Annotated in this window: 80 protein-coding genes and 1 tRNA gene; 42 read left to right on the top strand and 39 right to left on the bottom strand. The window is 40.3% G+C overall.

Going from position 1 to position 97898, the window contains the following annotated elements; translation table 11 throughout:
• Window positions 1-189: 189 nt before the first annotated feature.
• Together RM368_RS13350 and RM368_RS13345 are read right to left on the bottom strand one after the other, a co-directional pair.
• Entirely contained in the window at window positions 190-1536 is a 1347-nt protein-coding gene (locus tag RM368_RS13350; protein WP_322694494.1) for a TIGR03279 family radical SAM protein, read from the bottom strand.
• A 241-nt stretch (window positions 1537-1777) separates the two neighbouring features.
• Window positions 1778-2602, bottom strand: a complete 825-nt coding sequence (locus RM368_RS13345) for an undecaprenyl-diphosphate phosphatase (protein WP_322694490.1) — start codon at window positions 2600-2602, stop codon at window positions 1778-1780.
• Window positions 2603-3039: 437 nt separating this feature from the next.
• Here RM368_RS13345 and RM368_RS13340 point away from each other — a divergent pair, with 437 nt between their 5' ends.
• The 3 genes from RM368_RS13340 to nadB all read left to right on the top strand — a co-directional run bounded on the left by RM368_RS13340 (window position 3040) and on the right by nadB (window position 6686).
• Complete coding sequence (locus tag RM368_RS13340; protein WP_322694489.1) at window positions 3040-3819, top strand: DUF3120 domain-containing protein; 780 nt, start codon at window positions 3040-3042, stop codon at window positions 3817-3819.
• Between the two features lie 560 nt (window positions 3820-4379).
• Window positions 4380-4808: a photosystem II complex extrinsic protein PsbU gene (gene psbU, locus RM368_RS13335; protein ID WP_322694488.1), complete on the top strand. Its 429-nt coding sequence runs from the start codon at window positions 4380-4382 to the stop codon at window positions 4806-4808.
• Between the two features lie 201 nt (window positions 4809-5009).
• Entirely contained in the window at window positions 5010-6686 is a 1677-nt protein-coding gene (gene nadB / locus RM368_RS13330) for an L-aspartate oxidase (RefSeq protein WP_322694487.1), read from the top strand.
• Window positions 6687-6830: 144 nt separating this feature from the next.
• On the opposite strand, the gene RM368_RS13325 is transcribed toward nadB, so the two are convergent.
• From RM368_RS13325 to btpA, 4 genes are all read right to left on the bottom strand, one after another.
• A complete protein-coding gene (locus RM368_RS13325; RefSeq protein ID WP_322694486.1) occupies window positions 6831-7037 on the bottom strand; it encodes a hypothetical protein in 207 nt (68 codons plus the stop codon).
• A gap of 771 nt (window positions 7038-7808) precedes the next feature.
• Window positions 7809-10016, bottom strand: coding sequence for a CHASE2 domain-containing protein (locus RM368_RS13320; protein WP_322694485.1), 2208 nt, complete (start codon window positions 10014-10016; stop codon window positions 7809-7811).
• A 331-nt stretch (window positions 10017-10347) separates the two neighbouring features.
• Window positions 10348-11331: a vitamin K epoxide reductase family protein gene (locus tag RM368_RS13315; RefSeq protein WP_322694484.1), complete on the bottom strand. Its 984-nt coding sequence runs from the start codon at window positions 11329-11331 to the stop codon at window positions 10348-10350.
• Between the two features lie 70 nt (window positions 11332-11401).
• A complete protein-coding gene (btpA, locus tag RM368_RS13310; protein ID WP_322694493.1) occupies window positions 11402-12250 on the bottom strand; it encodes a photosystem I biogenesis protein BtpA in 849 nt (282 codons plus the stop codon).
• A gap of 755 nt (window positions 12251-13005) precedes the next feature.
• Between btpA and rimO the strand changes: the two genes are divergently transcribed.
• The 3 genes from rimO to RM368_RS13295 all read left to right on the top strand — a co-directional run bounded on the left by rimO (window position 13006) and on the right by RM368_RS13295 (window position 16939).
• Window positions 13006-14325, top strand: a complete 1320-nt coding sequence (gene rimO / locus RM368_RS13305) for a 30S ribosomal protein S12 methylthiotransferase RimO (protein ID WP_322694483.1) — start codon at window positions 13006-13008, stop codon at window positions 14323-14325.
• 309 nt (window positions 14326-14634) lie between these two features.
• A complete protein-coding gene (locus RM368_RS13300; RefSeq protein WP_322694482.1) occupies window positions 14635-16164 on the top strand; it encodes a DEAD/DEAH box helicase in 1530 nt (509 codons plus the stop codon).
• A gap of 196 nt (window positions 16165-16360) precedes the next feature.
• Window positions 16361-16939 (top strand): Uma2 family endonuclease, encoded by a 579-nt coding sequence (locus RM368_RS13295; RefSeq protein ID WP_322694481.1) that lies wholly within the window; start codon window positions 16361-16363, stop codon window positions 16937-16939.
• A 10-nt stretch (window positions 16940-16949) separates the two neighbouring features.
• Here RM368_RS13295 and RM368_RS13290 read toward each other — a convergent pair whose 3' ends face one another.
• The 3 genes from RM368_RS13290 to RM368_RS13280 all read right to left on the bottom strand — a co-directional run bounded on the left by RM368_RS13290 (window position 16950) and on the right by RM368_RS13280 (window position 20075).
• On the bottom strand, window positions 16950-17897 hold the full coding sequence (locus RM368_RS13290; RefSeq protein WP_322694480.1) for an aldo/keto reductase: 948 nt from the start codon (window positions 17895-17897) through the stop codon (window positions 16950-16952).
• 415 nt (window positions 17898-18312) lie between these two features.
• A complete protein-coding gene (locus RM368_RS13285) occupies window positions 18313-18537 on the bottom strand; it encodes a hypothetical protein (protein WP_322694479.1) in 225 nt (74 codons plus the stop codon).
• Window positions 18538-19241: 704 nt separating this feature from the next.
• The gene (locus tag RM368_RS13280) at window positions 19242-20075 is read right to left on the bottom strand and encodes an Rpn family recombination-promoting nuclease/putative transposase (RefSeq protein WP_322694478.1); all 834 of its coding nucleotides are present in this window, start codon (window positions 20073-20075) and stop codon (window positions 19242-19244) included.
• Between the two features lie 244 nt (window positions 20076-20319).
• Here RM368_RS13280 and RM368_RS13275 point away from each other — a divergent pair, with 244 nt between their 5' ends.
• From RM368_RS13275 to RM368_RS13260, 4 genes are all read left to right on the top strand, one after another.
• On the top strand, window positions 20320-21753 hold the full coding sequence (locus tag RM368_RS13275; RefSeq protein ID WP_322694477.1) for a BCD family MFS transporter: 1434 nt from the start codon (window positions 20320-20322) through the stop codon (window positions 21751-21753).
• A gap of 63 nt (window positions 21754-21816) precedes the next feature.
• A complete protein-coding gene (locus RM368_RS13270) occupies window positions 21817-22623 on the top strand; it encodes an inositol monophosphatase family protein (protein WP_322694476.1) in 807 nt (268 codons plus the stop codon).
• Window positions 22624-22839: 216 nt separating this feature from the next.
• The gene (locus RM368_RS13265; RefSeq protein WP_322694475.1) at window positions 22840-23412 is read left to right on the top strand and encodes a hypothetical protein; all 573 of its coding nucleotides are present in this window, start codon (window positions 22840-22842) and stop codon (window positions 23410-23412) included.
• 102 nt (window positions 23413-23514) lie between these two features.
• Window positions 23515-24468: an MDR/zinc-dependent alcohol dehydrogenase-like family protein gene (locus tag RM368_RS13260; protein WP_322694474.1), complete on the top strand. Its 954-nt coding sequence runs from the start codon at window positions 23515-23517 to the stop codon at window positions 24466-24468.
• 156 nt (window positions 24469-24624) lie between these two features.
• On the opposite strand, the gene RM368_RS13255 is transcribed toward RM368_RS13260, so the two are convergent.
• The 4 genes from RM368_RS13255 to RM368_RS13240 form a co-directional block, all read right to left on the bottom strand.
• Window positions 24625-24912, bottom strand: a complete 288-nt coding sequence (locus tag RM368_RS13255) for a hypothetical protein (protein WP_322669888.1) — start codon at window positions 24910-24912, stop codon at window positions 24625-24627.
• An 83-nt stretch (window positions 24913-24995) separates the two neighbouring features.
• A complete protein-coding gene (gene chlG / locus RM368_RS13250) occupies window positions 24996-26042 on the bottom strand; it encodes a chlorophyll synthase ChlG (protein ID WP_322694473.1) in 1047 nt (348 codons plus the stop codon).
• Window positions 26043-26204: 162 nt separating this feature from the next.
• A complete protein-coding gene (locus RM368_RS13245) occupies window positions 26205-27305 on the bottom strand; it encodes an ArsA family ATPase (RefSeq protein ID WP_322694472.1) in 1101 nt (366 codons plus the stop codon).
• 120 nt (window positions 27306-27425) lie between these two features.
• Complete coding sequence (locus RM368_RS13240; protein WP_322694471.1) at window positions 27426-27617, bottom strand: DUF2862 domain-containing protein; 192 nt, start codon at window positions 27615-27617, stop codon at window positions 27426-27428.
• 174 nt (window positions 27618-27791) lie between these two features.
• Here RM368_RS13240 and RM368_RS13235 point away from each other — a divergent pair, with 174 nt between their 5' ends.
• From RM368_RS13235 to RM368_RS13195, 9 genes are all read left to right on the top strand, one after another.
• A complete protein-coding gene (locus RM368_RS13235) occupies window positions 27792-27917 on the top strand; it encodes a hypothetical protein (RefSeq protein ID WP_322694470.1) in 126 nt (41 codons plus the stop codon).
• Between the two features lie 407 nt (window positions 27918-28324).
• Window positions 28325-29131 carry an ABC transporter permease gene (locus tag RM368_RS13230; RefSeq protein WP_322669883.1) on the top strand — a complete coding sequence of 269 codons (807 nt, stop codon included), beginning with the start codon at window positions 28325-28327 and terminating at the stop codon, window positions 29129-29131.
• A 4-nt stretch (window positions 29132-29135) separates the two neighbouring features.
• Window positions 29136-29876, top strand: coding sequence for an ABC transporter ATP-binding protein (locus RM368_RS13225; RefSeq protein ID WP_322694469.1), 741 nt, complete (start codon window positions 29136-29138; stop codon window positions 29874-29876).
• 180 nt (window positions 29877-30056) lie between these two features.
• Window positions 30057-31358, top strand: coding sequence for a class I SAM-dependent methyltransferase (locus tag RM368_RS13220; protein ID WP_322694468.1), 1302 nt, complete (start codon window positions 30057-30059; stop codon window positions 31356-31358).
• A 26-nt stretch (window positions 31359-31384) separates the two neighbouring features.
• Window positions 31385-35125, top strand: a complete 3741-nt coding sequence (locus RM368_RS13215; protein WP_322694467.1) for a glycosyltransferase — start codon at window positions 31385-31387, stop codon at window positions 35123-35125.
• A gap of 42 nt (window positions 35126-35167) precedes the next feature.
• Window positions 35168-36133, top strand: coding sequence for a GDP-mannose 4,6-dehydratase (locus RM368_RS13210; RefSeq protein WP_322694466.1), 966 nt, complete (start codon window positions 35168-35170; stop codon window positions 36131-36133).
• A 174-nt stretch (window positions 36134-36307) separates the two neighbouring features.
• Window positions 36308-37606 carry a glycosyltransferase family 1 protein gene (locus RM368_RS13205; RefSeq protein ID WP_322694465.1) on the top strand — a complete coding sequence of 433 codons (1299 nt, stop codon included), beginning with the start codon at window positions 36308-36310 and terminating at the stop codon, window positions 37604-37606.
• Between the two features lie 292 nt (window positions 37607-37898).
• Window positions 37899-38897: a hypothetical protein gene (locus tag RM368_RS13200; protein ID WP_322694464.1), complete on the top strand. Its 999-nt coding sequence runs from the start codon at window positions 37899-37901 to the stop codon at window positions 38895-38897.
• 102 nt (window positions 38898-38999) lie between these two features.
• Window positions 39000-40094 carry a glycosyltransferase family 1 protein gene (locus tag RM368_RS13195; RefSeq protein WP_322694463.1) on the top strand — a complete coding sequence of 365 codons (1095 nt, stop codon included), beginning with the start codon at window positions 39000-39002 and terminating at the stop codon, window positions 40092-40094.
• A 10-nt stretch (window positions 40095-40104) separates the two neighbouring features.
• Here RM368_RS13195 and RM368_RS13190 read toward each other — a convergent pair whose 3' ends face one another.
• The gene (locus RM368_RS13190) at window positions 40105-40905 is read right to left on the bottom strand and encodes a sulfotransferase domain-containing protein (RefSeq protein ID WP_322694462.1); all 801 of its coding nucleotides are present in this window, start codon (window positions 40903-40905) and stop codon (window positions 40105-40107) included.
• A gap of 152 nt (window positions 40906-41057) precedes the next feature.
• Between RM368_RS13190 and RM368_RS13185 the strand changes: the two genes are divergently transcribed.
• The 3 genes from RM368_RS13185 (at window position 41058) to rfbD (ending at window position 43884) form a co-directional block, all read left to right on the top strand.
• Complete coding sequence (locus RM368_RS13185) at window positions 41058-42134, top strand: glucose-1-phosphate thymidylyltransferase (protein WP_322694461.1); 1077 nt, start codon at window positions 41058-41060, stop codon at window positions 42132-42134.
• 114 nt (window positions 42135-42248) lie between these two features.
• Window positions 42249-42794: a dTDP-4-dehydrorhamnose 3,5-epimerase gene (rfbC, locus tag RM368_RS13180; protein ID WP_322694460.1), complete on the top strand. Its 546-nt coding sequence runs from the start codon at window positions 42249-42251 to the stop codon at window positions 42792-42794.
• Between the two features lie 199 nt (window positions 42795-42993).
• Window positions 42994-43884: a dTDP-4-dehydrorhamnose reductase gene (gene rfbD, locus RM368_RS13175; protein ID WP_322694459.1), complete on the top strand. Its 891-nt coding sequence runs from the start codon at window positions 42994-42996 to the stop codon at window positions 43882-43884.
• A gap of 81 nt (window positions 43885-43965) precedes the next feature.
• Here rfbD and RM368_RS13170 read toward each other — a convergent pair whose 3' ends face one another.
• Window positions 43966-44706, bottom strand: a complete 741-nt coding sequence (locus RM368_RS13170; protein WP_322694458.1) for a 2-phosphosulfolactate phosphatase family protein — start codon at window positions 44704-44706, stop codon at window positions 43966-43968.
• Window positions 44707-45038: 332 nt separating this feature from the next.
• Here RM368_RS13170 and RM368_RS13165 point away from each other — a divergent pair, with 332 nt between their 5' ends.
• Window positions 45039-45458 (top strand): BlaI/MecI/CopY family transcriptional regulator, encoded by a 420-nt coding sequence (locus RM368_RS13165; RefSeq protein ID WP_292721488.1) that lies wholly within the window; start codon window positions 45039-45041, stop codon window positions 45456-45458.
• A complete protein-coding gene (locus RM368_RS13160) occupies window positions 45458-46297 on the top strand; it encodes a M56 family metallopeptidase (protein ID WP_322694492.1) in 840 nt (279 codons plus the stop codon). Before RM368_RS13165 ends, RM368_RS13160 begins: the two co-directional genes overlap by 1 nt.
• Window positions 46298-46325: 28 nt before the next feature.
• Here the strand turns inward: RM368_RS13160 and RM368_RS13155 are convergent, their stop codons facing one another.
• The 3 genes from RM368_RS13155 to RM368_RS13145 all read right to left on the bottom strand — a co-directional run bounded on the left by RM368_RS13155 (window position 46326) and on the right by RM368_RS13145 (window position 50301).
• A complete protein-coding gene (locus RM368_RS13155) occupies window positions 46326-46631 on the bottom strand; it encodes a hypothetical protein (protein WP_322694457.1) in 306 nt (101 codons plus the stop codon).
• Between the two features lie 182 nt (window positions 46632-46813).
• Window positions 46814-49225 carry an AAA family ATPase gene (locus tag RM368_RS13150; protein ID WP_322694456.1) on the bottom strand — a complete coding sequence of 804 codons (2412 nt, stop codon included), beginning with the start codon at window positions 49223-49225 and terminating at the stop codon, window positions 46814-46816.
• A 2-nt stretch (window positions 49226-49227) separates the two neighbouring features.
• Window positions 49228-50301: an AAA-like domain-containing protein gene (locus RM368_RS13145; RefSeq protein WP_322694455.1), complete on the bottom strand. Its 1074-nt coding sequence runs from the start codon at window positions 50299-50301 to the stop codon at window positions 49228-49230.
• 226 nt (window positions 50302-50527) lie between these two features.
• Here RM368_RS13145 and RM368_RS13140 point away from each other — a divergent pair, with 226 nt between their 5' ends.
• On the top strand, window positions 50528-51316 hold the full coding sequence (locus tag RM368_RS13140) for a hypothetical protein (protein WP_322694454.1): 789 nt from the start codon (window positions 50528-50530) through the stop codon (window positions 51314-51316).
• Window positions 51317-51589: 273 nt separating this feature from the next.
• On the opposite strand, the gene RM368_RS13135 is transcribed toward RM368_RS13140, so the two are convergent.
• From RM368_RS13135 to RM368_RS13120, 4 genes are all read right to left on the bottom strand, one after another.
• Window positions 51590-51661 (bottom strand) — tRNA-Asn (locus tag RM368_RS13135).
• A 147-nt stretch (window positions 51662-51808) separates the two neighbouring features.
• On the bottom strand, window positions 51809-52357 hold the full coding sequence (locus RM368_RS13130; protein ID WP_322694453.1) for an NYN domain-containing protein: 549 nt from the start codon (window positions 52355-52357) through the stop codon (window positions 51809-51811).
• Between the two features lie 263 nt (window positions 52358-52620).
• Window positions 52621-53298 carry an ABC transporter ATP-binding protein gene (locus tag RM368_RS13125; RefSeq protein ID WP_094352150.1) on the bottom strand — a complete coding sequence of 226 codons (678 nt, stop codon included), beginning with the start codon at window positions 53296-53298 and terminating at the stop codon, window positions 52621-52623.
• Window positions 53299-53311: 13 nt separating this feature from the next.
• Window positions 53312-53584, bottom strand: coding sequence for a hypothetical protein (locus tag RM368_RS13120; protein ID WP_012410874.1), 273 nt, complete (start codon window positions 53582-53584; stop codon window positions 53312-53314).
• Window positions 53585-54034: 450 nt separating this feature from the next.
• Between RM368_RS13120 and psbD the strand changes: the two genes are divergently transcribed.
• The 7 genes from psbD to RM368_RS13085 all read left to right on the top strand — a co-directional run bounded on the left by psbD (window position 54035) and on the right by RM368_RS13085 (window position 62058).
• A complete protein-coding gene (psbD, locus tag RM368_RS13115) occupies window positions 54035-55090 on the top strand; it encodes a photosystem II D2 protein (photosystem q(a) protein) (protein WP_322694081.1) in 1056 nt (351 codons plus the stop codon).
• Window positions 55091-55880: 790 nt separating this feature from the next.
• The gene (locus RM368_RS13110) at window positions 55881-56162 is read left to right on the top strand and encodes a 4a-hydroxytetrahydrobiopterin dehydratase (RefSeq protein ID WP_322694452.1); all 282 of its coding nucleotides are present in this window, start codon (window positions 55881-55883) and stop codon (window positions 56160-56162) included.
• 488 nt (window positions 56163-56650) lie between these two features.
• Window positions 56651-58381 (top strand): iron uptake porin, encoded by a 1731-nt coding sequence (locus RM368_RS13105; RefSeq protein ID WP_322694451.1) that lies wholly within the window; start codon window positions 56651-56653, stop codon window positions 58379-58381.
• A gap of 397 nt (window positions 58382-58778) precedes the next feature.
• Entirely contained in the window at window positions 58779-59216 is a 438-nt protein-coding gene (locus tag RM368_RS13100; RefSeq protein WP_322694450.1) for an Rrf2 family transcriptional regulator, read from the top strand.
• Between the two features lie 70 nt (window positions 59217-59286).
• A complete protein-coding gene (cysK, locus tag RM368_RS13095; protein ID WP_322694449.1) occupies window positions 59287-60249 on the top strand; it encodes a cysteine synthase A in 963 nt (320 codons plus the stop codon).
• Window positions 60250-60264: 15 nt separating this feature from the next.
• A complete protein-coding gene (locus tag RM368_RS13090) occupies window positions 60265-60966 on the top strand; it encodes a J domain-containing protein (RefSeq protein ID WP_322694448.1) in 702 nt (233 codons plus the stop codon).
• 219 nt (window positions 60967-61185) lie between these two features.
• Complete coding sequence (locus RM368_RS13085; protein ID WP_322694447.1) at window positions 61186-62058, top strand: 6-carboxytetrahydropterin synthase; 873 nt, start codon at window positions 61186-61188, stop codon at window positions 62056-62058.
• A gap of 61 nt (window positions 62059-62119) precedes the next feature.
• On the opposite strand, the gene RM368_RS13080 is transcribed toward RM368_RS13085, so the two are convergent.
• From RM368_RS13080 to RM368_RS13070, 3 genes are read right to left on the bottom strand one after another with little or no spacing between them, the layout of a single operon-like run.
• Complete coding sequence (locus RM368_RS13080) at window positions 62120-62677, bottom strand: Uma2 family endonuclease (protein ID WP_322694446.1); 558 nt, start codon at window positions 62675-62677, stop codon at window positions 62120-62122.
• Between the two features lie 33 nt (window positions 62678-62710).
• Entirely contained in the window at window positions 62711-63679 is a 969-nt protein-coding gene (locus RM368_RS13075) for a PrsW family intramembrane metalloprotease (RefSeq protein ID WP_322694445.1), read from the bottom strand.
• The gene (locus RM368_RS13070; RefSeq protein WP_322694444.1) at window positions 63672-64592 is read right to left on the bottom strand and encodes a class I SAM-dependent methyltransferase; all 921 of its coding nucleotides are present in this window, start codon (window positions 64590-64592) and stop codon (window positions 63672-63674) included. Before RM368_RS13070 ends, RM368_RS13075 begins: the two co-directional genes overlap by 8 nt.
• A 401-nt stretch (window positions 64593-64993) precedes the next feature.
• Here RM368_RS13070 and mscL point away from each other — a divergent pair, with 401 nt between their 5' ends.
• Window positions 64994-65425, top strand: coding sequence for a large conductance mechanosensitive channel protein MscL (mscL, locus tag RM368_RS13065; RefSeq protein WP_322694443.1), 432 nt, complete (start codon window positions 64994-64996; stop codon window positions 65423-65425).
• 119 nt (window positions 65426-65544) lie between these two features.
• Here mscL and RM368_RS13060 read toward each other — a convergent pair whose 3' ends face one another.
• Window positions 65545-67221: a DUF3352 domain-containing protein gene (locus RM368_RS13060; RefSeq protein WP_322694442.1), complete on the bottom strand. Its 1677-nt coding sequence runs from the start codon at window positions 67219-67221 to the stop codon at window positions 65545-65547.
• A 1088-nt stretch (window positions 67222-68309) separates the two neighbouring features.
• Between RM368_RS13060 and RM368_RS13055 the strand changes: the two genes are divergently transcribed.
• From RM368_RS13055 to RM368_RS13045, 3 genes are all read left to right on the top strand, one after another.
• Entirely contained in the window at window positions 68310-70952 is a 2643-nt protein-coding gene (locus RM368_RS13055; protein WP_322694441.1) for a M1 family metallopeptidase, read from the top strand.
• 478 nt (window positions 70953-71430) lie between these two features.
• Complete coding sequence (locus tag RM368_RS13050; RefSeq protein WP_322694440.1) at window positions 71431-73155, top strand: AarF/ABC1/UbiB kinase family protein; 1725 nt, start codon at window positions 71431-71433, stop codon at window positions 73153-73155.
• A gap of 28 nt (window positions 73156-73183) precedes the next feature.
• Window positions 73184-73558: a hypothetical protein gene (locus RM368_RS13045; protein ID WP_322694439.1), complete on the top strand. Its 375-nt coding sequence runs from the start codon at window positions 73184-73186 to the stop codon at window positions 73556-73558.
• Between the two features lie 226 nt (window positions 73559-73784).
• Here the strand turns inward: RM368_RS13045 and RM368_RS13040 are convergent, their stop codons facing one another.
• From RM368_RS13040 to RM368_RS13005, 8 genes are all read right to left on the bottom strand, one after another.
• Complete coding sequence (locus RM368_RS13040) at window positions 73785-74819, bottom strand: Npun_R2821/Npun_R2822 family protein (protein ID WP_322694438.1); 1035 nt, start codon at window positions 74817-74819, stop codon at window positions 73785-73787.
• A 16-nt stretch (window positions 74820-74835) separates the two neighbouring features.
• A complete protein-coding gene (locus tag RM368_RS13035) occupies window positions 74836-75726 on the bottom strand; it encodes an Npun_R2821/Npun_R2822 family protein (RefSeq protein ID WP_322694437.1) in 891 nt (296 codons plus the stop codon).
• A 3-nt stretch (window positions 75727-75729) separates the two neighbouring features.
• Window positions 75730-76710 (bottom strand): Npun_R2821/Npun_R2822 family protein, encoded by a 981-nt coding sequence (locus RM368_RS13030; RefSeq protein WP_322694436.1) that lies wholly within the window; start codon window positions 76708-76710, stop codon window positions 75730-75732.
• Between the two features lie 3 nt (window positions 76711-76713).
• A complete protein-coding gene (locus RM368_RS13025; protein ID WP_322694435.1) occupies window positions 76714-77673 on the bottom strand; it encodes a glycosyltransferase family 10 domain-containing protein in 960 nt (319 codons plus the stop codon).
• A gap of 43 nt (window positions 77674-77716) precedes the next feature.
• Window positions 77717-78934, bottom strand: coding sequence for a glycosyltransferase (locus tag RM368_RS13020; RefSeq protein WP_322694434.1), 1218 nt, complete (start codon window positions 78932-78934; stop codon window positions 77717-77719).
• Window positions 78935-79002: 68 nt separating this feature from the next.
• Complete coding sequence (locus RM368_RS13015; RefSeq protein ID WP_322694433.1) at window positions 79003-81243, bottom strand: ATP-binding cassette domain-containing protein; 2241 nt, start codon at window positions 81241-81243, stop codon at window positions 79003-79005.
• A gap of 41 nt (window positions 81244-81284) precedes the next feature.
• Window positions 81285-82448 (bottom strand): glycosyltransferase family 4 protein, encoded by a 1164-nt coding sequence (locus tag RM368_RS13010; RefSeq protein WP_322694432.1) that lies wholly within the window; start codon window positions 82446-82448, stop codon window positions 81285-81287.
• Window positions 82449-82570: 122 nt separating this feature from the next.
• A complete protein-coding gene (locus tag RM368_RS13005) occupies window positions 82571-83935 on the bottom strand; it encodes a glycosyltransferase (protein ID WP_322694431.1) in 1365 nt (454 codons plus the stop codon).
• A 432-nt stretch (window positions 83936-84367) separates the two neighbouring features.
• On the opposite strand from RM368_RS13005, the gene gloB reads away from it, so the two are divergent.
• Entirely contained in the window at window positions 84368-85141 is a 774-nt protein-coding gene (gene gloB / locus RM368_RS13000) for a hydroxyacylglutathione hydrolase (RefSeq protein WP_322694491.1), read from the top strand.
• A gap of 45 nt (window positions 85142-85186) precedes the next feature.
• Here gloB and RM368_RS12995 read toward each other — a convergent pair whose 3' ends face one another.
• Window positions 85187-85408: a hypothetical protein gene (locus tag RM368_RS12995; protein ID WP_322694430.1), complete on the bottom strand. Its 222-nt coding sequence runs from the start codon at window positions 85406-85408 to the stop codon at window positions 85187-85189.
• 24 nt (window positions 85409-85432) lie between these two features.
• Here RM368_RS12995 and rplI point away from each other — a divergent pair, with 24 nt between their 5' ends.
• From rplI to RM368_RS12980, 3 genes are all read left to right on the top strand, one after another.
• On the top strand, window positions 85433-85891 hold the full coding sequence (gene rplI, locus RM368_RS12990; RefSeq protein ID WP_322694429.1) for a 50S ribosomal protein L9: 459 nt from the start codon (window positions 85433-85435) through the stop codon (window positions 85889-85891).
• 145 nt (window positions 85892-86036) lie between these two features.
• A complete protein-coding gene (dnaB, locus tag RM368_RS12985; protein ID WP_322694428.1) occupies window positions 86037-88634 on the top strand; it encodes a replicative DNA helicase in 2598 nt (865 codons plus the stop codon).
• 24 nt (window positions 88635-88658) lie between these two features.
• The gene (locus RM368_RS12980; protein WP_322694427.1) at window positions 88659-89177 is read left to right on the top strand and encodes an alpha-ketoglutarate-dependent dioxygenase AlkB; all 519 of its coding nucleotides are present in this window, start codon (window positions 88659-88661) and stop codon (window positions 89175-89177) included.
• Window positions 89178-89361: 184 nt separating this feature from the next.
• Here the strand turns inward: RM368_RS12980 and RM368_RS12975 are convergent, their stop codons facing one another.
• The 3 genes from RM368_RS12975 to RM368_RS12965 all read right to left on the bottom strand — a co-directional run bounded on the left by RM368_RS12975 (window position 89362) and on the right by RM368_RS12965 (window position 90994).
• Window positions 89362-89883, bottom strand: coding sequence for an FKBP-type peptidyl-prolyl cis-trans isomerase (locus RM368_RS12975; RefSeq protein WP_322694426.1), 522 nt, complete (start codon window positions 89881-89883; stop codon window positions 89362-89364).
• A gap of 78 nt (window positions 89884-89961) precedes the next feature.
• Complete coding sequence (locus tag RM368_RS12970) at window positions 89962-90285, bottom strand: phasin family protein (RefSeq protein ID WP_094352173.1); 324 nt, start codon at window positions 90283-90285, stop codon at window positions 89962-89964.
• 298 nt (window positions 90286-90583) lie between these two features.
• Window positions 90584-90994 (bottom strand): 2TM domain-containing protein, encoded by a 411-nt coding sequence (locus tag RM368_RS12965; protein ID WP_322694425.1) that lies wholly within the window; start codon window positions 90992-90994, stop codon window positions 90584-90586.
• Between the two features lie 517 nt (window positions 90995-91511).
• Between RM368_RS12965 and RM368_RS12960 the strand changes: the two genes are divergently transcribed.
• Entirely contained in the window at window positions 91512-92396 is an 885-nt protein-coding gene (locus RM368_RS12960; RefSeq protein ID WP_322673996.1) for a ParA family protein, read from the top strand.
• A 421-nt stretch (window positions 92397-92817) separates the two neighbouring features.
• Window positions 92818-96201 (top strand): amino acid permease, encoded by a 3384-nt coding sequence (locus RM368_RS12955; RefSeq protein ID WP_322694424.1) that lies wholly within the window; start codon window positions 92818-92820, stop codon window positions 96199-96201.
• Between the two features lie 74 nt (window positions 96202-96275).
• Here the strand turns inward: RM368_RS12955 and RM368_RS12950 are convergent, their stop codons facing one another.
• Window positions 96276-97427 carry a histidine decarboxylase gene (locus tag RM368_RS12950; RefSeq protein ID WP_322694423.1) on the bottom strand — a complete coding sequence of 384 codons (1152 nt, stop codon included), beginning with the start codon at window positions 97425-97427 and terminating at the stop codon, window positions 96276-96278.
• Between the last annotated feature and the right edge of the window lie 471 nt (window positions 97428-97898).

The following is a 97898-nucleotide window of genomic DNA, read 5'->3' as shown; positions in this document are numbered from 1 at the left end:
CCTGAGTCAAACGAGGCTCTGTTCTCTTTAGATTTTCTTTACGAATCAGCTCTCATAAATTTGTCTATAAACTTTTAGATAGGGAGAAGACAATAAGTTCAATAATCGCAATTATAACCCCCCAAATGTAAAATTCAATTCAGCTTAGATGAATCTACACTCATGATCTAGAGAAACAATTTATCGTATTTATAAAGAACAATTCACTGCTTCAAGAATACAGGTTTTTATTAAGTCTTCAACTCCTCCTACTGGTAAAATTTTTGTCTCAAGTTTGCAGGCTAATTCTTCAATACTCATATCATCTAAAAATACCAATTCACCATGTTTGAGCATTACATTTGGTAGTAAAATTCCGTCTCCCAAATCTTGCCCTTGTAAGTTCAATAGCAAATCATGACCCGTTAGTAATCCCGTGACAGTGATACTCTGTCCCCAATAATCACTACATAAAGCACGCATATTTACTTTTAATCCTTCAACAGAATTTAACCGTTTCAAGATAGGTTCAAAGGCGTTTTCTACTGCGTTGCCTACTACCCAAGTTAATTTTCTCTGAGGATAAACTTTTGACGGTAGTAATTCTGTTGCCGCGGCTGCAAATTGCTTGATAAACAACTGAATTGAACCAACACCATTATCAATTTGGGGATACTCTTCATATTCAGATTCGCTCGGTAATTCCTCACCTGCAATCAAAAACCACTCATCAGCTAACCAAGCGACGTTAGAGGAAAACTTTTGGCGAAATTGTTGCGAAAGTTTTTGCACTTGAGAAATCACTTCTTTCGCTTTTTCTCTGGTTACGGGTGTAAGTTCGTCTTCTGGAGGCCGAAACCTTGTCAATCCGACTGGCACAACTGCCACCGACGCTACCGTAGGCACTTCACCAGTATGAAAGGATGCTAAGTCTTTTAGGGTTTGCTCCAGATGTTCGCCATCATTTATACCAGGACAAACAACTACTTGAGCATGAACTTGTAGCCGTCTTTTTTGAAACCACTTGAGTTGTTGTAAGATTTGTCCCGCACGAGGATTTTTCAAGAGTCTAATTCTAACTTCTGGCTCTGTGGCATGAACAGAAACATACAACGGAGATAAGCGCATTTGTTCAATCCGCTGCCATTCTCTTTCTGGCAAATTGGTCAAGGTAAGATAAGAGCCGTACAAAAAGCTTAGGCGGTAATCGTCGTCTTTAAAGTACAAGCTGGTGCGCTTACCTGGTGGTTGTTGGTCGATAAAGCAAAAAGGACAGCGGTTATTACACTGAATTAAGCCATCAAATAGGGCAGTTTCAAATTCTAGCCCCAAGTCTTGGTCATAATCTTTTTCGATTTCCAGGCTATGAGTTTTGCCAGTAGCGTCTAAAACTTCTAATTCTAAGACTTCATCAGCACACAAAAACTGATAATCGATTAAATCGCGGGGACGTGTACCATTGATTGCAACGATCGCATCTCCAACTTCAAAACCAATCTCTGCGGCTATTGAATCTGGAAGAACCTTGGTAATTCGGGCAGGATGAATGGTAGTCATGGGGAATGGGGCATTGGGCATTGGGCATTATAGCGTTTCTGAGTTGAGTCTAATACAGACCTAACAATAACAGCCCTTTCCCTATTAGCGTTAGGAAGTAAAATTCAAAGCCTCTCTCCTTGTAGGAGAGAGGAATGGAAGTGAGATTAGATTGATTACATACAAACGAGCAGTCGCTCTAGTCATTTGCTTTGGACAAAGGACAAATGACAAATGACTAATGACTAATGACTAATGAATATTATCCTTTCCAACCTGCTGCGATCGCTAGTAATATTGCACTACCGAATGCTAATCTATACCATACGAAGATCAAAGTGTTTTTGGTTGCTAAGTATTTGATTAAAAATGCAATTGATAGGTAGGAAAAAATCAAGGTTGAAATAATTCCTACAATTAACAGTGCAACAATGTTATCTGGCAACTGGTGAGCTTGAAACAACTTGAATATTTTCAAGCTTTTATACAGCGTCGCAATGGTAAGAGTTGGAAACCCTAACAAAAATGAGAATTTTGCTGCTGTAGCGCGTTCTAATCCTAAAAATAAGGCAGTTGTCAACGTCGAACCAGAACGAGAAACGCCCGGAATCAAGGCAAGTGTTTGTCCCAATCCAACCAAAATACCATCCTGAATCTGCAATGACTCAAAACCTCGCTTGCGAGTGCCAATTTTTTCTGCCAAAGCTAGTACAAGTGCCATAATAATTGACATAATGCCAATAATTAATGGACTCTCAGGTAAAATATCTTTCAAAAGGAAGCCGAAAATTAAAGCCGGCAGTGTTCCGACCACAATACCGACAAGAATCTTCCATTCTTCGCGTTGCCAGTCTTTGGCTTTTAGTGCTTCGATTCCACCTTTGACAATACTAGAAATCAGCGACCAAAAGTACCCCACAATTGCGATAACGCTGCCAAATTGAATTGCGTCAACAAAATCTTTAGAACCTAGTTCTTTCCAACCAAATACCTTGGTGAAAATTATCAGATGTGCAGTACTGCTGATTGGCAAAAACTCTGTAATCCCTTGAACAATACCTAAAATAAAAGCTTGAATAAACTCCATATACAATTAATACCTTTTTCGTGTTATAGAGATCGTAATGAACATTTTTTAGCTGATGATGTTGCTTTATATACTCTCTATTGCACCCAATCTTGTAGAAAACTCAATTTTACCGATCGAAAACATCATCGAAGACGCTGACTATGTTCTTACACCCACCTCAATAAGTCAACGCAATTTGAAAAATTCATCAAATTTTAATATTTAGCAGACTCATAGCAGCTAACTTTTCACCTCTCTGTAGTTCCTTGTAAATAAGGAACTACAGAGGAGTTCTGTACATAGTGGAACTTGAATGGATTCGCCTGGCGCAGAATGTTTTGTTTGGTTTGCACCAGCGCTTGTGGAAATTTTAGTATAATTAAAATGCCCCAGGGGGGGATTTTAAAGTGTGATATCTTAAGTAAGATAAAGTTTAGTAACAAATATTAAAAACTTTGATTAATAATACACTGTCTTCCTACAGGGTTTCTACCCCTTCTATTGATACTGAGTTGGATTTAGCTGATACTGCGCAAAACGGTATCAGACAATTGGAATCTACACTTTCCCTTTCTCCCTCTTTACCCTTATCTACTTCTGCGCAACAAACTTGGTTAGTGTTTGCGGCGGCGGTGTTTTTGGTAACAGTGCCAGTATTTATAGAAGCGCCGATCGTGCGATCGCTACCAAGTCTGAGTTTAGCGCTGACAGGATTTTGGGTGTGGCTCAGTTTTGCCTTAATGTCACGTCCTGCAACTTACGTCTGGGGCGATTTGCTCTTGGGGTTTAGCTGGAGTTGGTTAGCAGGAGCGATTTACTGGGGTTGGTTACGTTGGGAACCTTTATGGCATCTACCGGTGGAATTTATCGGTTTACCGTTTGCTTGCTGGTGTCTGACGAAGAATTGGGGCAAGGTAGGTAACTGGTTTTATTTAGGTTCTTTACTCGGTACAGTTTTAACAGATGTATATTTTTATATAGTAGATTTGATGCCCTATTGGCGGCAAATTATGAGAGTAGATGCAGATGTTGTACCGCAAATCTTACAAAATGCTCTCATACAAGTACAAGCACCTTGGGGACAAACTTGGGCGATAATTCTCGCCGTAGTGCTATTAACAGTAGGAATTTCAGCTTTAGGTCGAAATCAAAGACACTGGTATGCCTTTGGTGGCGCAGTTTTAAGCACAATTTTGGTAGACAGCCTATTTTTGTTAGCTGCGATCGCAGCGTGAAGAAGGCAAGTGACACTTATCTTCCAATAAGCGTGTGGGCTTCTCTGACTGAAACTTTTCCCAGCCCAATCTACGGCACATCAAAAATGATGCTGTAGATGATTAATTAGTTAAGAAATATTACATAAAATCGCTCGGCATCAAGTCTTTTTTGGCAAGGTTTTCGATCTTAGAAATCATGCAGTTTTGTGTCTGCTTTAAAGGTAGAATCAGCCACCCCGAAAAGATTTCGTCAAGCAGAGAATGCTGCTGGAATCGTGGATGTAAGGCTATTGCAGCCATGCAGGCACTCTTTCCACAATGAAAATTTGTGGCGAAAGTATAGTCAAACCCAGTAACGGTAAATATTGTGGATATTAATACGCTGTATATTAGTTTCTGATGACTGCTGTGTTGACTAAGCTATCAGCTTTTGTCCTTTGTCCTTTGTCAGTTGTCCTTTGTCGCTTGTCAGTTGTCCTTTACAAATGACTAATGACCAATGACTAATGACTAATGACTAGTAACTGTTGTTAGCTTAAAACTTTTATTTCTGTTTGATGGAAAGAGGTAGAAAAATCGTGAAAGGATTGGCGCGTTTATTAACAGTGTTTAGCTTGTTACTTAGTTGCTGGGGATGGTTGGGAACAACTCAGATAGCCCAAGCTGCTAGTTTCAACAGTTTTGCTTTTCCCCAAGTCCCAGTTCTGGCAATTGAGCGGCAAAATCGCGCAGACAGGAAGCTAGCAACGGAATTTGGTAAAAAAATTGATTTGAATAATACCAACGTCCGAGCTTTTCAACAATATCCAGGCCTTTATCCCACCCTTGCCAAGCTCATCATCAAAAATGCTCCCTACCAAAGCGTAGATGATGTATTGAATATTGGAGGATTGAGCGATCGCCAAAAACAAACCCTGCAAGCTAACTTCGATCACTTCACCGTGACAGAACCAGAATCTGCCTTCATCGAGGGAGACGATCGGTTTAACAACGGCATCTACAGATAACTGTACATTGCAGTTAATGTAGCAAATAGCAGCCCACTCCTGATTCTAGGGAGTGGCAGATGATATGAGTTATGAGTTATGAGTTAGGAGTTATGAGTTAAGAGTTATGAGTTAAGAGTTAAAAATTCAAAACTCCTCACTTCTAACTCCTCACTTCTAACTCCTCACTCTTAACTTCTAACTCCTAACTTCTCCATTACCTTGTCTCAGATAAATATTCCCAGCCAATTTGATGTCTTAGTAGTCGGCGCTGGTGCCGCTGGACTATACACAGCACTATGTCTGCCAGAATCCTTGCGAGTAGGTTTGATTACCAAAGAAACCGTTGCATTATCCGCCAGTGATTGGGCACAAGGTGGCATTGCCGCAGCGATCGCCCCAGAAGATTCTCCCACGCTGCACATTGAAGATACGATCCAGGCGGGTGCTGGTTTATGCGATCGCACCGCTGTCGAATTTCTCGCCGAACATGCCCCTAGCTGTATTCAATCCTTAGTTAACTTGGGGGTCGCTTTTGACCGTCATGGTCAAGCCTTAGCTTTAACTTTGGAAGCCGCCCATTCTCGCCGCCGTGTTCTCCACGCTGCTGACACTACAGGCAGGGAAGTTACTACTACCCTCACCGCTCAAGTATTACGTCGCCAAAATATTCAAGTTATTCAGCAAGCTTTGGCTTTGAGTTTGTGGATTGAAACCGAAACTGGTTGCTGTCAGGGAATTAGCCTGTTTTATCAAGGTAAAATCACCTGGATAAGAGCTGGTGCTGTGGTACTCGCAACTGGTGGTGGCGGTCAGGTATTTGCCCAAACCACTAACCCGGCAGTGAGTACCGGTGATGGGGTAGCGATCGCAGCTAGGGCTGGGGCTATTCTCCGCGATTTAGAATTTGTCCAATTTCACCCGACTGCTCTGACTAAACCTGGTGCCGATCGTTTCTTGATCAGCGAAGCTGTACGCGGAGAAGGGGCACATCTCATCGATAATGAAGGGCGACGTTTTGCCTTTGACTACCACCCTGCGGGTGAACTTGCACCTAGAGATGTGGTCAGTAGAGCAATTTTCAGCCATTTACAACGTACTGCCCTTGATTTGGCTACTGCTCATGTGTGGTTGGATATGCGCCCCATTCCCGCTGATAAAATTCGTCAGCGCTTTCCCAATATCATCAAAGTTTGTCAGCATTGGGGAGTTGATGTCTTCTACGAACCAATTCCTGTAGCGCCAGCTGCCCATTATTGGATGGGTGGAATTGTTGCGGATCTGATGAATCGCACAAATATCCCTGGTTTGTATGCGGTGGGTGAAACCGCTAGTACTGGTGTACATGGAGCAAATCGCCTTGCCAGTAATTCCCTGTTGGAATGTATTGTGTTTGGGGCCCAGATGGCTAATATTAAGTCAGAAAATATTGGGCTGCTTTCAGAAATACCAGTGCTACCGTTACGGAAATTTAGTCCTGATGTTAGTGAGTGGCATATCCAACAAGCACAGCTAGAAGCACTTAGAGAGAAGTTACCGCGTCTAGTGTGGGAAAGTGCTGGTATTTGTCGGGAGCAATCAAGGCTGGAAAATGCGATCGCGACTATAAAATCTTGGCAGCAAGATTTCGCTGCCTTGTCTTTAACTCAATTCTTGCTTGCTTTACGTCCAGCAGAACCCGCTAGTTTTGACCTCCCAGATGTTGAACGGCAATTAGCACTTTGGGCAGAAACCCGCAATTTAATAGATGTAGCTGATTTAATTCTCAAAAGTGCTGCTTTTAGAACCGAAAGCCGAGGCGGACACTTCCGTTTAGATTATCCTCAACCAGACTCAAATTGGCAAGTTCACACACTTATACAAACAAATCATTGGTGGAAATCTTCAGTATTGTCTTGAATAAACTACCTTAAACAGCCTGATGGTTTTCACAACCCTAAGTACAACATTTTGGAATCAGCCGTTAAGTACAAAGATGTGGTGTCCAAGACGGTAGTTAACTCATCGCGCTGCTCTACCAGAATCTAAAATTCAAAATTGCCATCAGCGGGTGCCGCTACCATTATGACTGTCGGGACCACCATAATTTGGTGGAATGTATATGTCTTGTAAATTTTGAGAATTGACCTTGCGGGCGATTAAGGTATTACTGCTAGTAGGGCCAAAAGAATTAGCACTTGCACTACTGAATATACCTGTGCAATCGGCAATTTTTGGGATCAGTAAATAAGCACCTATGCAGAATATCATAAACTTTGCGATTCGGAAGTTACTCTTCATATATTTCGGTAAATTTACTAGTTTTTTATTTCAAAACGTATTTTTAAGTTACTACCGTATATTTACTGGATTTTTCAACAAAAGTATTTTAACTTTATGAAATTATTGCGAGTACTGTACAAATCATTGTGGTATTCCCTTGTCGATTAACCTTAATTTGCCGATATTAAATAGTTTTCATACTTAAGTGGTATTGCAAATAAGCGATTTTTACATCAGTCTCAAGTTAGATATGTCAATGATTTACTGCCAGCTTTTTGAGTACTTCATTATTTATTAATAATATCTTAATACTTTTAAGTATAAACACTATGTTCTATAAATCATGAGTTCAAAAAAACATGAAATAATACTTATTCAACTGTATAGTTTATATATTAGATGAGTAAAGATATGTAAAAATAAAACAATATATCTATAGTGTTAAAAGGAATTTTAAAATTTTATCTTGCGTAATAAGCGAATAAGGAACAGTATAAAAACATTGGTAAAATAAACTACATTAAATTTATTTTGAAAATTATTTTTGATCGCTAATTATTTTTTGACTTAAATTATGAGGTTTAGCGCTCAAACCAAAAAGCCTTGCCAGGTCTACATTTGACGAAAAATTTACCTCGCAAGATATACGCTATATTTTTTCGAGACAGTGCCTTAGACGTGTCTCTGGTCTAAAGTCATAATTTGAATGTAAAAATTGTAACTACAGTGAAAAAAGCTGGAGGTTTGACTCTTAAGTAATTAAGCAAACTCGTAGCGATTTTTACCAAGACGCTTGGCACGGTACATTGCTGTATCAGCTTGTTTCATCAAAGTTTCACTGTCTTGACTGTTGTATGGATAAACACTAATGCCAATACTCGCAGAGACTCGGATTGTATAGCCATCCAAAACAATTGGCTTGGTAATACTGCTTAAAATTTTTTCAGCGACTTTAGCAGCTATTTGAACGTTAGGTATTGCCCGTAAAATCACAGTAAATTCATCGCCACCCAAACGAGAAACTGTATCACTAACGCGTAAAGAGTTGCTGAGTCTTCCAGCAATGGTCATTAGCAAGCGATCGCCCGTCTCGTGTCCTAAAGTATCATTGACTTGCTTAAAGCCATCTAGATCGATAAACAGCAGTCCCAGCAACAAGTTGTTGTGTTGTGCCCAATGTAAGGACTCGTAAAGTTGTTCGGCAAAAAATTCGCGATTAGATAAACCAGTGAGGGGGTCGTGATACGCTAAATAACGTAAGTGGTCTTCTTTGAGTTTTAATTCATTGTTAGAGCGGGATAGTTCAGCAGCAGTACGCTTGAGCTGTTCTTCCATCAGCTTGCGCTGAGTAATATCTCGGATGACCCCAACTAAAAAGAAATTGCCAGCTGAGTCTTTGTGAAGCGATCGCTTAGTGGCAATTTTATGAGTCTGGCCATAGGCATTTGTAAATTCTTCTTCATGTTCGTGGGGTTGTTGAGTCCGAAAAACAAGATCGTCTTGTTGTCGAAACACATCAGCTTCATGTTTTGGGAAAAAGTCATAGTCTGACTTTTCAATCAAAAACTTATTTGGATAACCGATAAATTGACAATACGCCTCATTTAAAACAATCCACTGATGTTGTTCATTTTTTACAAAAATTGGATCGGGGATCGTGTTGATAACGTGATGCAAAAATTCTTTGGAACGTTTCCACTCTTCCTGCATGTGAGCAATATGGCTAGTCATCCAAATAGCTGAAGTGCCAAAGCAAACCAATGAGGGAATCAGTGGTATCCACCAACCGTATAAAAAGAAAGCCAGGTATGCACTCACGGTCAATACAAAGCAACAAACTACGATCGAGAAGAGACTCCTACTTGCGTGTCGTATCCGCCATATCGTCACGGCTCCCAGATAAGACCAAACAAAAACCCACAAGTATTCCACCAAGTCAGGCCAAACTTTGAGTAATGGTCTTCCATCAACAGCAGCAGAAATTAACTCACTAATAAAATAAGCCTGCAATTGAATACCAGGTACAGGCTTTGCCCTACCCATTACACTGCTAGAGTAGGGAATAAATACAACATCTGGGAGACTGGGCGTAGTCGAACCAATAAGTATAATCCGATCTTTGATTAAGTTTGCTTTGACTTTATCTGCCAGTACATCTCTTATAGATACCTGGCGAAAACTACAAAATTCTCCAGACGAACTTTGACATTTGGGTTTGGGAAAATTGCTCAAAATTTGGTAGCCTCTATCATCAGCTCCCACATAAGCACCATCATTAGCCTCAAAACGAGTAAATGCTGCCTTACCCAATTGCAAATACTCAGGGTTACTTTTTGCTTTAGCGGGAGTAATTCCCTTTGACTTTAAATACAATAAAGCCAACTTCAAGGCAAAACTTTCGTGCACTTCACTTTTAACGTGCCAATACAACAAACTGCGACGTACTTTACCATCAAGATCGTACAGCACGTTATTGAAGCCCACTTGATCCCGATTCAGTCCCAGTGGAGGCGAAACACTAAAGTTTTTGTTGTTGTCATTTGCTAGCAGTTCAATACCAATCAAGTTGGGTGTTGACTGATAAACATTACGTAGTTCTTGATTACCAGGCTCTACTGGTAAATTTCTGTAGATATCTAAGCCAATCGCACGGGGTTTATGGACATTTAATTTTTGCAACAGCTGGGCAATCTTCGCATCTGGAATTGGCCATGAGCGTACTTCGTTTAAATAAGCCTCATCAATCACTACGATCGTAATCCGGTTTTCTGGCGGTTCATTTGGACGTAAGCGAAAAAATTGATCCAAAGCCGCCAACTCCAAAGATTGCAATAATCCAAAGGAGTGCAAAAGCAGGACGCAGACTGCAACGCTGGCCGCAGTAATCAATTCTCTGTGTCCTTGACCAAGCGATTGTTTCAGTCCAAAGGTTAACTTCACAAAACGCTTGCCTAGCTGCTGATTCATTGCCATTACCTAGTAGGCAGAAATATTCTCTATTTCTTATAGCTATTAACTATCGGACTAAGATAGCTCAAGTAAGAGCTAAATAGAATTTCTAAAAATTTTTTCAACTATAAAAATAAATTAAAATATACATTTTTTAAAGTAAATGTACTTAGCTAATTTCCTTGAGCTTAAGTATTTGCAGATAAAAGCCGCAAGCAAATTGGTAATTGGGCATTGGATAAGACTTATTATCTGTTACCAAAAACAAAAAAGCCAACTGGAAACAGATTTTACTGTATTTATCCAGTTGACTATGGGGTGTGAACTACTGAAGGTCAGTGTAAGTACTTTACTTAAAATACTTAAAGTTCCGAGGCCCTGTGTAACCAGAAACTTTCGCTAATTCCTCTAAGTTTTGGACTCCGCTATAGCTTTTACCATTAACGATCCAAGTGGGGAACCCTTCAATTTTTGCAGCTTTACAGAGTTCTGGTTGAGCTTTGAGTCCATCGGGGGCGCACTCTACCTTAATACCATTATTGATTATTTCCTCAGCTTCTTTACCAAAAAGCAGCTTTTGCTCGTGACAGTGAGGACACCAATAAGCACTGTATTCCTTTGCACCTACCTTTGCCAGATGGTTTGCTAAGGCTATTTCTGCCTCACCAGAAGTAGTGGTAACTTCCCAACCGAACGCTGGGCTGGGGTTTTCCTTGGGAGTAAAGGTAATTTTAGTGGGTTGTCCAGGAGTTCCAGGTGTCACATCTGATTGATTTACGCCAGCATAAACGCCTAAAGTACCAATCAGCGTTACCATCCCGACAATCAGAGCGGTAAACAAGATTTGTCCAATATCCTCCCAAGTCCGACCGATAATCGTTAGTACCAAAAGACTCACAGAGAACAAAGCTGAACCGATACAGTAAAGACAAATAGCTTTGATTTGAGATGTCAGCACATACATTAAGTAGCCGCTAAAGACAGACATAGCGATCGCACCTACCAGCAGCAGCCACCACGTCCAATTTTCCAATTGCTTGCGGTTATTGTTTTCCCCTGAATTGAATACCAAGGGAGCCAAAGCCAATATCACCATACTGGTGTATGCCAAAAACCCAAACAAAGCTAATGGCTGTCCAAAAACCGTTGCCCAAGGACTGGAAAGCACATCATTACAGCCCTTAGTACCAGCCTGTGCCACACAAGCGGCACTGCCTCCGCTTAACTTTTCTATGGTGAGATAACCTGTGATCAGGGCACCACATCCAGCGATCGCGGCAATCAATGGACGTGACCATTTATGAATCCAAGGAGTAGAACGGCGGCGAATCATAAACTGCTATTGGTTAATGGGCATTGGGCATTGGGCATTGGGCTGTTTCTTCCCATTCCCTATGCCCCAATTAAGAATGTAACTTCACTTGTTCTGCTGGCTTGCTTTCACCTTTAGAGTTCCAATTGCGACGGGCAACTTCCACAAATTGACTGACGCGAATTGGGTCAATTGGTTGCTCTATGCGTCCATGACGTTTTAGGGAACTGGAAACTATTACACCATCTGCTGCTTGCATTAATGTATCAATATTTTCCCAATTCGCCCCACTGCCGATGAACACTGGTGTGCCATTTGCTGCACCACAAGCTAGTTCCAAATCTTCTAAATTAGGAGGACTACCTGTAGCCCAACCAGATAAAATTACTCCGTCTGCTAAACCCCTTTCAATGGTGTCTTTCACAGCGACTGTGAGATTTGGAGAACTCAAAGGACGGGCGTGTTTCACCAACACATCGGCCAGGATTTTAACATCACAGCCCAACTCCCGTCGATAGCGGAGTAGTTGATGGGCTTCTCCCTCAATTAATCCCTGGTCGGTTGCCATCACCCCTGTGAGGACGTTGACGCGGATAAATTGCGCCTGTACACAACTAGCGATCGCTATTGCACTTTTGGCATCGTTTCGCAATACATTCAAACCTATGGGCAAAGTTACCAAATTCTGTATCCGCTGCACCACAATGGTCATGGCACTCACAACGACTGGATCGACTTGGTTTTTGGTAAACGGCGCGTCGAAAAAATTCTCGACGATCAGACCGTCAACCCCTCCACTTGCTAAGGCTGCGGCTTCTTGTTCGGCACGGTCAATCACCGCTTTGAGGCTACCTCCCCAACGGGGTGAGGTAGGCAGTGGTAGCAGGTGAACCACGCCAATAATTGGTGAGCGAGTTTTAAATATCTGATATAAGTCCACGTCTTTAATCCGCCTCGCACAGTCCAGAGTCCAGATTTTTTTGACTATTGAACGCCAGTTCATCACCACTCCCCTGAAGGTCAGGAACCTTTATATAAGAGTGGCTATTCAACGGGGAAAACCCCGCACGTGACTGGCTCCTCTTGACCCTTGACTCTTGACTTTTCATTAACTAGTCAAATGTGTTTTATGATAGTCGGTTTATTGCCTCTTTCCTCAGATGGAAATTGGCGTGTAACCTCCCATAAGATATGTTAAGATAAAACCTGGCTACAAGAGGAGTTTGCCACTCACTAGACGCAAGGCAGCTTTCCGTGGTTTAGGCGTCTTGTCCGCGCCCAGTCGTCGGACTTGCCAATCGCCAGGGTAGCATTACTGCTTTATCGGCGTAGTCGCTTTCGTCGATTTCCCTGAGGGTAGCGACTTCTCACAACAAGCCCTTTGGGCGGCTTCCCGATGGGTAGGTTAACAAGGCACACGCTGTGGTAATGTAAAATACCAATAGGCGAATTGTTAAAAAAGATTAAAAGTGTCAAATGTACCCAAAGACACTTCAATTTACCCTGGGGAACAGATTGATAAAAATATCATAACATGACCTCTATTTTTATTATTGATAGGGTCATAATTCCACGGATAGTTGCTGACAGTGGGAATTAGCCACTGTACTGTTATTAGAAGGATAGCGATCGAAAAAAAGCGAAATTAGCACCAAAATGTTGATTACAAGAAAAAAATGAAGATATTTTCCAAATATGGGTGACAAGCCAACAATTGCCATTTCTCATTTGGGCTGCGAGAAAAATCGAATTGATACAGAACACATGCTGGGAATGCTTGTAGAAGCAGGCTACGGTGTAGATACAAATGAAGAGTTAGCAGATTACGTTATTGTTAATACTTGTAGTTTTATTGAAGCGGCCCGGCAAGAATCTGTCAGAACTTTAGTAGAACTGGCAGAGGCAAATAAAAAGATCGTAATTACTGGCTGTATGGCGCAACACTTCCAAGAACAACTTTTGGAAGAGTTGCCTGAAGCAGTAGCCGTTGTGGGTACAGGCGATTATCACAAAATTGTAAATGTAATTGAGCGTGTTGAACTTGGCGAGCGGGTCAAACAGGTTAGTATAGAGCCAACCTACATTGCCGACGAAACTACACCGCGCTATCGCACGACAACGGAGGGCGTTGCTTACCTCCGGGTTGCGGAAGGATGTGATTATCGCTGTGCATTTTGTATAATTCCTCATCTTCGAGGAAACCAGCGATCGCGTACTATTGAATCTATCGTCGCCGAAGCGGAGCAATTAGTTAGTCAAGGGGTAAAGGAAATTATTTTAATTTCCCAAATCACTACTAATTATGGTCTAGATATTTACGGTCAGCCAAAATTAGCCGAATTACTTCGCGCTTTGGGGAAAGTAGATATACCGTGGATCAGAATGCACTACGCTTATCCCACGGGACTGACCCCAGATGTGATAGCAGCCATCCAAGAAACACCCAACGTCCTGCCTTATCTGGATTTGCCCTTGCAGCATTCTCATCCAGAGATTCTCCGCGCCATGAACCGCCCTTGGCAAGGGCGCGTAAATGATGGGATTATAGATCGCATCAAAACGGCGCTACCAACAGCCGTACTGCGGACAACATTTATTGTTGGTTTCCCAGGAGAAACTGAAAAGCATTTTGAGCATCTACTAGAGTTCGTCCACCGGCATGAATTCGATCATGTTGGTGTCTTCACCTTTTCCTCTGAGGAAGGAACTCCAGCTTATAAGTTGCCAAATCAGTTGTCCCAAGAGGTGATGGACGATCGCCGATACCAACTGATGGAACTCCAGCAACCGATTTCTCAAAAGAAAAATCAACAGGAAGTAGGCAAAATAGTCGATGTCCTGATTGAGCAAGAAAATCCTGAAAGTGGTGAATTAATAGGTCGTTCAGGTAGATTTTCCCCAGAGGTTGATGGTCTGGTGTATGTCAAAGGCCAGGCAAAGTTAGGAACCATCGTGCCAATAGCGATTCACCACGCTGATACATACGACCTCTATGGTCAAGTAGTCAATAACTAAATTGTCTTTTGTCTTTTGTCCTTTGTCTTTTGTTAAATGACCCTTATAGATTCACCCTTATCCCAATATCGACGCTGCATTAATCGCAGTTTTCATGAGGGTTTACCTGAAATTCGGGGACTCACTCGTGGGCATAGCTTCTCCAAAAGTTAAGGCTTTGCTATCGCCCAAGGCTTACTAACTAGCCAATAACTTAATGAAATGACTAATGACTAATGACTAATGACTATTGTACAGACGCGATTAATCGCGTCTCTACTGACTAAATGACTAATCCAAAAATCCTTACATAAAATTTAGGACGAATTAATGACTCTTTCATTTCAAGAATTAGGCATTTCCCAAGAACGTGTCGAACAACTAGAAAAAATCGGTTTTACCGAACCAACCAACATTCAAGTGCAAGCAATTCCCCAATTGCTAGCCGGTCGTGATGTGGTAGGCCAATCTCAAACTGGAACAGGTAAAACGGCAGCATTTTCACTGCCAATTTTAGAGCGGCTAGATATCAATCAAAGAGCCGTGCAAGCCATAGTTTTAACACCAACCCGTGAATTAGCGATGCAAGTTCACGATGCGATCGCCCAATTCATCGGCAATGAAGGATTGCGGGTGTTAGCAATCTACGGTGGTCAATCAATTGACCGCCAAATGTTGCAACTCAAACGTGGCGTTCACATGGTCGTGGGTACTCCCGGACGGGTGATCGATTTGCTCGATCGCGGCTGTTTAAAGCTCGATCAAGTCAAGTGGTTTGTATTGGATGAAGCTGATGAAATGTTGAGCATGGGCTTTATCGACGATGTAATCAAAATCCTCTCGCAAGCGCCCGTAGAACGCCAAACAGCTTTATTCTCGGCAACAATGCCACCATCGATTCGGATGTTGGTGAACAAGTTCTTGCGATCGCCGGCGACTGTCACCGTTGAGCAACCAAAAGCCGCTCCCAACAAAATTAATCAGGTAGCTTACCTGATCCCTCGCCACTGGACAAAAGCCAAAGCTTTACAGCCGATTCTGGAAATGGAAGATCCAGAAACAGCTTTAATCTTCGTCCGCACCAGACGCACAGCCGCAGAACTCACCAGTCAGTTACAAGCAGCTGGTCACAGTGTCGATGAATACCACGGTGACTTGTCCCAACAAGCGCGAGAACGGTTATTAAGCCGATTCCGTAACCGTCAAGTTCGCTGGGTGGTAGCAACTGATATTGCCGCACGAGGCTTAGATGTCGATCAACTCTCCCATGTGATCAACTACGACTTACCCGATAGCGTAGAAACCTACGTTCATCGCATTGGTCGTACTGGTCGTGCTGGTAAAGAAGGAACAGCAATTTCTTTAGTACAACCATTTGAGCGGCGCAAGCAGCAAACATTTGAACGTCATAATCGCCAAAGTTGGCAATTGCTGTCCATTCCCACACGCGCCCAGATTGAAGCAAGACACATTCTGAAATTGCAAGAACAGGTGCGAGAAGCTTTGATGGGTGAGCGTTTGGCTTCATTCTTGCCAATTGTTAGCGAACTAATAGAAGAATACGATGCTCAAGCGATCGCCGCAGCTGCACTGCAAATCGCTTACGATCAAACTCGTCCCGCTTGGTTGAGTTCAGACGTGGAAATTCCCCAAGAGGAATCCTCCACTCCCAAACCCAGACTCAGTAAGCGTCGTGAATCTTCTAGCGATCGCCCCCGTGCTGCGTGGAAATCAGATAGCAGTAATGGTGAAGAAAGACATTCTTCTCCCAAGCCCAAACTACGGACAAGTGGACAGGATTCTTCTGCATCTCCTAGTAAAAAGATAGGTTCACCGACAGCGAGAGAATCAGCTTCTTAGTCAACAGTTCAAAGTTAATCAATTTTGGATTTTAGATTTGAGGTTTTTTCTTCAATCCAAAATCCAAACCTAAAATTGGAGAGTTGAGAGTTAGGAGTCAAGATTTTGACTTTGGCTCTTGACTTTTTGGCTTTTTGGGTAACTTATTCTACCCGTTTGTAGAAAAATAAATTAAAGATGCATTCTTCGCGGTCTTATGTTCACTATTCCAGACTTAGAGCAACTACAAGCAGAGCATCCAGAATGGCAGATGGAGCTAGTAGACGGAAATATACTTCTTATGGGGCCATCAGATTATGAGTCAGAGGAAATAGGTGCTGAGTTAGTTAGATTACTGGGCAACTGGGTACGCCCACAGAAGCTAGGACGGGTGACTGGTTCAAGCGCTGGTTTCATTTTGCCGACGTTAGAAACAGAAAACGGCAAAGAAGCTGATAACGAAAAACGAAATCTGCGCGCTCCTGATGTATCTTTTGTTCGTGCTGATAGACTGAAAAAAAGCAAGCGCGATTTTGTGGAACTAGTGCCTGACTTGATGGTAGAGATAAAATCTAAGTCAGACCGCATCAAACCACTGGTAGAAAAAATTCAGTTATTCCTACAACTTGGATGTACAGTTGGTATCCTGATCGATCCTGACAAATTGACACTCACAGTTTATCGACTCAACCAAGAACCAATAATTTTGCAAGACAACGACAAACTGACACTACCAGACTTACTACCAGGTTGGGAGCTAGTAGTGTCAGAAATTTGGCCTCCTGTGTTTGAGTAGTTCAAAACTACTACATCCAAGGACGACTAACTTGTTCTAACTCTGCAATTTCATCGTCGCTCAATTTCCAGCCCAAAGCACCAGCATTCTGTCGTACCTGTTCGGCTGTCTTCACCCCAGCAATGGGAATAACGTTCCCCTGAGCAATTAACCAGTTGAGAGCAACTTGGGCAGGAGTGCGATTGTATTTTTCTCCGAAATTGCGTAGCAAAGATATGACTGGGGCAATTTTTTGCAAACCTTCTTTCTTAAATCGCGGGTCTATTTTCCTTGCACCAGTGGGTGTTTCAGTACTATCAATACTGTACTTGCCTGTAAGTAATCCCTGTGCTAGAGGACTATAAGCCAAAATAGTCATACCCAACTCACGCGCAGTTGCGATAATACCTTTGCTTTCAACTTGGCGAGTGAGTAAAGAATAGCGCACTTGATTGACAGCCAAAGGTACTCCACGGGTCGCCAATATTTGATGCGCGTCTCGCATTTGCTCTGCTGAGTAATTACTCACACCGACTGCGGCAATTCTGCCTCGCTTCACTTCATCCGCTAAGGCATTCATCAAAGTTTCTTGGCTTAAAAAGAAGGCAAAAGGCCAATGCACTTGATACAGGGCGATTCGTTCAAGTTGTAAGCGTTTGAGACTGGCTGTTAAAGCATCAGAGACGGATTGGGCTGTAAATCGCCATGGTAGTGGGCCAAATTTTGTAGCGATTTGTACAGGTTGTTGTGTCTGTTGCAGAAATTGCCCCAAAAATTTCTCTGATAGTCCCATTCCGTAGATTTCGGCAGTGTCAAAGAAAGTAATACCAGCTTCTAAGGCTGCGGTAAAAGCTTCTTGTAACTGTTCTGGGCCGTAGGCACTGCCATAATTCCAAAATAGTTTATCACCCCAAGCCCAAGTGCCGATGCACAAAGGTGTAACAACTGGGCCATTTTGCCCCAATGTGATGTTTTCCACGGTTGCAAAATTTAGTTTATTTACATTTCTTTACTTTTATAGTCTATCGTTACAGACAAGATTGGGTGTGGGGCATTGGACACCATAGCTCAAGCTGAAAATGTTTCAACTGATCTGGGTAACGATTATGATGTTTACAATTCTAGACTCTTGAACCAACTCAAATCTCTGTAATCCAACGTCCAAACACTAGCGTTATGTTTTACCCTCATTGTACTTGCTGGGTGCGATCACCAACTTCTTAAAATTCTGTTTCAGTAACAACAGTAAGCTGTTACGCAGCTAAATTTAACGAATAGCATTACCTTTATTTTTAATTTTGCGCTCCCATTTAATAACAAGCTGCATAGCAGCTTAAGAATTGAGGGAGGCTAATAACCTCCCTTTTATGATATTTAAGTGTATTTAATTTTATTTAGGAATTAGATGATTTCTCCTGCTTGGCTTTTTTGATTAATTCTATGTAGACATTAATCTCACTAATTTCTAAATCATGCTCAACTCTGGTTACTTTCCATCTCTCCTTTTTTAAGTAAACTTCCTCTCCTACTCTAGGAGTAAATTGGAGATCATAGAACTTTTTGAGAAAATCTTTTTGATTTTCTTCCCATAATATTACTTTGACTACTTCTTTGCTCATTGCTTATGCCTGTTTTTTTACTAGATGAAGGTAAGTATTTTGAGGACATACATACGGCAAGTTTATCTTACTAATTCAATGCAATAGCGTAGTTAAAACCACAATTTCATATTGATATTTTTATGTGGCTCGATTGCGTCAAATAAAGTTACAGAACAATACTATAACTCTAGTCAGTATTATTATTGGGTTTATTTGAACACTGTTTCTCCGTGGATTGGAGTCTAATAAAACATAAGTAGAATGCGTCAAACTAATAGTTGTTGCAGTTGATTAATACTGATTTATACAGTCATTTAGCAACGCCAAAATTTTTATACTCCCTAATATACTTAAATGGAAAAGGGATTACGGTACTTTGCCCTGTACGAACAAAATCAACATCCATAGTTTCAAGCAGTTGTCTGAATATCAGTTTTGAAACATTCACTGCATTTGGGTCATTCACCATAACTATTTTACGGAGATGGCAAGCATCTTTAAAATGCAATTTCACATTATCTCTTCAAAGCACTGCTTTTCAATGAAGTGAAGAATATAGCAGCTTAAATAGAGGATTTATTTACTCTTTGATAAAATTATGAGCATCTTAATTTGTCACATTTTGGCGCGATCGCTCTGAAAACCATAAAAAGGCAATTGAGGATTTTAATCAAGCTCTCCTCATTTTGCAAAAATATGACAACAGACATGAAATAACCATTCTATGTGTTTTGCTGTGCAGCAAGCTGAACAGCTTCTATATCAACATTGAGGTGTTGAGCAATCTGCTCCACACTCATCCCTGTTTTTAGTAACAGAGGTACGGTAAGTTTCAACATTTCAGCTTCCCGTTCTTCCCGACCTTCCTCTCGACCTTCTTCTCGACCTTCTTCTCGACCCTCGGCTTTCGCTTCCTGATAAACCCTTGTTTGCTCCAAAGTCAATCCCAGCATAGCTTCAACTTCCTCTCTACTCAAGGTCGAAAACTTATAAACGGCAATTGTGGTTATGATGTCTAGTATTTCGTTTTTCGGCAGTGTGTCCGTTTCTTCTAATTTTACTCGCTCAATTAATTGCTTTGCTTGCTGTGCCATCACTTCATCTGATGCTAGAGTCAACTGCATCAAGTTGATACCTATTGGCTGCTGATTAGTCGCGCCTAACTCATCTAAATAGATTCGCTGCACTTGGTCGCTGTTGAGAAATATTCGATGAGTTTTTTGATCGCTTGGTTCCAAAGAGCGTGATGAAAAAATTACCACGCAGAACCAGTCATCGTACTGAGAACGATTCCGGTTCAGGTACATCAGCGACTCGGTAAAAAACCGATGGTAAAGGGCTTCATCCTTTTGGAATTGAACTTCAGCAAAAAAGATTACCCTGGATGTTGCATCCTCTGGAGGTAAAAACACACCATCCATGCGAAAAGCGGTTTCTTTGACTTCAACTGATTCAAATCGATAGTTTTGCCCTTGTAGAGGAGGATTATCAACCAGTTCAAAAAGTAACCCAGGAAAGCGCTTAAAAATTTGATAGTAAATGGAGTCTCGTTTCACTACTTCATCCTAAAATTCTCTTGTTATGAGTAGGCGTAGCCCGTCGTAGACATCGCTGATTACGACAAACCATAAAGATTAATCCTAACTTGGCTGAAGCTTATGCTAATTAAGGAGTATAACTGCTTGCTAAATAACTGCAATCGCAACTTCAACTTTTCGTTCGCTGATTTGGAGCGGGTAGGGTTTATCTTTATTTAAAGAGAGAGAGATTAAATCCTATAAACTATACGAAAAAGTAGCTATGGCAAGCAGTGAAGTATTTGATACCGAAAGAAAATCCCTATCTGTGCCAAGGGTAAACTTGCTGACTATGTTCCGGCTGGGTTTATTTCAGATGGGGTTGAGCATGATGTCTATTTTGACTCTGGGAGTACTTAACAGGGTCATGATTCAAGAAATAGCAATTCCGGCGACGCTGGTATCAGTAGTTCTAGCACTACCCTTATTTGTTGCTCCTTCCCGTGTCTGGTTCGGCCAGATTTCCGATGCCAAGCCTTTATGGGGTTCCCACCGCACAGCTTATGTTTGGGTAGGCGCGGCAATATTTGCGATCGCAGCATTTTTAGCTGTACAAGTAATGTGGCAGATGAATCTTGCTGGAAATAGTACAGGTGCTTGGGTATGGACAACCCAAACAATCGGTTGGACAGCACTTTTGGCTTTCGTTTTCGCTGTCTACGGTCTAGGAATTTGTGCTAGCGGTACTGCCTTTGCTGCTTTGTTGGTGGATATATCTGAAGAAGATAACCGTTCTAAAGTAGTCGGTGTGGTTTGGTCGATGCTAATGGTGGGGATTATTGTTGGCGCGATTATCAGTGCTAGTTTGCTCAAGCAGTTAACTCCAGAAGCAACTGTAGAAACCTTGCAGCCAGCAATCAACCGATTGTTTACTATTGTCCCAGCAATTGTATTTGGTTTAGCGATCGCAGCGACATTTGGCGTAGAAAAAAAATACTCTCAATACTCAACCCGTTCCACACTGGTGAACCGAGAAGATAGCATTACTCTAGGCAACGCTTGGAAAATCTTGACAGCTAGCCCACAAACAGGTATATTCTTCACCTTTTTATTGGTGATGACTATCAGTTTGTTTATGCAAGACCCGATTTTGGAACCTTATGCGGGTCAAGTGTTTAAAATGCCCCTAGCGGAAAGTACCAAATTAAATATTTTTTATGGAACAGGTCTATTGATTGCTTACGGCGTTACGGGCTTTTATATTATCCCGCGTTTGGGTAAGCGCAGAACTGCACGTTTTGGCTGTATGTTGGTAGCATTCTGTGCAATATTGCTAGGTATCTCAGGATTCACAGCTAATGCAGCAGTTCTTAAACTAAGTTTGGTCTTGTTCGGTTTAGCCACAGGTTTCTTAACTACAGCCGCAATTAGCTTGATGTTGGATCTTACCGCAGCAGAAGCCGCAGGTACGTTTATTGGAGCATGGGGATTAGCGCAGTCCATCTCTAGAGGAATCGCCGTGGTAATTGGAGGTACAGTTTTGGATATTGGACGCAAGCTGTTACCTAGCGCAGAGTTAGCTTATGGACTGGTATTCGTTCTAGAAGCGGTGGGAATGGTGCTGTCGATTTGGTTTCTGAATCGGGTGAACATTACAGAATTTCAAACAAGTACCAAGCAAGCGATCGCTTCAGTTTTAGAAAGCGATTTAGATTAAACTGTATAGGGCATGGGGCATGGGGCATGGGACAAATGACAAATGACAAATGACTAATAACCAATGAATGATTTTTGGACAACAATTCTTGATTTTGCCCAAACTACCACTACCAGAGTGGGCAAACAGCTAATGCAAGATTTTGGGCAAGTACAGGCTGACCAAAAAGCTGATGGTAGTCTGGTGACGCAAGCAGATAAATGGGCAGATCGGGAAATTCGGGATGCGATCGCTTCTAGTTTCCTTGGCTACGGCATTTTGAGCGAAGAAAGCGATCGCTCATTTCCCGATACTGAGTGGTGCTGGGTAATTGACCCTCTAGACGGTACAACCAACTTTACACGCGGTATTCCCATCTGGACAATATCTCTGGGTTTACTATATCTAGGTACACCCATTTTTGGGTATATTTACACACCAACCTTGAATCAAGCTTTTCATGGTTTCTGGGCAGGTTCATCTGGTTTAGCAACACCAACAGGAGCATTTCTCAACCACCACCCTATCCACACTAGTATAGATAGTCCTAGCAACAATCACTTTTTTAACCTCTGTTCCCGCAGCACCGCAGTTATCCGCAACGGCTTTCCCTGCAAAATTCGGATGTTGGGTGTAGCTAGCTATAACTTTTTGACAGTTGCTACTGGGGCTACTCTTGGTGGGATTGAGGCGACACCAAAAGTTTGGGACTTAGCCGGGGCTTGGGTAATTGTCCAAGCTGCTGGTGGAGTCTGGGCTTCGCTGAAGTCAGAGCCGTTTCCATTGTCACCAGGAGAAGATTATAGCGATCGCTCTTTTCCCACCCTTGTAGTTAGTCGTCCCGAATTAATTCCGGTATTTCAACCTTTTCTCGAAGGTGTAAAAATTTAATTTGCAGCTCGTTAAACTGGAAACAGCGATCTTGTTAACCAGCCTAGTGGAAAATAGCATAACCGATATTAAACTTAACAAAACCCTAGTTAAACAAAGAATTGAGTATAAAGAAAGCTGGTAATAATCCCGATTTCAGCGCCAGACCAGTGTAGTTATTAATTTAAGTAGTATTGTGGCTTTCATCACACTGGTTAATTTAGTATAAAAAATTTTATGTTGTCTAATCTAGATTTAATTCGAGAGTTTGTACAAAACTCTATTCAGAAAAAAGACGTTTTGTTGTCAAATCCTGTTTTGACAGCGCAAACAGTGTATAAAATCAACCAACTGACAGCAAAATCTGAAGGCGTAATTGCCACTGCTCAACTATCTAACACCCGATCTGAATTCTCGATTTCTCCAAAATCAACCCAGTGGGAATTGATAAATCAGGCATTAGCAGAATATAGTTATATCCTGAAAGGAGAAGTAGATAGTCGGGGTTTCTATCAGTATCAATACTGCGAAGTTCCCAAAGGCTATCAGATGAATTGTACTAAATGTGTAATTCTATGGCGAGCCTGGTGGAAATATTGCAAGCATAGTTCAAGACTAGGGATTCCGTTAGAACTTCTGATTAGAACACGAGATTCATGGTACCCAATTAGAGATTTAATTATCAGTGACGGGCTTCTCTATATCAAAACCTTGGGAAGTGAGATTGCACTTGGCTCAGACGATTTAGTTACTTGGTTAAGCAAAGTTGATGTAACCAAAATTAAAGAAATACCTTCTACAGAGACATAAGTGTGGGTATGGGGTTACGGATGTATGCCCCTATATTTATTATTTGCAAACATTTTTCAAAGTGATATTGACAACATAATTAGGCAAAGGACGTGAAGAGAAATGAAAGGACTTTGGCTCGAAAATAAGCAGTTGCAATTACGCACAGATATTCCGGTTCCTGAGCCGCCACAGGGAGAAGCCTTAGTACGCGTCTTGCGTGCAGGTATCTGTAACACCGATCTGGAACTACTTAGAGGCTACTATCCCTACACTGGTATTTTAGGGCATGAATTTGTCGGCATTGTCGAACAAGGGCCAGAACACTTAGTTAACCAACGCGTAGTTGGAGAAATCAATGCTGTATGTGGGCATTGTCGGTTTTGTCGTAGCGGACAACCAACTCATTGCGAAAATCGTACAGTTTTGGGTATTGTCAATCGCAACGGTGCCTTTAGTGAATATCTTTGTTTGCCGGTAGAGAACCTGCATTTAGTACCCGATAATGTGCCAACAGAAGTAGCAACATTTACTGAACCTGTAGCAGCAGCTTTGGAAATTCAGCAGCAAGTGCCATTGCATCCAAACCATCGGGTGCTAGTAGTTGGAGATGGCAAACTAGGGCAATTAGTAGCTCAGACACTAGCTCTAACGGGCTGTGAACTCGTAGCTGTGGGGCGTCATCAAGAAAAACTGGCTAACTTAGAAGCACGGGGAATAAAAACGAGTCTAGCTGATGATCTTACAGATGGATATTTCGATATCTCAGTAGAATGCACTGGCAATCCAGAAGGATTTGCGATCGCCCGCCGCGCTCTCCGTCCCCGTGGTACGCTTGTACTGAAAAGTACTTATGCTGGCAACCTCAGCCTAGATGCTTCTTCCTTAGTAGTAGATGAAATCACCCTCATCGGCTCCCGTTGTGGCCCCTTTACCCCAGCCCTCCAGCTACTAGCCACAGGACAAATTGATGTGCAACCCCTGATTCATGCCACCTACCCCCTGATTGAAGGGCTTGCAGCTTTTGAACACGCCCAGAGTCGGGGTGTTTTAAAGATATTGTTAGAGATTAGTTAATTGTCATTGGGTATCGGGCATTGGGCATTGGGAAAGAGGAGGCAGAAGGCAGGAGGCAGAAGGCAGAAGGCAGAAGTTCTTTAATTTTGAATTTTGAATTTTGAATTTTGAATTGATCTCTCCCCCTGCTCCTCTGCTCCCCTGCTTCCCCACTCCTTAATATAGATAAGGATTAGTCTTTGGTTGATAGTCACGACAATAGATTGCTTCTTCTGTATTGGCAATAGATGGGCGTACAGTACATTTAAGACGGTAATTGTCGGTAAAAAATTGGCAACCAGTACAGGGAATTTGATGCATTTGCTTGGCTGTACTAACACTATCTCGTGCGGCCGTCCAGAGACTCAACACAACCAGAATAGTTACAGTCCAAGCAACTACAAAACAAATCGGGACTAATAAAGGTTGAATCCCATTAATTAAGAAAAATATCAATTGAAGCATAGTATGTCCTGATACAAATTAGGAGTTAAAAGTATATTAACTCTTAACTCCTAATTCTTAACTTCTCACTATGGAGGTACAAATTAAACGCCAGCATGACCCAAGGCTAAACCTGTTACCAGCATTCCCAGAACAAGGAAAGGTTGGGCACTAGCTTGGTACTTAACATCATTTTTTACGGGGTCACGTAGGAAATACATATCCTGCAAGGTGATTTGCGGGATGATTAACAGTACTAGTATTGCTGCATACAAATTTTCGTGGATGCTGACGAGATAAGCTGCAATCAATCCTTGAAATATATCAATTGTCGCTACACAAATCCACGCCGCAGTGGTGATGCCAAACATTACGGGTAGTGAATTTAATCCTAGCTGGCGATCGCCTTCTACACTCTTGAAGTCATTGACAATGGCAATACCTAATCCAGCCAAGCTGTAGAACATTGTCAAGATCACAATTGTGGAATTCAGTTCTCCAAATAAAGCGTGTCCTGTAGACCAAGGTAGAGTAATGTAGCTTGCACCCAAGGCGTAGCTACCTAGCCAGCCGTTTTGCTTGAGTTTCAGGGGAGGTGCAGAATAAATATAAGCGATGAAAGAACCGATAATTGCGATCGCTGTAATTGTCGGGAATTCATGACCAGACCACACATCGAGCGCAAATGCCAAACCATAGCCAGCAATCAGTAATACCCAAATCTGAATAATTACCTGGGTTAAGGGAATTGCTCCAGAGGGAATCGGGCGATAAGGTTCATTGATGGCATCGATTTCGCGATCGTAGTAATCATTAAGGATTTGGGTGTAACCTGTCATCAATGGCCCAGCCAATAACATACAGGCTGCTACCTTCAACACATTTTCCAGCGTCCAAGTATAGTTACCAGAAGAAGCCGCACCACAGACTACACCCCAAATTAGGGGAATCCAGGTGATGGGCTTCATGAGCTGTAAACGAATTTTCCAAATCGAAGTTTCTCCAGACGCTGCACCTTTCATCCCCAACATCTGCCTAGTTTTCGCACTGCGATCGGCAGATGTGAGCACTTGCTCATTGAGATTATTTGCCACTGAGTCTAGTGCTTCAGATGGGTTAGGGTCTGGGGGAATGGGAGTTGATTCTGACATAAGACGTATTTTTTTTTAGAGTGGGAAGTTAGGAGTTAGAAGTTATGAATTAGTAGAGACGCAATTAATCGCGTCTGTGCAGGAGTTAGGAGTTATGAATTATTATTTTTATTCCTAACTCCTCACTCTTAACTCCTAACTTTGTTCCTACTCCTAACTAACTTAAAACGAAATTATCAAATAATGATTCTGAAACTTTGCTCCAGCAACGGGTCTGCCACTTAGAGCCGGGGGTAAGGGAATATTGCGTCGCTGATCTCCTGCTTCTACCGTGACTTCTGGCCCATATTGGGTAAGTTTGACTTGCTTTTTGTCAAATCCTGGTAAGAATAAGCGTACTTGACGATTGTGGATGTCTATTTCAATAGGTTTGGGAGCCTGTAAAGCTTGTGCTTCAAAGTTGGGTAGAGCGTCTATCAGTGGTTGCCAATCACCCGTGGGCGAGTTGGGAACGACGCTTACAGGTAAGGGTATAAATTCCTCTGACAGGTTGACATTTGTCTCAGTAGACACAAGCAAAACACCACCGACAGTTAAACCGATTTGTTGAGCGCTACCCCATAAATAACGAGCATTTGCTACTTCAATCGGATCTCCTGTAGTCACTAAGAAAGCAGCGAGACGCTTGGGATCGGCCAGAGCGGCTCTCCCCTTTTCTAAGAAATTATTGACTTGGTTAGTGGGAGCGGCAAAGTTATCCGCTGTCCAGTTGATATTGAAAAAACTGCTAATCAGCGGTTGAATCAAGGGTGATTCAGTAATTGTCTTCCCCAAGTCGGAGTTGACAAACAATTGCCGAAATCGCCGGACATACCAACTCAGAGATTCTGGCAAACCTAACATTCGCAACGTTAAAGAGTCGCCCGTGCCATCGTAGACGATCGCATCATATTTGCCACTGGCATCATATTCGCGAATAGCGTTCAGCGCTAGGGCGTTGTCCATCCCCGGCAAGACTACCAGTTCTTGACCAAAAACGTCTTTGAAAATGGGCGTGCGGAGATATTGCGCCTCAAGTTTCTTCACTTCGTCCCAGTTGCGCTCAAGCAATACAGATGTTTGAAACTGTACCGCCTGTAACTTGGGAGAAATTTCTTGAGGTTCGGCAGCAATGGGAGTACCCAACAGGATTGACAATGTTGGTTCTGCTTGTCCTGCTAGAAGTACGCGCTTGCCTTGATTTGCCAATAATTTGGCGGCGGCGATCGCAATTTTGGTACGAGCGGTGCCGCCTTTGCCCAAAAATGTCAATATTAGAGCCATTAGTTGATTCCTATTTTCACCGCCGATCTTTTCAACTCCAACTTAGCACTCAACATAGATTCTCAACCTGTGCTTTCAACTTCAGAGCCAAAGAAAAACCCGGATCTGAGTTTTTTACTACTACACAGGTTTGATTTCATCTTCAAAAAACCAAGTAGAATAATTGTCGTCAAACTTCACTACTACACCGATTCCAGCACCATCGGTGACTTTGTAGCCTTGGATGATACCCACTTGTCCGAGTTTTTTTACAACTGGGGCAGAAACGCGATCGCGTAAACGAAAGACTTTAACCTTTTGTCCGATTTCCATGCCTGATTACAATTCAGATAAACCAAGTCTCAGTGTAGCGGAATCCGTGACTCTGCTCTCATAAATTCAGGGGAGATGGGGGAGAGATGAGAAAGAATAACTCCTAACTCCTGACTTAACAGCTTAAAATTAAATCGGCAACCAAACAGGTACATACTCAATGTTTGTCTTTTTTTGTTCAAAGACACCCAAAAGCGATCGCGTCCTAACAGAGAAAATTGCTATTGTCGGGCAACAATAGATACCGAAAGCACAATTGCGGTTGTCACAAGAACGGCTGCGATCGCACAACTTTGCTAGATAGAGGAGCGCTTCGATTGTTCCATGAACAAATATCTGAATAAAAGCATTTTATTGACTATAAAGCAATTATATGGTAAAAAGCCTAATTATTTGCGATCGCTAGTTCTAGGAACCAATTGATAAATTCATTGGTCTTGCCCGGATAGGATGTGATTAAGAGTATAAAAATGGTAACTATTAGGAGTTCGATTTGATTTCTGTAAACATACTGAGACTGAAAAGCCTATTTTATAAGGGTTTTATCTAAAATATTGTTCAAAAATCAGATATGAGTCCCATAGGAACTTATGTTTAACAACGCTTTTTAAAATAAAGTTTTTATTGTTAAAGTAATGCGGTAAAGTAGCCACCAATAGTATAAAATCTGCAAATAATTTAGCTATGAACTGTAGCGGTGTGTAAGGATGAAGCTTTCGGTTAAAAGTAATTCAACTTGGTTGCAAGTGTGGCGCTACTGGGAATTGCTGCACGTCTTGGTAGCGCGAAATCTTAAAGTGCGTTACCGGGGTTCATTTCTAGGGGTTTATTGGTCACTGTTGAACCCGTTGATTATGACCGGGCTATACACTGCAATTTTTGGGACAACGTTTTCGTCGTATTACAATAACTCAATCCCAAACTATGTATTAGCAGCATTTACAGGACTGGTAGTAATCAACTTTTTTTCAGCTTCCACTTCTCAGGCACTGAGTAGTGTAGTAGGTAACGGCTCACTTTTAAATAAAATTCGTCTCCCAGTCAGTATTTTCCCAGTATCAATGATTGCAGCAAATGTGTTTCAGTTTGCCGTTGGAGTGTTGCCTTTATTAGGAATAATAACTTTTGTTAAATCCAAAAGTTTATTAAACGTGGTAGCATTGCTGGTTCCATTTTTAGCGCTGGTTTTAGTCTGTATGGGAGTTGGTTTTTTGGTCAGCGCTTTATATGTATTTTTTAGAGATTTACCTTATTTTTATGAGTTAATTGTATTTGTAATTTGGATCGGTAGTCCTGTATTTTATCCGCCAGACATTGTTCCAAAAACAGTAAAAGCATTTTTAGGATTAAATCCTTTATCACCAGTTATTGAAAGTATCCGGCAGATTACACTATCGGGAATGCTACCAGATTTAAGTTTAATTTGGGGAGCCTTGCTGAGTGGCATAATTATTTTGTCACTGGGATGGGTTTGTTTTCAACTGTGGCGGCATCAATTTATGGATTTGTTGTAAATAAATGGAAGTAATTCGCCTAGATCGAGTTTCGCTGTGGCGACGAACGCAAGAAGAGTTTTCTTATGACCTAAAGAAAACACTCCTATCTTTTTTGGAAGGTAAATATCACCAGCCTGCGAAGAAACAGGTGCTAAATGAAATTGATTTAGTTGTTGAAAGAGGTGAAAAAATAGGTATTATAGGGGCAAATGGCTCTGGTAAATCAACATTATTAAAGATAATTTCTGGGATTTTGCAACCTACTAGCGGATTAGTGCGAGTACGAGGTCAAATTGCGCCATTGATTGAACTTGGAGCGGGGTTTGATGCAGAAATTTCTGTGATGGATAATATTTTGTTGTATGGCGTATTACTGGGATATTCTCGAGCAGAAATGCGAAGAAGAACGCTTTCAATATTAGAGTTTGCAGAGTTAGAAGATTATGCATTAGTACCAGTGAAGGGATTATCTTCTGGAATGGTAGCGCGATTAGGGTTTGCTATCGCCACCGATATACAGCCGGATATTTTGATATTAGATGAAGTATTGTCGGTAGGAGATGAAAGTTTCAAAAACAAGTGTAAGCGAAGAATTGAGCAATTTTGGAATCAGAACGCTACTGTATTAGTAGTTTCTCATGATTTAAAATTTATCAAACAATCTTGTGTTAGAGGAATTTGGTTAGATCAAGGAAAAGTGCGTTTTATGGGAAACGCGGATGAAACTGCCGACTACTATTTAAACTCAGTAAGTAAAATTTAATCTAAATTATCTAAATTTATTTATCAGTAGTAATTCTGCTTAAAGGAAAATGATTTGATGAACTATGTGAATCGAAAGACTATATGATTAGATATACTTAGGCAAAAATTGTAGTTAAGCTTTAAACAAAAATGTATTCTTTTGTGAAGAATGATTGATGATAAATTTCAGGAGAATCAGATGGATTACGAAAAAATACTAGAGCGTATAAGTGATGTTTATCAACAATCCGTTAGATTTTATCGTCCAGCTGGAAATGAGGAAGAAGAATCAAGCAAAACTCTACCTCATCAACCACTAAATAATAGTTATGTTACAGAAATTGATGGTAACTATTTATTATTTTTTAATGATATATATACAAATACTATTCGTAAATGGCTAAAAAATATTTTAAAAAAAATATCATGGCCTATCTTTAAAAGACAAGTTTATTATAATTCTGCTGTTAGACGACTTTTATACAATTTAATTCAACAAACCGATCAATATTCTACAAGGGATAAAGAAGTAAATAAGAAGCTTTCTCAGTTTGAGCAGAAAATAGACCAACTATCTCAACTTAAGCAGAAAATAGACCAACTACCTCAACTTAAACAGAAAATAGACCAACTACCTCAACTTGAACAAAAAATAGAACAGCTTTCTCAACTTGAGCAGAAAATAGAACAGCTTTCTCAACTTGAACAAAAAATAGAACAGCTTTCTCAACTTGAGCAGAAAATAGAGCAAATTTCTACTGAATTACAAGCCGACAACAGTGTAACGAACCAAGCCTCTTCTAATGAAGAATCTAAAATTGCTAGTGGTTTATGGTTCAATGAACCAATAATTGTGGGCTATCGCGAAAATGGCGAAGCTTACTGGGCAGGAACTAATGAGAGAATATTTGAGAAAACCTTTGTTTTACAATCTCTTGCCCGTTTGTATGAATCAAGCAGTATAACAGTCTTGGATGTAGGGGCTGCCGAAAGTCTCCTTTCCTATGAGTTAGCGAGTTTTAATTATTCAGTTACAGCGATAGACATTCGCCCTATAGCATTATTTCATCCCAACTTGAAGTTTGTTAAAACTGATATCTGTAACCCTGTATTACCGTCAGCTAGCTTTGATTGTGTGGTTGCTTTATCAACTTTGGAACACATTGGTTTAGGATGGTATGGAGATAAAACAGAGGAAAATTACGATCTTAAAGCTGTCCAACAGATTAGTTTACTTTTAAAACCAGAAGGTAGTTTTATCCTTACAGTTCCCTATGGGAAAAAAGCTTTAACACCAGTACATCGAATATATAACCAAGAATCACTACAAAAACTAATTCAGGATTTCAGGGTAGTTCAAATATCCTATGGAGTACGTAAGGATGATTTTACTTGGGTTATTACTGAAAATGAATTAGAAGCATCTGAAAAAGAACATAATCCAGATAATTACCTTCCTGGCGCAGTAGCTATGTTGGTATGTAAAAAAAACTTTGTATAAAAAATTAAATCTCAAATTTACGCAGCATGAAAATAGCCATTGATCTTCAAGCTTTGCAAACAAATAACTCTAGAAATAGAGGTATTGGTCGTTATACACAATCTGTAATAGAAGCTCTATTTAAACAGCAAAATACTCTCAGTTACCAGTTATATACGAATAGTAATCTACCAGTACCAGAACTGGATGACAATTACTTTAAATATAATTCTGTAAATTACCCTTACATTGGTAGTTGCGACATCAATGAAATACTATTAAAAACTGTTTTAATGGCAGCAGATGTTGATATAATATTTCTACCTAGCCCAATGGAAGGTTTAGACTCCACAATACCTGATTATAGCGATTTTCCTAAAAAAGTTTTTGTTATTTGCTATGATTTAATACCTCTCATCTTTTCTGATAGATACTTAAACGAGTCCAATATGCGCTCACTCTACATGAAGCGCTTAAAAAATATACAAAATGCTGATTTTATATTTGCAATCTCGGAAGCTACCCGCCAAGATGTAATTAAATTTCTCGATATACCTCCTGAAAGAGTTTTAAACGTTTCGGGTGGTGTTTCTGCTTTTTTCACTCCCATTCCTGCTCATGAACACCAAGCTTGGCTCGAAACTTTTGCAAATAAGTTTGGTATTTACAAAAAATTTATTCTTTATACGGGAGGCGAAGATTGGCGAAAGAACATTGAAGGGTTAGTCACTGCTTTTTCTGCCTTACCCAAAAATTTGCAAGAATGTTACCAATTAGTAATTGCCTGCAAAGTTTCTGAGCATTTTAGTAAAGAAATAACTAGCTTTGCGTCAAAATTAGGAATTAATAAATCTATAATATTAACAAATTATGTTACAGATGAAGAATTAAGAGCTTTATACTCAACCTGCTCTCTATTCGTTTTTCCTTCTTTTTATGAAGGCTTTGGTTTACCGCTATTAGAAGCTATTTCATGTGGCGCACCATCGATTGCAAGTAATAGCTCATCCTTGCCAGAAATTTTAGGTTCTGATGAATTACTATTCGATCCATACTCACCTTCTGATATGGCTGCCATCATGCAAAAAGTTCTATCTGATGAGAACCTTAGAACAAAAATCTCACAGGATGCACTTCAGCAATCAGCAAAATTTTCTTGGCAATCTGTTGCTAAAAATATACTTGATGTGTTTCAAGAGCATCAGCTAATAAATAAAGTATCTATTTCAGTTAGTCAAAAACCACAAATTGCTTTTTTTAGCCCATTACCACCAGCTAAATCTGGTATAGCAGACTATAGTTGGGACTTGTTACCATCATTGGGAAAACATATTAACCTTGATTTATACCATGACGATAGTTATTTGCCCGAGGTTAATATTAGTAATAACTTATTTTCTCATAGTAAATTTGAAGAGAAATTAAAGTCTCAAGTCTATGAAGGTATTATTTACCAGATAGGGAATAGTAGTTACCATTCTTATATGTACTCTCAATTAATGAGATATCCTGGAATATCCGTGTTACATGACTATTACTTGGGAGGGCTAATTAATTATATGGAAGCTCGTTGTCCAGAACTTGGGATTAAATTTTCTCAAGAACTAGAACACTGTTATGGAAAAGATAAAGCATTACAAATTTTAAACCTTTTAAAAACAAAAGATTTAGATATTAATGAGAAATTATCAGAAGTAGGTCTTTATATAAATAGAAGAATTTTTACGCGCTCTCTAGGAGTCATATTACACAGCAAATGGGCTTATAAGTGTGCTATTAAAGAATTTAGTGATGATAATAGCCATATTGTTCATATACCTCAAATAGTGCCCAAGTATGTTGTTAATAAGGAAAAATCACTAATAGATCAATGTCAAGAGTTGGGTCTTCCAAACGATAAACTTATAATATCAACCTTTGGATTTATCAATAAAACTAAACGTCCCCTAGAAATTATTTATGCATTTAAGAAGTATCTTGTAACTCAACCTAATGCTTACTTAGTATTTGTGGGTGGTACTGATTACCTTGGTACAATTAATATAGAAAATGAAATTAAAAAACTAAGTTTACAAGATCGAGTAAAAGTTACTGGCTATGTCAATATGCCGGATTTTTACCGTTACATAGAAGTATCAGATATATGCCTCAACTTAAGATTTCCTTTTAACGGAGAAAGCTCTGCATCACTTTTGCGAATTTTGTCTGTTGGTAAGCCTACTATTGTTACAGATATCGGTTCCTTCTCTGATTTTCCCAATGATGTGGTGTTCAAAATACCCCATCCTGGACAAAGTGATGAAGTAGAAGAAATATTGAAATCTCTCATTTTACTAACTCAAAACTCAGACTACAGAAAATCCCTGAGCGAAAATGCATATAATTATATTGCTAAGGAACATTGTCCAGATAAGTGTGCCAATTTATATGCAGAGCTTATCCAGCAAATACTTTCTTCACCTCAAGCAAAAAGTAAAGAACTTGCTGACTATGTAGGACGTGAATTAGCAAAAGTTATACCTAATGCATCTAAAAAAGTACTTACTACTTTTGCTAGAGCTATTGATAATTCCTATCAGGAAGAACAGCAAGTCGTTGAAAATTTTGATTTAAACAATTTTGATTTAAACAATACTGCAATACTCATACAGCCTCCTTTAGGAAAAAAACTCAACTTTAATGATTTTTTACACGAATGTCGTTCTATTTGCCTTGCAAAAATACCACAATCTAAGGAAATATTAAGTATTGGATGTGCTGGAAATTGGTACTTTGAGTGGTTCGATAAATTTTATCCTTACTATATTGAAAATCACACTGGTATAGATTTAAATTCAAAGCCATTAAATTTACCAAATAATGTAACTTGGATTCAACATGATGGAGACGATCTAAAGTTAATAGAGTCACAAAGTTTTGACTTAGTATTTGCTGGTCAATTTATTGAACATATATCTTGGGAATCACAGGTAAGTTTCCTGTTAGAAGTCAATAGAGTACTTAAACCAAATGGCATTTTTGTACTTGATAGTCCCAATTATACTGTTACTAATAGATATGGATGGAAACAGCCAGAACATATACATGAACTGACTTTTAAACAAGTATGTGAGCTGTTGCCAATCTCAGGTTTTAAAATTCAAGATTCATTCGGTTTAATTCCAAAAGACTTGTTAGGAATGCCGCCTAATTTATTTGGCAGATATATTGAACCTTGTTTAGACATAAATTTCCATCAAGAAGAGATTGAAAAGGCAATTAATGAAGATCCGCAAAATTGCTTTGTTTGGTGGCTAACATCTCAAAAAATTCAAGAAATTGATCTTGCAGATAAAACTCTAATGAAGCGAATGCAGGAGTTTTATCTGGAAAACCAAAAAATTAAAAATGAGGTAATTTTTCATGGTATTGGTTCAATTATCGAAATCAAACAAGAGTATTTTGTGATTGTAGATCCTGATGATGGACAAGGATTTGCAATCTTTGGCCCTTACGATTCTTATTGCAAAGGTAAATATTTAGTTGAATTTGAAATTTTTGCCCATGACGAAGATAATGAAATATCTAGAAGTAATCTAGATTTAGTTGTAGCGATCGCAGATATTTATACTAATTCTGGTGCGCTAGTTCTAGCCAAAAAAGAACTTACTTTAAGAGATATTTTCAAGAAAGAGAAAACAAAACTAAAGTTTACTATAAATACAACATCTGTACTAGAGTTTCGAGTTTTATCGTTAGGACTATATCCAGTTTTAGTTGGTATTAAACCAAAAGTAACAATGCTATAATTCAGTATTTCCAGAGAAGAAATATATTGTAAAAAAGTGAGCATGACAACAAAAAAAGCTCTAATCACCGGGTTAACCGGACAGGATGGTTCATATCTTGCCGAACTACTCATAGCAAAAGGCTACCAAGTCTTTGGTCTAGTCCGCCGTTCTAGCACCAGTAATCTAGAGCGTATCACCCACCTTTATGGCGACATTCAAATCGTATCCGGCGACCTCCTCGATCAATCATCCCTTATGGATGTAGTGAGCGAATGCCAACCAGATGAAATTTATAATCTCGCCTCTCAAAGTTACGTTCCTCTTTCTTGGACACAACCTGCTCTCACTGCTGAATATACAGCCCTCGGTGTTTCCCGCCTCTTAGAATCCATTCGTCGCTGCAAACCTGATGCCAGATTCTATCAAGCATCCAGTAGTGAAGTTTTTGGTCAACCCGACGAATCGCCTCAAACCGAACGCACTGCCTTTCGTCCCCGAAATCCTTATGGAGTTGCTAAAGCTTATGCTCATTGGATGACTGTCAACTATCGGCAGAAATACAACCTTTACACCTGTTGTGGTATTACTTATACTCACGAATCACCTCGACGTGGGACAGAATTTGTATTTCGCAAAATCACGCACGCAGTTGCCCAAATTAAATTAGGTTTGGCAAATGAATTAAAATTAGGCAACCTAGATGCCCGTCGTGATTGGTGCTACGCCAAAGATGCTGTCTACGCTATGTGGCTGATGTTGCAGCAGGAACAACCTGATGACTACCTCATTGCCAGTGGTGAAACCTATTCTGTTAAAGAACTTGTTGAGTGTGCTTTTGACTGTGTTGGGCTTAATTGGCAAGATTATGTCTCGATTGACCCCGCTTTTTATCGCGCTGATGAATCAGTGCAGTTAGTTGGTTGCATTGATAAAATTAAAAATGGAATAGGTTGGCAGCCTCAATACTCTTTTAGTCAATTGGTCGAGTTAATGGTTGATTATGACCTTAAGAAATTAAGCAGTTAGCTTTTTAGTTTCTTAATCATAAATAACCATTCACTTGAAACTAAGAAAAAAGTAAAATAGCTTACCTAAGGATGTAACTACTAAGTTTTTTAGTTATGGCTTTTCTTAGGTAAGTTTTTTAAGTCAAAAATTTATTAAAAATTTGCATAATAATAGTTTCAAATAGGTTCTAGAATGAAGATATTTATAGATTGTACTCACACTGCAAAACATACATATAAAAATACTGGAATCCATCGAGTAGTTCGAGAACTAACTTCTGAATTATTGCAAATAAGCTCAAACCGCACAGATATAGAAATAGTAGCGGTTATGTTTGATGGTAGTTTTATGCGGAGAGTGACTAATCTTAATCAACAGCAAGATGGCCATTCGATCGAGGTTAACAAATATCTCGCTATAACTAAAATAAATATAAAACTTCAAGCTCTAATTTTGAAGCTGAAAAATAAATTTATAAATTTATTTTATAGATTAAATTTAATTGATTTGTTTGATTCAAATTTAGCAAACAAAAAAGTTTTCCTTGAATTTGAAGATTCTATAATCCAGTCAGGAGATATTTATGTAATAGCTGATGCCAATTGGGATTTACCTAAAACTTATTACCGATTTTTACAACTTTTAAAAACTTATAAAGTTACTATTGTAGTTATATGCTATGACCTCATTCCCATAAAATTTCCAGAATTTTCTTCTCAGAGATTTACTAAAGCTTTTACAAAATTCTACAGTGATTATTCGACTTTATTTGATAAGGTATTATGTATCTCTAAAAAGAGTGCTGAAGATTATAGTAATGCGAGGGATCAAGGGATATTAGCTAATAATAATTCACAAATTATTCAAAGCTTTCGTTTGGGTAGTAATTATTATAAACAGGATTTATTAATAAGTGTAGAAAATAATAACCCTGATATAAAATTGCAGCAATTAATAAATAAAAAATATATTTTAGTAGTTGGAAGCTTAGTGCCTCATAAAAATATTAAAACTATTATTGCAGCCTTTGATTTATTAATAAATTCTAGTTATGATGATGTATTTTTAATTTTTGCCGGTAATAAAGGTTGGGACTCAGAAACTGATAATTTGATAGAATCTAATAAAATGTATGGCAAGCTCATACAAATACTAGGTTCAGTTAGCGATGCTCAACTAGATTTTCTCTATCAAAACTGTTACTGTTTAGTTCAAGCCTCCTTTTATGAAGGGTTTGGATTACCTGTGGTAGAAGCACTACAACACTCTAAACCTGTGATTGCTAGCAATGGTGGATCTTTGCCTGAAGTAGGAGGCGATTTTTGTAGATATTTCTCTCCTACTCAACCAACAGAACTGTATGAAGCTTTAAAAGAACTACTTGATTCAGATATTTACTACAGTAATTTGATAGAGCGTATAAAAAATGAGTATGTACCATTCTCATGGCAACAATCTGCTGAAGAGTTTCTCTCTTGTTTGTATAATTAAATTCAGTTTGAATAAAAGCTTAAAATTTATTAGTTAATCTATCTTTTTTGTCTAAAAAACCCACAATTAGAACAACTTACGTTATTAACTTCACAGTCAATTTTTGAGTAAAAATTCTATAAAATTTTATTAAAATTAACACCATAACAAGGTTTGCAAAAGAGAGATATTATCCTATATATTTGTTAAATAAATTACTATCAACTTATTTATTACTAGTAACAATTCTGCTAATAGACCAACATTAAGCAATTAAGCTTGACATAATAAACTAAAAAGCGAGTTGAAAATTATGCTAGATACAATACTACAAATCGTCAAACCTATATTGAATCTATTAAGATCATTGAAAAAAAAGTATAGCCTTCCTTCTTCGACAACAGATGCTATAAGCTTGAACATTAAAACTTTGGGATATGAATATGCTCGTAGTTTGCGCGAACAGTTGATAATACCTAGTAGTTTATCTCCACAAAAAATCAACTTACAATCCAAAGCTTGTCAACAAAATGATATTGAATCAGATTGGTTTTTTTACTGGTGTCAAGAGATGAAAATTCCGGTAGCATACCATCGAAAATTGTGGGAATTTTGCTATATTTTACAAGCATTATATGAATATGATTTACTTACTCCTGGACGTAAAGGTTTAGGTTTTGGTTGTGGTGAAGAACCTCTGCCAAGTATTCTAGCTGCTTATGATATTGCGATTACGGCTACAGATTTACATCCAACAGCATCAGCTGCACAAGGTTGGATAGAAACTAAACAAAATATGTCTTCTTTAGAAAAGATATTCCGTCCTGAGTTATGTACAAAAGAACTATTTACTAAAAATGTGAGTCTAAAGTATGTCGATATGAATGCTATTCCTGCTTACTTAGAAGGTAAATATGATTTCTGCTGGTCTGCTTGTGCATTAGAACATCTAGGTAGCATTAAAAATGGACTTCTGTTTATCGAAAATTCTCTAAAGACTCTAGTTCCTGGAGGAATAAGTATACAGACGACAGAATTTAATTATTTAGAAGAAGAAAAAACTATTGACAACTATGGAACAGTACTTTTTAGAAAAAAAGATTTTGAACAAATTGCTAAAAAACTAACTGCGGCAGGACATCAAGTAGCACCCCTCGATTTCAATATTGGTTCTCGTGTTTTAGATAAATTTATTGATATTCCTCCATACTATAGTCAAATACATGAAATGCTACAAGAAGCACATTTAAAATTATTATTTGAGCGTTTCGCTTCTACATCCTTTGGTATGATCATCAAAAAAGCTGTGTAAGAAGTTACGGCTCTTAAGTTACCCTAGTATTCTCTAATTTTTAATAATTCATGTAAAAATTATTGTTTTACAATCATTATAGGCAAATGAAAAAAATACTAAATGAATATAGTAGATAATATTTCCTCTAATCAATTAATTATTAACTTATCTATTCTCTTGTCTAAACCAACAGGTATAGGCAACTATGCTCAAAACCTTTTTCCTTATTTAAAATCTTTCCAACCTACTCTGTTAGTAGCCCAAAAATATCCTAATTTTGATTGCTATTTAATCCCGTCAAACTTAACCCCAGACCACGGCACAAAAGGTCATTTTAACCGCCTACTTTGGACACAATTTAAACTACCACAAATATCTAAAAACCTTAAATCGAGTCTCTTATTCTCTCCGTTACCGGAAGCACCCCTTTATAGCAACTGTCGTTTTGTCGTTACCTGTTTTGACATGATACCGTTGCGCTTTGGCAAACGCTTTTCACCACTCACAGCCTACCACCGCTACTACACTCCCCAAGTTTTTAAACAAGCACAACATATTATTTGCATCTCTCAGACTACGGCTAAAGACATTACCGATTTTTACCAAATTCCCGCCAGCAAAATTACTGCGATTCCTTTAGCGCACGATCGCACTCACTTTCTTCCTCTCAACCTCCCTACCCGCAACTACTTTCTCTATATTGGCCGCCAAGACCCTTACAAAAACATCCAGCGACTCATCAGTGCTTTTGCGGCGTTACCTAACTGCAAAGACTATGAACTATGGTTAGTAGGGCCAATTGATTCGCGTTACACCCCGATTTTAAAAGTGCAAGTTGCAGAATTGGGTGTAACTAATCAGGTAAAGTTCCTTGACTATGTTCCTTACAGCGAATTGCCAAACATCATCAATCAAGCGATCGCTCTCGTTTTCCCCAGTCTTTGGGAAGGTTTTGGTTTACCTGTCCTCGAAGCAATGGCTTGTGGTACTCCCGTCATTACCTCTAATCTCTCCTCTTTACCAGAAGTGGCTGGCGATGCGGCGATGCTAGTCAATCCCTACAACACCGGAGAAATTACAGAGGCGATGCAGGCTGTTGCAACTAATTCAGAATTGCGATCGCATCTTTCTAGTCAAGGTATCACTCACTCCCAACAATTTAGTTGGGCAAAAACAGGACTTGCTACCACCGAAGTTCTCAAGCAGTACCTATAATGGCTGATTTCTAAAAAATAGAGAGACTGCGAGGTAAGCTTTCTTTAACTGCAATAGCATTCCAGTTAGCGATCGCCTGCTCTTCGGTTAGAGTCGGGTTAGCATTACACACATACTCAAGTTTAGTTAACACGTTTTGATGGGCAAGAGCAATTTCTTGAGCAACGGGTGCTGTGAGAAGCTTCTTCCAGAGAGCATACTTTCCCTGCCAGAAGTGATTGTTTGTACTCGTGGTGCGGAGGCGATCGATGGAATGCAACGAAACCACATCTAATATAGGCTTGACTGGGGTCAGCCCCAGTTGTTCGTTAAACTGGGCAAGTTCCTTGACCGCATCATTCACCAGATTTTCATAACGAACTTTTAATGTGTCTTCTCGCCTCCACCATTCCGGGCTAATCGAGAGAAGTGCTGCTGCTCTACTCCCAGTGGCATAGTTGATAAACTCTTGGCTAAGTGGTGTTTTCTCAAGGATGGAAATCTCAGTTCCCCCTTCACCTTTTAGCCAGCTGGCAGTATCTGGTTCGTAGTTGGCAAAATGCAGAATAGAAATCAATACATCCAAGGGATGGCGGGCAAGAACTACCACACGAAATCCTTGCTGGGCGAGCAATGAAACTAAATCATCACTTCTGTGCCAATGAATCTGAAGCACTAATCTTGCTGGTAGCAAGTGCCAGGAAATGTCATCTGGATGATGCACCGCCAGTTCAACCATTTCATAAATAGCTGCCAGCATTTTTCGTAGCCAAGTGTTGCCCGATCGGGGATTGCTGATTATCGCCAGACGCAAGGCGTCTAAACTGCTCAAATTCTGTTAATCCTTTCAACTAAATTAGGGTACATCTAAACTAACATCATACTGACACCATAATGTAAATTCAATGATTTGGGATTTTGTCAAGATTTCAGATTATCTCGGCTAATGACTTGTAATTAATCCTAAATCCTCATGAAAGCAGTATGAAAGCACTAATTCTTTCTGGCGGTAAAGGCACACGCTTACGTCCCCTCACCTACAGCGGGGCAAAACAACTTGTACCAGTTGCTAACAAACCTGTTTTATGGTACGGCATTGAAGAAATGGTCGCCGCTGGTATTACTGATATTGGCATCATTATCAGTCCAGAAACCGGCGCAGAAGTCCAAGGGAAAACCGGAAATGGAGAATGCTTTGGAGCGAACATCACCTACATCATACAAAACCAACCACTTGGACTTGCTCACGCCGTCCAAGTCGCTCGTCCCTTTTTAGGTGATTCTTCCTTTGTCATGTACTTGGGCGATAACCTGATTCAACTAGGTGAGTTACGTTACTTTCTGCAACAATTTAGCCAACAACAGCCAGATGCTTTGATTCTCTTACGTTCAGTTGCTAACCCTAGCGCCTTTGGTGTGGCTCAGGTGGATGAAACAGGGCGAGTATTACAATTAATTGAAAAACCCAAAGTCCCTCCTTCAAATCTGGCATTAGTAGGGGTTTATTTCTTTTCTCACCTCATTTATGATGCGATCGCAAATATCCAACCTTCCACTAGAGGCGAGTTGGAAATCACTGATGCTATTCAATACCTCATTAATCAGCAAAAGCAGGTTGTAGCCCACAATCTCCAAGGCTGGTGGTTAGATACTGGTAAAAAAGATGATTTATTAGAAGCTAATAGATTAATTCTCGATACCTATCTGACAGCATCAGTTGTGGGCGAAATCGATGCCCAAAGTCAGATTATTGGACGAGTCAAAATCGGGGTAAAATCTAAAGTAATTAACTGCACAATTCGGGGGCCAGTAATCATTGGTAGCAATTGTCATTTAGAAAATTGCTTTATTGGCCCTTATAGTAGCATCGCTAACAATGTCACACTTATTGATACTGATTTAGAACACAGCGTTATTTTAGAAGGTGCTAAAATTGCCGGAATTCATCAGCGCATTATTGATAGTGTGATTGGACAAAGGGCACAATTGAATCTTGCACCCCGTCGCCCTAAAGCCTTGCGATTTATGATTGGCGATGACTGTCAAATTGAACTAACGTGATTTGCTTATTCAAAACAAAAAAACCACAGTCAAAATCTTAATTATAATACCTGTAAAATACAAGTATTAAATTACTCTCAAAATTAAGACTGTGGCATATTCCTTGTAATATTAATGAGCATTGTACATACCAAAATTTCCGAAGTTATCCAACTCGAACCCCAAGTATTTGGAGACGATCGCGGTTTCTTTTTTGAAGCTTACAACCACCAAAGATTTGCTCAACAAATAGGGATTGTTACGAACTTCGTCCAAGATAACCACTCTTGCTCTAAACAAAACGTTCTCCGGGGATTGCACTATCAAATCCAACAACCTCAAGGTAAACTCATTCGGGTTGTTTCTGGCACTATTTTTGACGTAGCCGTAGACATTAGAAAAAGTTCGCCTACCTTCGGTAAGTGGGTAGGTTATGAACTCAGTGCTAAAAACAAACGCCTACTGTGGATACCACCAGGTTTTGCTCACGGCTTTCTTGCTCTTTCAGAACTAGCCGAAGTTCTCTATAAAACTACAGATTATTACGTGCCCCAAAGCGATCGCACAATTCTATGGAACGATCCAGATTTAGGGATAGATTGGCCCTTGAGTGGGCCACCGATTTTATCAGCTAAAGACCAAGCTGGTAAATCTTTCAGAACTGCTGAAGTATTTGATTAAATAGTCATTGGTCATTGGGTATTGGGCATTGGTCATTTGTCATTGGTCATTGGTACATACACCGTCTCTTGTGATACCCTAAGCTTACTTTTATGGTAGGCGGAAAAACTCTGTTTTTCATCGGACTAATTCAAACCATGTTAAAGAGTGAGCATGGCTTCTCTTGGACAAATGACAAATGACAAATGATAAATGACAAATGACAAAATCAATTTTGCTGATTGGTAGTAACGGTCAAGTGGGTAAGGAACTACAACAAATACTCTCATCATCCGGCAATATTATCTCAGTAGCACGCCCAACAGTAGACCTTACCCAACCCGATACCCTCCGCAAAGTTATCAGATCCAAGCAGCCGCAAATCATCATTAATGCTGCTGCTTATACTGCTGTAGATAAAGCCGAAAGCGAACCCGAACTTGCTACCGCTATTAATGCAACTGCACCCCTAATTCTTGCCCAAGAGAGCCAAAAATTAGGAGCTTTTCTAATTCATATTTCCACTGATTACGTTTTTGATGGCAATGGCTGTAGCCCTTACCAGGAAACTGATGCGACTAATCCCTTGAGTGTCTATGGTAAAACCAAACTCGCCGGAGAAGAAGCTATTCAAGAAACTTGCGCCCATCATCTCATTCTCCGCACAGCTTGGGTTTATGGAACCTTTGGCAAAAGTAACTTTGTTAAAACCATGCTGCGACTAGGTGCAGAACGCCAAGAACTCCGTGTTGTCGCCGACCAAATTGGTAGCCCGACTTGGGCGCAAGATATAGCCACAGTTATAGCTCAGACAATTCCTCAGTTAACCCCAGAAATTAGCGGCATTTATCACTACACTAATAGCGGCGTTGCTAGCTGGTATGATTTTGCTGTCGCTATTTTTGAAGAAGCACAACAACTAGGCTTCCCTTTGAAAATTGAACGTGTTGTCCCCATTACAACCGCCGAATATCCCACACCAGCCCGTCGCCCTTCTTATTCCGTCCTTGCTTGTGGAAAAATTTCCGCAATTCTAAGGACTTATCCTTCCCATTGGCGACAAAGACTTCGGCAAATGCTTGCAGATTTGAAAATTGGGCATTGGGCATAGGGCATGGGGCATAGGGCATTGGGTATTGATTATTCTCCTCTGCTCCCCTGCACCCCTGCACCCTTGCTTCTTACCCACGTCCTATTTATTTTGACTTTTTAATACTCCGGTTTCATGTTGTATGGGCAAGACATCTAAAATATCAGTTTGGGAACAATATTTTAAATCTTCGTGACAGTCAAGACGCAATAATCGTTGACCGTGACTAGCTTGGTGAAGTAATCCTAATAAGTTATCTTGCCATTGAGAGTAAAGAGCGATCGCACTAATTACTTCATCGTTACCAGCAAGTTCTTCAGGTGAGAGCTTGGTTTGTTGCAAAATACTATGAGCGATCGCACCCGCACAAACTGTATCCTCTAAAGAAAAACTACCTTCCCAACCGGAACCGACAATCCACACTGTTTCTGGTTGCTTCTCTAAAAGAAATTGCACCACCGCCGCCCGGTTAATCAAGGCTGCTGCTAAGACATTTGGGGAATCTTGTACTCGTTGTAAAGCACGAGTGCCATTTGTAGTGCTGATAAATAAACGCCGCCCTTGTACTAATTCTGGTGTGCAGTCGAGGGGAGAGTTACCCAACTCAAAACCAGCTACTTTCGCGCCGCCGCGTTCTCCAGCCCGCAGGCGTTTTTCAGGGGGCCATTTTTCGCTAACTTCAATTAATTGATCTAAATCGCTGAATACTTGTACAGCTTCGCCTCCAGATGCCAAGACAGTCGCTATTGTGCTAGTAGCTCGCAAGACATCGACTGCGATCGCACATTCTGGCGCTTTATCCGTTGGAGTCAATTCAGGAGTGTGGTATACGAATAACTTCACGGGCTGGATACACCTGTTTTAATACTACTGCCGAAAATAACATTCTACCTAGTTGGTGTCACTAACTATAGTCACAATTATTCGCAAACAATTTTTTAGCATCAAATATGCATGATGTAACCTATTCAATACAAAAATACTCAAAAAGTCTATTTTTATGCTTTTAGACTTTCATATTTGCTGCACTATCCTGTAATCTAAAACAAGAATAGATTTTCTCAAGCTGTATTTGGCATTCCAAGTTAGCACCACTACGCATCCTGACTAATATTTAGCCAAATAGAAACTAAAATTTTTACCTCTACTCCGCTCATCCCAAATCGAAAATCGCTATGGCACCTTTACCCGATTACCGCCCTAAACAACTATCTTTAGGCCCGTTGGAAGCGGAAATTTTAAATATTATCTGGGAGCTTGGTTCAGCCACAGTCAAGGATGTACACGATCGCATCCTCGCCGATCCCAACCGCGAATTAGCGTATACTTCTGTCACCACTGTTTTACGCCGCCTCACTGATAAAGGTTGGCTGGCCTGCGACAAAAAGGAGCGGGCATTCTATTGGCGGCCAATGCTGAGTAAGCAACAATCAGAAGTGATCAAAGCTCACGAGCAGTTACAGCGATTTCTCGCAGTGGGGAACCCCGATGTTGTTGCTGCCTTTGCTGATAGCTTAGATGAAGCAGCTAGCGAACAAATAGCAGCGATCGCTAAACGTATTCAATCTGCACGCCAAGCCAGGGAGGAACAATGATGCATCTGATAATGATTTTGAATGCTTTGGCAGTTGCCTGGTGGTTAAGATCCGCTTGGAATCAACGCCAAGGTAATTGGAATTTGCGGTGGCAGCGATCGCTATTTTTGTTTCTCTTTCCGCCTTTGCTAATTTTCATGACTGCGATCGCTGTGCTGTTCATGGGACCTCAAGGACAAATGGGCGGAATGTATACAGGCTCAATTAGTTATTTACTAGCATTAATTTATTTGGCATTTTTTGCCATTTCATGCATTAAACTTGCTTTCCAAGGTTGGCAGTCTGTAGAATCTGCCCGTAACTGCCCCTTAGTGAATGTTGGCGATAGACAAGCCAGACTATTGCAAACAGGCGCGTTGTTCGCAGGTCAAATCGGTTTTTGGCAACCGGAACTAGTGGTTAGCCAAGGATTAGTGCAAACTCTCTCACCGGCTCATTTAGAAAGTGTCTTAGCCCATGAGCAAGGGCATCACCATTACAGGGATACATTCTGGTTTTTCTGGTTGGGTTGGGTGCGTTCTTGCACAGCATGGTTGCCGAATACAGAGCCTTTGTGGGAAGAATTGTTAGCTTTGCGCGAACTTCGTGCCGACGGTTATGCAGCATTGCAGGTAGACCCTCTGGTGCTAGCAGAATCACTTTTATTAGTGGTTAGTAGCGGTCCTGTCTTATCGGAAATTTGTTGTGCTGCATTAGGTTCCTCTGGTGCAGATCGTTTAGAACAAAGAGTAGAAGCCCTATTAGCACCACCGGAACCAACCCCAGAAGCTCAATTACAATCGTGGCATGGCTTTCTGTTAGCATTCCTGCCTCTACTGTCTGTGATATTTCATAGTTAAGTTGATGTTCTAAACTATATTTCAACTGCTATAAAAAGCTACTACAGCCCAAAGCTGCAACGGTAGTGACATCGGTCGTGTCTGTAGTAACTTCTGCTTTGACGTTTCCGTGTTTCGCGCAAGCTGTAGTAACTTCTGCTTTGACGTTTCCGTGTTTCGCGCAAGCTGTAGCAACTTCTGCTTTCCCTGTAGTAACTTCCGCTTTGACGTTTCCGTGTTTCGCGCAAGCTGTAGCAACTTCTGCTTTAACGTTTCCGGGTTTCGCGCAAGCTGTAGCAACTTCCGTCATCAATGTAGCAATATTGGTTATGTCTGTAGCGATCGCGGTTGCCACGTCACGATGAAAATTTTGAATCTAGCGGTTCCCAATTGTATGGAATACAGACCTAACCCCCAGCCCCTTCCCTTCTAGCGTTGGGGAGTAAGATTCAAAGCCTCTCTCCTTTTAGGAGAGAGGTTTGGAGAGAGGTCAAAACTGTACTGCACCCAAGGGAGAACCGCTATAGGACTGTTATATTACTCTTCTTCTAGCAACTGTTCTACATATTTTTGCACTAAAGGCACTTGAAAAGCATTGCCTTCTTGAGTCAAGATTTCTTTTCGCGTTAGTTTGCGGATAACGCCTTTGTCTTGCTGTGTGGGAGTTTCTCCGTGGATTATTCGGCGCAGGAGAGAGCGTAGGCGTAGCCCGTCGTAGACATCGCTATCTGTTAAACTCCTCCATAATTCCCGAAAATACTGATCGCCTCGCTCAAGCACAACAGGTATAACTTCTTTAACATCCTGTGCAGTAGCTTTTGCTGTATCTGCTTCTCGCCTGTTTCTTCTGATATCGCGGTTTAGCAACTCCACCAACTCATAACACACCAACTGAACGAGATAAGGTTGACAGCGAGTAAGTTGGATAATTTCATCTACAGCAGTTGGTTCATAGATATCGCCGAAGTTCTCTACTGGCTGTTGAATCAAATCGCGGGCTTCTGACTCTTGCAGGTAAGTCATTCGTAAAGCACGGGTGTTAATTAGATAGTCACTCCAGTAATCGTCAAGTTCAGATAACTCCTGTGAACCACTAAAAAGTAAAATCCACTTGCGTTGGTGTTGCAGCAGGTTACGGATAAAATTGAGCGGTGCACGGCTGCTTGTTGCTTTCACTACCTCACCCAGGCGTTCATATTCATCCAAACAGAGGAGAAATTGCTTACCGGAGTTGTTGCGTTCTATTTCTGTTAGCCAAGTTTGCAGCGCAGGAAATGGATCTTCAGCTAGTTTATTGGCATCTGGATTAGGCAAGAATACTTTGCGGGGTAATCGCCGTGCAGCTTCGATAATTTGTTGAGCTAAATTCTCAGCCAATCCTTTTAACGTTGTAGCTGATGCTGCTCCTTGTATATCTACCAGCAAAGGTACAATATTTGCTTGTATTTTGTAAGGTAGATATTTCAGCGCTGAGGTTTTCCCTGTTCTCCGCCCTCCATAGAGTAACAACACTGGCGGTTGCTCTGAAAGTGTGAAAGATTCAATTTCCCGAAATATATCAATTCGCCCTTTAAAACGATCTTTTGCTGTTTCGTAGTCTAGTGAGTTACCAGCAATATAAACTTGCCGAATTTCTTTTGATTGCTGTGCCTGTTCCTCTAAAGTGCGCTGCGCCGTCTCTAGGATAGTCAGCCAGTTTTGTGCAGTGTTGCCAAAAGAGAAAGCAACGCGAGCATCTTTTGTCAAAGCTAGATTTTGCGCTAGTTTGCGTAATGCATTGATGGGAATGTTCAGTAACTCATATCGACGATAAGGTGAAGTTGCTTCCTCTGATGCCCGTACATTCTGACTAATATCCAAAAATTGGGGCAGTACAATGCCAAGTTCCTTTGGTGCTGGTGAGGGAATCCACGCTAGTTGGTTGGCAATGTCTACAATATCGCTCAACCTCTGACAACGGTTGAGAATATCTACAGCAATACCAGAAATTGCCTGTGCTGCAACTTTTTGCTGGTTAGTGGATGTAATTAGATAATTAATAGTCTCACGGGCAACATCTGGGTTCTTTTGATAAGCCTCTACAATCATCACATCCATGAAAGGCAGAGGCAAAATAATCAATTCATCAAAGCAAGGGGGCAGATATCGCAAACAATTTACCCGCTTACCATTGGGAAACAACAAGAACAGGGTAAATATCCACAATAATTCCGGCAACCAGAAGTAAACCCGGAACACACCCAAAATAAACGCCACGCTTCCCGCCACGCCGAACGCCGAGACGGAGCCCAAGCCGATGGGCACGGCGAAGGCCACGCGCGGCAAATTTTGCACCACGCCGAACACCACGCCTGCTGCCACGCCGAACGCTACACCTAACGCCACATTTTGCGCCATACCTAACGCCACATCTGGCGCCATACCTGCCGCCACGCCGATCATCACGCTTGTCGCCACGCCGAACACCACGCTTCCCACCACGCCGAACATCACGCCTACCGCCACACTGACCATCACAAGTGCCGCCACGCCTGATAAAAATTGAACTGCCAAAAATATGGTAAAGACAGCAACAAGGAAAATAACTAGCCTATTTGTATTACTGTCAGGGTATACAACCCTTCCTATAAACCAGCCCACCAAAAAAACACAGCTAAAGAACCAGTTAAATGATTCACCACTAATCAGAATGTAAACTGGTGCCACCAATAACACAGCAAACATTGGTACTACAGCAGTTAGCCACCTAGCTTGCCCAGCATAGCGACGCAGGCGGGGGTCAATATAAAACTCAGCTTGTTTATTGATGTCATCTGTTGGCTTCAATTCTGGATTGATATCGCGCAACCAACGTTTAAAAGTAAAAGGCTTGAAGTAAGCCCAATACAGCAGACACATGCATTCAGCCACATAATTCCAAAAGCCTGATGTTGGAGACTTGTTACTCATGGCTACTTTATCCCCAGCTTGTCACGCACAAAATCCCAAACTTCATTCCAGTGCAGCACACCCACCAAAACCAAAACGAGCAAAAGCAGAATTACCATCCCGATAATCCAGTTGCTCACATCATCAACAGCCCCACCAATAAACTTGGCTATTCTACCCAGACGTACTGGTAAATCCCAAACTAACCAATGCAGCCATAATTGCCATCCCTGTCCCTTTGCTTTGAATTTAGGATTTGCAAGCTGTTGTTCAAACTGCTGTTTGGCCCACTTGATAGCCTTACCTTGTTGACGTGCTTCCCACAAATAGTAACCAGCCAATTGCAACTTATAAGGATGACGATCGCCCCATTGCTGGGCATGACTCTGTTCATCTACACTCAAAGCTGCACCATTTATAGACCGAGTTGGTAAGCGCGACAGTTCAATAGCCTCATCTGTAGTTAGTTCTTTCAAATAAATAGTGTGACCAATATTGAAAAAACTAGAGCCAAACCGATGCTCGTTAGCATAAACATCCAGTTGTTTACGGGAAGCCACCACTAGCATCAAGGCGTTGCTATCCATTAGCGATCGCAAATTGTCATAAAATCCATTATCGAATTTATCGGGATATTTCAAAAGGCTTTCAAAATCATCTAGACAGAGGACGGGTAGCTTTCCTTGCCGTTTCCATTCCTTAACCGCATCTGAAAATGCTTGACGATTAAGCGGTTTACTCTTCCAACAATTTTGCAGACTGCGTTGTTGCCATCCCTGAACGTGATTCAGTAAACCTTCAGCTACAGCCTCATAGAAACCCGTTTCAGTTTGGCAATCTACACCCCGTAACGGTAGGTAAATTACCACATAACGGTTCGCGTTTAATCCTCGCTGCTCCCAAGTCCGAACAAAATAATACAGCAACGAAGATTTACCAATGTGCTTGTCACCAACTATATTTATACTTGTAGGCTGATCGCCCTTCATCCGAGATGCGATCGCGTGTAATTCATCTTTACGACCGACAAACAGCCTGGGATCTTCAATCATCCCCGCAGCCACAAAAGGATTGTCAGGCAGCGCTCCAGAAGTCATGTAAAGCGTTATCCTAGTTTCAGGAATTTAAGTGCAATCACTTAAAAGAATAGCACTAGCCCGATAATGTCTTTGCTATCTAGTTCTTGGGTATATGCATTTGCCATATAATCACAAGCCACAACGATTCCTAACACGAGATTGAAAACCAAATCATTTCAATCTGCGATGCAAAAAGTTAAATTTCGTGTATGGGCTGCTTTGAGTAAAGACTACAGTTACAACAATGAGACTCAAAATATTAGAACAAACTCCAACATTATTGAAACTACAACTTAAGCCAGCAGCCATCCTCTACTGGTTATTTGGCGGATTATTTGTAGCAGGAGGCGTTTTTTTGATAATAACACTGGCAAAGACAACTACTTTTACTTGTAATCGAGTTAAACCCACTCAAGAAAGTTGCCAATTAATCACCAAAAGTATTTTAAAATCTCAAGTTAAAAATTGGAATCTCAAAGAGGTACTAGGTGCAAAACTAGACACTAGTACGACTGCTGGGAATAGTTATCCCTTGCTACTTCTGACGAGAGATGGTTCAATTCCCATAGATTTAGTAAATGCAGACAGCACTCACAAAGAATCTATGGCTGCACAAATTAACGCCTTTCTTAAAAACTCTCAACAACCAAAATTAACTATTCATGAAGATACTCGTTTTTGGACTTATCCTCTAGGTTTATTCTTAATTGCAAGTGGTGCTGTTTGCATTATTTATCTGCTGATGAATAATATAATTATTTGCATTTTCGATAAAACTTTTGACAAAGCAACTATCAAACGTAAAGGTTGGCTTGGGCAAGAAGTTATTGAAGCTAAACTTTCAGAAATAGCAGGGCTGAATATGGATGCAGTTACAATTGACACAGTAACAGGTACAAGTTCAAGCAGTTATAATATTGTCTTAAATTTGGTATCTGACAAAAATATTTATTTGGCTGCTGGCCCAATGTTTACTGCTAAGAGTGCAGAACAAACCATTGAAGCGATCGCCACCTTCCTAAAACTAGATTAACCTGAGAGCAACCCCTTGAGAACCCTTGCCAAATACTCACACTGCTCTTGATTTTGCTGTCTCAATTCTGTCCACCCACGAGGTAGCAACGAACCCATAAAAGCTTAGGGATTCCTGTCCGAGCTGCGATCGCAGTCTTTGTTGAAACTCCAGCACTTGTTTAGGACAAGCACCAAAAGACCCATGATTCAGAAACGTCACAGCCGAGTTAAGCGACCATAAGTTTCTGATGGATAATTTAGAATCCAAAATTTAAAATCTAAAATTGTTAAACTCCCCAGGCTGGATTCGAACCAGCGACCAATCGATTAACAGTCGATCGCTCTACCACTGAGCTACTGAGGAACGCTCACGATTTATAATCTTAGGGCTAAAAATAGTATTTGGCAAGTACTTTCGCCAATATTTTTTTTAGATAGTTAATTTATGGAAATTTTGCAGCCAAAATCTATTCAAGAACTTAAGCAGAGACTCTTAGATACTAAATATCTACTACAATCCCATTCGTAATTCAGCCAGACGCTGCCGCGCTTTAGCATCAATGGCATTAACTAAAAACCGACTCTTAGATTGTTTGCGCGTATGATACTTTTGTCGCATCCGGCAGACAGTGGCTTCCACTTCCCCACAGAGTTGTTGTGCTGACAACCATTCAGCCCCATACCCTTGTACCATCAACTGCTGTGCCCGATCTGATGTAGCAACAATCACACGAGAAATCAAAGATTGGGCTATTTGGTGGCGAAAAGAAGCGCAGGATTTTTCAATATAAGTATCTGCGGTTTGCCCAAATTCAGTGTAATAAACAGATAAAAGCTCAGTAATAATTTCTTTATTACTAGAGGTGTTTTGATATTGGGCATCAAAAACTATCTGAGTTGTATAACCTTGAAAGGCACTATAACCAGTCATTGCTTCTACAAGTTCGCCCCGTGCCGCCTCTAATCCAACGCTATCACGCGTTTTTTTAAGGCAAGGCCAAGCGCCTATTATATTGTAGCCGTCCACTAACAAAACGGCTTGGAGTAAGGAACGGGGCATGGTTTTTAATCACAATTTTCTAGAGTTAACAAAATTCATTCATAAGTTTTATAATAATTGATGCATAGTCTGTAACACTATGTTACACAAAATAAAAAATACGGCAGCCTCACAAAACTCAAACTTTAGATAGACGCACCAACTTAAAACGCGCCTTTATTTAAAAGGCGCGTTACAGTTTTTGTTAGTATTATTCAGGAGTGCTAAATGCAATGAATTTTACTTATTCACTCAGCACTCGTTACTCAGCACTCAGCACTCAATTAAGAGGCTTCGCTGTGTACCTCCATCAGGCGTTGTTTGAGACGTTCGGCTTCACCACTATCTACCAGAGAGCCTTTTTCTAGCAAGAAAGCGCCGTCACAGTAATTTAACTCATCTAATCGATGTGTCACCCATAGGGCTGTAATACCTCGACTTTTGACAAGGCGGCGGACACCAGCAACTAAATCCAGCTGGCTATCTGGATCTAGTAAGGCAGTGGGTTCATCTAATAATAAGACTTCACAGCGACGGGCGATCGCACCTGCGATCGCGACTCGCTGTTTTTGTCCCCCAGAAAGTGCATAAATAGGGCGTCGTTGCAATGTAAGCAAATTCACCGCTCCAAGCGCCTCCTCAACTCTTGCTCTGGTAGCAGCAGGTGGCAGCTTTTCTTCCACCAATCCAAAAGCCACATCAGCACCAACAGTTGGCATTACCAGTTGATGATCTGGATTTTGGAAGACAAAGCCAACGGGTTGCAAAACCCGAATTTCGCCAGATTCAGGAGCTAATAACCCCGCCAGCAGTCTCAGTAAAGTAGATTTTCCGCTGCCATTTGTACCTAAGAGCATCCAAAACTCACCCTTGGGTACTTCTAAAGAGCAAGATTTGATAACTTTCTCTCCATTAGGCCAACTGAAATTTAAATCCTTGACCTCAATGCCCACTTGAGCCATTTGTCAACCTTGGTTACTCAGCAGCTACAGCGAAAAAGCCAGGTGGTCTGCCACCACCAGGGGTTGTACCATCTTTCTGAACAATCTGCACCCCAGAAATTTCACTAGCGCGGACAGCAATTTTTTTCTCTGTCTTGCCTTCGCATTTGAGTTCTACAATGTCAGGGTTCCCAGAACGGATTGCTGCCAAAATTAGCTGATAGACAGCCTCAGCATCCTCTGCTGACTTACGTTGTACGGAGATCGGGAAAGCAGTGTTTCTGATGCTTAAATCGATGGTAAACATTTAGCAATAATCAAATTTAACTGTGGACTCATTTTAGCGTCAGCTGAGTGATTCTAGGGAAATGGGGATTGGGCATGGGGCATTGGGCATTGGGAAAGAGGAGGCAGGAGGGAGAAGTTCTTTAATTTTGAATTTTGAATTTTGAATTTTGAATTTTGAATTTTGAATTGATTTCTGCCCTGCTCCCCCTGCCTCCCCTGCTCCTCTACCTCTTTGTTCCTAATTCCCTATCCCTACCCCCCATTTATCACCTCATCTGAATCAAAAAATAAATTTTATGAGAAAACCCCTAGAAAAATTAGCAATTTACACCTAATATAATTAAAGGTGTGTAAAAAATTGTAAACTGGGTTAACAACCTGGTTAACTTTCTGCTTATAGAAGGTCTTGATATGGCCATCTATAATACAGATACCACCTGTACTTATAAACATTTGGAGATTTGCTCTAATGACCATCGCAGTTGGACGCGCGCCCAGTAGAGGGTGGTTTGACGTTCTAGACGACTGGCTCAAGCGCGATCGCTTCGTATTCGTAGGTTGGTCAGGAATACTATTATTCCCCTGCGCCTTCCTAGCACTAGGCGGTTGGCTGACCGGCACCACCTTCGTCACCTCTTGGTACACCCACGGATTAGCCTCCTCCTACTTAGAAGGCTGTAACTTCCTAACAGTGGCAGTATCAACTCCCGCAGACAGCATGGGACATTCTCTATTGCTGTTGTGGGGCCCAGAAGCCCAAGGCGACCTCACCCGTTGGTTCCAATTAGGTGGGTTGTGGCCATTCGTTGCCCTACACGGAGCCTTCGGTTTGATTGGCTTCATGTTACGGCAATTTGAAATTGCGCGTCTAGTGGGTATCCGCCCTTACAACGCTCTGGCTTTCTCTGCTCCGATTGCAGTATTCGTCAGTGTATTTCTGATGTACCCCTTGGGACAATCTAGCTGGTTCTTTGCACCTAGCTTTGGTGTCGCAGCAATTTTCCGGTTCCTGTTATTCCTGCAAGGGTTCCACAACTGGACACTCAACCCCTTCCACATGATGGGTGTTGCGGGTGTATTGGGTGGTGCGCTACTGTGTGCGATTCACGGTGCCACAGTCGAAAACACCTTGTTTGAAGATGGTGATGGTGCTAACACCTTCCGCGCCTTCAATCCCACCCAGTCGGAAGAAACCTACTCAATGGTGACAGCAAACCGTTTCTGGTCACAGATTTTCGGTATTGCTTTCTCTAACAAGCGCTGGTTGCACTTCTTTATGTTGTTCGTGCCAGTCACAGGCTTGTGGATGAGTGCCGTCGGCATCGTCGGTTTAGCACTGAACCTGCGGGCTTATGATTTCGTCTCCCAAGAATTACGGGCGGCGGAAGACCCAGAGTTTGAAACCTTCTATACCAAAAACATTTTACTCAACGAGGGTATCCGCGCTTGGATGGCTCCTCAAGATCAACCCCACGAACAATTTGTATTCCCTGAGGAGGTATTACCACGTGGTAATGCTCTCTAAGAATTCAAATTTGGCCATCAACCTAAATTAAGGTTGTGGTTGGCGAAAAATGACACACCCAGATAAGATAATCTCCTTGCGATCGGCCTATAAAGTGTCAATTTTCATTATCTAAAGTAATCTCCCACCTTTTGATGGGAGATTTTTTCTATAAATGGTTAATATCTCTCAATTTATATGTTATGTTAGATGAAGGTTATAAACCCAGAGTAAATTCTCTGCCCTTTTGAGACTAAGACCGCTTAGGCAACAAGGAGGTGATGCCCATGATAGAAAGTAGTATACGCATGGGTCATCAGGTTGCAGTTAGCCGGCTGTGTGCCGGGGCTGTTCTCTAAAAGTTAGCCTTAGTCATCTTTGAGATACTAAGTTAGCTCAAGTAGCTAGGCAAGCTCGGAGTTCCTTCCGGCAGTCTGGTTGCAACCTGAAGACCCGCTACACCGCTCTGAATTTAGATCATCCGATCTAATTCAGAGCGGATAGTTTTTTATAAGTGATTTTTGTTTTATCAATGCTTACTTTTAAAAGAGAAATAGCGATCGCTGCCACGAACAAAGCCAACCTATTTAAGTTTTCTTAAAAAGCATAAATATTTGGCATTAAACCTTGGAGTATGACCAAATATGAGAAATATCATCTATCTGCCAAGTCTGATTTAAATCTAGACACACGCATTCTGGCTGAATTTCTCCTTCCATACTTTCTGTGGGGAGAATAAAAGGGGTTTGGCTTTGTCAGATGCAAAATGTAACAAATATATTATTAAGTATAGAAGTAGCGGTTTCCTGATATGGCACAACTACTTACCGAAGCGGAAATTCAAGAACAGTCAAAATTTCTGTCAGATTGGACTATTCAAGATTCCAAGTTGCAAATTACCCGCACATTCAAAGATTTTATTGAAGCAATTGAGTTTGTCAATAAGCTGGTTGAACCGGCTGAGTCAGCTGGACATCATCCAGATATAGAGATTTCCTACAATAAAGTGAAGATAACACTTACAACATATGATGCAGGCGGATTGACGCAGCTAGACTTTGATGTAGCACGGGTGATTTCCCAGATTAACTAAGTGATTTATTTTAATATCTTGCACCAAACTATAGGAAGTCACCACAATATACGGTTTATATAGCCGAGCCAGTATGTTCTAACTAACGTGACATTTATACTAGGAGCGAGTGGAAGAAGCTATTTTCGATCGCAAACTCTAAGTGTCTAAAGCTTCAGTAATTTAGCTTGCGTAGAGAACGAATGACCCAAACTCTACTCCCTGCTTAGATATTTAGATAAGTATGTGTGACAGTTATTAAGGCGATCGCTCCAATATTGCCATCTAGATCGGATGTTTTATAATGTTATGATATAAAGATATGTTTTTGCATAAGTTAATCACATCAGTTTTTAACCCAAAGTTAATCGTTTATTAGCTTTGCAAAAACTAGAATTGTAGTAGAGACAACTATGCCTCATCCATAGGTTTCAATGAGATGTCGCATTTTCGAGAATTAGGTGTAACGAAACCAATTATCTAAACAAGGTGTGAGGAGTAAAGGAAAAATGTCTAATCTCTTATGGAAATCCTTAGTGGTTAGCCCAGCAGTTTTGGGAGCAACATTGTTAGTTTCGGCAACAGCAATGGCGGCCCCAAGCACAACCACTGAAGTATCACCAGCTAAACAACTAGGTGTAACTGAAGTTGCCCAACAGCCAGAAGTATTGGCTCAAACAACCATCGATCAAGTTAATCGCTACAGCAACGAAGGCAACCAAGGCAATTCTCAGTCTCAAGTAACATCGGTTTCTCAATTTTCCGATGTACAACCTACTGACTGGGCATTCCAAGCATTGCAGTCCTTGGTTGAGCGCTATGGTTGTATTGCAGGTTATCCGAATTCCACATATCGCGGTAATCGTGCTTTGACCCGTTATGAATTTGCCGCTGGTTTGAATGCCTGTTTGGATCGGGTTAACGAATTGATTGCCACAGCAACAGCTGATTTGGTGACAAAACAAGATTTAGCTACCTTACAACGATTACAAGAAGAATTTTCCGCAGAATTAGCAACCCTACGCGGTCGCGTAGATTCTCTAGAAGCGCGGACTGCTGAATTGGAAGCTAATCAGTTCTCCACAACCACAAAACTGGTTGGTGAAGCTGTTTTTGCCGTCAGTGATGCATTTGGTGGTAACACTGGTGACGCTAACAATACTGTCTTCCAAGATAGAGTACGTTTAGACTTGCAAACCAGCTTCACTGGTAGAGACGTTTTACACACACGCCTAGCAGCGGGTAATTCAAATCCCTTTTCACTAGTGGATAACGCTGGTGGTCTTATCAATACTGCTGAAGGCACACAAACATATCAAGTTGGTATAGGCAATGGTAACAACAGTGTCAGAATAGACCGCTTGACTTATGAAGCTCCCATAGGCCCAGCCCAAGTTTATCTCGCAGCTAGTGGTGGACGGCATAGCCAGTATGCTGCTGTCAACAATCCTTACTTTTTTGACAACACTGACGACGGTGGTAACGGCGCTTTATCTACCTTTGCTTCTGAAAGTCCCATCTATCGGATTGGTGGCGGTGCTGGTATAGCACTCAATGTACCCCTTGGTAAAGGTGGCGGTATCCTGGGAAATAGCTCAATCACTGCGGGTTACTTGGCATCACAAGCTAATAATCCTGGTCTAAGTCAAGGTTTGACTAACGGCGACTATGCAGCTCTGGGACAGTTGAACTTTAGTGTTGGCGATCGCTTGGCTTTAGCTGCTACCTACGTCCACGCATATAGTGCCAGTGGTGCTTTATTCGACTCTGGTACAGACGGAGCACCTGGAGCTTTTGATGTAGGTACTGGACAAGCTAACTTTTTAGGTAATGCAGCAGGTATAACCCGATCTAACAGCAACTCCTACGGTGTGTCGGCTGCGTTTAGACCTAGCGACAAACTGTCCGTTAGTGGATTCGTCTCTTACCATGATGTTACAGGTGCAGGTGCAGGTGATGATTATCAAGCTTGGAGCTACGGTTTAGGGGTAGCGTTACCTGATTTCGGTAAAAAAGGTAACGTTTTAGGTGTTTTTGCTGGTGCAGAACCCTATTCCTTTAACCGCCCAGGTTTTGGTGGCAACAACGATATACCCTACCACTTTGAAGGCTTCTACAAGTATCGTGTGTCTGATAACATCTCTGTAACCCCTGGTGTAATCTGGTTGACCTCTCCTGGTCAAAATAGCGATAACGATGATGCTATTATCGGTACGCTCAGAACTACTTTCACCTTCTAGAGTGTTGATTATCTGCTGACAAATTTGAACTCTATTTATCCCCGCCATTAGGCGGGGTTTTTTGTTTTCGGTAATAATAATGGATAAACCCCAGTAGTTAACCGGAGTATACTAGAGAAGTTAGGAGTTATGAGTTATGGCGGGTTTGATATGAATAGACTAGAGTAATGCCCACTCTACAAGTGACTTACGCCGTGAGTAACTTTTTCTGAGCGAGCTTTTTTAGTAGAAGTTGGCGGTATAAAGCTACATATTGCGTAGTATCTTAACTCTACCAATTTGAGATTTTGAACTTTGGATTTGAGATTGAAGAAAAAATCTCAAATTCAAATTGAATGAGTTCTAACTCCTAACTCCTAATTCCTAACTAATTTTTACCTCTAACTTATTGCTGCTTGTGGAACTATCCTGTAAATCGGAATACGCAATTCTCGCCTTATTAGAGATGGCCGCTCATTACGAAAGCGGCGAACCGCTGCAAATTCGACAAATTGCAGCACAACAAAACATACCCGATCGCTATTTGGAACAGCTACTAGCAACGTTGAGGCGTGGCGGTATAGTTAAAAGTCAGCGTGGGTCAAAAGGTGGCTATCTGTTAACGCGAGAACCCCGAAAAATCATCCTTTTTGAAATTTTGGAATGTTTAGAAGGCTTAGAGGCGCGGGCTGGTGAAGAAAACGTTAATTCTAAAAGCATAGACAGTTCAGTTATAGAAGAAATTTGGCAAGAAGCAAGTCGCGCGGCAAATTCCGTCTTCCAAAAATATACGCTCCAGGATCTTTGTGAAAAACGAGATTCGCGGCGGTCATTAGATATCATGTACTACATTTAGTCAAGAGTCATTTGTCATTTGTTGATGACTAATGACCAATAACAAATAATTAATAATTAAGGACTAATTTATGCGAATAGCTCGTAACATTACAGAACTTGTCGGTCGTACACCCCTAGTCCAGTTGAATCGCATTCCTCAAACAGAAGGATGTGTTGCAGAAATTGTAGTGAAACTGGAAAGTATGAACCCATCGGCATCAGTTAAAGACCGGATTGGGGTAAGTATGATTAACGCTGCCCAAGAGGAGGGGCTAATTACTCCTGGGAAGACAGTATTGGTAGAACCCACTTCTGGAAACACTGGTATTGCCCTAGCAATGGCAGCAGCAGCAAAGGGTTATCGATTAATTTTGACAATGCCAGAGACGATGAGTGGAGAGCGTCGGGCAATGTTACGAGCTTTTGGAGCAGAACTGGAACTAACACCAGGAATGGAAGGTATGAGTGGGGCAATTCAACGAGCGCAGCAAATAGTTAATACTACACCAAATACCTATATGTTGCAGCAGTTCCGCAATCCAGCCAATGCAAAAGTGCATCGGGAAACTACAGCGCTTGAAATCTGGGAAGATACCGATGGACAAGTCGATATCATTGTGGCGGGAGTGGGTACAGGTGGTACGATCACTGGTGTAGCAGAAGTAATTAAAGCACGCAAACCTAATTCCAAGGCGATCGCAGTTGAACCAGCCAATAGCCCAGTTTTATCTGGGGGACGACCAGGCCCCCACAAAATTCAGGGAATTGGTGCTGGGTTTATTCCCCAAGTACTCAAGATAAAATTAATTGATGAAGTGATTACCGTCACCGATGAAGATGCGATCGCTTATAGTCGACGTTTGGCAAAAGAAGAAGGGCTACTATCTGGTATTTCCAGTGGAGCAGCTTTATGTGCAGCAATTCGCGTCGCCCAACGTCAAGAAAATCAGGGACGTTTAATTGTAATGATTCAGCCCAGTTTTGGTGAGAGGTATTTGAGTACACCGTTGTTCCAAGACCTGGAGGCAAGGTTAGCCACTAGCGTCAGTTAACGATACATTGAATTAATGGTCAATTCTAAGCACGTTTCTAACCATTACGAAACTCTCAAAGTTAGTCCAAGTGCAAGCCTTGCGGAGATTAAGCAAGCTTATCGCCGCTTGGTTAAATTGTTTCATCCTGACAGCAATCAGGAAACAGCCGATCGCGAGCAAATTATCCGCATCAATGCAGCTTATGAGGTCTTAGGCGACAACCAAAATCGCCGCAATTATGACCAAGAACTGCAAAATGACTCCCAAAAATTAAATAGCGATCGCCAACAGCGTACAGCATCAGCCCAACAGCATTACCAGACAAGACGAAAAACTGGACGGGATGTTGACGAGCAAGTTGAAGAATGGCTACGCCAAGTTTACCAACCAGTAAATCGCTTGCTTTGTACCATTCTTTATTCGTTAGAAGAACAAATGGATCAATTAGCTGCCGATCCCTTTGATGATGAGTTGTTAGATGAATTTCAGGAATACTTAAAAACCTGTCGAGATGACCTCAAGCAGGCACAAACTACTTTTCGTTCCCTGCCAAATCCCCCTAGTTTAGCAAGAACAGCGGCTCACCTCTACTACAGTCTGGATCAAGTAGCAGATGGACTTGATGAATTAGGTTATTTTCCTTTGAATTACGATGAGCGTTATTTACACACAGGTCATGAACTATTCCGCATAGCTTCAAGATTGCACTGTGAAGCACAAGCTTCTGTTACATAATTATTGGTCATTGGTCATTGGTACATACCCCGTCTCTTGTGATAACCTAAGCTTACTTTTATGGTGGGCGGAAAAACTTTGTCTTTCATCGGACTAATTCAAACCACTTTAAAGAGTGGGCGTGGCTTCTCTTGGACAAATGAGAAATGACTTAGAAATTAGTTTATGCTGGAAGCAGAAAAAGATTAAGAAATTTTAAATTCTGCTCATAGTGTACTCATGCAATGCATTGTTAATCGCCGCGCCCAGTTTTCTGCAAGTCATCGTTATTGGTTGCCAGAACTGAGTGAAGCCGAGAATATTGAGAAATTTGGTGCTGGTACTAGATTTCCGGGACACGGGCATAACTATGTCTTATTCATCTCCTTAGCCGGGGAATTGGATGAATATGGCATGGTGCTGAACTTGTCTGATGTGAAACACGTAATTAAACGGGAAGTTACCAGTCAATTGGACTTCTCTTATCTCAATGATGTGTGGGCAGAATTTCAACAAACTCTGCCTACCACTGAGAATATTGCACGGATTATCTGGCAACGGCTAGCACCTCATTTGCCTCTAGTCCGCGTGCAGTTATTTGAACATCCTGAACTTTGGGCAGATTATATGGGAAATGCAATGGAAGCCTACCTCAACATCAGTACTCACTTTAGCGCCGCCCATCGGCTAGCTCATCCTAAACTCAGTAATGAAGAAAACACTGAAATTTATGGGAAATGCGCTCGTCCCAACGGTCACGGACACAATTATCATCTAGAAGTTACCGTGAAAGGGGAAATTGACCCACGCACTGGCATGATTATTGATTTAGGTGCCCTGAATAAAGTGGTAGAAGATTATGTGGTAGAGCCATTCGATCACACCTTTTTAAACAAAGATATTCTCTACTTTGCCGAAGTTGTGCCGACTGCTGAAAATATTGCGCTTTACATTAGTAATTTACTGCGATCGCCTATTCAAGAATTGGGAGCTAAACTTTACAAAGTGAAACTGATTGAAAGTCCCAATAACTCCTGCGAAATCTACTGTACGGAGTCTGAATCAGATTCAGTCAGCGCATCCGTGAATCAACCGATATTAGCACAAGTTTAGCTAATTGCAAACTAGGCATAGGACATAGGGAATTTAGATCATCCCCATGCCCAATGCCCACCTAAAAAAGTTTACTTACTAAGCAGTTAAAACCAGGTAGCAAAGGACTTGTCAGTTCATCTTGATTAAATAAAGTAGCTGCTAACTTTAATACAGCCTGTTCGCGTCGATAAACCTCAACTTTCTTCTGTATAGAATCGCAAATCCAATATTCTTGAACTCCTTGCACCGAGTACAGCTTTAGCTTTGTTTCTTTGTCGCGTTTTTCGTTTTTTTCGCCGGGAGATAAAACTTCTACTACTAACTCCGGTGCGCCCGTGAGATGTCCAGCTTCATCTAGCAAATTTTTTAAGCGTTCATGACTTGCCCATACCACATCAGGGATCACATTGTCCGAATCTGAGAAAATAATTCCAGGTGCGATCGCAGCTTTACCCAGACCAGTTTCATCTGACCAATTGTTAAGAACTGTAACAATCCTGCCGCAGCTCGTTTGATGATCCCAGTTAGGCGCTTTAGTCACAAATAGTTCTCCATCAATAATCTCATAGCGATTTCTGCGATCGCTAGCAAATAGCTCTAGGTCAGCAGTCGTCCAACGCACTGGAGTTGTTTGCATGAGAAACCCCCTAGCCTTTTCCTAAATCATATTTTAAAAATACCGACGGCGGGCAGAATGTCGCAAATAGCGATAAATGCCCCACGCTAATACTCCAAAAAAGAGATTTAGTAAAAAGCGACTAAATATAAACCACAAAATATAAGTGTCAAAAAGCTTCGACGGACTCAACGGACTAAGAATCCTGACTAAGAGAAACAGCCCAAAAATAGCATTTCCACCCAGCACGAGGGCAAACAACACTAAACTCCTCTGCCAGTAACGGCGCTGGGGTGTACGTTCTGAAATTAGGGTAATTACAGGTTTACCTTGCACTTTTCGCAGTAATTGTTCCAGCCGCCAAAACATCCATAACAGAAACGGAAATAAACCATAACTCAGGAAACGTAGGGGTAATGAGTAACCCCAAGCACTAGATAGGACATTCACTAAGGCATGACAAATTACAGAATTTAGCCAAGCCCTAAAAATAAACTTATTGTCGTGATTTAAGCGATTTTTAGAAGAAATATAAATTCCTAATGCATATCCCCAAGGTGCAGAGAACATAGCATGGACTGGCGTGCCGATAGTACGTTCAAAAACTGATGCTGTACCGTGGAAAAAGTAAATCCAGTTCTCTTCGGCAGTGAATCCCAGGGCAACAGCTATGGTGAAGAGGAAAACTGTAGAGTGAAGTAATCGATACTTGCGTTGTAGATAGTAGGTTGGGACAACAACCGCAGCTAACTTGCAACCTTCTTCAATTGGGCCTATTTCCACAACCTGCCGCAAGGCTATACCAGGAAGCCAACGTTCGATCTGATGCCAGTCTACAAAAGAGTTCGCTACAATTTCAAAATCCCATTCGAGTCTAAGGGCTAAAAAACCAGATATTGCCCCAATGATAAAGAACATGAGTAACTTTAACAGAGGTGGGGCAAATGGTATCCGACAGTAGTAGTAGCCTAGCAGCAGTAAGGGTGGTATTGCTGCCCACAACAGTAAAAATAAATCAACCACTCACCTGAGCAATTACTGTACGGTGACGGTGGGTATTGTTGGTGATAGTGGGAGTTTGGAAACCTGCCTCAACAATAGCCTGCTCAATGTCCAAAGCAAAATATTCATCTAAATATGGTTCAGTACTTTTGAGCAAAGTCAAAATGTAGGCTGGCATTTTCTTGTAAACTTCAGATTTGGGATTCATATCCATAATTGCCAAGTAGCCACCCGGACGCAACACGCGCCGCATTTCAGCTAAAATCTGTCGGGTTGCTGATTGGGGTAATTCGTGGCACATCAGGAAAATGGAAACTAAATCAAACGAGGCATCAGGTAGCCCGGTAGATTCAGCTTGGGCATGAAGCCAGTTAATTTTAGCTTGACGTTGCCCAGCGCGGTAATTGGCAACAGCTAAAAAGTAGGGAGATAAGTCTAAGCCTGTAATTTTGGTATGGGGATAAATTTCTTGCATGGTAAATGTACTCAAACCCACACCACAAGCCAAATCTAAGATGTCTTGGGGTTGATCGGGGATTTGCGCTTTGAGGATATCGTGGTAACTTTGGCGCAGTTTAGCATCTCCTTCTGCTCCAGCGTCTTGCCAAATTCCAGCATGGACAGTACGAGCAGCAACTTCTAACTCGCAAGCAGCCTTCCAACTGAGGTTTCCACCTTCATAGGCATGGAATGTCCGCAAATAGTATTCTGGGTAGGAAAGCTGAGGATTTTCTACTTGAGCTAAATCAGCCTTCCAATCATGCGCCTGTAGTGTTTCAACTTCTTGCGTCCAAGGCACACCAATTCTCTCGGCACGTTTAATCATCATTTGTCTAGCTTGATGCTTGGCTAGGTTAGCTAAAGGCTGGATTGCCAGTATGCCATTCACCAAGCGGGAAGCTAAACCAGGATTAGTGTTTACAGCAGCAGTCATAAATTAGTTTGCATTTAACAGCCTTTTCTACTTATGACATACTTGCTAGACGGCAGTCTAGAAATGAATTGAATTGTATAACGGCAGTTCGCCTCCTTTGGCTTGCCCCATGCAACAAATGTTATAGAAGGTTGACATTTGCAGAGCAGCAAAGTTTTGAAACAATGAGAATTATAGCAAAGTGCTGAGTGCTGAATAGAAACTCAGCATTATCAAAGGTTTCAGCAATCAATATAGTCCTAACCTATGCTTCGACTTATGCTAGTTTACATTTTGTATCTATCAGAGAATTTTATTCAAAACTGGTAAAATTTTCATACTTAGCAACATTTGTCTCAACAGGGATAGCAAAAAGCTGAGTGCCATTTATATACAGTAAGTTAAGCTTATTGGAGTCAAATATGGCCAGAGCAAGAAGAAGAGCAAGTGGCTTTTTAAAAGATTTTCAAGATTTTGCCCTTAAAGGTAATGTAGTTGACTTGGCGATCGCTGTGATCATTGGTGGTGCTTTTGGCAAGATTGTCACTTCCTTTGTTGAAGATGTAATCATGCCATTGATTAATCCCTTGGTTAGTTTTGCTGGCAAAGACTGGAGAACAATCGCCATTGGGCCGGGAATCAAGATTGGTCACTTTCTTGGCGCAATAGTTGACTTTGTAATCATTGCCTTAGTTTTATTTGTGGCAATTCGAGCTTTACAAAAATTCAAAAGACAAGAAGAAGTCGCCGATGAACCCTTGTCAGATCCTAACCTTGTAGCCCAAGAAAGATTGACTGGCGCGTTGGATAGACTCAACCAAACCTTGGAAACTCGAAATAATCAAGTTTTGTAGTGGGGAGTGGGAGAGCAGGGGAGAAATCAATTCAAAATTCAAAATTCAAAATTCAAAATTCAAAAACTTCTGCCTCCTGCCTCTTGCCTCCTCTTTCCCAATGCCCAATGCCCAATGCCTTACTTTGCAGCAGGCTTAAGAGCTAATAACATTTCTAATTCACTAGTAGATTTATCAGGGCTAATAGCGGTAAAACCAAGACCACGAATGGAATTCAGGATGGTGATGGTATCGGCGTTAGATGATACCAAACTATTGATCAGGGGCACAGTTTTAGTTTTGTCCATATCTAGGTAGAAATAGCCACCGTTGGGCTTTTGCAAAGAACCAGTCACGGCTTTGAAAGCGTCGCTAGTGTCAAGAGATGAATTTTTGCGATCGCTAACTGCATCAGCAATTGGGCCACCAAGAGCTACAAATACAGTATCTTGGTCTAGCCAACCATGTGCTAATAAAGCTCCTTGTCGGGGAATTTGCCACTCAGTTACGTCTTTACCACCAATATTTCTATTGGCGACGTTGATTTGTTGGGTTTTGGCAAGGGTATCCAATTTTGTTAAGGTGGCTTCGGCAGTTTTGCGATCGCTAGTATCAAATACTAAAGCACCTCCAAAACCAACACTCGCTAATACTCCTTGATTTGATGGAATTGCACCAAAGGCGAATTCCCCATTCATCCAACCAAAAACATCCTTATCCAGGTCTATATTGACAGTTTTCAACTGTCCTCGCGCTTGTTCCAGAGCTTGCTTCATTTCTGGATAATCTTTTGACTGCTCTACTAGCACTTCCCAACCACGGCTGATGCCATTTCCGCTAATCAGAGCAAAAGTATCGGCAGGAAATTGCCCGACTATATTCCCAGGACTTGATTGATACTGAAATTTATTTAATTGCGGATCTAAATTAGCGATCGCTTTTACCCGCACTCCCGCATCATCAACTCCAACACCCGCTACCACAGATTTTATCTGCTTGAGTTGTGTCAGGGTTTGTGGCGGTAACTGCTTTGCCTGCGGATTTCCAGCAGTTAATTGCTGTATCATCTCGGCATAGTCTGGTACATAAATTTGGGCGAGGCTGTTTTTAACATCCACTCCTTTAAGAATGCTGCTAGCACCTTCTTTACTGGCAAAAGAAGACTGCCCCTTAAACGTATCAATTGCTTTTTCTACAGCTTGCTTTTCAGGGGCTAATACCAACTGACTATCATTTAAAACTACGCTATACGTCGGCTTACCATTTTGTGTAGTTTCGACAATTTTTTGACCTTGATAGTCAGATTCCTGTAATTTCACTCCTTTTTGTGACTTCAATTTGTTAGCAAAATTCAAGGCGCTGAGTTTGTCCTTGATTCCCACCACTATCAGGATATTTGATTCCTGCTGTAAATTTGTTGGTACATTAGGTGCCCCAGAGGGTACCTTTAACTGTGCTGGTTTGACGGGATTTGGTGGCAATACAGCAATCATCACACCACCAGCCCAAGGCTTTATGTCTTGTTCATAAGAAACGTTACTGTCACTGAACATTTGCTTATTGAAATCTTCCAGACCTTTTGCCACTAACTTTTGTGCTTCTGGAGTGCCAAACTGCTGTAATTTTGCCCAGGCTTGAGAGTCAGTAGTAATATAAGTTGCCATCAGTGCTGTTGAAGGTACTACTTTAGCACTACCTAGAGCGTCTGATGTACCTACTGGTGAGCCTTTAAAGTACGTATAAGCCGCTATACTTCCTACGACAACGACGGCAGCACCAACAGCAGGAATGAGAAATTTTGATTTACTTTCAGGCATTTTGTTATCCTCTTTTGCTCAGATTGTCACCGAGATTTATACAAGTGTCACTGTAGAGTTTTCGGATTTATAATAATTTCCGCTAATCCATCGCTAGACTAACCCATGACAAAAGGATTCAGCAGCACGCTGATTGACAAGCTGCACATCTATCTCCTACTTGCAGACAATTATTGCTTTTGACATCCATTATTAATCGGATATTAATCATAAAGATTCTCAGTTAAACGTGATGTCTAAATCAGGAAACATCCAACTTAAAAGTGATTTTTCACTACAAATGGGTTTTTGCAAATTAAATACATAGCAATCCTATCTGATTTATAAAAATTGCAAGGGTAAGATTCCCGACAACTCTTATGAAGTTGAGAATCTCAATTGTTTATGAATGATTTCAGATTGCGATAGCACTTGGATCTCACAGTCCATCTATGCAGCAAACAAGCTAACAATGTCTACGACAAGCTACGCCGATTTGCTAAAGAGGTTAAGAAGATTTGGGAAGGGCAAAATCAATCTACAAGCCTTCTCTGTGAGCGACTTTTACAGGTACTCGCCAGTGTGGGAGTTTTTACGGAGACAGAAATCGATTATTTTACTCTTACACAACTGATACCCTGCATTTAGTTTCAACTCCAGTTGGTATTTACTGATAAAATTAGTAATCCTATAAATTAGCGGTCTAAAATTACTCTCAAAAATACTTCAATCAGATGAGGAACGAATTTGCAAATGATATGCTGTTCATTTTAAACAAAGTAGCGTGTTCAGCAGCAAGCTATCCTAAGTTATAAAAATAATTAGGAGTATTTGTACTTAATGAGAATCTATCGAGGTGCAAGAGACTCTTGACTCAATACCAATACAGAACATTAGCAAAAGTAAATGCGGCACAGATATGGAAAAAACCCCAGGATCGTTAGCCGATCTTTGGAAGTTCGGGTGAGATTAATTTCAATCTCCCAATCTCAAGGTGAGAAGTCACCTTTATAATGCCCTATTGAGGGAAATACATCAGATACCGCTATTTTACTTAACTACATCCAACCAAGCCAGACTTTTCAGGATTACAAGGTCAGTAAGCATCAATGTCGCAGTCTTATTTTGATACAGATAATAACGGACACAAACCTTTTGAGTTACCGGGAGCAAGACCACACTACAACCCCGATCGCCCCGGACAAGTAGAGCATATTTTTCTCGATCTCAGCTTGGATATTCCAAAGCTTTGCTATCAGGGCAGTTGTAGCATTCGCCTCTTGCCAATCCGTAATGGTATTGATCGTTTGACTTTGGATGCTGTCAATCTAAATATCGAGTCTGTGCAGGTGGACGAAGTGCCACAAAATTTTGACTATGACGGGGAACAGCTTTCTATTCAACTTTCTCAGGCAACCCAGATTGGTCAACGCTTGCTGATTGCGATCGCTTACTCGGTGACAAAACCGCAACGCGGTATTTATTTTATTCAACCAGATAAGCACTACCCAAACAAACCTACTCAAGTCTGGACTCAAGGTGAAGACGAAGACTCTCGCTTTTGGTTCCCCTGCTTTGACTATCCAGGACAACTGTCTACTTCGGAAATTCGCGTCCGCGTTCCCAACCCTCTGGTGGCGATTTCCAATGGCGAATTGATTAACACTACAGAAGATGGTGATTACAAAATCTACCATTGGTTACAGCAACAAGTTCATCCTACCTACTTGATGACTTTAGCAGTAGGTGATTTTGCTGAAATTCGAGATGAGTGGAACGGTAAAGCTGTCACCTACTATGTAGAAAAGGGACGGGAGGAAGATGCTAAACGCAGCATGGAAAAAACTCCCCGAATGATCGAATTTTTGAGCAAAAAGTATGGTTATCCATATCCTTTTCCAAAATACGCCCAAGTTTGCGTTGATGACTTCATCTTTGGCGGCATGGAAAACACTTCCACAACACTGTTAACAGACAGATGTTTGCTAGATGAACGCGCCGCCTTAGATAACCGCAACACTGAAAGTTTAGTCGTCCACGAACTCGCGCACCAGTGGTTTGGTGATTTGGTGGTGATTAAGCATTGGTCTCATGCTTGGATTAAAGAAGGGATGGCTTCTTACTCTGAGGTGATGTGGACAGAACAGGAATATAGTTTAGAAGAAGCAGCTTACTATCGTTTATTGGAAGCTCGTCGTTACTTAAGCGAAGATAGCAGTCGTTATCGCCGTCCAATGGTAACGCACGTTTACCGAGAAGCTATTGAACTTTACGATCGCCACATCTACGAAAAAGGATCTTGTGTTTATCACATGATTCGGGCCCAATTGGGAGATGAGTTGTTTTGGCAAGCAATTCAAACATTTGTCCAAGATAATGCTCATAAAACCGTAGAAACAGTAGACTTACTTAGGGCGATTGAAAAGGCAACCGGACGTAATCTTTTGTTCCTGTTTGACCAATACGTTTATCGTGGTGGTCATCCAGATTTTAAAGTAGCTTACTCTTGGGATGGAGATGCTAATTTAGCAAAAATTACAGTCACTCAAACCCAAGCTGATGAAGGTAAAAATGGCAGTAAGGATTTGTTTGATTTAAAAATACCTATTGGTTTTGGCTATACCCAACAGGAAGAAGTCAGGAGTGAGGAGTTAGGAGTTAAAAATAATTCCAAACTCATAACTCCTAACTCACAACTCAAAATTTTTACTGTCCGGGTAAATGAACGCGAACAAAGCTTCTACTTTCCCTTAGAAAATAAGCCTCAATTTATTAGCTTTGATGTTGGAAATAATTACCTAAAAACAGTAACTTTGGAATATCCAATCGCGGAGTTAAAAGCACAGTTAGAATTCGATCCCGACCCGATTTCGCGTAGTTATGCAGCAGCAGCTTTGGCGAAAAAAGGTGGGTTAGAAGCGATCGTTGCACTGTCTGCATCGCTAAAAAATGACCCATTGTGGGGTGTGCGTGTGGAAGTGGCAAAACAACTAGCCCAAATCAATTTAGATCAAGCCTTTGATGGCTTAATTTCTGGGTTAAAAGATAAAAATGCTTATGTGCGACGAGCTGTAGTGGAAGCACTTGCTCAAATCAAAACTGCTGAAAGCTATAAAGTTGTGAGAGGGCTGTTGCAAAAGGGCGATCCCAGCTACTACGTGGAAGCAGCAGCTTCTCGTGTAATCGGGACTATTGCATCGGCAAACTTGGAAGAAAAACCCAAGGAAGACAAGGTATTAAAGCTGCTGAAAGGCGTTTTAGAAGAAAAGGCGGGTTGGAATGAAGTCGTGCGGAGTGGGGCGATCGCCGGTTTAGCTGAATTCAAAATTTCGGAAGCAGCTTTAAATCTGCTGCTAGAATACACCAAACTCGGTGTGCCACAACCCCTACGTTTAGCTGCAATTCGCGCTTTAGGAAAGATTTCTGTAGGTCAAAGTCCGGTTAATTTGGAACGGATTTTAGAAAAATTAACAGAACTAGCCAAAGAAAGCTTCTTCTTAACGCAAGTGTCGGTAGCAGCAGCATTAGGACAAATGGAAACACCTAAAGCAGCGAGGATTTTGCGATCGCTAGCTGAACAAACAGCTGATGGGCGTGTACGTCGCTCTGCTGAGGAAGAAATTTCCAAGGTGCAAAATCACATTGGTTCAGAAAAAACCCTGCGTCAACTGCGTGAAGATTTCGACCAACTCAAACAACAAAATCAGGAATTGAGAAGCCGTTTAGAAAACTTGGAGGCCAAATCTAAATAGCATTACATAATAATTAAAAGTCGGTGATTGGTAATCGTGGCAAAGCTATTACCTATTACCAAGGTTTTATTTGATGCTGTAATTTTATTTTCCACTTAAATCACAGGGATAAATAAACATACTACCAAGATCCCCGACTTATGTTAGAAGTCGGGGATCTTTATGTTGTAAACGGTTACTGAGTTTCAATTTGCATATATAGATACATATTTATATTTATATAAATTAAAGTTAAGAAAAAATAAAATCATCTAAAAGTTGGATAAGTAGTTGTAGTTTTATAAAGTATAATTAAGAAAAAGATAAACAAATCTAGGCAGTAACAGACGCTAAAATCGCCTCGATCGCTACCCCAAAGGGTAGAGTTCTAGTTATTTTAGACAGAAGACTACCGCTATCCTGCAATTTACAACTAACTTGTAGGTCAGGAGAAAAACAATAATTTGTAAATTTTTCAGTTGAAGAGGCAAAAAAAGGCGTGGGTCAGTATCAACCTGCTCAACTAAAACTCTATAATCCAGATGCGATCGCTCGCTATTATAGCTCCCGTCCTTGGTTAGCTTGGGGACGACTGCTGAGAATTATCTCCTCTTTTGCAGGATTTATATTCAATCTGAAGTGGGACGAGTGGCAAGATAAAGTTGAGCAAAACAAGGGTAAACGAGCTATCCAGTTGCGAGAACTGCTCACCCGCCTTGGCCCGACTTTTATTAAAGTTGGTCAAGCCCTCTCCACTAGACCTGACCTGATACGCAAAGACTTTTTAGAAGAACTGATCAAGTTACAAGACCAGTTACCACCTTTTGATAATGCGATCGCTTACCAAATTATCGAAACAGAACTAGGTCGTCCAATTCACGAAAGTTTTAGCGAACTGTCACCTAACCCAGTCGCTGCTGCTAGCTTGGGTCAAGTATACCGAGGTCGTCTGGTCAGCGGCGAAGAAGTCGCCGTGAAGGTGCAACGCCCCAACTTACACCCAGTGATTACACGCGACCTATATCTAATGCGTTGGGCAGCAGGTTGGCTAGCTCCTTGGTTGCCTTTAAATCTCGGTCATGACTTAACTTTAATTGTGGATGAGTTTGGCACAAAGTTATTTGAGGAAATTGACTATATTAATGAAGGCCGCAACGCCGAAAAATTTGCTAGCAACTTCCACAATGACCCACAAGTAAAAGTTCCAGGAATTTATTGGCGTTATACCAATACCCACGTTTTAACCTTGGAATGGATTAACGGCTTCAAGCTAACGGATACTCAACACATCCGCGAAGCAGGTTTAGACCCAGAAGCGATCATCCAAATTGGCGTGACATCAGGATTGCAACAGCTTTTAGAATATGGCTTCTTCCATGCTGACCCTCATCCTGGCAATTTATTTGCTGTACCTGATGGTCGTATGGCTTATATTGACTTCGGTATGATGGATCAGTTGGAAGAAAGCACCAAAGAAACGCTGGTCGATGCACTAGTGCATTTGGTGAATAAAGACTATACCGATTTAGCCGAAGACTTTGTAAAATTAGGGTTTCTGACTCCAGACACGAATATTTGCCCGATAGTGCCAGCATTAGAAGCGGTGCTAGGAAACGCTATTGGTAAAAATGTCAAGGATTTTAACTTCAAAACTATTACCGATGAATTTTCGGAACTGATGTACGAATATCCTTTCCGAGTTCCGGCAAAGTTTGCTTTGATTATTCGTTCTCTAGTTACCCAAGAAGGTATTGCCCTTAGCCTTAACCCCGATTTCAAAATTGTGGAAGTGGGTTATCCCTATATAGCGCGGCGGTTGCTGACAGGGGAATCGCCGGAATTAAGACGACGATTATTGAATGTGTTGTTCAAAGATGGTAAATTTCAGTGGCAACGGTTAGAGAATTTGATTGCGATCGCTCGTACCGATAACAACTTTGATGTATTGCCCACAGCTCAGATGGGGTTCCAATACTTAATGTCGGCAGAAGGCAAGTTTCTAAGGAGACAGTTGGTGCTTGCTCTCACCGAAGATGACCGCTTGCACACCGAAGATGTCCAACGCCTGTGGAATCTGGTTAAAGATGACTTAAAACCGGATCGTTTATTAAATGTAGCGATCGGGATTTTAACAGAGTTATCCAGAGAAGGGGCAGCCGCTATCCTGCCAAAAGCGACATTAATTGGGTCTTTTGCTGAGAACCAGTCAACAAATAAAAAGTAAAAATTTTTAATAGAAATTAGGAGTTTTCATGTATTATTTTCCTGAGCAACCGCCTTACCTTCTCTTACTTGTTGGTTTTTTGATAGCATTAACATCTGGTTTGGCATTATCTGGCACTTTGAAAGTAATTGTGCAGAACTGGCCAAGCGAACGAGCAGAAAATACTCAACCACGTTCTTCACTGAAACAATTACTTGTACCATTTATCGGCATAACAGGCGGTACTTGTCTATTTATGTCTTCAGGTTTAGAAATATTTGGCTTTCCCTCATCCTTGGCTTTAGGAGTCGGTCTACCAATTAGTCTATTTACTTGTTTGCTAGTTTGGTTGCAGTTGGGAAGTATGATGACCTTCATACAACGCGAAGGTATGCAATCTTTAGATTTAGATTCTTTTTCTTAGAAGAGGGTTAAATAGTAGGAAGCCTCACAAATATCTAAAATTACAGTAAATACTCACCGCCAGCAATGATGCTCTACTAAAAATGAGATCGTTAGCTAGTGGTGAATAATTATTTTTTACTGAAATTTCATCATTCTAAGATTTAATTGCGTTAAAATTACCTTCTTAATTAGTGTGACAATAAATAAGTTAGAAAATAAACAACATTTTGTCCACTTTTGCTTAATTACTTAGTCATTCTATCCTTTAAATTACGATAGTTAAGCTTAATATTGTTAACTTTTTGATTGAAAAAACTTGTAGTAGTCTTTTGTAGCCGCATAAGCTGACTCTGACGCCTAAAGCTTTTGGGTCTTTGTTCTGGTGAGTTTAAATATCTATAATGCAAAAATACATCTCGATATGGAATATTAACATCTTCACCAGCGCAAAGTTGAGTAAAGTGTGGTGAAGTTATACTCATATAGTGCAGATATGTCAGCCGCCGTCCTTGGTCGTAAAGGATGTTATCTACCACATCAAATTGAGAATTCCAATGGTTGCCAGTTGCCTGTTCGCAGTCATGAAAAGCAAAGTTATAATAGGAAATTCCACTTCTCAATACCATGTAGTTAAATAAAGATTGGTCAGGGCCTCCAAGAGCCATGACATCAGCTTCACCAGCCTGTAATTTATCGAGTAGGTTTGCTAATGTAGCTTGATAAAAAATATGTTTTTTAGTTGCAAACCAACCTGCACAAAATATATGAGAATGCAATTTTTCTTGGTCAAAAATTTGCTGTATCAGTTCTGGTGAACCATCAAAAATATATTTCAATTCAGATTTATATTGAAAATCATTTGTTACCCAATCATATTTATCTAATTTTTCATATATATAGTCTATAGGCCCCATAAGGAGCGTATCTGCATCAAAATAAATAAATTTATCAAAGGGCCCATCTAAACCACAAAGCTTACGATGCATTGGTAGACGATAAAGTTCTGGAAGCCCCCATTTTCGCCAACCTTTTTGTGCCCTTAAGTGATTTTGCCAGACCTGGGTTGCAAAGTCATCCCAGTAAGCTATAGAATCAGAATCTTCAAATAAAGTAACATTATCTCTAGATGCAATCTCTGCCTTTACTTTGTCTAACTGCTCATTATATGGAATTATACAAATAGGAATTTCTCTACCAGCATTAGCTTCTATACTGTTGAGCAACGCCACTAATTGGTCATAGACAACATCATTGGCTAGGATATAAATACCATCAATCATTGGGATACTCCTAATATTAAGTACGCGCAGAAACAAAGGGAAATAAACGGCGAGTCAGTTTGGGAATGAAGGCAAATTTACCCTCATGCAGATAGCGATAGTGTTCCCACAATTGCCAATAGGGACTACCAGTTTTCATCCGCGTACCAGCCCAGTGGAGATATTTTAGTCGTTGTCCTCGGTCATACAAGGCGTAATCTTGCTGTTGGAAATTTCGCGAACCGGCCCAACTACCAGGCCCTCCCCCAGGAATTTTTACGAGATTTCCACGTTTGGAAATTAGTTTGAGAACAAGATAATTTAAAATTGGTTGGTCTGTAACTCCTTCAGAAAAATCGAAATATTCGCGATGTGCGGCACACTCGCGCAAAGCTTCATCCATTTGTTGTTCGGTAATAGCTCCTTTTCTCGAAGCCCAAAAACCGCTGTTGAAAACATCTTGAAGTTGGGCGTCAGAAAAAATTTGCTGTTCTTTCACAAATGGGGAAAAAATATTTCGCAGTTTTTCATTAGCATGATGGTAATCACAGCAGAAGAAATCGACTTCTGAAAGTTTGTCCAAATTGTCGGCAATTTTTTCAAAAACGACAATATCCGTATCAATATAAATAAATTCATCTAAAGGCCCAAACCACGCCACCAATTTACGCATTTTGTTGGGTAAGGCAAGGAAATCTCGGTCAAAAATTTCGCCGATGCGTTTGGTAAATGTATCAATAAGTTCTAAATCTGGGAAAATTTGGACGTTGTGTAAGGTAGCAAGCTGTTCTGCTACCTTGTGATAATTGTCATTAAAAGGTATGAGATAAATGGTAACTTCTGGATCGTAGTAACGAATGCTATTGAGCAGAGCAATAGCATTATCGATAACGCGGTCATTGGCAACTATATAAATGCCCCTACTCATAAATTATCCTTGTTTAATTAACTTAAATTTTTGCAAAGCTCTGGTAAGTAAATTTGGTACTGGAGCGTCATTATAATTTTTAGGAGGACTGGTAAATACTGGACGCTTTTCTAGTTCGTGTAAGTAACGATAATAGAGAAATAACTCTCGATAGGGAAACTCAATATTTTCTCCCGCACAGACTGCTTGATTAATATTAGGAGGAATTCCAATGTAATGGAGATAAGTTAGCTGATTACCGCGATCGTAAAGAATATGTTCTCGTTCCTCGAAGTGTTTGGAGCTAGCAGAACATCCTGTTTTTTCATTATCTGGCAATTGGCGAGCAAAGTTATAAATAGAAAGATTAGACCTCATTACCATGTAGTTGATTAATGGTTGTTCGCCAGCACCACCATACAAAATTTCTGACTCGCCATTTAGTAAATGTGATATTAGCCAATCTCTTTTTTCTAAGTCAAATAGCCCTTGTTTAGCGCCATAAAAACCTGAGCAAAAGATTTCAGAATCAATGCGTTTTTGCTCAAATATTTTTAGTAATTTGGGAGAACTAACATTATATATTTTACTAACGTCTGTAAATTGGAAATCGTAGACGACAAAATCATAACTATCTAGCTTTTCAAACACTGCTGCAAGTGACTTCATCACCAAGGTGTCTGCATCTAAATAGATAAACTTCTCAAATGGCCCATCAAAAGCGCAGAAACGACGATGAGCACCATAAAGACGGGATTTACTCCGATTCAATCGTTCTGGGGCTGCTGCAAGCATAAATTGATCCCAGCGATTGATCGATTCTTGGTCATCGTAAAGAAATACATTGGGGCGTTTCGCTATTTCCTCAGCAATTCGTTGTGTCCGATCGTCAAAAGGATAGATACAAACAGGAGTTTCTGGGCCTAAGATAACATCAATACTGTTGAGCAAAGCCACCAGTTGATCGAAAACATAATCATTGCCAAGGGTACAAATACCATTCATAATTTATGAGTGTTGATCGACAAAGTTTGATAACCAGTTAAGCAGGTTTAATTTGTGTAAAATGATTTGACGTGCTTCTGCGATCGCATCTTTGGCAGCATACCAAGCATCAGGTGTAGCTGTCACTTCTTGGATGTAGGCAATGCCTTTTTCATCTAAACTGGGCAACCGCAAAAAACTCCCCGGCGGCAATAATTTATCAGCAGCCGGGCCACCATAATAAATTGGTAAACACCAAGCAAGTAAACTATCCCAAAGTTTCTCACTCACATACCAATTATTATCAGCATAATTTTCAATTGCCAGATTGTAATAGTATGGTGCCATGCCATACCATTTGTTACCTAGTTCTCCTGAACTGTTCGCCCATTCTGGTAAGTTACGCCCGTACAAATCAAATTTCATGCCACTAGATTGCAAAGATTGTAAAAAATCTAAACGCTGGCGATGATTGGCTGTGCGGCTAATTCCCGAAGTAATCCAACTACATAGGGCAACTTTTGGGGGCGGCGGCATTTCATTTAAATCTTGAAATGAATTTGAGTGATACCAAATAGCAGGCATATAGTCAGGAATGGGAGCAAAATCATCGGGGCCAGAAACGTAGCCACAATACTTCTGGGCTTCTTGATAATTATGATTAGTTATTTTTAAAACTTCATCTAAAGGCGGTTCTCTGAGCAAATAAATAATCCGCTCTTTGTTAACGCCACGCAGTAGAGATTCAACATTTACTACTGGTTTTTGCTGCTGTTTGCGAAAATTATCTAACCAAGATTTCGGCGGCGATGGTTGGGGAAAATCAAATTGATATAGCAACATAAAATCTGGCTTTTGTGCCATTTTCAACATTTGCATATTCTTCCAAACACCAAAGTAGTGTGGAGTTTGTTGCCATAACCAATCTTTATTTTTAGCAAGACCTGAATAGCTGCTAATCATGCCAACAGTTTTAATAGTCATAAATCGTATTTATTCGGTTATTTTTCAGTTAATTTTTGTACCGTTACCCTAAAATTGGTGGACGCCGATCTTCTTCTACGTAGCTTAATATTTTGGTAATTCTATTTTCCCAAGAAAATTGCTGGGCAAAATCTATACTAGCTGCATAACCCTCTAATTTTCTGGGATAAGTTTCTAAAGTATGTTGAATAGATTGGGCAAGTTTCTGCGGGTTATCTGGTGTACACCAACTGGCAATCAAAGGTGATGTTTTGAATTCCATTAAAGGTGGAATCTCAGTTGCAACTATAGGAGTGCCAGCAGCCATGTACTGAAAAAACTTAACTGGATTCGTGAAATCTGCTGATTTTCCAGCGCAGTGAGGATGAACCAAAATATCAGCTGCTTGAAACAAGCTGACTAATCGTTCTCGTGGAAGTATCCAGCCTAAGAATTTAACGTTTTCGACATTTTTATCTCTGGCTATTTGTTGATATGCTTGTACTTGTGCTTCTGTTCCTCCGGTGATGACAAACTGAATTTCTGGTAATTCTTTGGCGGAATCAATTAAGAGATCGACTCCTTTGAAAGGATACAAAGCGCCTGAATAGACAACTAAATGCTTACCTCCATTTATAAGCAATTCTTGTCGCCACCTTTCGGCTGATTCGGGCTGTCTGATTGAAAATGATTGATTGAATCCGTTATGTAGCCAAACTACTTTTTCTGGTGGCATTCCATTTTCTATTAAGCTTTGCCGGATGGGTTCTGATTGAGTTATAGCTATTTTAAAATAGGGACTGTGGACAATTTCTTGCTCAAATTTTCGGTCTTGAAAGTAGTGACGTTCATAAATTGTCGGAACTTTATTTTTGACTGCGGCTTTTACAAAGTTCCAATCTCGCGTGTGGACAACTTTAGTATGAGGTAGGATATAAACTGGTAAATAATATTTAGTTACGACTGTACTAGAGTTAGTAAATTTACCCCCTATTTTATCGATAGGCCAAGGCATTGGTAATGCTGCAATTTTGAGTTTTTCTTGAACATCGTAAAATTCGATAAATTCTTTTCCGGGTCTTTTGGGCTTATAAGGATAAATTAACGATAGTAGATTAACAGAAGAATTTTTTTTATCTGGATAAATTAAAACTGAGGAGTAGCCTAAGTTAGCTGCGGCGTTGGCACAAAGAACATCATGAATTTCGTGTGCTGTGTCTGGCTTGAATGATAGCTCTCCGGTGTAGAAAATATATTGATTTTTCTTGGAAGAATTTACCATTTTTTTTGGGTATTATAGGTTTTTTAAGATTGTGGTATAAGTACTTTTGTTCCTGACATTAACTAAAATTAAATTTGATTTTCAAAAAGTTTTAATACATCTAATAGGTAAATAGCAGATTTATAAGATTCTGTAATTAATAGATTTTGTTTTTGAGGTTCGGATTCTAATTTATCGGCTAGCAAGCGTAGAGAGCTAATTAGAGGATAGAGACACTTGCGAAACTCATCCGAGATATGACCAAAGTTTTGATACTGGTTATTTTCATCTTGATTTTGGTCTATATCTGACGATGACTGCCAGTTAATTTTCAGGTTAACTACATCGCTGAAGAGATCGATGGCGTTGAGAACTCTTAAGGCTGAGTTGTATGATTGGTCAATTAATTCCTGGCGTTCTTGAGAATTGTCTACTAGATCGTCAACTAATAGTCCGAGGAAACCAATCATTGAGTTAAGCCTTGTACGCAGTTCGTGAGAAATGCGGTTAAAGCTGGGATTAGTTTTGGTGGAAACTTCAGTCTGATCGGCAAATTGCATTGAGTAGAGGCGTGAGTAGTAACCCCCTTTTTGTAAAAGTGCTTCATGGGTTCCTACTTCTACCACCTGTCCTCGATCTAATACGGCAATTTGATCGGCTTTTTGGACTGTGGAAAGGCGGTGAGCAATTACCAGGGTTGTGCGATCGCGACTTAAGTCGTCGAGTGCAGCTTGTACTAAACGTTCGGAAACGGTATCTAAAGCGCTGGTGGCTTCATCTAAAATCAGAATTTCCGGATTTTGCAGGAGGGCACGAGCGATCGCTAATCTTTGCCTTTGTCCACCAGACAACATCACACCGCGATCGCCAATTTGGCTGTCGAATCCTTGAGGTAATTTATCAATAAATTCATAAGCATTTGCTCGTTTGGCTGCTGAGATAATTTCATCTTCTGTAGCTTCCGGTCTTCCATAAGCAATGTTATTTCGCACCGAGTCATTAAAGAGAAATGTATCTTGACTGACAATTCCCATGTGTGTTCTGAGAGATTTGATATCAAAATCACGCAGGTCTGTGCCATCGATAGAGATACTGCCAGATGTCGGATCGTAAAATCTGGGTAAGAGGTCAGCCAAGGTGGACTTACCTGCACCAGAACCACCTACCAAAGCGAGAGTTGTCGCACGGGGTAAAAATAAATTTACATCTTTGAGTACTAACTTTTCATGACTGGGGTAGGCAAAGGAAAGTGAATTAAAACCTATTCCTTGTTTTAATTGTGTGTAGATTAGATTACCGTTTTTCATAAACGGCTTGCGATCGCGACTTAAAAACTCACTGACTATTTCTACGCTAGTAGCACTATTGGCAAAGCTACTACGAAGACTATTTAACTGAGAAACCAAAGGTAGCAGTCGCAGTAATACTAATAAATATGTCAGTAGTACCGTTGAAAGGAAAGAAACCTGGTTGGCAAAGAAAGTTTTACTCAAGAATACAATCAAAAGTAAAGCTATAACTCCCATCACTTCACTTATCGGCCCGATCGCTTGTGAGTTTATCTGAGATTGAAAATCTGCTTTCTCGCGATCGCGGATTAATTTGGTAATTTTTTGATATTCTCTGTCTTCATTGGCAGTTGACTTTACTAAACGAATTCCATTCAATGTTTCTAAAACACTGATGGAATAAGATGTAGACATTTCTGATAGTTGTTGACCAAATTTTTTCGCTCTACTAATTGTGTATTGATTGATTAATGTTATAAAACCCAATAAAATTGTTGCTGCGATGGTTAACTGCCAAGAAATTGCTAATAATAAACCAACGAAAACTAAAATTGTAATTATTAAAATAATTAAATTGATAATACTCCCGATAGCGCTAGAAGTGCGGGCAGTTTCCGAACCAAGGCGATTAATAATATCGCCTACTTTCGTTTTTGAATAATAGTCTATATCAATATCTAGCAATAACTCTAAGCTAGCTTCGCGAATATCCGCATTTAATCTCCGAGTGAAAACACTCGATGTTAAAATACTAAAATAACTAGATAAGTTTTTTAAGAAAATTATAAATATAATTATTCCAGCCATTCCCAAATTCCGAGAATTTTCGGGAAGATTATCAAATGGAAACATCACAGCTTTGAGAATCGGAGGAAAACCAGTTAAATCTACTGGTTGTCCGACAATTCTCAAAATTACTGGCACAATCAAAGTTACACCGACACCATTAAATAAAGCACCAGAAAATCCCAACAGCATTGTTAGGATAATTAAACCTGGATAGGGTTTGGCGAATCTTAGTATTAGTTTTCTGGTAGACATTGGGTATTTTTATGCCAATTTAACTTAATTAATAATATTATTCACAACTGAGCAATTACTGATTTGAGCACAGAAGCCATAGCCTCGATGCTATAGTGTTCCACACATCTTTCTCTTGCCTTGATACCTTTCTGGCTTGCTGACTCTAAATTCTGAAAAATCAATTGAATTTGTTCAGCAATTTGCTCAGGACAACCAGGCTCGACTAAATAACCAGTATCACCTAAAAGTTGGGGAATATCTCCAACGCGTGTTGATAATACAGGTTTAGCCATTGCCATCCCATCTGTCAACTTCAAGGGAAATTGAGCGCGAGTTTCTGGAGTATCTCGCTGGGGAACAACTACAATGTGAGCAGCTGCTACCAAGTCAGGCATAACGTCGGCTGGATACTTAGGTAATTTGATAATCCAACGTCCCCACTTTTGTTGAAGTTGTTTATCATAATCATCATAAGGACTACCACCTACAATTACTAGTCTCAAGTCTGGTTGATTAAGTTTATCGAGCGCGATCAGAACATCTTCTAAACCTTTATAAGGTCTTGGCGCGCCGGGAAACATTAAAATCCGATATTCAGATAAACCATAACGATTCCTACTGGACTCAGCATCATATTGAGCGGGATCGAATAAAGAAACATCTTTGCCATTCGGAACAAATGTACCACCAAAACGCTGCTGCAAAAATTTAGTATGCACTGTCACAGCATCAGCGTGGCTTACCAAACCTTCCATCCATTTCACATATAAAGTATGATGAGGATTTTTGAGTGCGCCCTGTGGTTTCAATAAGTCCCTAGCTAATTCTTTGGGTGTAGGATGATAATGCCAGTTATCACCGCCATGCCAGCTGAGTTCCCAATCATCTATATCTAAAATTAATGGCTTTCTAGTAAATATTTTCCTTAATAGTCCAACTCCAAAACTTGCTATTTGTGGTTTGATAGTATAAATTATATCGCCATTTATTTTTGGTAAAAATTTTTGAATTTCTCCAAAAAACTCTGGAAAGTCTTTGCCTGGTAAGTTATAAACGTTGAATTCGGATGATAAATTTAAATAGAAGTTATTTCCAAATAAAAAACCCATAATCTCAACTTCATATCCTAACTGATTAAGAGCTTTTGCTATCAAATATGCACGCAGAATTGCTGCACTTGATAAATCGGAAACCAATAAGGATATTTTAGAAAATTTTTTCACTATTTTTAGACTTATTTTTATTTAATTTTTCCAGAATTTGTCAGATGTTGCTAAATCTGCAAATCTTAATTTAATTTGTTTTGTCGGAGTTGGAGCAACTAAAGAAATTAGGTATCAATTCATCAAGATCCAAAGTTTTTCTGAGGAATTTTTAAGATTTCATGGTAAAGTGCCAACATCTCTGAAGCAACAGTATCCATTGTACGTACTGGCTGGATACCTTGACGTAACTTAGCTAGTAAATCAGCGTCTTTGGCTAAAGTTGCGATCGCTTGTGCCCATGCTTGGACATCTTTGGCTGGAACTAACCAACCATCGATGCCGTGATGAACTAACTCAGCAATCCCTCCTAAATTTGAACCGAGTACGGGAATGCCCATAGCTTGGGCTTCTAAAGCAACTATGGGGCCAGTTTCTAACCACTGCGACGGTATTGCTAGTATATCGAAACCTGCTAATGCATCTGGTACTGCTTCGCGTGAAAGTGGTTCAGCAATCCGAATCCGGCTGTCACGAGCCGCGATCGCCATAACTTTTTCCCGATTGGCAGCACCGTATTTTCCGGGATGAGTAGCATGAAGAATTAACTCTACAGGTATATCATTTGGTAGACTATGTACCGCTTCTACTAAAACTTGTACCCCTTTAGTTTCTTGCCAGCGACCCAAAAAGCCGATTTTTAATATAGAGTTTTGTAGTTTGTTTGATGTTACTTCACGTTTAAAAGTGTTAGCAACACCTTGCCGAGAGACAGTAAGTTTTTCGGGAGGAACGTTGTTTGCAACAAAAGCATTGTATTGCCAATTACTCGTTACAACAATGCGATCGGCTAGTTTTGCTAGTTGCATCAAATTGCGTCTATGTTGAGACACTAGGGTAGGAATACCAAGAGTTTTACCAAGTAGGCGTAGCTTGAAATTTTTAGAGGTAAGTAATTTTGTTTCTGCTGCGATGCCAACATCTAAAGGAACTTGACTAAAAGCGTTGAGCATCCAAGGCGATACTTGTTTTGCTACTCCCAAACATTGACTACAATTAACAGAGTCAATCAGCCCATTGCAAGGTTCTTCACCCCAGCGCATCATCGTACCACGCAGACATATAGGCTCAGGTATGTGGACGGTGACTACAGTCGCCATCCCTAACTGGCGGGCGAGAGCAAGATGATGTAAACCGCAGTCAAATCGCCATGAATGTTGATGGTAGACATCGGCTCGATTGTTTTCTAGCCAATTAGCAAAAGTTTTAAAGCCGCCGTGGGGTAGCTGTTTGTGTACCTGTATCTTGCTGGGGTTAGGAAAAACAGGATAACGATAAACACAGATGCCATTGTATTCGTAAGTATCTTCCTCTGTACCTTGTTTAGGAGCAGCGACAATACTTTCAAGTCCATGTACTTGTAAGCCATGCAGTAGTGAATCTAAGTATACTTCAGCACCGGCTGATGAATCTGGAAAATACCAGCTAGTTGTATGGATTAGCTTCATTTATGAACCTGCAAATGAAAAATTGGAAAGCTCATCTTTTTTTCACCACGATTGATTGCTCTATTTAGTTGTTATTAACATCTATCTTTTATAAATAATCCAAGGTGAATCTAGAAGATTCCGTATTATCCGTATTAATAGTTAATATGTACAAATAAAAATTTTTCGATGACTGATTTGGTGTTTTTGAGTAAAAAAGACGATTTAGGACAAAAAGAACAGAATAAATCTAACTTAGCTTTTACACTTCCTCCCAGAGAAATTTTACTGATATACCCAAATCATAATTTATAGTTAATTAGCATAGTTTTAAGTATTATTACGGTTGTGTAGTATCATAGTATTTATGGACTTTCTCAACCTTTTCTGACTGAGATATTTAATATTGTTGAAAAGTTTCAAAGTATTTACTGGAAAGGGAGATATTGAGTGATGGAAGTAATCAGGCTTGAGGCACTCTCAGATAACTACATATTTTTGCTGGTGGATCGCCAGAAACAAATTGCTGCGGTTGTCGATCCAGCAGAGGCTGAACCAGTACTAAAGCAACTTGCACAGTTAAAAGCTGAATTGGTAGCGATTTTCAACACACACCACCACAATGACCATGTAGGTGGCAATCAGAAATTAATAGAACACTTCCCGCAACTAACAGTCTACGGTGGCGTCGAAGATCGCGGGCGAATTCCGGGACAGCAGGTGTTTTTGCAACAAGGCGATCGCGTCCAGTTTGGAGATCGCACAGCTGAAGTTATTTTTGTTCCCGGACATACCCGCGCTCACATCGCTTACTACTTTCCCCCCGAAAAATCTGATGAGACAGGCGATTTATTTTGCGGCGATACCTTATTTTCTGGTGGTTGCGGTCGCTTATTTGAAGGAACACCAACCCAAATGGTAGATTCTTTAACCAAACTGCGCTCTTTACCAGATGATACGCGTATCTGGTGTGCCCACGAATACACTTTAGGAAATCTGCAATTTGCCCTCACTGTGGATGGCGACAATGCCGACTTACAAAAACGCTTCAATGAAGTGAAAACTTTCCGTAGTCGAGGAGAAGCTACCATACCCTCGCTGCTGGGAATGGAGAAGCGAACTAATCCCTTTTTACGTTGGGATCAGCCATCATTACAATCAACTGTTAAAGGTGGTGATGGAGTGGAAACCTTTGCGCGGATACGGGAAATGAAAAATAACTTTTAGATATTGGGCATTGGACGTTAGGAGTGCTGAGTGCTGAGTGCTGAGTTAGAAGTTTTGTTTATCTCCTTGTCCCCTTGTCTCCCTTGTCTCCCTTGTCTCTTCTGCTCCCCTGCTCCCCTGCTCCCATTCCTCCAACTTTCTGGCGCTAATAGTTGCGATCGCACCCTTTCTTTCGCTACGATCTGTAAGCTTTAGGGTATTAGGCCAAAAAGCTTGGAATACAGCAGTGAGATTGTGAGCTATGCTGCCCAAACCCAAATTAATCATATTTTACCGGAAAAACGAAAAACGATGGCGAAACGCGTGCAGTTAGTTTTAAATCAGGATATCAGCAAGCTGGGAAAATCTGGCGACTTAGTGGAAGTAGCTCCTGGCTACGCTCGTAACTATCTGATTCCCCAGAAATTGGCAACCAATGCCACTCCTGGTATTCTCAAGCAAGTAGAACGCCGTCGCGAACAAGAGCGTCAACGGCAATTAGAACTCAGACAACAAGCTCTTGAACAAAAAGAATCTTTAGAAAAAATTGGCAGCTTGACAATTGCTAAACAAGTTGGTGAAAACGAAGCAATTTTCGGTACTATCACCACCCAAGATGTTGTAGATGCAATTAAGGCAGCCACCGGTCAAGAAATCGATCGGCGTGGAATTACCATCCCCGATATTAACCATCTTGGTACCTATCAAGCCGAAATTAAGCTGCATTCGGAAGTAGCGGCGCAAGTCGATATTCAAGTAGTAGCTAGCTAACTCAGGAAAAGGACAAAGGGATAAGGGGGATAAGGGAGCAAGAGAAACTCCTAACTCTTGTACAGACGCGATTAATCGCGTCTCTAATCCTACACAGACAAGGGTTAATCGCGTCTCTAGCAAAATCTCAAAACTAAAATCGTTTATGGCTGAAGAATTGAATTTTCAAGGCGATGGTACCGATCGCCTCCCACCACAAAATATTGAGGCGGAAGAAGCAATTTTGGGGGGTATTTTGCTAGATCCAGAAGCGATTAGTCGAGTTAGCGATCGCCTCCTTCCCGAAGCTTTTTACATTAGCGCTCACAAAGATATTTATCAAGCTGCTGTGAGGCTCCACGCCCAAGGTAAACCCACAGACTTACTCTCTGTGACAAGTTGGTTGACCGACCATGAAATCCTAGCCCGGATAGGTGGTAGAAATAAATTAGCAACTCTGGTAGACCGTACAGTGTCAGCCGTGAATATCGACGCCTTAGCAGGGTTAGTGATGGACAAATACCTGCGGCGACAGTTAATTAAAGCTGGCAATGAAATTGTACATCTTGGTTATGAAACAGAAACCGAGTTACCACAAGTTTTAGATCGGGCAGAACAGAAAGTATTTGGCGTTACTCAAGAACGTCCCCAATCGGGTTTAGTTCACATTTCTGATACTCTAATTAATAATTTCCAGGATATTGAAGATAGAAATCAAGGCATCGCTTTACCTGGAATTCCCTGCGGATTTTACGATTTAGATGCCATGACTAGCGGCTTTCAGCGTTCTGATTTAATTATTATCGCGGGCCGCCCATCAATGGGGAAATGTTTGCATGAAAATGTGGAAATACTTTTGAGTGACGGGAGTATCTCAACTATTAAAGAAATATACCATCGTCGGCAAGCTGAGTTAATAACTTTAGGAAATGATTGGAAGTTTCATTTAACTCAAGCTTCAGCCTTTGTTAATGACGGCATTAAACCAGTTTTTAGTGTTACTACTCGCTTAGGACGATATATTGAAAGTACTATCACTCATCCTTATTTAACCATCAATGGATGGCGACAACTTTCAGAATTAAGAGTAGGGGATAAAATTGCTGTAGCTCGTGAACTTAATGTATTTGGTACAGAAACTATCCGCGAGTGTGAAGTTAAATTATTGGCATATTTCATAGGTGATGGATGCTTAACAGATTCAACACCAGAATTTACTAATATTAACTCTCGCATCCAAAATGATTTCACATACGCTGTTACCAGCTTTTCACCCAAGTTGAAAGTTAGGATAGAAATTAGGAGTGAACGCACCCCAATACTCTATGCAGCTATATCTCAAGGGCAAAAGAATCCTTTAACAACATGGTTGGAAAACATAGGACTATGGGGCAAAAAAGCTGATGCTAAAATCATTCCGCAAGCTATTTTTAAATTGGAGCGATCGCAAGTTTCCTTATTCCTCAATCGTTTATTTGCAACCGATGGATGGGCTACAGTACTTACAAGCGGTCAATCGCAGTTAGGCTACTGTACTGTCAGCGAAAAATTAGCTAGACAAATACAACATTTGTTATTGCGATTTGGAATTATTGCCAGTCTGAAAAAACGCTCTGTGAAATATAAAGATACTCGCAGACAAGCTTGGCAATTAGATATTACTGATGCCCAGAGCATCAAAAATTTTATCTCAGAAATTGGTATTTTTGGCAAAGAAGAGGCATTAACTAAAGTCGCAGATGCAATAGCTAAAAAGAGATATCAAACAAATCGTGACCTCATTCCAATAGAAATTTGGGAACAGATAACAACAGCTAAAGGTAATGAACCTTGGACTCTTTTAGCTCAACGTGCCGGAATTCAAGGGGATTCAAATATCCATGTTGGTAAACGTGCTTTAACACGAGAAAGGCTTTGGATATTAGCAAGTACTTTAGAAAATTCGCCACTTCAACAGTTAGCAGCGAGTGATGTGTACTGGGATGAAATAGTTTCGATTGAATCGATGGGATGCAAACAAGTTTATGACTTAACAATCCCAGAAACACACAATTTTGTTGCCAATGATATCTGTGTTCACAATACCGCGTTCTGTCTGAATCTAGCTCATAATATCGCTGCTTCTTATAAATTACCAGTTGCTTTTTTCAGCTTGGAAATGTCCAAAGAGCAACTGACGCAACGTCTATTAGCTAGTGAAGCGCAAATTGAAAGTAGTTATTTGCGAACTGGTCGCCTCAGTCAAACACAGTGGGAACCTTTAAGCCGTGCTATTGGTATCCTCTCTGAGATGCCAATTTATATTGATGACACGCCTAATATTACAGTTACACAAATGCGTAGTCAGTCAAGAAGACTGCAAGCTGAAATTGGAACTGAATTAGGATTAATTGTAATAGATTACCTGCAATTGATGGAAGGAGCAGGTGATAATCGCGTACAAGAATTATCAAAAATTACCCGTCAACTCAAAGGTTTGGCGCGGGAATTATCTGTACCAGTTATTGCTTTATCTCAGTTGAGTCGAGGGGTGGAAGCGCGGACTAACAAACGCCCGATGTTATCTGATTTGAGAGAATCAGGTTCGATCGAACAAGACGCGGATTTAGTAATAATGTTGTACCGCGATGAATATTACTCTCCCGATACTCCCGATCGCGGCATTGCAGAAGTTATTATAGCTAAACACCGCAACGGCCCTACGGGTACAGCGAAACTTTTATTCAATCCACAGTTTACAAAGTTCCAAAATTTAAAAATTTAGCCAGACTAAGTAATTATTTGAGCAATGAATGAGCCTGATTTACTCATTAATGATGTATTTTTGCCAAATAGTCATTCTCTATTTGATAGTCTTATATCCATAATTAACTGGGATGAGCGTATACGGGCACGAAAAACAGCTAGCTTTGGTTCACCATATAACTACTCAAACATTTCTTACGACTCATGCCCTATGCTGAATGAGTTAATTCCTATTATTGATAGGCTTGAAAAACACTTTGGGTTTCGACCAAACAACTGTTTAGTCAATTATTACACAAATGGTAACTCAACAATGGGATTTCACTCTGATTCAATTGATGAACTCATGGACGATACTGGTATCTCTATTATTTCGTTAGGGGCTGAAAGAATAATTACATTTCAGAATAAACAAGACAAAACCATTGAACATAATTACTTACTCAAAAGTGGTTCTCTACTTTTTATGCCTCAAAAGACGCAGCAATACTGGAAGCATGGAATTCTCAAGCAACCAGAAACATTCGGGCGTATCAGTTTGACCTTTAGATTGTTGGTCTAGTCGCGGCAATCCGCTCAAAGTTACAGATACTTTTCTCATGTTTTCTAGCTGTACTTCTGCCCTATCCGTACTCTAAAATACTTAATTTATTTGATAGGGCACTGGGCATTGAGAACAGAGAGAATAAAAACTTCTTTTAATAATTCTCCCTTGTCCCCAGTACCCAATCCCCAGTCCCTAGTCGCTATTTTACCCCCAGCAATTCCACTTCAAAAATTAGAGTGGCGTTGGGTGGAATCACGCCACCAGCACCACGAGCGCCATAGCCTAATTCAGATGGAATGATTAACTTACGCTTACCGCCTACTTTCATAGTGCTAAGTCCTTCATCCCAACCTTTGATTACCTGTCCAGCACCGATTTTAAAGCTGAAGGGTTGACCGCGATCGCGTGAACTATCAAACTTAGTACCATCTTCTAGAGTGCCGACATAGTGAACTTCAACCGTTTGTCCCGGTTTAGGAGTCGCCCCAGTTCCCTCTTTTAACTCCACATACTTTAATCCAGAGGGAGTGGTTACGGCATTAGCATCAGACATAGTATTACTCGCAATTAAGATATTGTTTTCAGTTACAGTTGTGGATACTGGCGGCGTTTGGGTTAACTCGGCAGCAATTGCAGTATTCTGTTTACTACTTACTTGCCCCACAATCAAAAGCGCAACACATACCAGCATGAAGGCCACGCTGAGGAAAATTGGTTTCAAAATCAGTTCTCCTTACTTAGGTATCCTGGCAAAAAGATTACCAACAGGACACATTTAGTTTAAATCACAAAGGGCATTCTAACGCCAAAGCTTATTTTCTAAATCGCGTAATTGACGCTCTAAACGGTCAATTCTACCCCTCAGTTCGTCCACTTCTGACTGACGAGCCACCCCCAAATCCTGCATCATGTTTCGCATTTGCCGTTGCATTTGCACATCGAAGTTTCCCTGTTCCGACTTTAACTGCTGGGCAATATCATCTATTACTGCCTTGGCTTGCTCAGGGTTGAGCTTACCGTCTTTAACTAAATCATCGCTGACTTGCCGCAGTTTTTCTGCGACTATAGACGTTGTACCAAGACCGACCATCATTAGCTGTTGCAACCAATTGTTGTTGTCCATACTCCCTTCCTCTTACTTATTAACCAGCCGACCCTTGCTGCTGAGTGTAGGCAATCAAGCTTCTTAAAGCGTAGTTATTCTAGCCTACAGCTCTATTTTGGCAAATTGGCAAGCACAAAGATCAAAGGAGGTAGTTATATAACTCCTCAAGTTTAAGATTGCCCAAATTTACCTATTTTTGCGATATTAGAGGGGATTTCCCTATAAATTACAATACTCACACTCACCCTTTACAGTGAGTGTGAGTATTTCATGGGAAAATTTTATTTAGACAGTGCTGAATATCTGAGATTAAAAGTTAAACTTGTGTACGCCATTTCTGAAAAGCGATTTCGTCATCCTCTGATTTACTCTGATAAACACTCCACCAATGAAAAAATAATCCTAACCCCCATCCTAATACTGGGAAAATAGCCCAAAAATAACTAGGACTAGTGATTAAATTTAAGAGAATTAGGAATAAATTCACCGCTAGGAAAGAAACAAAGTGTGTCCAAAAAGCTCTGCGTCGGAAAGTATTAAATGTGTGTCGCGAACGTTCCTCTTCTTGTTGAGCTAACCACTTTTGTTCAGTTGCTTCCAAAATATTAGAAGAAATACCTAACTCAGATGCCATTTCTAAAAGCTGTTCTCGTGAAAATTCACCTTCCTGTTTACGAGTGAGTGCTTTTTGCAAGATTTGTTCTACATCTTTGGAATCGTAAGTCATTTTAATTACCTTATAAGTTTGTGTGTAAATGCGCCTTTGATTTCACGAAATTATCAATCCGCTTCGTTCAATTCAATTAGCAAATGCATCCACATTTTGCACCCAATACTTAGTGATATTCACAACACTATTATTTTCTCACAATTGATTTAGGGCTACTGTATTTGTCAATACCTCTATACTTGCTTTGTGAGAGCAAGCTGTTACGGGATTAAGCCGAAGATTGTCATTATAGAGTAAAGGAGGCTGGTAGCTCAATTCTAGGCAAAGATCCAACTACATATTGCTGCCTCAATCGAGTCAACATTACTGAAATCACTCTTTTGAATTTCCAAAAATATTAAGTTTAATGGAAGATTTAAGATATCAGCAAAGGTGTACGCTACCTAGTAGTCTGTCAAGTTTGATTTAATCGGTTCGTAGTTTGTGCTTTAGCGTTAACTAGAAAAAAATCCGCACCCCTAAATTATTTCTTGACAGACTACAAGTGTGAATGCGTCAATAGAGGACTCAATCAATGGGATATGTAATTGCTACTGCTAATATGAAAGGTGGTGTTGGTAAAACTACCCTCACCGTCAACTTAGCTACCTGTTTAGCTAAAAATCATGGCAAGCGGGTGCTGGTTCTTGATTTAGACAGCCAAATTAGCGCCACACTCAGTTTGATGTCGCCTTTAGATTTTGCCAAGCTTCGTAAACAAAGTAAGACATTTAGGTATCTGATAGACGAAGTTATCAATCCAGACCCCCAAGCAAAATTTACAATTCAAGATATCATTCAATCCCAGGTTTGTAATCTTCCCGGACTAGATTTATTGCCGGGAGACATTGATTTATATGATGAATTTGTTGTTTCAGAAATGCTGCATCAGCAAGCAACTGCTTTGGGCGAACAAGACTTTGAAACGATTTGGAATCGCTTTGAAAGGGTCTTAATTAATAATATCTTAAAACCAGTACATCAAGAATATGATTTTATCCTTCTCGATTGCGCACCGGGCTATAATCTCTTAACTCGTAGCGCTTTAGCTGCCAGTGATTTCTACATACTTCCTGCAAAACCAGAACCATTATCTGTAGTGGGTATTCAACTCTTAGAAAGACGGATTGCCCAATTAAAAGATAGTCACGGACATGAAACCAAGATAGATATAAAAATGCTGGGAATTGTATTTAGTATGTCTAGTGCTAACCTGCTCACTGGCAGATACTATAAACAAGTAATGCATCGCGTTGTCGAAGATTTTGGTGTCGAAAAAATTTGTAAGGTACAAATACCAGTTGATGTCAATGTTGCTAAGGCTGTTGATAGTTTTATGCCAGCTGTTTTAATTGCTCCTCAATCAGCAGGTTCAAAAGCTTTCTTGCAATTAACTCAGGAATTATTGCAAAAGCTATAGCTCTAGTTAATTATTGATGAATAACACGATTTCCGATTTATTAAATTAGAGATATCAATGTAAAGACGTAGTAATGCTACGTCTTTACAAGAGTTTTAGGCAATGAATAATTTATTTTTGGAGATGTCTATGTCTATTAAGTAGGTCGCAAATCTGAACCTTTCAATTTTTTAACGGTCTAAAGAAAGAGAATTTATACTTACTCAGTGAGAAATAAGCTATATAAAATAAATCTCAAATAACCAATTTAAAATTCTCTATTCAAGAAAGCTCTTTAGGCATAAGGTCAATCTAAAATCTAAAATCCCCAATTCAGTAACAAATAAGTTATCCTTTTTTAAAGTTCAGCAGTTATACGGAAGCTATAATTGGTGAGATTCAGCTATTGAGTGAAAAGGTCAGTAAATCTCACTAAGAAACAATGGTTAGTAACGATTCTGCACGGGCGGGGAACAATCAGCACTTGCTAACGCGCCTACCACGGACTCTAAGTTATCTCGAAACTTGGGGCTTTGGGTTAACTGGTCATGTTGGATGGATTGGTACTGCCCCTATCATTCATGCAGCGTTAGGGCCGAAAGCTATCTTAGTTTGGTTTTTTGGCACGATTATCTCCTTTTTGCTTAACTTGCAGGTACAAAGTTTAGGTAGGCATTGGTCAGATGTTGCCGGAGGAACACCAAACTATACCACAAGGCTATTAAAGAAGTTTCCTGGCTTAGGCCGTTACATAGCATTAGGATACTTTTTTAGCTGGGCAGCAGCACCTGCACTGTATGCAATTATTCTCACCAACCTAATTAAAGTCAATTTTGAAACATTAGGTATTTCTTGTCCAGAAACTTTCTTAAAAGTTTTATTTACAGCGATTCCATTTGTTTTAGCGTTCAGTGGCACCCGTGCTTTGGCGCTTCTACATTTATTTTTTGTATTTCCAGCGATTTTATTACTGTTATTGTTTTGTGTTCAAGGCGTATTATGGTTAGCCTTCTCATCTGCTAATTTTAATTTTCTGCCAACTAGCACTCATAGCCTGAGCTTTCAAGAATGGGCAAAATGGTTTTTTCTAGCTAGCTATTCAATTTATGCTTGTGAAACCACTTCTTCTTTTGTTGCTGATAGCCGCCACCCATATAAAACTTTAAAGTTTTTAACCGTAGCTGCTTGGTTAATTCCTCCGGTGTTTCTAGGTGGTTCTTGGGTATTAATGCGTTCGGCTCCAAATCCCACAATAGGTGAGGATGCGTTCTTAAATTTAGTAGAAGCTTCTAAACCTTTTTGGGGTGAATCTGCCCCCTTTCTAGTAACACTTCTGATTACTATCTCTTGCCTTCTCAGTTCTGCTACGGCAGTTTCTAACTCTCCTCGGATATTATACCAGCTTGCCTTAGACAGACAGCTTTCTCCTATATTTGCATTAGTTTCCCGTCAAGGTGTCCTTGTTCCTGCTATTTTAGTTACCTTTCTACTCAGTTTGCTTTGTCTAAATTTAGGAAATATATCTCAACTTGTCACAGTAGCAGGCACTTGTTATCTCATGTCTATTATGGGTCTACATTTGGGATTATGGATGTGTCGTGGTAAACCACACGTATTATGGCCTTGGTGGTCACTTGGTTTTTTCTTGGTCGAAGCGGTAGTTCTAATAGTGGGAGGTTTAGCTTGGAACTGGAGAGATTTCTTAGTGGGATTATTATTACCCATTATTTTGACAATTGGAGATTTAGTTCTAAGGCGGTTAAGATTTGCGCCATTACATCCAAATTGGTGGATACAGCGTTACGATACTAAGCCTAGTAGAAATAATCCAGATTTTGTAGTATTACAAGTGATTGTTTTAGTATCATTGATTTGTATTACTGCCACAATCAGCTGGGTTATTCGCGATTTTTTAGATAGATTTTCTAATCATCCTCAAAATTCTTTCCTAGCAATTTTATTAGTGACGCTTTCTTTTACAGGGGTTGCGATCGCTTGTTGGACAACCTTACCACAAATCATTGCTATTGATGAAGCACGCAAACAAGCAAGAAACCTATTTATCACCACTCTCGATACAGTTCCAGATACTGTTTTAGTATTAGATGAAGATGGAACAATTTCTCAAACAAATGCTGCTGCTGAAGAATTATTTCAAACAAGTATTCAGCAGTTGCTTGGGCAAAACTTGAATCAACTTCTAATATGCTATCGCGGCAAACCGGAGCAATGGTCTATTAGAAGTGAGCAAAGCTTGAAAATTAACCAAGGTTTGCGAATTGTTGAATCAACGATTTCCCAACCATTTAATTCTCTGCTACGTGAGTATATTGTTATTGTCCGTGACATCACTAAGCGGAAGCTAGCAGAAGAAGAATTAGTCCAGTATCGTTATCAACTTGAGCAGTTGGTGCTAGAACGCACTATTGAACTTATTAGGGTTAATCAACAACTTCAACAAGACATTGTTAAACGTCAAGAAGCACAAGAACAATTACTGCACAATAGTCTTCATGATGGGCTAACTGGATTACCTAATCAACGGTTATTTCTGGAGCGGGTGCAGCAGGCAATAGAACAGTCTAAGCAGCAAAATAATTATTTATTTGCCGTACTCTTTTTAGACCTAGATCGCTTTAAAGTTGTTAATGACAGTCTTGGACATCTACTAGGAAATCAACTTTTGATTGCAATTTCTCATCGGCTTAAGTCAGTTCTGCGAGGCGAAGACATAGTAGCTCGTTTTGGCGGAGATGAGTTCACAATCTTAATTGAGGAAATTGAGGATATCAACACAGCTATACAAGTCGCCGAGCGAATTAAAAAGGTGCTAGCTTTGCCATTTCAATTAAATGAGCATCGGGTGTTTACCAATGTTAGTATTGGCATCGCTTTGAGTAGAGCAGATTATGAGCAAGCAGCGCAGATTTTACGCGATGCTGATGTGGCAATGTATTGTGCCAAATCGCTTGGTAAGGCACGTTATGAGGTTTTCGATCCAAAGATGCACGAGGGTGCAGCGTTGCTCTTAGAGTTAGAAACTGCTTTGCGAAATGCGCTGCTAAAGCAAGAAGAATTTCGCCTTAATTACCAGCCAATTATTTCACTCACAACTGGCAAAATTATTGGATTTGAGGCACTGATACGTTGGTATCATCCAGAACGAGGACTTATTTCCCCTCAAGATTTTATTCCCTTGGCTGAGGAAACTGGAATGATTGTGAGTATTGGGCAATGGGTGCTTTATGAAGCCTGTCACCAAATGCACAAATGGCATAAACAATTTCCTACCTCACAACCTTTGACGATGAGCGTAAATTTTTCTGGTAAACAAATTACACAACCCGATGTGTTTAAACAAGTTAAACATATTTTGCAGCAAACTGGACTGGAGCCATGCTGTTTAAAATTGGAGATTACTGAAAGCTTGTTGATGGATAATTTTGAACTAGCTACCACTGTGCTTTCCCAATTAACAGCGCTGAATGTTGAAATGCATATGGATGATTTTGGAACTGGCTATTCATCCTTGAGTTATTTACATCGCCTACCAATCAAAACCATTAAGATTGACCGTTCTTTTGTCACCAGTATAGGTAGTCGAGGAGAAAATTTAGAAATTATTCGAGCGATTGTGACATTAGCCCATAATTTAAATATGTCTGTAACAGCAGAAGGCATAGAAACTGTAGACCAATTAGCACAATTGAAGGCTTTAAAATGTGATTATGGGCAAGGGTATTTTTTCTTACCACCTATGGAACGGGCAGAAGTAGAAATACTCCTTGCTGCTAACTTGTGCGGAAAAAACTTTTTAAAAAGATAAAATCTTGGAAGTAAATTCTTTTTAGAGAAACACCTTGTTAAACTGGGTGATGAATTTAACTTGACAATCTATTCTTATTGTAATGCTGACTGTAGCTGGAAATTATCTACGTTATCAATCAATCCTTCTTCTAACAAAAGTTCGTTAACAAAAGTATCTATTTTGTGCCGATCGATATTTTGCATGACTATAATGTGTACCCAATTTTCATAAATCGCTAGCTGCCACTTTTTAATTAACTTTTGAGAAGGTTTTTGAAACACTACGGTATTGGAAAATTTATTCAGCATACATGGATATTCTCTGATTTTAAGTTGTTGGAAAAGATATTGGGCATTATCTATACAAGTGTTTGCTTCTTTGGCTAATCCATCATAACCTCTTGTTTTCATTGCATACCAGAGAATCAGAGGGGTATGACCGTTCCTAGAACCGAGAATTGTTGTATCTGATGAACCAATATATTCAATTGCTGTTTCAACTTTTTCTACCCATTTTTTCTTGGTTAAAACTACACCGCAAGGCAAGGGCGAACCAATGAATTTAGCAGAAATAGCTATACTATCTATGGGTTTTTGAAAGTTAACTTGTGGAGCGCCATCTAGAAAGGGTAATATCAATCCTGAAAGGGCAGCATCACAATGAATGTAGTAATCTTTAATTTGATTGCGCTCTAAAATTTCGAGAACTTTGTCTAAGTTATCAATTGCGCCTTTGACAGTAGTCCCAATATTCAAATTTACGATTGCAGGATAATTACGATTTTCGCTAATGAGTTTTTCAAAATGTTCATAATTCATCTCTCCATTAATTTGTGAGTTAACAATATTGTGTTGAATGCGAAATAATTTTGCCGCTTTTGGTATGGAGTAATGAGAGTCTTGTGATGAGTAAAGAATGCCATCGGCATAGATTTCTCTTGCTAAGAACATTCCATATAAATTACCTTCAGTTCCGCCAGCAGTAACATAACCCCAAAACTGATTTTCTGGAATTTTATAAAGTTGGGCAAAAAAAGATAATACTTCTTGCTCAAACTTACGAGAATGGAGACCAAAATCTGGTTCAATATATGGATCTCCAGCATTATTTAACAGAAAATTGAAAAATTTGCCGATCGCACTGTAATCACAACTTAAATTATATGGATAGCCTGCATGAAGCTGCGATCGCTGTTCTATTTGCACCAGAAAATCAGCCAATTCCTTAGCAACTTTATTCGACATATCTCTCTATCTCTTAAATTTTGATTGAGTTAATGGATGTTTTAAACCAGATTACACGTATTAATCCATACCTTTATATTTTTTTAATAATGACCCCCATTATCGCTTTAAGAAAAGATAATACAGTGAAAATACTGATAAATATTCAGTAATAATACCCAATTTTTTGCAGAGAAAGTATATTACATTTGAAACTTATACATAATACGAAATAACCAGAATACGTATTACGTAAAATATTCTTTTAGTCGCTGACTGCAACTTGATTTAATTACATATTTAACTTGGTGCCAGTTGCGTAATCTCTCGGTACGACTAGGCTATACAACAAAGTTCGCTTATGCGGACTTCATCATGTTAAAAAGAGATTTCCAAAAATTAAATATCGGTTATATAGAACGCTAATAGAGACTTATTACCAATTCTGTATGAAGATGCGCCAAACTACGTCAAACTTATAGATGGGTGCAT

The sequence above is a fragment of the Nostoc sp. DedSLP03 genome, from assembly GCF_034530815.1.
Taxonomy (GTDB): Bacteria; Cyanobacteriota; Cyanobacteriia; order Cyanobacteriales; family Nostocaceae; genus Nostoc.
The sequence above is the reverse complement of the archived record's forward strand: the minus strand, read 5'-3'. Positions and strand labels throughout refer to the sequence as shown.

Coding starts and splice junctions, on each gene's coding strand:
- RM368_RS13350 (WP_322694494.1), bottom strand. CDS start 1,536: ATGACTACCATTCATCCTGCCCGAATTACCAAGGTTCTTCCAGATTCA.
- RM368_RS13345 (WP_322694490.1), bottom strand. CDS start 2,602: ATGGAGTTTATTCAAGCTTTTATTTTAGGTATTGTTCAAGGGATTACA.
- RM368_RS13325 (WP_322694486.1), bottom strand. CDS start 7,037: ATGATATTCTGCATAGGTGCTTATTTACTGATCCCAAAAATTGCCGAT.
- RM368_RS13320 (WP_322694485.1), bottom strand. CDS start 10,016: ATGAATCAGCAGCTAGGCAAGCGTTTTGTGAAGTTAACCTTTGGACTG.
- RM368_RS13315 (WP_322694484.1), bottom strand. CDS start 11,331: ATGATTCGCCGCCGTTCTACTCCTTGGATTCATAAATGGTCACGTCCA.
- rimO (WP_322694483.1), top strand. CDS start 13,006: ATGGGTGACAAGCCAACAATTGCCATTTCTCATTTGGGCTGCGAGAAA.
- RM368_RS13300 (WP_322694482.1), top strand. CDS start 14,635: ATGACTCTTTCATTTCAAGAATTAGGCATTTCCCAAGAACGTGTCGAA.
- RM368_RS13295 (WP_322694481.1), top strand. CDS start 16,361: ATGTTCACTATTCCAGACTTAGAGCAACTACAAGCAGAGCATCCAGAA.
- RM368_RS13285 (WP_322694479.1), bottom strand. CDS start 18,537: ATGAGCAAAGAAGTAGTCAAAGTAATATTATGGGAAGAAAATCAAAAA.
- RM368_RS13275 (WP_322694477.1), top strand. CDS start 20,320: ATGGCAAGCAGTGAAGTATTTGATACCGAAAGAAAATCCCTATCTGTG.
- RM368_RS13270 (WP_322694476.1), top strand. CDS start 21,817: ATGAATGATTTTTGGACAACAATTCTTGATTTTGCCCAAACTACCACT.
- RM368_RS13265 (WP_322694475.1), top strand. CDS start 22,840: ATGTTGTCTAATCTAGATTTAATTCGAGAGTTTGTACAAAACTCTATT.
- RM368_RS13260 (WP_322694474.1), top strand. CDS start 23,515: ATGAAAGGACTTTGGCTCGAAAATAAGCAGTTGCAATTACGCACAGAT.
- RM368_RS13255 (WP_322669888.1), bottom strand. CDS start 24,912: ATGCTTCAATTGATATTTTTCTTAATTAATGGGATTCAACCTTTATTA.
- chlG (WP_322694473.1), bottom strand. CDS start 26,042: ATGTCAGAATCAACTCCCATTCCCCCAGACCCTAACCCATCTGAAGCA.
- RM368_RS13245 (WP_322694472.1), bottom strand. CDS start 27,305: ATGGCTCTAATATTGACATTTTTGGGCAAAGGCGGCACCGCTCGTACC.
- RM368_RS13240 (WP_322694471.1), bottom strand. CDS start 27,617: ATGGAAATCGGACAAAAGGTTAAAGTCTTTCGTTTACGCGATCGCGTT.
- RM368_RS13230 (WP_322669883.1), top strand. CDS start 28,325: ATGAAGCTTTCGGTTAAAAGTAATTCAACTTGGTTGCAAGTGTGGCGC.
- RM368_RS13225 (WP_322694469.1), top strand. CDS start 29,136: ATGGAAGTAATTCGCCTAGATCGAGTTTCGCTGTGGCGACGAACGCAA.
- RM368_RS13220 (WP_322694468.1), top strand. CDS start 30,057: ATGGATTACGAAAAAATACTAGAGCGTATAAGTGATGTTTATCAACAA.
- RM368_RS13215 (WP_322694467.1), top strand. CDS start 31,385: ATGAAAATAGCCATTGATCTTCAAGCTTTGCAAACAAATAACTCTAGA.
- RM368_RS13210 (WP_322694466.1), top strand. CDS start 35,168: ATGACAACAAAAAAAGCTCTAATCACCGGGTTAACCGGACAGGATGGT.
- RM368_RS13205 (WP_322694465.1), top strand. CDS start 36,308: ATGAAGATATTTATAGATTGTACTCACACTGCAAAACATACATATAAA.
- RM368_RS13200 (WP_322694464.1), top strand. CDS start 37,899: ATGCTAGATACAATACTACAAATCGTCAAACCTATATTGAATCTATTA.
- RM368_RS13195 (WP_322694463.1), top strand. CDS start 39,000: ATGAATATAGTAGATAATATTTCCTCTAATCAATTAATTATTAACTTA.
- RM368_RS13185 (WP_322694461.1), top strand. CDS start 41,058: ATGAAAGCACTAATTCTTTCTGGCGGTAAAGGCACACGCTTACGTCCC.
- rfbC (WP_322694460.1), top strand. CDS start 42,249: ATGAGCATTGTACATACCAAAATTTCCGAAGTTATCCAACTCGAACCC.
- rfbD (WP_322694459.1), top strand. CDS start 42,994: ATGACAAAATCAATTTTGCTGATTGGTAGTAACGGTCAAGTGGGTAAG.
- RM368_RS13165 (WP_292721488.1), top strand. CDS start 45,039: ATGGCACCTTTACCCGATTACCGCCCTAAACAACTATCTTTAGGCCCG.
- RM368_RS13160 (WP_322694492.1), top strand. CDS start 45,458: ATGCATCTGATAATGATTTTGAATGCTTTGGCAGTTGCCTGGTGGTTA.
- RM368_RS13150 (WP_322694456.1), bottom strand. CDS start 49,225: ATGAGTAACAAGTCTCCAACATCAGGCTTTTGGAATTATGTGGCTGAA.
- RM368_RS13145 (WP_322694455.1), bottom strand. CDS start 50,301: ATGACTTCTGGAGCGCTGCCTGACAATCCTTTTGTGGCTGCGGGGATG.
- RM368_RS13140 (WP_322694454.1), top strand. CDS start 50,528: ATGAGACTCAAAATATTAGAACAAACTCCAACATTATTGAAACTACAA.
- RM368_RS13130 (WP_322694453.1), bottom strand. CDS start 52,357: ATGCCCCGTTCCTTACTCCAAGCCGTTTTGTTAGTGGACGGCTACAAT.
- RM368_RS13125 (WP_094352150.1), bottom strand. CDS start 53,298: ATGGCTCAAGTGGGCATTGAGGTCAAGGATTTAAATTTCAGTTGGCCT.
- RM368_RS13120 (WP_012410874.1), bottom strand. CDS start 53,584: ATGTTTACCATCGATTTAAGCATCAGAAACACTGCTTTCCCGATCTCC.
- psbD (WP_322694081.1), top strand. CDS start 54,035: ATGACCATCGCAGTTGGACGCGCGCCCAGTAGAGGGTGGTTTGACGTT.
- RM368_RS13110 (WP_322694452.1), top strand. CDS start 55,881: ATGGCACAACTACTTACCGAAGCGGAAATTCAAGAACAGTCAAAATTT.
- RM368_RS13105 (WP_322694451.1), top strand. CDS start 56,651: ATGTCTAATCTCTTATGGAAATCCTTAGTGGTTAGCCCAGCAGTTTTG.
- cysK (WP_322694449.1), top strand. CDS start 59,287: ATGCGAATAGCTCGTAACATTACAGAACTTGTCGGTCGTACACCCCTA.
- RM368_RS13090 (WP_322694448.1), top strand. CDS start 60,265: ATGGTCAATTCTAAGCACGTTTCTAACCATTACGAAACTCTCAAAGTT.
- RM368_RS13085 (WP_322694447.1), top strand. CDS start 61,186: ATGCAATGCATTGTTAATCGCCGCGCCCAGTTTTCTGCAAGTCATCGT.
- RM368_RS13080 (WP_322694446.1), bottom strand. CDS start 62,677: ATGCAAACAACTCCAGTGCGTTGGACGACTGCTGACCTAGAGCTATTT.
- RM368_RS13070 (WP_322694444.1), bottom strand. CDS start 64,592: ATGACTGCTGCTGTAAACACTAATCCTGGTTTAGCTTCCCGCTTGGTG.
- mscL (WP_322694443.1), top strand. CDS start 64,994: ATGGCCAGAGCAAGAAGAAGAGCAAGTGGCTTTTTAAAAGATTTTCAA.
- RM368_RS13060 (WP_322694442.1), bottom strand. CDS start 67,221: ATGCCTGAAAGTAAATCAAAATTTCTCATTCCTGCTGTTGGTGCTGCC.
- RM368_RS13055 (WP_322694441.1), top strand. CDS start 68,310: ATGTCGCAGTCTTATTTTGATACAGATAATAACGGACACAAACCTTTT.
- RM368_RS13045 (WP_322694439.1), top strand. CDS start 73,184: ATGTATTATTTTCCTGAGCAACCGCCTTACCTTCTCTTACTTGTTGGT.
- RM368_RS13040 (WP_322694438.1), bottom strand. CDS start 74,819: ATGATTGATGGTATTTATATCCTAGCCAATGATGTTGTCTATGACCAA.
- RM368_RS13035 (WP_322694437.1), bottom strand. CDS start 75,726: ATGAGTAGGGGCATTTATATAGTTGCCAATGACCGCGTTATCGATAAT.
- RM368_RS13030 (WP_322694436.1), bottom strand. CDS start 76,710: ATGAATGGTATTTGTACCCTTGGCAATGATTATGTTTTCGATCAACTG.
- RM368_RS13025 (WP_322694435.1), bottom strand. CDS start 77,673: ATGACTATTAAAACTGTTGGCATGATTAGCAGCTATTCAGGTCTTGCT.
- RM368_RS13020 (WP_322694434.1), bottom strand. CDS start 78,934: ATGGTAAATTCTTCCAAGAAAAATCAATATATTTTCTACACCGGAGAG.
- RM368_RS13015 (WP_322694433.1), bottom strand. CDS start 81,243: ATGTCTACCAGAAAACTAATACTAAGATTCGCCAAACCCTATCCAGGT.
- RM368_RS13005 (WP_322694431.1), bottom strand. CDS start 83,935: ATGAAGCTAATCCATACAACTAGCTGGTATTTTCCAGATTCATCAGCC.
- gloB (WP_322694491.1), top strand. CDS start 84,368: ATGGAAGTAATCAGGCTTGAGGCACTCTCAGATAACTACATATTTTTG.
- RM368_RS12995 (WP_322694430.1), bottom strand. CDS start 85,408: ATGATTAATTTGGGTTTGGGCAGCATAGCTCACAATCTCACTGCTGTA.
- rplI (WP_322694429.1), top strand. CDS start 85,433: ATGGCGAAACGCGTGCAGTTAGTTTTAAATCAGGATATCAGCAAGCTG.
- dnaB (WP_322694428.1), top strand. CDS start 86,037: ATGGCTGAAGAATTGAATTTTCAAGGCGATGGTACCGATCGCCTCCCA.
- RM368_RS12980 (WP_322694427.1), top strand. CDS start 88,659: ATGAATGAGCCTGATTTACTCATTAATGATGTATTTTTGCCAAATAGT.
- RM368_RS12970 (WP_094352173.1), bottom strand. CDS start 90,285: ATGGACAACAACAATTGGTTGCAACAGCTAATGATGGTCGGTCTTGGT.
- RM368_RS12965 (WP_322694425.1), bottom strand. CDS start 90,994: ATGACTTACGATTCCAAAGATGTAGAACAAATCTTGCAAAAAGCACTC.
- RM368_RS12960 (WP_322673996.1), top strand. CDS start 91,512: ATGGGATATGTAATTGCTACTGCTAATATGAAAGGTGGTGTTGGTAAA.
- RM368_RS12955 (WP_322694424.1), top strand. CDS start 92,818: ATGGTTAGTAACGATTCTGCACGGGCGGGGAACAATCAGCACTTGCTA.
- RM368_RS12950 (WP_322694423.1), bottom strand. CDS start 97,427: ATGTCGAATAAAGTTGCTAAGGAATTGGCTGATTTTCTGGTGCAAATA.